Below are 115,343 nucleotides of genomic sequence, written 5' to 3'. Positions count from 1 at the left end.
TGCTAAATTAGGATCTCCAGCATTTCCAAAAATAGATTCAACAAAATCTAAATTACTCACTAAACTTCCAGGAGCAAAAAAACGTACTTCTAAACTCTTTTTTGAAATTACACCTTTAACTTCAGGACAAACCATTGGTCTCATTAACATTGAAACCATCACTTTTGCTGGTTCAGTTTGATTTGAAGTAAAAGGCAAGACATTTAATTCCTCTGGTGGTAAAAATGCCGCATTTAAAAAATGAGCAAACGCTACTTTTGGAACTTCTTTTTTATCTAAAGGTACAGGCAAATTACTTTCAACAATGTGAAAAGTACCTTTTGTTGTTCTTTTATCGTGAATAGGGTTATTTAAAACACCTTGTTTTATTCGGTTTGAGGTAATTATCTCATTCTGAAACGTATTACCATTTGGTGGTAAACTAGCCTCACGTGCATGACCTGGCTGATTTAGAATTAACGTGTCATTTGGAATTAAAATTGGTTTATCAATTTTAACATCCTTTAAATAATCACTTATAAAATTTTGAATTCTTAAATCTACTGGTGATAAATGTTGTGAGAGTAGTCTTGATTTTTCTTTAAAACTTTTAATTAAGCCTTGAGTTAATTCCATAAACTTTGGATTACAAAGTTTTAACTTGTCATCCTCATTATCATTAAAAATAGGTTGTCCTAAAGATTCTAATTGTAAGTTTATATACCTAACTGTATCCTTCCTTAATCTAACATTAGGGTCTTCAATTTTAGTACTCTTGTTCATCTGCTGTAATATTAATTCATAATAAAAAATAGTCCAAAATCAATCTGATTTTTTCGTTACGAATTTACGAAATTTAGAACTCTTTTTTTAAGGTTTTAACAGAAATGAACGAAATCGTATTAGTTACATAAACAGCTAACAGAGAGTTGTTTACATTATTTTGATTGTGAAATTTAAACTTGTTTAAAAAACATCATTGAACTTATAAAATAGACGGTTTTTAATGAAATGAGGCACAAAAAAAATCTCACCTTGGTGAGATTTTTCTATTCTATTTAGCAATAAATTATTTTGCAATATTTACAGCTCTAGTTTCTCTTATTACAGTAACTCTAACCTGACCTGGGTAAGTCATATCATTTTGAATTTTTTGTGAAATTGTAAAAGATAATTCTGCTGCTTTCGCATCATTTACTTTTTCACTTTCAACAATAACTCTCAATTCTCTACCAGCTTGAATAGCATACGCTTTTTGAACTCCAGTAAAACCGAAGGCAATATCTTCTAAATCTTTTAAACGTTGAATATATGAATCTAAAACTTGACGGCGAGCTCCTGGTCTTGCTCCAGAAATTGCATCACAAACTTGCACAATTGGTGCTATTAAGGTTTTCATTTCAATTTCATCGTGATGTGCACCAATAGCATTACAAATCTCTGGGTTTTCATTATATTTTTCAGCCCATTCCATTCCTAACAACGCATGTGGTAATTCACTTTCTGTTTCTGGAACTTTTCCAATATCATGCAATAAACCAGCTCTTTTGGCTAATTTGGCATTTAATCCAAGTTCAGCAGCCATTAAACCACAAAGGTTTGCTACTTCACGTGAATGTTGCAATAAATTTTGACCATAAGAAGAACGGTATTTCATTCTACCAATAGTTTTAATTAATTCTGGATGTAAGCCGTGAATTCCTAAGTCTATTACAGTACGTTTACCAACTTCAATTATTTCTTGTTGCAATTGTTTTTCAGTTTTCTTTACAACTTCTTCAATACGAGCTGGATGAATTCTACCATCTGTAACTAATTTATGCAAAGATAAACGTGCAATCTCTCTACGCACGGGATCAAAACACGATAAAATAATTGCTTCTGGGGTATCATCAACAATTATTTCAACTCCTGTTGCAGCTTCAATAGCTCTAATGTTTCTTCCTTCTCTACCAATTATTCTACCTTTAACATCATCTGATTCAATATTGAATACAGATACGCAATTTTCAACAGTTTGTTCTACACCAACACGTTGAATTGTATTTAATATTACTTTACGAGCTTCTTGTTGAGCGGTTAATTTGGACTCTTCAATAGTATCTTGAATATGTGCCATTGCATCTGATTTTGCTTGATCTTTTAAAGATGTAACCAATTCTTTTTTAGCATCTTCTGCCGATAAACCAGATATTACTTCTAAATTTTCAACTTGTTTACGATGTAGTTTTTCAACTTCTTCTGTTCTTCGTTCTAAAAAATCAAGTTTTTTAGTATAGTCGTTTATTTTAATTGTGATTTCTTGATTTAATTTTTTATTTTTATCAAGCTCTTGTGAAACTTGAGATTCCTTATCTCTTACTCGTTTTTCTGTCTCTGAAATCTTTTTATCACGACCAATAATTACTTTTTCGTGTTCAGATTTTAATTCAATAAACTTTTCTTTTGCTTGAAGTATTTTATCTTTTTTTATAGCATCTGCTTCAATTTGTGCTTCTCTAATTAAAGATGTCGCTTCTTTTTTTGTATTTCTTAAAATCTTAGTTGCTTTCTTTTTTTCAAGCGATTTTGCAATTACGTAACCAATTGCTAGACCTATTACTATACCAATAATAATTGGCATTATATATTCTATCATATTTCAAATTTGGATATAAAAAAACCTACAATAGTTTGGTTTTATGTAAACTCCTAAAAAACAAGTTTAGAGCTAACTAACTGGTCGAGGATCCGTTCTAGACGGCTTGCTCTAATAGTATAGACTCACTCTTCATAAAAATGTGACGTTGAGTTTAACAAACAATAACTAATGTAGGCAGTATTATTAATTAATATTATTTTAAAGAACTTATTTGTTTAAATGTTTATCAATTAAAACATTTAATTTATTCATTTTTTCTAGTGCTTCAGATAAATCTTCTTTTTTATTAATGGAATTCACTTCAATAAGCGAAGCAAATTGTAAAGCACACATAGCCAAAACATCCTGTTTGTCACTAACAGCATAATTTTGTTCATAATTACTTACCAAATCATTAATCTTAGTAGCTGCTTTGCGCATTCCCTCTTCTTCATTTGCATTTTTTACTTTAAGTGGATACACTCTTCCTGCAACTGTAACTTTTATTTTTAACGATTCTCCCATTTATTTAAAAGATCTTATTCGCTTAATTGAGTGATACATGTATCAATTTCACGAATTAAAGCATTTATTTTGAGTTTTGTTTCTCTTCTATCTTCTTTACTGCCTTCTATAGTTTTTGCAATTTTTAATGTTTGATATTTTTTTTCAATTTCATTATTAAATTGCTTTTCTTTTGTAATTTGATGTTCTAAAACTGCTATTTTATCATATAAAATTTCGTTCTCTTCTTTTAAAAAACTATAATTTTCTAAAAGTGTTTTGAGCTTATTTTCAAATAAATCAACAACTTCAATTATATTACTCATATATACCTAAAGAATATAAACTATAAATACAAAGTTAGTGTTAGTATGTCAATATTACAACTGTTTTTTTTGCATTCTAGAAAAAACTTACTTTATTTAATAATAATTCATTGAAATTTTAGACTTTACAAAAAATAATATTTAGTATTTTAGCATAAAATAATGAATTTGAAAAAAGCTTTTTTAATACTATTTATATGCACTTATGCTGCTGGTTTTAGCCAAGGTAATGCTACTACAGGTAAAGTATATCCTGAAAATTATTTTACAACACCTCTTAAAATTCCATTAATATTGTCTGGAACATTTGGAGAACTTAGGAGTAATCATTTTCATGCTGGTTTAGATATAAAAACCTTAGGAAAAGAAGGTTTAGATGTTTTAGCATCTGCGCAAGGTTATGTTTCTAGAATTAAAGTTTCCCATTGGGGCTATGGAAAAGCGCTCTATATTACACATCCAAACGGTTATACTTCTGTATATGCACATCTTCAAAAATTTAGTGATAAAATAGAAGATTATGTAAAGAAACAACAATATAAAAAAGAAAGTTTTGAAATACATTTATTTCCATCTGCCATAACTTTGCCAATATCTAAGAATGAAATTATAGGACTTTCTGGTAATTCTGGAGGTTCTGGTGGTCCACATTTACATTTTGAAATACGCAATACAAAAACCGAAAAACCAATTAACCCAATGTTATTTGGTATTAAAGTAGATGATTCTAAAAAGCCAAGAATTAGTACGTTAATAGGTTATTCTTTAAACAATAATTCTCATATAAATGCCATTTCAAAACCAACTCAAATTTCTTTAATTAAACTTGAAAACGGTGATTTGCTTGCTAAAAAAATAAAAGCACACGGTACAATTGGTTTTGGTATTAATGCCTATGATCAATTAGATGGTGCTTATAATAAAAATGGTTTGTATAGTTTAACGCTCATGGTTAATGGCAATAAAGCACACGAGTTTAACGCTGAATCTTTTTCTTTTTCAGAAAGTAAATACATTAACCTGTTAATTGATTATGAACGTTTTAAAACTATAAAACAACGTGTCCAAAAATGTTTTATTGAACCTGCAAATAAATTAAGTGTGTATCAAAAAACCAATAATAATGGTTATTTAACTATCGAAGATGGTATGGATTATACAGTGGAAATTATTGCCAAAGATTTTAAAGGGAACGGTCAAAAAATTACAATTCCAATTATTGGAAGTAACGACAGTATTTTAGTAAAAGAAACTATTAAAAAAACGCCTTATAAAATTAAACGAGATATTTTTAATGTATTTAAAAAGGAGGGGGTTACTGTTGCTTTTCCAAAATTCACATTTTATAACGACTTTTATTTAGATTTTGAGGTACAAGATTCTATAGTAAAAGTGCACTCACCAATAATCCCTTTAGATAGAAAATACACCTTAACTTTTGATGTTTCTAAATATACCCTAAGTGAAAAAAAACAGCTTTACATAGCTTCAATAGATGATAAAGGCAGGACAGATTATGAAACTACTGTTAAAAAAGAGGCTACTTTTTACACTACGACTAAAAGTTTAGGAGACTTTACTCTAGTTTCGGACACAAAAGAACCAATAATTCAACTGGTAAATTTTAAAGATGCACAATGGCTAACAAATTTTAATGAATTAAAAATAAAAATTACAGATGATGAATCTGGTATAAAATCATATAAAGGTGAAATTGATGGTGAGTGGATTTTATTAGAATATGATCCAAAAAAAGATTTGCTGGTTTATAATTTAAACGATAAAATTTTTACAACCGCTAAACACAATCTAAAAATAACCGTAACAGATAATGTTGGAAATTTAACTACATTAAATACTACTTTTTTTAGAAAAAAATAAGCGCCACAATTTGAGAACTTGTAAACTACTATTCTTTTTTATATTTATTACAGCTACTTTAAGTGCTCAAAAGGCAACTATTAAAGGAACCATAAAAAATACTGATAAAAAACCTATTGAAGGCGTTTCAATTAGTTATTCTAATTACGGAACTACCTCAAATAAAAAAGGTGAGTATGTATTACAAGTGCCTGCCGAAAAAGAAATTTCAATTATTTTTAGTCATATTTCGTATTCAACATTTCAAAAAAACATTTCAATTCCTACAAACAAAACATTACGCTACTCTCCTACTTTAAATTTTAAAGTTGAAGAAATTAACGAAGTAATTATTGAAGATCGTAAAAAAGACGCACAAGGAACTTTAAAAATAACAACAGAAAATATTTCGAAAATACCAGGAGCCAATCAAGGTGTAGAAAATATTTTAATGACTTTACCCGGCGTAAATAACAACAACGAATTAAGTACACAATACAATGTTAGAGGTGGAAATTTTGATGAAAACTTAATATATGTAAACGGAATTGAAGTTTACAGACCTTTTTTAGTAAGATCTGGTCAACAAGAAGGTTTGAGTTTTGTAAATAGTGCTATGGTTCAAAATGTTAACTTTTCTGCTGGTGGTTTTCAAGCAAAATATGGCGATAAACTAGCATCTGTTTTAGATATTACATATAGAACTCCAAAAGATTTTAGTGCGCTTATAAATGCAAGTTTATTAGGTGGAAGTATAACCGCTGAAGGAGTTTCATCTAACAAAAAATTAAGTGGGTTGGTTGGTGTTCGATACAGAAATAACAGTCTTTTTATTAATAGTAAAGATATTGAAACCAACACGAATCCTAATTTTACAGATGTTCAAGCATTTTTATCATATTTGGTAAACCCTAAATTAAAAATCGACTTTTTAGGAAATTATGCACTTAACAATTATAACTACATTCCTAAAACGAGAAGAACAAAATTCGGAACAATTGCTGAACCGCAAGAACTAATTGTTTATTATAACGGACAAGAAAAAGACAAGTTTAAAACTGTTTTTGGTGCTTTAAAAGGAAGTTATAATGTTAATAAAAACTTAGATTTATCGTTAACAACGTCTGCATATCATACAATTGAAGAGGAATATTACGATATTTTAGCAAGTTATAATATTGGTGAAGTAAACAACGATTTTGGTTCTGATGATTTTGGTGAAGTTGAATTTTCTGAAGGAATTGGCTCTCAGTTAAATCACGCTAGAAATGCTATTGATGCCTTAATAAGCAATACCGAATTTAAAGCAACGTATAAAAAAAATAACTATGAATTTAATATTGGGTTAAAATATCAAAATGAAGATATAAAAGATCGCATAAAAGAATGGGAAGTTATTGATTCTTTGGGTTTTAGTGTTAGACCTCGAAATTTCACAACAAATAATCAACCTTACGAGCCCTTTACTGAAGAGTTAACACCTTACCAAAGTATTGATGCTCAAAATCATGTAAAAATTAACAGATTTGTTTGGTTTGCGCAATACAGTAAAAATAGCGAGTGGAACAATCATAAAATATGGTATAATTTAGGTTTGCGTTCTCATAATTGGAATGTAAATGGCGAAAACATTGAAACTTCAAATCAAACAATTTATAGTGTTAGAGGTCAGTTTGCAATAAAACCAGATTGGGAAAAAGATATGCTTTTTAGAATAGCTGGTGGAACGTACAACCAACCTCCTTTTTATAAAGAATTAAGAGATTTCGATGGAGCAATTAATGCACATGTAAAAACTCAAAAATCAATACAGGTAGTATTAGGAAACGACTATAGCTTTTCTATTTGGAACAGACCTTTTAAATTAATTTCAGAAATATATTATAAAAATCTAACCAACGTTAATACATATACTATTGATAATGTTAAAATTAGATACAAGGCAGATAATAATGCAACGGCTTATGCTACTGGCATAGATTTAAGGTTAAACGGTGAATTTGTTCCAGGAACTGAAAGCTGGATGAGTATTGGGTTTTTAAAAACTGAAGAAAATTACAACAACCAAGGTTCTATTTCTCGACCAACGGATCAGCGATTTAAATTTGGAATTTTATTTCAAGATTATGTTCCAAATATTCCAAATATTAAAATGTATTTAAATTTAGTTTTTAATACTGGCTTGCCCGGTGGAGCTCCTTCTTATTCTAATTCTTATGAATATCAAAATAGATTAAACGCATATAAAAGGGCTGATATTGGTATTTCTTATGTTTTTGCAGATGCCAACAATAAACACAATATAGGTTGGTTAAAAAACGTAAAAGAATTTGCTCTCGGATTTGAAATATTTAATATGTTCGATGTTCAAAACTCTATAACAAACACTTGGGTGCGAGATGTTTATTCTAAACGTTTTTATGGCATTCCAAATTATATGACTCCTAGAGTTTTAAACATTAAAATGGATATAAAGTTTTAGTTAATTTTAGATTTAGATCACAATACAATTACATAAAATTATATGTGTTATTGAAAAAAGAACTGTTGAAACAACTATTTATTCTGTTTCGTAGCGTTTCATTTCTCTATCGTAAAATTCACTAGCTTGATCTATAAGTGTGGCAACTTCTAATTCTAATTCCTCACGATCCGCACCTTCAAAATCCTCAAGCCATTCAATTTCATCATCGATTAAATTAATTATGAATCTTGGAAATTCTGTATGAATTACAAAAATATCATTTAAACAATCTGTATTATCTCCCATTAAAAACTTAGGTAATTCCATTTTTTTCTTGAATTAATTTATTCGTTAAATAATTAAACCTTATAAACAACAATAATGCGGATGACGTTAACGCTACTAAAAGTCCAATCCAAATTCCAAATGTACCAAAACCTGCTTTAGTTCCCAAATAATAACTTATTGGAAAACCTATAATCCAATATGCAATAAATGTAAGGCCAGATGGTACATTTACATCTTGTAAGCCTCTTAAAGCCCCTAAAATAACTGCCTGTAATCCATCGGATAATTGAAATAGGCCTGCAATTACTAATAAACTCGAGGCAATTTTAATTACTTCTAAATTTTCAGTAAATATTAAAGGTAAAAAATCTTTAAATACTATAAATCCAATTGCAAAAGCAAACATTATAATAAATATCATTAAAAAGTTTGAAAATGCAATACGTCTTAATTCAAAATAATTTTTTAACCCTTTTTGATTTCCAACTCTAATAGTTGCAGCAACACCTACTCCAACCGCTATCATAAAAGTTGTAGATGCTAATTTTAAAGCAATCTGATTTGCTGCCTGTGGAAATGCACCTAAAGTTCCTGCCAACAAAACCGATGCTGTAAATAAACCGACTTCAAAAAGCATTTGTAAAGCCGTCGGAAAACCTAGATTTATAATTTTTAAAAAACGTTCTTTTTTTAACTCTTCAAATTTTAGTCTTTTTAGATAAATGGTGAATTTATCTTTCTTCATTAATACAATGTATATAAAAAACACCATTACAGTTCTAGATATTAATGTACCTAAAGCTGCTCCTACCAATTCTAATCTTGGAAAAATCCAGAATCCATAAATTAAGGTAAAATTTAAAATAACATTTACAATATTTGTTAATATAGTTGCCCACATTGCATACTTTGTTTGAGACAAGCCATCGGCAAACTGCTTAAATCCTTGAAAAATCATTAAAGGAATCATAGAAAAAGCAACTATTTCATAATACGGAATTGCTAAAACCACCACCTCTTCTGGTTGATCTAAATGGTACAAAATTGGTTTCAAAAATAATAATGCAATAAACATTACTAAACCAATTATTGCAGTTAAAATAATACCGTGCTGAAAAATACTTCTACCCTTTTCTTTATCGCCTTCACCATCAGATTCCGCAATCAATGGTGTTATAGCAAAAGAAAAACCTAGACCAACAGAAAGGGTAATAAAAAATATACTATTCCCTAAAGAGGTAGCTGCCAATTCCACTGCCCCTAATCTTCCAACCATTATATCATCAATTAAACCAACCAATAAATGTCCTAAAGAACCCATCATAATTGGCGTTGCTAACCTAATGTTGTTTTTAAATTCTGATGTGTATTTTTTTAAATTCAATTAAAATATTTTAGGTTGCGAATATACAAGATTTTAAACTTTAATACTTTTTAAAGATTAGGAATCTTAAAAATTTAAAATCATTAAAAAATCACAAATAAATTCGTATATTTTAGTTTTTAAACTAACTTTGATTTTTTAACTAAAAAATATAACATATGGCTAAAATAACACTTAAAGGAAATCCTTTTAAAACATCTGGAAAATTACCAAAAATAGGTAAAAAAGCACCTAAATTTTCATTAATAAAAGCTGATTTATCAAAATCAAAATTAAAAGATTTTAAAGGGTCTAAATTAATATTAAATATTTTCCCAAGTTTAGATACTGGCACTTGTGCTGCTTCTGTGAGAAAATTTAATGAAGAAGCTTCAAAATTAGAAAATACTAAAGTACTATGCATTTCTAGAGACCTACCATTTGCTCAAGCACGTTTTTGTGGAGCTGAAGGTTTAGAAAATGTGATTACATTGTCTGATTTTGCAAAAGGAAAATTTGGAAAAGCTTATGGATTAACAATTGAAAACGGTCCGTTAGCAAATTTACATTCTAGAGCAATTGTAGTTGTTAATGAAGAGGGAGTTGTTACCTATACCGAACAAGTTCCAGAAATAGTTGACGAACCAAATTATGAAGCTGCTTTAAAAGCACTTTAATATATGAATGCTGAAAGTAATTTTATTTTAAATAGAATAAAAGCTGTAAAATATGCAGCTAAAGGGTTTTGGATTTTAATTACTTCAGAAAAAAGTATTATTGTACAAGTAATTATTGCTATAATAATGACCATTTTTGGTTTTATTATGCATCTTTCTGCTACCGAATGGATGTTCCAATTTTTTGCAATTGGGCTTATTTTGGTAGCAGAATCTTTAAATACAGCTATAGAAAAAATGGCTGATTTTATACACCCAGAACATCATAAAAAAATTGGAACTATAAAAGATATTTCTGCAGGTGCTGCTTTTTTTGCTGCAATATTTGCCGTTATTATTGGTTTTATAATATATATACCTAAATTATTTTAGTAATATAACTGCAATCGCAATAATTTTATATTTTTGTGACATATAAATATCAATGGCAAAAAAGAAAAAAACAATAACTAAAACGGAACGTAAACCTCGTTTTCAAAAAATAAAATCGTTTTTTGGAAATAGACAAACTCAAACAATACTAGGCTCTTTTGCTGTATTATTTGCCGTTTTTTTAATAATTTCATTTTTTTCGTACTTTTTTAATTGGCAAGAAGACCAAAGTCAGCTCGCTAATTTTTCTGACAAAAATACCTCCGTAAAAAACTTATTAGGAAAAATTGGTGCAACTATCAGCCACTTTTTTATTTATGATGGTTTTGGAATATCTTCAATCTACATTCCTTTTTTATTATTTTTCTCTGGTATTGCCATATTTTTAAAAGGTAGTTTAAAAAGTGTAAGAAAATATTGGGGCTGGGGTATTTTAGCAATGATATGGTTATCAGTTGCAATTGGCTTTGTTAGCTCAAACAATCAATTATTACCCGGAATTATTGGGTACGAATTAAATAGTTATTTACAACAGTTCTTAGGAAAAACTGGTTTATTATTGGTGTTATTATTTTTATTAATTTCATATTTAGTAATTCGATTTAAACTAACACCAGAAAAAATAAAAAGTATTTTCCCTGTAAAAAAAGCAGTAAAAACTTCAAATGAAACAACTACTTCTGAAGAAGTTAAAAAATCAATAGAACCAATAAAATCAACTGAAACTAAGGAAATTTTTACAGCCGATTTTGATATTCCAATTGAAAATAAAAAACCTTCATCTAAAAATTTAGAGTCTACTGAAAGAGGGGAAATAGTTAAAATTGATGTTGAAAAAATTGTTGAAGAATCACATGTTGAAGAAAACATGTCTAGTAAATTAGTGAAAGATTTTGGAGAATTTGATCCAACTTTAGAATTAGGTAATTACACTTTTCCTACCTTAAATCTTTTAAAAGATTATGACGAAAGCATTTCTATTGATCAAGAAGAATTAGAAAGTCATAAAAATAGAATTGTAGAAACACTAAACAATTATAATATTGGTATTGCCAGAATAAAAGCTACTGTAGGACCAACAGTTACATTATATGAAATAGTTCCAGATGCTGGTATTCGTATTTCTAAAATAAAAAATTTAGAAGACGATATTGCACTATCACTTTCGGCAATGGGAATTAGAATTATTGCACCAATTCCAGGAAAAGGAACTATTGGAATTGAAGTACCTAATAAAAAAGCCACTATGGTTTCTATGAAATCTGTTATTTCTTCGGCAAAATTTCAAAATTCTGAGATGGAACTTCCTGTTGCTATGGGAAAAACAATTTCTAACGAAACATTTGTTTTTGATTTGGCAAAAATGCCACATTTATTAATGGCTGGTGCAACAGGGCAAGGAAAATCTGTTGGATTAAATGCTGTTCTAACTTCACTTTTATACAAAAAGCATCCAGCTGAAGTTAAATTTGTTTTGGTTGATCCTAAAAAAGTAGAACTTACGTTATTCAATCATATTGAGCGTCACTATCTTGCGAAATTACCAGATACTGAGGATGCAATAATAACAGATACCACTAAAGTAATAAATACATTAAACTCTTTATGTATTGAAATGGATGCCCGTTACGATTTGCTTAAAACAGCTATGGTTCGTAATATTAAAGAGTACAATACTAAATTTAAAGCTCGTAAATTAAATCCAGAAAATGGTCATAAATTTTTGCCATACATTGTGTTGGTAATTGATGAATTTGCCGATTTAATTATGACGGCTGGTAAAGAAGTTGAAACCCCAATAGCACGTTTAGCGCAATTAGCACGTGCCATTGGAATTCATTTAATTGTAGCAACCCAGCGTCCTTCTGTGAACGTAATTACAGGTATTATTAAAGCAAATTTCCCGGCCAGAGCTGCTTTTAGAGTAACATCAAAAATAGATTCCAGAACAATTTTAGATGGTGCTGGAGCAGATCAATTAATTGGAAAAGGAGATATGCTATTTACAAATGGTAACGATGTTATTCGTTTACAATGTGCGTTTGTGGATACACCAGAAGTTGAAAAAATTACAGATTATATTGGCTCACAAAGAGCGTACCCAAGTGCATACCTTTTACCTGAATATACTGGTGAAGAAGTTGGCACAAGTCTTGATATAGATATCAGCGAACGAGACGTTTTATTTAGAGACGCAGCACTTGTAATAGTTCATGCACAACAAGGTTCTGCATCGCTATTGCAGCGTAAGTTAAAATTGGGATACAATAGAGCGGGTAGATTAATAGATCAATTAGAAGCTGCGGGAATTGTAGGTCAGTTTGAAGGGAGCAAAGCTAGACAAGTTTTAGTTCCAGATGAATTAGCTCTCAATCAATTATTAGACGGAGAAAAAGAATAAAAGTTAATGTTTACATGTGAATTATGAAAAAATTAATAATAGTACTAAGTGTTTTTTTATTTACTATAAATTCCTTTAGTCAAGAATCAGCAAAAGCAAAAGCTTTGTTAGATGAAGTTGCTAAAAAAGTAGAAAGCTATAAAAATATCTATCTCGAATTTAACCATAGATTAGATAATAATGACGCCGATGTACATCAAGAAACGATAGGAAGTGTTACTCTTAAAGGAGAAAATTACCATTTAAATTATATGGGTACCGAACAAATTTTTGATGGTAAAAAAACATATCTTATTATCCACGAAGACGAAGAAGTAATTATTCAAAATACTTCAGAAAATAATAATACTACGTTAACACCTTCAAAAATGTTTTCATTTTATAAAAATGGATTTACCTATAAAATGGATGCTCTAAAAACTATAAAAGGTATTAAAATACAATATGTAAAACTAATTCCAATTGATAGCAATTCTGAAATTAAAGAGGTAATGGTAGGAATTGATATAAAAACAAAACATATTTATAATATTATTGAAATTGGAGATAATAACACAATTACAACACTTGAAGTAAGAACTTTTAAAACAAATCAACCTATTTCAGAAAAGCTTTTTATCTTTGACAAGGCAACCTACAGAGATCAAAAAAAATATACAATCTCTGAACCAAATTAAATAGTGTTGAAAATATTTGATAAATACATTTTAAAAAGCTTTTTACAGCCTTTATTAGCCACTTTTTTTGTGGTTCTATTTGTGTTGGTAATGCAAGCACTTTGGTTGGCCTTTGACGAAATAGCTGGTAAAGGAATCGACATCTTTTTTATTTTAAAATTTCTCGGTTATTTATCACTTATTTTAACACCTACTGCCCTTCCAATTGGTATTTTGTTATCATCTATTATGGCATTGGGTAATTTATCTGAAAATTATGAATTTGCAGCAATAAAATCTGCCGGAATTTCTTTAAAAAGAGTAATTAAACCATTAATTATTTTAACAATCCTATTAAGTGGTTTAAATTTTGTGTTTTTAAATAATGTATATCCTTGGGCAACATTAAAACAAAAGAATCTTTATTTAAATATGAAAAAGAAAAAACCAGCATTAGCACTGGTTCCAGGAGCTTTTAATACAGAAATACCTGGCTTTAACATAAAATTTGATGAAAAATATGGAGAAGAAGAAAATTTGCTTAAAAAAGTTCAAATTGCAGATTTAACACTTAGCCAAGGAAAAGTAAAAATAATTACTGCCGAAAAAGGTGAGATTTCTACAGAAGAAGGTAGTAAATATATGACCTTAACATTGCAAAATGGTAATTATTACGAAGAACATAGCAAACGGTCAATGTCTCAAAATGAACGGAAAAAAATGCCCGCTTCGGCAGCTACGTTTGACACATACACAATTAATATTGATATATCTTCATTTAATAATGATAAAGATTTAGATAATGAAGATATAACCCAACATCATGGTATGTTAAGTATTAATCAATTAGATTCTATTTCAAAAGTAGAAAAATCTAATTATGACAAATATTTAGAAGAACGTTCTACTAATTTTTATAATATTGTTAAAGCAAATAGATTATATAAATATCCCGACTCTATTAGAGATACTATTTTAAAACCCGAAATATTAGATAATTTTTCCATAGGAAATAAAACAATTATTCTGGGAGAAGCCCTTCAAATATTAAAACGTGCTACTGACAGAATTAATAACCAACAAGAAAAAATAAAAAGAGACCGAAAACGTCTAAATTTATATGATTACGAGTATAACTATCGTTTTTCTTTTTCTTTAGCTTGTCTTGTTCTATTTTTTATTGGGGCTCCTTTGGGCTCGATTATACGAAAAGGAGGCTTTGGATTACCGATGATTATGGCTATTACAATTTTTGTAATTTACTTTTTCATATCACAATTCGGTAAAAATTTATCAGAAGAAAGTGCTATTACCACCTTATTGGGCGGTTGGATTTCAACACTAATATTACTTCCTTTTGGTATTTTATTAACGCGAAGAGCTACACAAGGAATGGGTATATTTAATATAGATTCTGTATTGGATTCTATAAAAAAGTTTTTCAATAGATTTACTAAAAAAATCAATTAATCAATTATGAAAATGTCAACAAAAGAAATAAAATTAAATACTATTGAAGAAGCTATTTCTGATATAAAAAATGGAAAAGTAGTAATAGTAGTTGATGATGAAAACAGAGAAAATGAAGGCGATTTTGTTGCTGCTGCTGATAAAGTAACTCCAGAAATGATTAACTTCATGGCTACTAACGGTAGAGGACTTATTTGTACTCCAATTACAGAAAAAAGGTGTCAAGAATTAAATTTAGACTTAATGGTTGGTCTTAATACCGATCCTCTTGGAACTGCATTTACTGTTTCTGTTGATTATCATGGAAAAGGTGTTACAACTGGAATTTCAGCACATGACAGAGCAATTACTGTAAAATCGTTAACAGATAGCGCTACTAGACCGCACGATTTAAGCAGACCAGGACATATATTTCCATTAAAAGCACGTGAAGGTGGTGTCTTGAGAAGAACTGGACATACGGAGGCTATTATAGATTTAGCGCGTTTAGCTGGGTTAAAACCGGCAGGGGTTATTGTTGAAATTATGAATGAGGACGGTACAATGGCAAGACTTCCTCAGTTAGCAAAAATTGCACAACAATTCGATTTAAAAATTATTTCGATTGAAAAATTGGTTGAATATCGAATGCAACACGATTCTTTAATTGAACTTACCGAAGAATTTACAATTAATACTCGTTTTGGCGATTATAGATTAAGAGCATACAAGCAAACTACCAACAAACAGGTACATTTATCTTTAACTAAAGGTACTTGGAATGAAGATGAAGAAGTTCTTGTTAAAGTTAACTCTACCCTTGTAAATAATGATATTTTAGGAACGCTTACTAAAAACCCAGATGACAAATTAAAAGGTGTATTTGACGCAATTAATAAAGCTGGTAAAGGTGCAATTGTATTTATTAATCAAGAAAATCAATCTTTTAATTTACTTGCGAGATTAGCAATCTTAAAAGAAAGTCAAGCTAAAAACCAAACCTACATTCCAAATTTAAAAATGGATGAAAAAGATTTTGGTATTGGCGCTCAAATATTACACGATCTTGGAATTACAAAATTAAAAGTACTTTCTAATGCTTCAACTTTTAGAAAAAGAGTTGGTATGACAGGTTATGGTATTGAAATTATTGAATATGTAAATTACTAAAACTATTACTTTATTTCATATTCAATAAGTTTCTTGTGTAATATTCTTTAAAAAAGTTACAGCAATTCTTATATAGAAGCTAGTGTTATTAAAATAATTTTTTTTAACAATTAACAATGAATATAAATTTCACAACTACACTAAAAAAGTTATTTTTTATTTGTAGTTGTGCTCTTATTTTAATGGCTTGTAAAAATGAAACTCTTCCAAAAAATAAAATAGTTTCTTTTAAAAAAAACACCTTTAAAATTAATGGAACATTAAAAAATTTTTATCCTCAAAAAGTATATCTCAATAAAATTTTCGAAAATTCTTTAATCATTATAGATTCGTCAAATGTAACTAACAATAACTTTTTATTTAATGGTTTTGTTGAATATCCAGAACGTTTTGCTCTAAGCTTTAAACATTACTCCAACACCGTAATATTAATAGTAGAAAATGCAGAAATAGCAATACAAATTGACGCTAATGATTTGGAAAACAACCTTATAAAAGGATCGAATTTAAATACAGAATTTAATAATTATCAATCAAATTCAAAAAAAATATTTAAAAAAATTAGTTATCTATTTCCTCAATTTCAAAAATATAGATTAGAGAATAATGTTGAAAAATTAGCAGAAATTAATAATCAAATGAAAACTATTGAACAAGAACATATTGAGTATAGCTATAATTATATTTCACAAAACAGTAATTCTTATATTGCTGCAATGCTTTTGAGAGATCAATTACAAAACACAACTATTGATACTTTAAGAGTTATTAATTCCTATAAAAATTTAACTGAAAAAGTTAAAAAATCTCCCGATGCTCAAATAATTGCACTTACTTTAAATTTACATTAAAAAGTTCAAATCTGTATCTGGCGGTAACTCAACAGGTTGTTTTCCTTTTTGAAATAGCCTTGCAAATAAAGACCCTTTTAAAACAATTTTAGTTCCTTTTACGTGTATCCAACTTCCTTCTCTTAGACCTAAAACTGGAGTACTATTTAGCGTATGAAACTCATTTATTCGAGTTTCTCTAGTTTCTCCCATATGTGTTGAATTTGGATCAGGATCCAAATAATGCGGATTAATATTAAAATTTATAAACCCAAAAGAAGTAAAACTAGGTGGGTAAATTATTGGCATATCATTGGTATTTTGGATTGTTAAGCCTGTAATATTACTACCTGCACTTGTTCCAAAATAAGGTGTACCGTTTTCAACCACATTTTTTAAACTTGAAATCACTTTAGTATCATACAATTGTTTTAGTAACAAAAAAGTATTTCCTCCACCTGTAAAAATTCCTTTAGCACTATTAATAGCTCCAAACGGATTTGTAAATTCATGAATCCCCCTAACTCTTATATTAATTTTTTCAAAAGCAGCACTGGCTTTTTCCGTATAAGCATCGTGTGAAATACCTCCAGGTCTTGCATACGGAATAAATAAAATTTCATTTACACCTTTAAAAAACTCAGATAGCTCAGGTAAAATATATTCTAAATAACTTTTACCATGAACTGTAGAAGTACTTGCAATTAGTAATTTCTTCATAAAAATAATATTTTATCAAATATACTGATTTTATAGCTTTTAACATAAGTTTACAATAGCCTTAATAATATTTTAAGATATCATTAGCGTTCTTTGTTTTAATGAAATTATCTTTAACCAACTTTACTTTTTTTATTTTTATTGCTACAAAGGTCTTTTCGCAAGAAGAGTCAGTTTCTATATCTGGATCCATTTATAGCTCAAACAAAACCGTTAAAGATATACATGTGGTTAATTTAAATAATAGACTTGGTACCATTAGTAACACACAAGGTTCATTCGAAATTTTAGCAAAAGAAGGTGATGTAATACTATTTTCTTCAATTCAGTATCAGAATAAAAAAATAACTGTTTCAAAATATAATATCGAATCAACTTCAATAATAACAACTTTAGTTCCTATTATTAATATTTTAGATGAAGTTTTTTTACACGGTTTAACAGGGAGTTTAGATGTAGATTTTAAGAAAACTCCTAAGGATACCACTCCAAAAGCTAATTTTACCTATAAATTAAGTGATTTAGATAAAAAATTACCTGGCGATGAGTTTGGCTATCAAAAAGATGTTAATGCTGAATCTTTTACAAATCCTGTTTATTTAGCTGGAGGTGCACAAGGTAGTAAATACAATAAACAACTAGAAAATGAAAGGGCATTAAAACGAAAACTAGAAAAAATGAAAGAATTCCCCTATCAACTTAGAAAACGATTGGGTGATGATTTTTTTATAAAAAGTTTAAAAATTTCTAAAGAAAAAATTTATTTGTTTATTGATTATTGCGAATTTAAAGATATTTCTACTAAATATTACAACAATAGATTATTAGAAATTATTGAGATTTTAAAAGAAGAAAGTAGCAATTACAACAAAATTAAAGATTAAAAATATTAGAAACAGTTTTTTTGTGATTATTTTAAAGATTTCTGAAGATAAAATTTATAACTTTAATAAATATTGTGGGACATAAAATATGGTAATTATAAAGCATATTATATAATGAAATTAACTAAAAAACTAAAAACCGCTTCACTCCTATTTTTATTTATAAGTGTGCATTTATTTGCGCAAAAATCACTTGTAAAAATAGAAGGTGTTGTAAAATATGATTCCATTTTTTTAGAAAATATTAATATTCTTAACCTCACCCAAAACTTTGGAGCCTCAAGTAACAGCAAAGGTGAATTTACATTATTTGCTAAACTCGGAGATTCTATTATGTTTTCTTCAATAAGTTATACCAACAGAGTTATAAAAATTTCAGAAATACACATTAACGAAAAAAAGTTACTTATTTTTTTAGAACAAGATTTAAATGAGCTCGATGAAGTTTTATTGTCACCAAAAATACGATTGGATTTTGGCAACTTAGATGTACAAAAAGGAATAATTTTAAACAAAACAGAAAATAACCAAAAGAAAGGACCGGATTCACGCAAATTAACCGACCCAACTTATGGAAATACAGGTGTTGATTTTGTTTCTATTTTTAAATTAATAACTAAAAATTTAAGAGCAAAAAATAAAGAAAGAAAGGCAGCACAAAAAGAAAATGAAAGACTTATAGAAGATTTTCCTGATAAATTATTCACACTCTATAAAGCCAATTTTTTTACCGATGTATTAAATATTCCCGATGATAAAATTTATTTATTTTTAGAATATTGTCAAGAAAATGGCTTAAATAATCATTTAAATAGCAACGAGTTTCAAATTAAAAACTTTTTAATAGTTCAAAGTAGAAAGTTTAATCAAATTAAAGAATAGTTTTTTTCTCAATATTAAATTATAGTATTTTAAAATGCTTTTTGTTTATTAGCAAAACGGTTTCAAAAACTTATAAGTTCTAACGTTTACAATTGAAATATTAACCAATGAAATTAAAAAATTATTTATTTTTTTTCCTTTTAGTACCTCTTTTTGCTTTTTCTATCCACAAATACTATTTAAGTTTATGCGAAATTGAATATGTTAAAGAAAAAAAATCCATTCAAATTATCATAGGCTTTTTTATTGATGATATAGAATTTACCCTAAATAGAGATTATAACACAATCCTTAAAATAGCCACAAAAGAAGAATGTGAATCTATTGATGAATCTTTTGAAACTTATTTAAATGAACACCTAGAATTTACTATAAATAATAAACTGGTACCTTATCAATACATTGGCAAAGAATACGACGATGATATTGTGCGCTTTTATTTAGAAATTACAGATGTACAAACGTTAAAAACGCTGGAAATAACTAATACTTGTTTAATAAGAGATTTTGAAGATCAACAAAATATTATAAAAATAAGTGCAAACAAAAAACACAAAACTTTTTATTTAAATAAAAAAACACATAAAGGTTTGTTAAAATTTTAATAACATTCTAAATTTATTGTTAAAATTATTAAATTTCAAGTCTTAACTAAATCCTATTTAAGATGAAACAACTATTTGTTTTATTACTTTCCTCAGTAATAATTTCAACTTCGGTTTTTGCCCAAGAAGATCAACAAAAAAATGGGGAACGAGCACACTACAATATTAGTAAATTTAAACAATTACACGAAGAGTTGCCAACTCCAAATAAACAACATACAGCTTCTGGAGCGCCTGGATATGAATATACTCAACAACAAGTTGATTATAAAATGGATATTGCTTTAGATACTGAAAATCATAAAATTAGTGGTAAACAAACAATAACCTATCATAATAATTCGAAAGATAATTTAGAATATTTGTGGGTTCAGCTTGATCAAAACGTTCGTGCTGCCGATGCTAAAGGAAATGATATAAATGGTGGTGGACCAAGAGTTTCTTATTCCCCTAAAAATTTTATAAAAAACTTTATGGGAAAACCTTTTGATGGAGGTTTTAAAATTGCAACATTAACAGATGTAAATGGAAAAGATTTAAACCACACAATAAACAATACTATGATGCGAATTGATTTACCAAATTCGTTAGCATCTGGTAAAACGTTTGTTTTTAATATAACATGGTGGTACAACATAAATAATTATAGGGAAGATAGAGGAAGATCTGGTTTTGAAATTTTTGAAGACGGAACAGCAGCTTATGCAATTGCACAGTTTTATCCTCGTTTAGCAGTTTATAACAATGTAGAAGGTTGGCAAAATATGCAATTTTGGGGATCGAGTGAATTTGCTTTAGAATTTGGGAATTTTGATGTATCAATTACAACTCCAAAAAATTATATTTTAAATGGAACCGGTGTGTTAACAAACCCTAAAGATGTTTTGTCAAAAGTTCAATACAATAAATATCAACAAGCGCAAACTAATTACAACAATCCAATGTTTATTGTAACACCTGAAGAAGCAATGGCAGCTTCAAAAGAAAAAAGCAATAAAACTAAAACATGGAAATTATATGCAGAGAATGTCCGTGATTTTGCATTTGCTACTTCTTCCAAATATATGTGGGATGCAATGGCTGTTAAATTAAATAACAAAACAGTTATGGCGTATTCTCTTTACCCTGAAGAAGGCAAAACCTTATGGCAAGAACATTCTACAAAAGTAGTTGCCAATACTTTAGAAGTCTATTCTAAACATACATTTGACTATCCATACCCACAAGCTACATCGGTAAATGTACAAATGGGAATGGAGTATCCTATGATTTCTTTTAACTATGGAAGAACCGATAAAAATGGTAATTATACTGAAAGAGCAAAAAAAGGTTTAATTGGTGTTGTTACGCATGAAGTAGGACATAGTTTTTTCCCAATGATTGTTAATTCCGATGAACGTCAATGGACTTGGATGGATGAAGGCATCAACTCATTTGTTGAAATTTTAGCAGAATATAAATACGACTCTATCCTTTTTCCAATGACCAAATATCCAAAAAATATAGTTCGTTATATGAAAGGAGATCAAAGTAGGTTAGCTCCAATTATGACTCAAGGAGACAATGTTTTCAACTTTGGATCTAACGCTTATGCAAAACCTGCTGCGGGACTTTTTATACTCCGTCAAACCATAATGGGACCAGAATTATTTGACCACGCTTTTAAAACCTACGCAACACGTTGGAAGTTTAAACACCCTACTCCTGCCGACTTTTTTAGAACCATGGAAGATGCTTCGGCAATGGATTTAGATTGGTTTTGGAGAGGTTGGTTTTATACAACAGGAAACAATGATATTGGTATTAAAGAAGTAAAAAAATATCATATTACCAACAAACCAACAAAGGATGCTATAAAAATTTATGAGCGTTATAACATTAATAAAGATGCTATTCCACCTTCATTATTTTTAATTTCAGAAAATAGCGAAGAATTTACAGATGATTTAAAAAATAATAAAGCAGAAGATTATAGTATATTAACCAATTATATAAATCAAAATTTTTCTTCTGAAGAAAATACTACAATGAAAGCTCCAAAATATTTGTATGAATTAAAATTCGAAAAACCTGGAGATTTAGTAATGCCAATTATTGTAGAATTTGAATATGAAGATGGCTCCAAAGAACGCAAACAATATCCCGCTCAAATTTGGAGAAAAAATGACACCGAAGTAACTAAAGTTTTTCCAGTAAGCAAAGCCATTAAAAAAATTACAATTGATCCAGACCAACAAACCGCTGATGTTGATTTAAGTAATAACAGTTGGCCGAAAACCACTGAAAATAAATTTGAACAGTTTAAAAAAGAGCAAATTAAAAGTTAATAACTAACCTAAAATCTTTTAGTTACTTTTTTTAAGGAGTTTATATATAAAATTATTTGTGTTTTAATTAAGATTACCAATAAAAATTACGACATCAATAAAATTGCAAATTTTATCTTTCTGAAATGAAAAAATATTTTTTACTAGTACTATCATTTTCTATAATTTCAACTTCGCTTTTTGCTCAAGAAACTGAGCGTCAAAAAGGACATTACAATATAAGCAAGTTTAAACAACTTCATGAAGAATTGCCTACACCAAACGACCAACATACGGCTTCTGGAGCACCTGGCTATAAGTACACCCAACAAAAAGTAGACTACAAAATAGCTATTATATTAGATGATGATAACCAACGTATTTATGGTGAAGAAATAATAACATATCACAATAATTCACAAGATGCCTTAGAATATCTATGGCTTCAATTAGATCAAAATAAAAGAGCCTCAGATTCTAAATCTCCTGACATTCAATCAAGTGTATTAAATACACTATATACTCCTTCACAATTTTCAAAAACATTTATTGAAGTAAAATTTGATGGAGGATTTAAAATAGAGTACGTAAAAAATATGGACAATAGTGATGCGTCATACCTTATCAACCAAACAATGATGCGTTTAAATCTAGAAACCCCATTAGCTTCTGGAAATTCACACTCTTTTAAAATAAAATGGTGGTACAATATAAACAATCACGTTACACAAGGTGGAAGATCTGGATTTGAATATTTTCCCGAAGACAATAATAACAGTTATGTAATTGCACAATTCTTTCCAAGATTATGTGTTTATAATAATGTTGAAGGTTGGCAAAACGACCAATTTTGGGGTCGTAGCGAATTCGCTTTGGAATTTGGAGATTATGAAGTTTCAATTACAACACCTGCAGACCATATTCTTGGAGCAACTGGTGTTTTAATGAATGAGCAAGAAGTACTTACTAAAATACAACAAAAAAGGCTTGCAAAAGCTAGGAAAACATATGACAATCCTGTATTAATTGTTTCTCAAGATGAAGCTGTAAAAACAGAGCAAAACAAATCTAAAAACACGAAAACATGGAAATTTTTTGCAGAAAATGTAAGAGATTATGCTTTTGCATCATCTAGAAAATTTATTTGGGATGCTATGGCTGTTGATATTAATGGGAAAAATGTAATGGCATATTCTTATTATACAAAAGAAGCAAATCCTTTATATGGAGATCATTCTACAAGAGCGGTTGCGCAAACTTTAATAACGTATTCCAAACATACTTTTGACTATCCTTATCATAAAGCAATATCGGTAGATGGACAAATGGGAATGGAATATCCTCAAATTTGTTTTAACCCTGGAAGACCAAATCCAGATGGAACTTATTCCGACAGAACTAAATATAGAATGCTCGGAACAACAATTCATGAAGTTGGTCATAACTTTTTCCCAATGATTGTAAATTCAGACGAGCGTCAATGGACATGGATGGATGAAGGTTTAAATTCATTTGTTCAGTTATTAGCGAATCGTGATTATGACAAAAATTTTCCTTTACGCCGTGGAATTCCAAAAAACATTGTTCCATATATGAAAGGAGATCAATCAAAATTAGCACCAATTATGTCAAAAGGAGATGATTTGTATGAATTTGGAAATAATGCCTATGCAAAACCTGCAACAGCTCTCTGGATTTTACGACATACCATAATGGGACCAGAATTATTTGACCACGCTTTTAAAACCTACGCAACACGCTGGAAGTTTAAACACCCTACTCCTGCCGACTTTTTTAGAACTATGGAAGATGCTTCGGCAATGGATTTAGATTGGTTTTGGAGAGGTTGGTTTTATACAACAGGAAACAATGATATTGGTATTAAAGAAGTAAAAAAATATCATATTACCAACAAACCAACAAAGGATGCTATAAAAATTTATCAGCGTTATAATATTAATAAAGATGCTATTCCACCTTCATTATTTTTAATTTCAGAAGATAGCGAAGAATTTACAGAAGATTTAAAAAACAATAAAGCTAAAGATTATAGTCTGTTGACCGATTATATCAATCAAAATTTTTCTTCTGAAGAAAAAGCTACTATGAAAGTTCCAAAATATTTTTATGAATTAAAATTTGAACAACTTGGAGATTTAGTAATGCCAATTATTGTAGAATTAGAATATGAAGATGGCACCAAAGATCGCAAACAATATCCTGCTCAAATTTGGAGAAAAAATGACGCCGAAGTAATTAAGGTTTTTCCCGCAAGTAAAACCATTAAAAAAATTACAATTGATCCAGATCAAGAAACAGCTGATGTTGATTTAAACAATAATAGCTGGCCTAAAACAACTGAAAATAAATTTGAACAGTTTAAAAAAGAGCAAGTAAAAACTTAATTCTTTAATCTTTTTTTTCAAAGTTTATTCAATATTAATATAAAGTGTTAACAGGTTACGTAACTATTTGAATAATAAATCTTTCTTTTTTAGGTTATTTCAATAGTTGGCATTATCTTTGCCTCATATAATTAATATAAAATATTTTAACATGAGTAAAGGAACAGTAAAATTCTTCAATGAAACTAAAGGTTTCGGATTTATTACAGAAGAAGGTTCAAACAAAGAACATTTTGTTCACATTTCTGGATTAATTGACGAAGTACGCGAAGGCGACGAAGTTGAATTTGATTTACAGGAAGGTAAAAAAGGATTAAACGCAGTAAATGTAAAAGTAATTTAATATATACTTCTTAATTTTTTACAAAGCTCATCTTAACAGATGGGCTTTTTTTGTGCTTTTTTTTTATAATATGTAGAAACCTCTAAAAGTATTCAAAGAAATACTTATATCATATGTAAAATACAAAAAGAAACCATTTCAAACACAATTTATTTATTTTATAATGCAATAATTGAGATTTTACTCTAAATTTAATGCTGAAATAATAATCCAATCTGGTATAAAAAAATGAATGATAACTTTATAGAAAATAACGTTTTTAAAGGAAAAGATTATACTGTAAATGGCTTTCCAAAAGGTGAATACGACAATTGTACTTTTATTAACTGTAATTTTTCAAACCTCCATCTTTCAAATAATGAATTTGTAGAATGTAATTTTGAAGATTGTAATTTCAGTAATTCAGACATAAAAAACACATCTTTTAAAGAGATCATATTTAGTACTTGCAAATTGGTAGGTTTAAATTTTAGTGAATGCAATCCTTTTTTACTAGCTTTTTCTTTTAACAATTGTCAATTAAACCTAGCTTCTTTTTATCAGTTAAAACTTAAAAATACCAAATTTACTAACTGTAATTTACAAGAAACCGATTTTACTGAAGCCGATATAACAAATTCATTATTCGAAAATTGTGATTTAAAAAAAGCTATTTTTGAAAACACAAATTTAGAAAAAGTAGATTTCAGAACTTCAAATAACTACTCTATCAATCTAGAAACAAACAACATTAAAAATGCCAAATTCTCTTTAAATGGAATAGCTGGTTTATTAGAAAAATACAATATTTTAATAGAATAATATGAAACATATTTCAATTATACTTGTTATTACAATTATAGTAAACTCTTGCGTTAACAAAACTGAAAAAAGTGTGGAAACTAAAAATACCTCTAAAACAGAAAACTTAATTCAGTATGTAAATCCCTTTATTGGCACAAAAAATATGGGACACACATTTCCTGGAGCTACAAGCCCGTTTGGAATGGTTCAGTTAAGCCCAGAAACAAACCAGCAACCAATGTTTAAGAACGGTAAATACAACCCTGAGACTTATAAATATTGTGCAGGTTACCAATATGATGATACTACAATATTTGGGTTTAGCCATACTCATTTTAGCGGAACAGGTCATTCGGACTTAGGCGATTTTTTAGTAATGCCAACAACTGGAAAACTAACATTAGAACCTGGTGATGCTTCAATTCCTCATAGTGGATTTCATTCTCAATTTTCACATAAAAATGAAGATGCAGAACCTGGCTTTTACAAAGTTAAATTAGATGATTACAATATTTTAGCTGAATAAACAGCATCAGATCGTGTTGGATTTCATAAATATACGTTCCCAAAATCTAAAGATTCACATATAATTTTAGATTTAATTTCAAACATTTATAATTACGAAGATAAAAATGTATGGACTTTTATACGTGTTGAAAATGACTCATTAGTAACGGGTTATCGCCAAACAAACGGTTGGGCACGCACTAAAAAAGTGTTTTTTGCAATGCAGTTTTCAAAACCTTTTAAAAGTTACGGTCATAAAAAATATGATGCTGTTCAGTACAACGGATTTTACAGACGTTTTAACGAAGAAGAAAACTTCCCAGAAATGGCTGGAAAAAATCTTCGAGCCTATTTTAATTTTAATACCGAAGACAGTGAAGAAATAAAAATAAAGTTTGCGCTCTCAAATACAAGCACTGCTGGCGCTTTAAAAAATTTAGAAGCTGAAATTCCACATTGGAATTTTGAAAAAACAAAACAAGAAACGCAACAAAAATGGAATAATGAATTGAATAAAATAATTGTAGAAACTGAAACTAAAGCACAAAAAGAAACTTTTTATACCGCATTGTATCATACAATGTTAGGTCCAATTATTTATGAAGATGTTGATGGTTCTTATAGAGGTTTAGATCAAAATATCCATCAATCTGAAGGTTTTACCAATTATACAGTATTTTCACTTTGGGACACTTATAGAGCGTTGCACCCACTTTTTAACATTATCCAGCCTACAAGAAATAATGATATGGTGAAATCTATGTTGGCACATCATAACCAGAGTGTTCATAATATGCTGCCAGTTTGGAGTCATTATGCAAATGAAAATTGGTGTATGGTGGGCTACCATTCTGTAACTGTAATTGCAGATGCTATTGTAAAAGGAACTACTGATGTTGATATAAATGCAGCACTTGTAGCTTCGAAAAACACTTCAACACTAACCTATTTTGATGGTATTGGAGATTATATAAAACTCGGTTACGTTCCAGAAGATAAAAGTTCATCGTCGGTTTCAAAAACGTTGGAATATACTTTTGATGATTGGTGTATAGCTCAAATTGCTAAAAAAGCTGGAAACAAAGAAGTTTATAATACGTATATAAATCGTTCTAAAAATTATAAAAATGTTTATGATTCGAAAATTGGGTATATGCGTCCAAAACTAAGCAACGGAATTTGGCGTAAAGAATTTGATCCAATTGATACACACGGTCAAGGTTTTATTGAAGGAAATGCGTTAAACTATGGTTTATATGTTCCACATGAAATAGACAACATGATTGAATTAATGGGTGGAAAAGATAAATTCTCAGCACATCTAGATTATATTTTTACTACAGAAATTGATGATAAATACATCGAAAAGAATGAAGATATTACACGCGATGGAATTATAGGAAATTATGTACACGGAAACGAACCTGGACATCATATACCCTATTTATACAATTGGACCAACCATCCGTTTAAAACACAAGAACGAGTTAGAATGATTTTAGATACCATGTACAGCAACGGAGAAGATGGTTTATGTGGTAATGATGATGCGGGACAAATGAGTGCTTGGTATGTATTTAGTGCTTTGGGGTTTTACCCGGTTACCCCAGCCTCAAATGAGTATGCTATAGGAAGTCCAATGGTAAATAAAGCACAAATTAATTTAGAAAACGGAAAAACAATTACGATAAATACTGTAAACCAAAATAAAGAAAATGTGTATGTTGAAAAGGTTACTATAAATGATAAAATAATTTCAAATTTTCAGTTAAATTATAACGACCTAAAAAATGGAGGAAACATTACTTTTTATATGCAGAACACTCCAAAAGGGAACTAAAATTAAAACTTGAAATGAGTACAGAACACTTTAATAAAAAAGCTAAAAAATGGGATAACAATCCTGAAAAAATAGAAAGAGCTAAAATTGTTGCTAAAAAAATAGTTGATTTTATTCAACCTTCAAAAAAAATGAAAGCTTTGGAATTTGGTTAAGGAAGATGGATCATTTCATCCAACATCACAAAATTTTACTGGGCACAATGGTTTTAATAAAATAGAATTAACCAAAATACTTAAAAATAATGGATTTAAAACCATCCACTACACTATTTGCTATGAAATTGAAAAAAACGATAAAAAATATCCTCTTTTTCTGTTAATTGCTAAAAAAGTATAACTATTAATTTACTTCAATAACAAGTTCATCATAAGCTAAAAATACATTTTCTGGTAAAGTCCTCTCTACTTCTGAGTGAAAACCGAGATGGTGGCTAATATGTGTTAAATAAGTTTTTTTAGGTTTTAGTTCATCTATTAATGTCAAAGCTTCCTCTAAATTCAAATGAGAATCATGTGGTTTATAGCGAATTGCATTTATAATTAACACATTTAAATTTTTTAGTTTTTCCTTTTCAACAGCATCAATAGATTTTACATCAGTTAAATAAGCCATATCCTTAAATCGATATCCAAATATTTTTAATTTTCCGTGATTTACTTCAACAGGAGTAACCTTTATATTACCAAGTAAAAAAGGATTGTTTTCAAGTACATTTTGTTGCACACTTGGAGCGCCTGGATATTTATTTTCATCAATAAAAATATAATCAAATCGCTTTGATAAATTTACTAAAACTCGTTGTTGTGCATAAATAGGAACACCACCCATTTGAAAACTATACGGACGTAAATCATCTAATCCAGCTGTATGATCTGAGTGTTCATGAGTAAACAAAACACCGTTAATTGCACAAACATTTGCCCGCAACATTTGGTATCTAAAATCTGGGCCACAATCAACCACATACGTATAGTTATCCCATTCAACCAAGATTGAAACACGCAACCGTTTGTCTCTTTTATCATTTGACAAACAAACAGGATGCTTTGAATTAATTACAGGAATTCCTTGTGATGTGCCAGTACCTAAAAAAGTAATTTTCAAATTAGAGATTTTTGTAAAAATACAAGTATTCCTTCAAAATTTATAATTTTAAAAATAAATTAAATTATAATCTTTATTAATAGAAATATTTTTCACATTATCCTTTTGTAATAATTATTACACAATCAACAATATATCAATCGTTTAATATAAATTAGCTAATAAATGTGATTTTTATCAACCTTTAAAAGCTTTAAATTATTTACCTTTACACATTACTATCGAAACAAGATATAGTTATAATGAAAACTAAAAAATCAACCCCTTCCTTATATCGAATATTTCGTATTTATTTCGGTTTAATTAAGTTTAATTTTTTTAAATATAAGTTCCTTTTTAAAACTGGCTTTTTTGCTGGTTTTCTTTTTTTAAAATTTATTCAATATAGAATCCAACTTAACAATAGTAATAATAAAAACATTTTTAATTCATCTTATAATACATAAATAAATGAAAATAGGCATATTAAAAGAAACTCAAAAAGGCGAAAGACGTGTCTGTATTTCTCCAACTATTGCAAAACAGCTTATAGAAAAAGGCTTTGAAATATTGGTAGAAGAAGATGCAGGAGTTAATTCTTCTTTTAAAAATTCTGATTATGAAAAAATTGGAGCTAGCGTAGAAATTCGAGGAGTGGTTTTTAAAGAAGCTAAAGTGCTTGTAAAAATCAATCCTTTTGATGAGGAAGACTTAAAACTTATAGATAATTCTCATATTCTAATGAGTCAATTATTCCATAAATCGCACCCAGATTTAATTAAGGCAATTGCTGAAAAAGGAGCTACTGCTTTTTCTATGGATGCAATGCCTCGTATTTCAAGAGCACAAGATATGGATGTTTTAAGTTCTCAAAGTAATTTAGCGGGTTATAAAGCTGTTATTTTAGGAGCCTATGAAATGACTAAAATATTTCCTTTAATGATGACTGCTGCCGGAACAATTACACCATCAAGAGTATTAGTTTATGGTGTAGGTGTTGCTGGCTTGCAAGCAATTGCAACTGCAAAAAGATTAGGAGCTGTTGTAGAAGCAACTGATATTAGAATGGAAACAAAAGAGCAGACAGAATCTCTTGGAGCTAAATTTATTTCAGTAGACAACTCTGGTGAAGAAAAAGCAGAAGGAGGATATGCAAAAGCTGCATCTGAAGATTATGCTCGTAGACAAAAAGAGGCCGTTAATAAATCGTTATTTCAAGCAGATTTAGTAATTACAACCGCAATGGTTCCAGGAAGAAAATCTCCTATTTTAATTACAGAAGAGCAAATAAAACAAATGAAAAATGGTGCTGTAATTATTGATTTAGCAGCTGCGCAAGGCGGAAATGTTGAATTAAGTAAATTAAACAAAACTGTTATAAAAGATGGAGTAAAAATAATTGGAACTACAATTTCTCCTGAAAGTGTTTCTACAAATGCGAGTGATTTGTACGGAAAAAACATGTTTAACTTCCTAAAGCATCTTATAAAAGACAACGAGTTTGTTTGGGATTTAGAAGAAGAAATTACAGATGAAACATTAATAGTGCATAACGGTAAAATAAGAAAAAACGGAAAAACTGAATAACTATGACTGAATTTATAGATTTTATTAGCAATAATCTCCAAATGATATATATCGTAATTCTTATGATATTTGTTGGAGTTGAAATAATAGGCCATGTTCCTGCTGTATTGCATACACCCTTAATGTCTGGTGCAAATGCCATTCACGGTGTTGTAATTATTGGTGCAATATTGGTAATGTTAGGTGCAGAACCAGATAATATTTTAGCATTATCACTAGGATTTGTAGCTGTATTACTTGGAACTTTAAACGTAGTTGGTGGATTTGTAGTTACCGACCGCATGTTAGAAATGTTTAAAAAGAAAAAATAATGGAATATATATTTAGTCTAGAGTTTATTTATTTAATAGCATCCGTAACTTATATTTTAGGTTTAAAAATGCTAGGACATCCAGAAACGGCAAGAAAAGGTAATTTAATTGCTGCAGCTGGTATGACATTGGCAATTATTGGTACAATCTTTTTATACCAAGGAGAGGTAGCTTCTATTATTTATATTTTAATTGGAATAGCAATTTTAATTGGTACCGTAATTGGTTGGATGGTTGCTAAAAAAGTTGGAATGACCAAAATGCCAGAATTAGTTTCTATATTTAATGGTATGGGTGGTGCAAGTGCTGCATTAATCGGATTGATTGAATTTCATCATTATATTGGAGATCAATTATCAATTTTAACCATTATTGCTGGAATGATTATCGGAAGTGTTTCATTCTCCGGAAGTATGATTGCTTGGGCAAAATTAAATGGAACCTTGAATAAGCCAATAAGATTGCCAAAATACAACATATTAAACAATGTGTTTTTAATTGGAATTTTAGGTTTTGGAGCATTTATGGTATTTAGTGGTTCAGATAGTTCTTTATTTTTATACTTACTTTTCTTTGCTGCCCTAGCCTATGGAATATTATTTGTTTTGCCAATTGGTGGTGCAGATATGCCTGTTGTTATTTCATTATTAAATTCATTTACAGGTTTAGCAGCTGCATTTGGTGGTTTCTTATACGGAAATATGGTAATGCTAACAGGAGGAATTTTGGTTGGTTCTGCAGGTACAATTTTAACACTTGCAATGTGTAAAGCAATGAACAGGCCACTTTCTAATGTAATATTTGGAGCATTTGGTGAAGGAAGTTCTGCTGCAGCTAGTACAGGAGGAAAAATTGGAGGAAGTGTAAAAGAAGCTTCTGCAAGTGATGTTGCTATTTTAATGAACTATTCTAACAAAGTTATTATTGTTCCTGGGTATGGCTTGGCAGTTGCACAAGCACAACATATTATTCACGAATTAGAACAATTATTAGAAAGCAAAGGAATAGATGTAAAATATGCAATTCATCCAGTTGCTGGTCGAATGCCAGGTCATATGAATGTTCTATTAGCAGAAACAAATGTAGATTACGACAAATTAGTAGAAATGGAAGATGTAAATCCAGAATTTAAAAGTACTGATGTAGTTTTTGTTGTTGGAGCGAATGATGTTGTAAATCCAGCTGCACATAACGATCCATCTAGTCCAATTTACGGAATGCCAATTTTAGATGTAGAAAATGCGAAAAATATTATTATCAACAAACGTAGTATGAAACCTGGTTATGCAGGTATCGAAAACGAATTATTTTACAATCAAAAAACATCAATGCTTTTTGGTGATGCTAAAGTAGCATTAACTAAACTGGTTGCTGAACTTAAAAATATGTAACATTAATTTCAATATATTTAGAATAGGGTAACAATTAAACCGTTACCCTATTTTTTTTGGGCCAATTTTATTTCATACTTTTGCAAAAAAGAAAAAAGATAATGGCTTTAATTTTAAAAGGTGATATAGAAATTAACGAGGTGAAATCCAGTAAAGTAAAAGCTTTAAAAGTTAATTTAAATAAACGTACCTACGGAACCTTTGCAGAAATTGGAGCTGGACAAGAAACTGTACGTCATTTTTTTAGAGCCGGCGGTGCTTCAGGAACAATAGCAAAAGCTATGAGCGCTTATGACAAAGATTTTTCTGATGCCATTTATGGGGTCGAAGAAGATGGACGCTATGTTACAGAAAATCGTCTAAAAAAAATGCTAGCTTATGAAATTGAAGTTATTGAAGAACGGTTAAACAGAAAAACGCATCCAGATAATATTTTTTTTACCTATGCTAATACTGTAACAACTATAGATTTTGTTAAAAAATTTAAAGGTCATGGTTGGGTCGGAATTAAGTTCCAATTAGATCCATTAGAAGATTATAGCGAAATTATATTACATGTTAGATTTAAAGAAACTGATGCTAAATTACAACAAGAAACTCTTGGTATTTTAGGTGTTAATTTAATTTATGGTGCTTTCTATTTAAATGATAAACCTAAAGAATTATTAAAATCTCTCTACGATAATTTACATAAAGTGCAGTTAGAAATTGATATGATCAATTTCTCTGGCCCTCGCTTTTCTTATGTAGATAATAGATTAATGAGCTTGCTTTTAGTGAGAAATGGTATGACTAATGCCGTAATGTTTGGTCCTGATGGTAACAACTTATTACCTGCACAACAATTATACAGAGCAAACATTTTAGCGTTAAGAGGTAGTTTTAGACCTGTTACTAAAGTAAATATGAACATGTATAAGTTGGCGCAACAAATGTTTATAAATGAAAGTAAAGTAAAAGAAGAAAATGCTAAAATTATTTTTGAAATTACCCTCACAAACTTAAGTTCCGAAGGTGAAATTGATGAAAGAGATTTCTTAGACAGAGCTGAATTACTTTGTTCATTAGGGCAAAATGTAATGATTACAGATTTTCAGGAATATTATAAATTAGTTGAATATTTTTCTGAATTCACAAAAGAAAGAATTGCTTTAGCAATGGGTGTATACAGTTTTGTACAAATATTTAATGAAAAATATTACCGTAATTTAAGTGGTGGTATTTTAGAAGCATTCGGAAAACTTTTCTTTAAAGACTTAAAAGTATACTTGTATCCACTTAAAGATCAGCGTACCGGAGAAATTAAAACTAGCGAAAATCTCAAAGTGCACCCACGTATGAAAGAATTATACAAATTCTTTAAATACAACGGGAAAGTTGTTGATATTAAAGATTTTGATCCTGAAATATTAGAAGTTTTCTCTAAAAAAGTATTGGATATGATTTCCAATGGCGTTCATGGTTGGGAAGAAATGCTTCCAAAAGGAATTGCTGAAACAATTAAAAGCGAACGTTTATTTGGTTATTCAAGAAGAAGATTTTTAAAAAAGTAATTTATTTTGGTCATCAATTAAACCTTTCTTAATTTTATGTGTCAAATAAGAAAATTCATACGTGAATAACGATGCATTATTAGTTGCACAACTAAAAGATAAAAAAACTCAAGAACAAGCTTTTCGAAAATTAATGTCTTTATATAAAGAACGTTTATATTGGCATATTCGTAAAATTGTTTTTATACACGATGATGCTGATGATGTGCTACAAAATACCTTTATTAAAGTTTTTAAAAACATTCATTCTTTTAAAGAAGAAAGTAAATTATTTTCTTGGATGTATCGTATTGCAACCAATGAAGCCATTACATTTATAAATAAAAAAGCTGCAAAAAAACAAGTAGATTTAAGTGAATTACAATTAAACATTGTCCAAAAATTAAATAATGATATTCATTTTTCAGGTGATGAAATTCAACTTCTACTTCAAAAGGCAATAATTACACTGCCACACAAACAGCAATTAGTATTTAATATGAAATACTTTGATGAAATGAAGTACAAAGATATGTCCGAAATTCTAGACACATCAGTAGGAGCGTTAAAAGCGTCCTATTTTCACGCTGTAAAAAAAATTGAGGAATTTTTAAAAAACCATTAAACCTTAAATAATTAAGAAAGTCTAATTAATAGTAATGAAAAAAGAAGAAGTACATAAAATGGCACCAACCCTAAGTAAAATTGGACATAAAGACCGCGGTTTTAATGTGCCTAGTACATATTTTAATACTGTTGAAAATCGTGTGTTTGCCGAAATTAATACTTCAAAATTAAACACGGATAAACCAATTTATAAAACACCCGATACTTATTTTGAGACTGTTAAAAACTCTGTAGTTACAAAACTTAAAGCGCAAACTTTTTACAATGAAATTACACATTCAATTCCAGAAGGTTATTTCGAAACCTTGGAAGATCAAGTTTTCAATAAAATTGAAAAGACTTCAAAAGTAAGAACGCTTACAAAGCTTTCTAAATATGTTGCACCAATTGCAATTGCTGCATCTTTATTAATTATTTTTATTTTAAACAGTACTTCAAACAATATTACCTTTGAAACTTTAGCAACTTCAGAAATTGAAGAATTTATTGAAAATGGAAATATTTACTATGATGCTGAAAGTTTAGCGAGTATTTTTCCAGAAGTAACTATAGAAGACACTAATTATATTTCTACATTATCAGATAGTGCTGTTTTAAATTATTTAAATGAAAAAGATTTAGAAACATTGATTATAGAAAATTAAACATTTTTAGAATGAAAAAACTACTATTTATAGCATTTCTATTATTTCTAACTTCAAGCTCTGTAGTTAGTCAGAAAATGAATCGACAAAAAATTACGATGTTAAAAACTGCATTTATTACTGATGCCATTGCATTAAAACCAAAAGAAGCTGAAAAATTTTGGCCTGTTTATAATCAATATTCTAAACAACTGCAACAGTTAAAATTCAAAATTGAAGGTGGAAAAATGCGTGAAATAAAAGCGGCTGGAGGTACAGAAAACCTTTCAGAGGCCAACGCACAAGAAATTATTAACCAGTCTTTAATTTTTGAAAAAGAAATTTATGAAACCAAAATTAAAATGGTGAAAGAACTTTCTAAAATAATTTCTGCACAACAAATTGTTAAACTACAAAAAGCTGAGCGCGATTTTAATAAACGAATTTTACAAGAATACGGTAAAAGAAAAAGAATGGGACAATAACTATATACTATTACCTATTTTCTATAAAAGAATATGCCTACTATATATTTTAAAACTAGACATTGTTCTTTTCTATTTGGGCAATTTAATTTTAAGTGCTTCAACTATATTATATGCAGCCGGACAAATTTCAGTATTTTTTAATGTAAGGTCTGTAATTTGAATAAATTTTCGTCTATCGGTATGTGGATATTCGCCACAAGCTTTCGGACGCACATCATAAATCATACACATATTATCATTCAAATCTAAAAAAGAGCAGGGAGCCGTTTTCAACACATAAAAATCATCGCTATCACTCTCTAAATATTGGTTTGTAAAATCTAACACTTTCATTCTAAAATGTTTTGAGATACGCTCAATATCTTTATTTGTAAATATAGGACTTGTAGTTTTACAACAATTTCCACACGTTAAACAGTCTGTTTTTTCAAACTCTTTTTCGTGTAAATCTTGCATTACCACATCTAAATTTTTAGGAGTACGTTTCTTTAACTTTTGAAAATACTTTTTGTTTTCAATAAGTTTTTCTTGAGCCAATTTTGGTAATTCTTTTAAAAATTCTTCCATTTGACAAATATATAAATGTTATTTCTGTAAGTAGCTATTAAACTTTTTAATTATAAAAATGAAAAAGTATTAAATCTAATAACTAGCTTAAAAAAATCCTTATTTTGAACCTGAATTGGCACAGCCACTTTTTTTCAGCATCTCAACATACTATTATTCAATTACTAATTGAAACTGAAATAAAGAATACGTTAAAGAAAGTATTGTTAAATAATTTACTTTATAATTGAATTTTCACATAATTTGATTTTATAAAATCGTAAAAATAATTTGAAATTTAGTACTTTTGCACCTCAAAATAATTTAGCAAAAAATATGCGCAATAGTTTAGAAATAGCTGTTAAAAAAGCTTTTAAAGAAATTTACGATACAGACATTCAATCTGTTGAATTTCAGGCTACTAAAAAAGATTTTAAAGGTGACATCACCATAGTTGTTTTTGCTTTTTTACGCTTTGTTAAAGGAAACCCTGTTGAAATTGGTACTAAAATTGGAACCTATTTGTTAGAAAATGTTTCAGAAGTTGCAGATTTTAACGTAGTAAAAGGTTTTTTAAACATAGAAATTGCAGATTCTTACTTTATTAATAATTTTAATTCAATATATAAGACTCATAATTTTGGTATAGTTTCTCCAAATAAAAATGAAAAAGCTGTGATGGTTGAATATTCTTCACCAAACACAAACAAACCACTTCATTTAGGTCATATTAGAAATAATTTATTGGGATATTCTGTTGCTGAAATTATAAAAGCTTCCGGTAAACAAGTTTATAAAACTCAAATTATTAATGATCGTGGTATTCATATTTGCAAAAGTATGTTGGCCTGGAAACGTTTTGGTAAAGGGGAAACACCTGAAAGTTCAGGTTTAAAAGGCGACAAACTAGTTGGTAATTATTATGTTGCATTTGATAAAGCATATAAAGAAGAAATTTCGCAGTTAATTTCTGAAGGAAAAACAGAAGAAGATGCAAAAAAAGGAGCACCTATTTTATTAGAAGCACAACAAATGTTATTAAAATGGGAGGCTGGAGATAAAGAAGTAGTGGATTTATGGAAAACTATGAACCAGTGGGTTTATGATGGTTTTGATATTACTTATAAGGAATTAGGCGTTGATTTTGATAAAAATTATTACGAAAGTAACACCTATTTACTAGGAAAAGATATTGTAGCAGATGGATTAGAAAAAGAAATCTTTTACAAAAAAGAAGATGGCTCTGTATGGATAGATTTGACTGATGAAGGTTTAGATGAAAAAATTGTATTACGTGCAGATGGAACTGCTGTTTATATGACGCAAGATATAGGAACGGCAATTGAACGTTTTAAAGATTTCGACCTGCAAGAGTTGGTTTACACAGTTGGAAACGAGCAAGATTACCATTTTAAAGTTTTATTTCTTATTTTAGACAAATTAGGATTTGAATGGGCTAAAAACTTATATCATTTATCTTACGGAATGGTAGATTTACCAAGTGGAAAGATGAAATCTAGAGAAGGAACTGTTGTTGATGCAGATGATTTAATGATAGAAATGACGGATACTGCAAGAACAATATCTCAAGAACTAGGAAAACTTGAAGGATATTCTGAAGATGAAAAAGAACACCTTTACAAAACTATAGGTTTGGGAGCTCTTAAATATTATATTTTAAAAGTAGATCCTAAAAAACGTATTTTATTTGATCCTGAAGAATCTGTTGATTTTGCTGGTAATACAGGTCCTTTTATTCAGTATACGTATGCTAGAATACAATCTATTTTAAGAAAAGCTACTTTTGATTATTCAAAAGAAATAACGGCTATTAATTTAGATGCAAAAGAGCGGGAATTAATTAAACAAATACAACTGTTTCCTGAAACTATTCAGAATGCAGCTCAAAATCACAGTCCTGCAATAATTGCAAATTACACATACGATTTGGTTAAAATATACAACTCATTTTACCAAACAGTGCCAATTTTAGGATGTGAAAACCAAGATGAAAAGATTATTAGAATACAACTTTCAAATAAAGTTGCAGAAATTATAAAAGCAGCCTTTAAGTTATTAGGAATTAATGTTCCAGAAAGAATGTAAAAGCAACATATTAGGTTATAAAGCTAAAGTCAATAAAACAAGTAAGAATATAAAAAATATTCAATCTGTTAAACGATTAAAAAATAAATAAACGATTAAAAAAATAAAAACACATGAAATACGACGTACTTATTATAGGAAGTGGCCCAGGAGGATATGTTACAGCCATTAGAGCTTCACAACTTGGATTTAAAGTTGGTGTTGTTGAAAAAGAAAACTTAGGTGGAATCTGCTTAAATTGGGGATGTATCCCAACAAAAGCTCTGTTGAAAAGTGCGCAAGTTTATGATTATTTAAAGCACGTAGATCAATATGGTTTAAAAGCTGAAGCTATTGATAAAGATTTTGAAGCGGTAGTTAAACGTAGTAGAAATGTAGCTGATGGAATGAGCAAAGGTGTTCAATTCTTAATGAAAAAAAATAAAATTGACGTTATTGATGGTTTTGGAAAAATTAAAACTGGAAAAAAAGTTGATGTAACAGATGCCGATGGTAAAGTAACTGAATACAGTGCAGATCATATAATTATTGCTACAGGTGCTCGTTCTAGAGAATTGCCAAACTTGCCTCAAGATGGTAAAAAAGTTATAGGATATCGCCAAGCAATGACACTTCCAACACAACCTAAAAAAATGATTGTTGTTGGTTCTGGAGCAATTGGAGTTGAGTTTGCTCATTTTTATAATGCTATGGGAACCGAAGTAACAATTGTAGAGTTTTTACCAAATTTAGTGCCTGTTGAAGATATTGATGTATCAAAACAATTTGAACGTTCTTTTAAAAAATCTGGAATTAAAGTAATGACAAACTCTTCTGTAGAATCTGTTGATACTTCTGGTAAAGGTGTAAAAGCAATTGTTAAAACTAAAAAAGGAGAAGAAATTTTAGAAGCAGATGTATTACTTTCTGCTGTTGGAATTAAATCTAATATAGAAAACATTGGTTTAGAAGATGTTGGTATTGTAGTAGATCGTGATAAAATTTTGGTAAACGATTTCTATCAAACAAATATCCCTGGTTATTATGCAATTGGAGATGTAGTTCCTGGTCAAGCTCTTGCTCACGTTGCTTCTGCTGAAGGAATAACTTGTGTTGAAAAAATAGCTGGTTTACATACTGAAAAAATCGACTATGGAAATGTTCCTGGATGTACATATGCGTCTCCAGAAATTGCTAGTGTAGGTTTAACCGAAGAACAAGCAAAAGAGCAGGGTTACGAACTAAAAGTTGGTAAATTTCCATTCTCTGCTTCTGGGAAAGCAAAAGCCGCTGGTACACCTGATGGTTTTGTAAAAGTTATTTTTGATGCTAAATATGGTGAATGGTTAGGTTGTCATATGATTGGTGCTGGGGTAACTGATATGATTGCGGAAGCTGTTTTAGGTAGAAAACTAGAAACTACAGGACACGAAGTTTTAAAAACAATTCATCCACACCCTACTATGAGTGAGGCGGTTATGGAAGCTGTAGCAGATGCTTATGATGAAGTAATACACTTATAAAAGAATTGTCATTCCTACGTTGGCAGGAATCCATTTCAAACTGTTTGGATTCCAATTTTCATAGGAATGACAAGATTCTAATAAGGCTGTTAAAAAAGTAATTTTTTATGACAGCCTTTTTTAAATTTAATCAAAGAAATACTAAACATTCAAGAAATTTAATTTTTAGTATATTTGATTTTTTACATTTAAAAAAATAAAATTAACTTATGAAAACTTTTAAATTTCTTTTACTTCTTATTTTTGTTACATCAATTTCTTGTAAAGAAGAAAAGCCAAAACAAAAAACTAACATTAATAGTAAAGTAGCGGTTAAGCATTATATTTGCTTAAATAAATGTGAGAATAGTGGGTCAGATGCACAAGGCGTTTGTCCAACTTGTAATACTCCGTACACTCATAATGTTGCTTTTCATAATGATGATTTATTGAAAAATGGACCTTTAAAAGTTCCCATTAATACACCAACTTCTAATCAAAATAATGCAATCACGCCGCCTGCGCCAGCTGCTGCACAAAATGCTGCTGGTGTGTATCATTATACTTGCACCAACGGATGTGTTGGGGGCGCTGGATCAATGGTAGATTGTAAATCTTGTGGAACTCCACTCGAACATAATCAAGCATATCATAATAATTAATAATTTCTCAAATATAACATATGGCATTTTCATTTTCTAAACTATTTAATAAGCCAAAAGAGGTTCCTTCAAATTCGGAAATCATAGAAAAAATTGATTTTAAAGGGGGTACAAAATATGCTAAAAATGAAACCAATATTGTGTATGCAGATATTGAGGAATTAGGAGGATTCCCTTATCTTAAAACTGTTATTATTGGTGATACTTCTGTGAATATTAAAAGAACAGGTTGTACAGTTTCATTTAATTTTAACAATGAATCTATTAAATTAAATTCCGATAACACGACTATAGAATCTAACAAAATTAAAAATACAAATGTTTATTTTACTGAAATAGATTTTGAATTAAATGAACAAGAAGCTGCTAAAATTAAAGGGAGCAAAGTAACAACTATGGAATACGGTTTTAAAAATAAAATTATCCCTTTTAAACCTCTTTAATATTCTACTACTGTAAATTCCAATTTTAGTGGTTGCAGTGCATCTAGCAACATGGGAATTAAATCAATACCTAATTCTAAATAAATTTCTGAAAAATTGCGTGTCCGCTCCTCTAAACTTTGATTTGGGAATAACTGGTTTTGTATAAATTCAATTCTAGTAACTATATCTGCTAGTTTTCTTTTTTGAGCTTTTAACAATCTTTTTTCTAAATTATCAAGTCCATTTAATTGCTTTTGCTCTTGTGCATTTACAGCTCCAATAAACGATTTATCCGTTCGCTTTGCCAATTCTTTTAAATCTAAAAACTGTTCTTGCAAAAACAACCTCTGCTCTGAAAAATCAATTTTTATATCTGAAACTTCTTTTACTTTTTTATTAATTAACATTTCTTGCTTATAAAAAAGCTCTTGCAATGTCACTTTTAACTTATTTAACTTAACTAATTGTTTTTCAGAAATTAACAATACAGAATTTCGTAATAATAAAATTGGAAATGGCGTATTCAGTTTTGAAAAGTAATCTTTTAACTGAAACCAATATGCCAGTTCTCCTCCTCCACCAATATAACATAAATTAGGTAAAATTATTTCTTGATACAACGGACGCATAATCACATTTGGACTGAAACGCTCTGGAAAATTAGTAACTTCATTCAATATCTCTTCTTTAGAAAAAATAATTGATGTGTTGTTTATTTTATATTCATTATTTTCATAAATAATACGTTCTCTTAAATTACCTTTTAAATAAAAAAGATTAATTTCTCTTGGATTTACCTGAATACTATAATTCTCGGCTAACTTTTTACTGGTTTTAGATACCTCACTATAAGAAGTGTTATTTAGTAATTCATCTTTAACAATTGGACCAAACTCTTTTTTTAATGCAGCATCATCACCATCAATAATTACCAAGCCATATTCACCAAAAAGAACGTTCACTAAATATCGGGTTGCGTCTGTTAAATTAGTGTGTTTCAAGTACGCACTCTCAAATATTTTTTTTATTGAATTTGCATTATTTGAGTTTCCTAATTCTTCTGAAAAAGCTTTAAAGATCGTATCAAAGCCATCGGTTTTTAACCTTCCAACTGCTCCACTACTCTCTCTATCCCAAACGACCTTCTTTCCTTTAAAATTAAAATAATTAATTTCATCAAAATCGTGATCCTCAGTGGCCATCCAATATACTGGCACAAAATTATACTGTGGAAATTGAATTGCTAATTGTTTTGTTAGATTTATGGTAGAAACTATTTTATACAAAAAATACAAAGGACCTGTAAAGATATTTAATTGATGTCCTGTTGTTATTGTAAAGGTACTCTCCTCTGTTAAAGAACTTATATTTTTCTCGGTTAAACCACTTTTATTTAGACTATTATACTGTCTTATAAGTGACTTAACTAAAATTTCTCTGGATGATTCCCCAAATGAAGACCGCTTTAATTCTAGTTGTTTTTTAAAACCTTCCATATTAGGAAAATTCCCATAAAATTGACCTAAATTGGAACTTTCATCTAAATAATCACCTATTAAATTTGAAAAATATCTTGTTTCTTGAAAAGGTATATGGTGTACTTTCATTAAATTTTAGTGTATTCTTTTAAATAAGGTATATACATATTCTCTGGTATTTCCAGATGGCTGTGTATATGTGTAATCAAACGATTTTAGTAATTCAAAATTTACTCCTAAACCTTCTTGCAACATTTCTTCATTATAATTAAAAATATCTAATCCACAGCATTTTTTGGCACCTTCTAAATTAAACTGGGCCAAAATTACGTAACCATTTAATTTAATTAATTTTCTTAGTAACTGAAAATAATTTTCTTGTTGGTGTTTTTCAGTAAAAAAGTGTAATACCGCTCTGTCGTGCCATACATCAATATTTTTTAATTTTAATAATGCTGTTGGGTTTGTTAAATCATCAACTATAAATTCAACATTGGAATTTGTTTCAATTGTTAAATTAGATTTTAATGCTGTTAAGGCAGATGCTGCAATATCATTTACAATAATATTTTTATAACCTAATGCTAACAATTTACTTATTAAAGTAGTAGCCCCTGCTCCTGCATTAAAAATAAGGGCATCTTTTGGTAAATTGCATTCCTCAATTAATTTTAATGATGGCGTAGGATTTTCTTCATACCAACCTAAATTATCTATTGAAGATTTTTGGTATGCATTGTTCCAATGTTTTTTAAAATTATAATCTGAATTTAAGTCATCATTATTCATAAAACACGTTACTTGATACGAATATATTTTTCAATAATATACCTTTTCATATTTAACTCTTTAACTTCTTCTGTTCCAGATTGAATAAGAGAATCTCCTTTAATCTCTACTTTAAATGGAAAAGTATGGTTTCTAAATTGTAAATTATCAATATAACTAAGTTTTTCAACATAGTCATTTCCATTTAAGGAATAAGTTCCAGCTCCACCATAAAAACCTTCTGAAGATTCTTTTTGTTGGTTGAAAAATGCGAAATGAGTTTTATTAATTATTTTTATAAATTCTGACTTTGAAATATCCCTAATTTGAATAGAGTCATTTTCACGAATTTCACCGTAAACAAGTTTCCAGGTACCTTCAATTTTACTTAAATCTTCTTTACTAGAATCTTTCAAATTATTAACATTGCTATTACACGCAGTTAAAAATGTAACAACAAACACTATAACAATAATATTTTTCATTGTAACTTAGTTAATTTTAATTAAAATATAAAAGTAAACAATTTATGTAGTATGTCGAAACCAAATTAAACATCTAACAAATTTTTAACTTATTTTAAAAAATACACTAAAAAAAAGCTGTTTAAAAATTATTGCGTACTTTAAAACAGCTTATTTATTTGTTTTAATAACTATTAAATTACTCGGTTTTTTTCACTCTCTTTACTGTTTTTAATAATTCAATTGAGATAGGGTCGTATTTTTCAATACTATACACAATGGTATCTTTATTTTTTGGATTAATGGAATTTTTATTAACAATGTTACCATTAGTATCACGCGCCAAAACAATTAAATATCCAAATCTTATTTGCGTATCCATAGCTAATTGTAAATCTTCTAAATCAGCAGCATTTTGCATTTCTTTTTTAAACACTTCTTTTTCAGCATCATAAAACTGTTTCTGATATTCTATATTTTCCATTGCAAGTAATCTTTTGTAAAAATCTTCTTTATGCTCTAAATTATTCTTTTTAATTGTAGTAATTAATAAGTTAATTTCTGCATAATCATCTGGAATATTAAACTTATACTTAGGCTCACAAGATGTAAACTGCATACAAATAAATAGCAATAATCCTTTTTAAAATAATATTTCTCATAACTTAGTTATTGTTTAATTACTCAACTTTAATATCATTAATATATAGTGCTGAGGTACTGCCGTGCAATTTTTTATTTTGAAGTTCCATAGCTTTTTTATATAATACATCATATTTTTCAATACTATACGTTAATACAGTTCTTTGTTCTAATGGAACAGCATCAAAATTAACAATGTTATTATTAGTATCACGTGCTAATAAATTTAAATAAGAATATTTAGTATGCACCTGATTAGAAAGTTCAACGTCTCCTAATTCTTTTGATTTACCTAATGCATCGAAAAAATTGCGTTCTTCTTTATAATAAAAATCGAGCTTTTCATCATCAGAAATATCTGATACTAAAATTTTATAAAAAGGCTCTTTTTCATCTAAATTATGTTTTTTAATAGTGGCTATAAATACATTTAACTTTGTTAATCGTTGTTGTTTATCCATTTCATAATTCTGTTTAATAAGTGGAATGGCCTTTTCAATATTAGACATAATTTCAGAATGGTTTAAACCTTCATAATCTGCTTCTTCTAAAACAACTTTAAAATATGCTGTATTTTTAACACCCTTTTTTAAGAGTTCACTTTTAAAATAATCAACATAAAATTGATCAGATTTTTTTAACATTAAGTTTTCTTCCCTTTTTGTATCACAGGACATTAATATCATAAATATCCCAAAAAATAATAGTGTGAAATTTTTCATAATTATATTTTTTAATTTAATTCACTACCTTTATAATAATATCTTGTTGCAGATCCGATACCTACACCATCCGCAAAATGATATGAATATTGTGGAACTCCCATTATTACTAATTTTCTTTGAATCTCTAGCCAATACATTGCACTATAAGTTACCCTACTAGCCCAGTCTGGAGTTTTTACGTGTGCAGGATTATCGCATGAATTATAATAGTTTGGATAAGTTCTAACTAAACAATAATATATTACATAAGAACTATCATTTATTGATAATCTCTTATATTTTTCTGTATATGTATAAGTAGTACTTGGAGGTGGCATACCATCTTGGTATACATATTCATAAATACTTACATTAGGCCCTGAATACATAATATTTGAATTTATACTGTAATTATCAGTAAATGGATATAAATTTGAAGCTGAATATAATTCTGCATTATCAGTCCCCCAATAGGGTTGAGGATAATAGCTTTGAGAAAAAATAGAACTAGTAAAAAACAGCATTAATAAAATTAAGATAAAATTATTACAAACTGATTTTTTATGTTACACTCCCTAAGCTTTGTGTGTGTGTGTGTGTCTTTCATAGTAAATATTTTATAAATTTATAAACTAAAATTATTAAATATAAAACTGAAATTACATGATAAATATCATACTTTAATAAATTTCACAATACCAAAACTTGAATCCCACATATCTTCTTTTTCTGAAGGATATGTTTTTAACTCTTTTTTTCCAATTTGAAAAGCTATTAGATTTTTAAAAATTGGTCCATCGAAAACAAAGGTATGAAATTCACCGTTTTCACCACAAACATCTGCATTTTTAGGTAAATCACTTATAAATTGTTGATTAAGAATTCTTCCAACAAAACTTATGTCCGACAAATTAGTATTTGCAGAAACCGTTATTATCTTAAAAACCAGATCAATAAATTATTTTCTGTAAAATTTTCTGAAATGCTAAGGCTAAACCCTTTCCTATATTTCTATTAATATATATATTTTATATGATATCAATTTATAGGTAAAAATAAAACATTCTTCAGTATTTAATCAACAAATTAATTAAGTTTATTTAAGTACATTTGGAACTTTAATTTTTATAATTTATGAAGAAATTACGACTTTTACTTATTTTTAGCTTATTTATTACAATAGTTAGTTTTGCGCAAACAATACAATCTCCTTCTGAATTTTTAGGATATGAATTAGGTTCCAGATTTTCAAACGATCATAAAGTGGTTGACTATTTTTTGTATGTTAGTGAAACTTCAAAAAGTGTACAGCTTCAAAAATATGGCGAAACAAACGAACATAGACCGTTATATGTATCATATATTTCTTCTGAAGAAAATATTGCAAATTTAGAAAAAATTAGAGACGCTAATTTAAAAAGAACAGGGATCTTGCAGGGCCAACATGATTCTGAAATTGGTATTGTTTGGCTAAGTTATAACGTACACGGAAATGAAGCTTCAAGTTCTGAAGCTGCTATGTTAACACTATATAAATTAATTACCGAAAAGCAAGATTGGCTTAAAAATACAGTTGTAATTATAGATCCGTGCGCAAATCCTGATGGACGCGATAGGTATGTTAATTGGTATAACCAAACAAAAAGTACTCCCTATAATACAAATCCAGATGTTACAGAACATAACGAACCTTGGCCTAGCGGTAGACCAAACCATTATTTATTCGATTTAAACAGAGATTGGGCTTGGGCAACACAAATTGAAACACAACAGCGCTTACACGTTTATAACAAATGGATGCCACATATTCACGTAGATTTTCACGAACAAGGATATAACAGTCCTTATTATTTTGCTCCTGCAGCAGAACCTTTTCACGAAATTATTACAGACTGGCAACGAGAATTTCAAATTCAAATTGGAAAAAATCACGCAAGTTATTTTGATAAAGAAGGTTGGCGGTATTTTACAAAAGAATCTTTTGATTTATTATACCCAAGTTATGGCGATACCTATCCAACTTATATGGGAGCAATTGGTATGACCTACGAACAAGCAGGGCACGGAAGAGCGGGCTTAGGAATTATTACTGAAAACACAACCGTTTTAACCTTAAAAGATAGAATTGCACACCACACAACCACAGGACTTTCAACAGTTGAAGTTGCAGCTAAAAATACATCAAAAATGCTTGATGAATTTTCAAAATTTTTCGATAACTCTAACTTAAAACACAAAAATTACATTCTAAGAGGTGCTCCTGAAAAAATTAAAAGTGTAATGAAGCTTTTGGAAAAACACGAACTAAAGTTTTATTTTTCTGAAGGGAAAAGCGTAAAAGCATATAGTTACAACACTAAATCAACTGAAAATTTTAAAACGAACAAAAACGATTTAATAATACCTACAAACCAACCAAAAGGAAAAATGGTAAAAGTTTTGTTTGAGCAACAAACTAAACTTTCTACTCCAATAACATACGACATCACAGCTTGGAGTTTAATATACGCATACGGTTTACAAGGTTTTGCTACGAAAAACACTATAAATATTGAATCTAATTTAGCACAAATTGATAAAAAATTTATTACAAATAATAGTGCAAAAAACGCATATGCGTACCTGCATAAATGGAATGAAATTTCTGATGCAGAATTGTTAGGAGATTTCTTAGAAGAAGGGTTTAATGTGCGATTTAGTGAAAAAGATTTTAAGGTTGAAGGAAATCAATTTAAAAAAGGTTCATTAATTGTAATGCGAGGTGAAAACGAACACATTTCTAATTTTGATGAAATTATTGTTGAAATAGCAAACCGTTTACAAAAAAAACTCACTACAACAAACACTGGTTTTGTTAGTAGTGGGGCCGATTTTGGTTCTTCACACGTAAAACTTATAAAATCCAAAAACATTGCAGTTTTAGCCGGTGAAGGGACTTCCTCTTTAAGTTTTGGTGAAATTTGGCACTTTTTTGAAACACAATTAAACTATCCATTAAATGTTATTAATACTGAGGATATTAACCGAATTGATGCGTCTAAATATCATGTTTTAATTTTGCCAAATGGATATAAAACCAATGAACAAGCATTAAAAAAGTTAAGTACTTTTGCCACTGAAGGTGGAAATATTGTTGCAATCGGAAACGCCGTTAGTAATTTTGCAGACACAAAATCATTTGGTTTAAAAACAAAAAATGCTAGCGAAAAAGATACTACCAATTCCAAACCAAATTTAATCCCTTACGATCAACAAGAAAACGAATATATTAAAAAAGCAATTACTGGAAGTATCTTTAAAAGTACTGTTGATGATTCGCACCCATTAGGGTTTGGTTACAGCAATAACTATTATAGTTTAAAACAAAGTTCAGCTGCTTATCAATTGTTAGAAAAAGGTTACAATGTTGCTTATTTCCCTGAAGATTTTAAACATATTTCTGGTTATGCGGGTTCAACTGCTTTAAAAGAAATTCCAAATTCACTGTTATTTGGTATTGAAAGAAAAGGTCGTGGAAATATTATTTATATGATCGACAATCCTCTATTTAGATCATTTTGGGAAAACGGAAAACTGTTTTTTGTAAATGCAATATTTTTGAACTAACAAAAAAAGCGAGCTAATGCTCGCTTTTTTTATTGTTATTTTAAAATTAACTTACTGGCTCTCCGTACAAATCAAATTCAGTAGCCGAAGTAATTTTTATTTGAGCAAATTTACCAACTTGAACATAATGCTTAGTTGCATCAATAAGCACCTCATTATCAACATCTGGAGAATCAAATTCAGTTCTTCCAACAAATTCGTTTCCATCTTTTCTATCAATAATTACTTTAAAAGTTTTTCCAACCTTTTCTTGATTTAAATCCCAAGAGATTTGACTCTGAAGTTCCATTATATCGTTAACACGTTGTTGTTTCACTTCTTCTGGAACATTATCTTCTAAATTTGCAGCGTGTGTGTTTTCTTCGTGAGAATATGCAAAAGCCCCTAAACGCTCAAAACGCATTTCTTGTACCCAATCTTTTAATTCTTGAAAAGCTGCTTCAGTTTCACCTGGATAGCCTACAATTAAAGTTGTTCTAATTGCCATATTCGGAACCGATTTTCTGAATTCTGCAATTAAATTCGTTGTTTTTTCATGTGAAGTTCCTCTTCGCATAGACTTTAAAATTGCATCATTTATATGCTGCAACGGAATGTCTAAATAATTACACACTTTTGGTTCGTTATGAATCACTTCCAGCACATCTAAAGGAAAACCTGTTGGGAATGCATAATGTAGGCGAATCCACTCAATTCCTTCAACTTTAGCCAATTCTTTTAATAAATCTGCTAAGGCTCTTTTTTTGTAGATATCTAATCCGTAGTAAGTTAAATCTTGTGCAATTAAAATAAGTTCTTTAATTCCTTTTTTAGCTAGTTTTGAAGCTTCAATAACTAGGTCTTCAATTGGAGTTGAAACATGTTTTCCACGCATTAACGGAATGGCGCAAAACGAACAAGGTCTATCGCAACCTTCAGCAATTTTTAAATAGGCATAATGCGTAGGAGTTGTTGTTAAACGCTCACCCACTAATTCATGTTTATAGTCTGCTTCTAATACTTTTAATAAATTAGGTAAATCATGTGTTCCAAAATACTCATCAACATTAGGAATTTCCTTTTGTAAGTCTGGTTTATAACGTTCACTTAAACAGCCCGAAACATATACTCGATCAACTTCACCTAACTCCTTTTTATTTACGTAATGTAAAATTGTATTTACCGATTCTTCCTTTGCATCACCAATAAAACCACAAGTGTTTATAACTACAATATTGCCATCATCATTTACATCTTCGTGTACAACATTTTTGTTATTTGCTTTTAATTGCCCCATTAAAACTTCACTATCGTAAACGTTTTTTGAGCAACCCAAAGTTACTACGTTAATTTTATTTTCTTTTTTTGACTTAGTTCTCATCTTTGTTATTTAAGGTTTGCAAAAGTACTACTTTTCAACTTTATACCATAAAATAAGCTAAACTCTTTATTTATAACCTTTTGGAAGCTTTCTTACCTTAGTTAGTTTTTCAAAAGCATATCCTAATTGTAGCAATTTTTGTTCTTGATAAGGTTTTGCAATAAATGTTAAACTAATAGGTTCTCCTGATTTCTTATAACCCATTGGTACGGTTAAACAAGGGTATTTGGCAACTGCGGCAAAACCTGCATGGTAATTATTTATAGATAAAATAGCATCTAAATTATAAGCTTCCATCGGAGTACTTAAATATTCAATGCCATTTTTATTTAAATTTTGTTTTACCAATTCAAATGCTTCAGTTGAGGTAGTATCATTTATAATCCCTTCAAATAATTGCTGTCCATAAGGTGCACGTGATATTGAATCGAGTAAGTTTAAATTAACAACATCTTCAACAGAGGAAATTTCAACAGTTGAGTCCGCATAATTTTTTAAATAAATAGGTAAATCATGTTTCATATCAATATTTAGTAGCGTTAAGAAACCATTTAACCTAACTTGAGGTTGTTCAAATTCAATAACCTCTGCTCCTGCTCTTTTTATAATTTGAACAGTTCTTTTATAAATTGAATCTGTTAATAATTCTTTAATTACACCCAATCTTTTTCCCTTTAAAGTTGAAGCTTTTAAAGAATCTACATAATTTAGTTGCATATTATTTCCTTCTGTTGCCATATCTTCGGAATCCTCTCCTAACATAGCTGAAAGAAAAATTGCATTATCTACAACACTTTTAGTCATTGGACCTGGTGTGTCTAAAGTGCTTGAAATTGGTACAATTCCAGTTCTACTTAACAAGCCAATGGTTGGTTTTAGTCCTACCACAGAGTTTTGACTAGATGGTGATAAAATTGAACCAGAAGTTTCAGTACCAACCGCTGCAACTGCAAAATTGGCTGCTACAGTTACACCACTTCCAGAACTTGAACCTCCAGTTTCAAAAATTTTTCTTCCGTAAGGATTAAGCGTTTGACCACCAATGGCACTATAACCAACTGGGCAACCGCTGCAAAAATAATATGCCCACTCACTTAAATTGGCTTTTCCTAAAATTAATGCACCATTTTCCTTTAATTTTTTTACTATAAATGCATCATCTGTAGTGGTATTATTTTGTAGAGCGAATGCTCCAGCAGTTGTTGCCATTCCAATAGTATTAATATTATCTTTTAAAAGTATTGGCAAGCCGAAAACTGTGTTTCTCAAATTTGAAGGTCGTTTTCTATCTTTTTCACGTGCTTCTTTAACAATATTTGAATTTAAAGCAATAATACTATGCAATGCTAAATCATTATTACTTTCAAATTTTCTAATTCTATATAAATAAAATAATACAATTCTTTCATAGGATAAGATGCTATTATTCACATATTCTTGTATAGTTGGAATATCTTTTTCTAAAATAAAAGGAACTAAATTTTGATAATCTTCTTCAGAAAAGTAAGCCAAATCTTCCTCAAATGGTTTAAATACTTCATTCATATCTAAATACTTAGATTGAATTAGTTTAAATTTCATTCTATTAATTTCGTGATTTTGTAGTGCTGCTATTTCAGAGGTTTCATCATATTTTATAAACGTAACAGAACTTTCTTTTTGCTTGCAGGATGTAACTAAAAGAACTAATAATACAACTAAGGAAAAAAGGTTTTTCATGTGATTAGTTTTTATGGAAAGTATAAAAATAAAAAAACCTCTTTAGAAAAAGAGGTTTAAAATATTTTATTTATACTATTTTATTTGAAAAAAGAATCTACAAATTCAATTTTATTAAAAACTTGTAAATCGTTTACCCCTTCGCCAACTCCAATATATTTAACAGGAATTTTAAATTGATCTGATATTCCAATTACAACACCTCCTTTTGCGGTTCCATCTAATTTAGTTACTGCTAAAGAGGTTACTTCGGTTGCTAGTGTAAATTGTTTTGCTTGTTCAAAGGCATTTTGACCAGTTGAACCATCTAAAACTAATAATACATCGTGCGGTGCATCTTCTACAACTTTTTGCATTACACGCTTTATTTTAGTTAATTCGTTCATTAAATTTACTTTATTGTGCAATCTTCCGGCTGTATCAATAATAACTACATCTGCATTTTGAGCTACGGCAGATTTTAAAGTATCAAACGCAACAGAAGCAGGATCACTTCCCATTTCCTGACGTACAATTGGAACATCTACTCTATCTGCCCATACTTGCAATTGATCTATTGCAGCTGCTCTAAAAGTATCTGCAGCACCTAGCACAACGCTTTTTCCGGCCTTTTTAAATTGTGAAGCCAATTTACCTATTGTTGTAGTTTTTCCAACACCATTTACCCCAACAACCATTATTACATAAGGTTTTTTTTCTATTGGAATTGTAAAATCTGTTTCATTACCTACATTTGTTTCCGATAGTAAACCTGCAATTTCTTCTCGAAGAATTTGGTTCAATTCATCTGTTCCCAAATATTTATCTTTGGCAACTCTAGCTTCAATTCTATTAATTATTTTAAGCGTTGTTTCAACACCAACATCTGAAGATACTAGTACTTCTTCTAAATTATCAAGAACATCATCATCAACTTTGGTTTTACCCGCAACTGCCTTTGATAATTTAGAGAAAAAAGAAGTTTTTGTTTTTTCTAAACCTTTATCTAAGGTTTCTTTTTTCTCTTTTGAAAATATTTTTTTAAATAAACTCATTTTCTACAATTTTACACTATAAATATAAAAACAGAAAAGCTACCTTCAAAAGTTTGAAAGTAGCTTTAAAATATTTTAAAAACAAAAATTTATTTTTTGTTCAAAAAGTCTTTTACGTTTGCTGGATCTACAATAGCTTCTACAAAAGTATAAGCACCTGATTTAGGTGATTTTACCATTCTAATAGCTTTGGTTAATCTTTTTGATCCTGTTTGTAACGATGCTACTGATTTCTTTGCCATGGTCTTTGTTATTTGATGTTTTCTAAATGAAAACCTCTAATTATTTAATTTCTTTATGAACAGTCATTTTCTTCAAGATAGGATTGAATTTTTTAATTTCCATTCTATCAGGAGTATTCTTTTTATTCTTAGTAGTAATATATCTAGAAGTACCAGCTTGCCCTGAAGCTTTGTGCTCAGTACATTCTAAAATTACCTGAATTCTGTTTCCTTTAGTCTTTGCCATTACTTATTATTTTTTTAAAAAACCTTTTTCTCTTGCGTCTTTAATAACAGCAGAGATTCCTAATTTATTAATATTCTTTAAAGCAGAAGTAGATACCTTTAAAGTAACCCACTTATCCTCTTCAGGAATATAAAAACGCTTTTTAATTAAATTAGCGTCAAATTTTCTTTTTGTTCTATTCAATGCGTGAGAAACATTGTTTCCAACCATTGCTTTTTTTCCAGTAAGTTCACAAACTCTTGACATATTTCTGTACCTTTTTTATGTATTCTCAAAACGAGATGCAAAATTAATTTTTTAAATCTAAATACACAAACTTATTTGACTAGTTTTTTAAAATTTCTTTTCTAAGCAATTCTAATGCTTTGGTTGAGGCTCTGTTTATTACCTTTTCTCTTGGTTTTCCAAAAAAGTATTCTTTAGAAAAAACCATAGTTGGAGTAGCAATTGCAATAAAAACTGTTCCAACTGTTTTATCTGTTAAATCAGTTGTAGGACCAGCGTTTCCGGTGGTTGCAATTGCGTAATCCGATTTATATTTTTGCTGAATTCCAATAGCCATTGCTTCTGCAACTTCTGCACTTACCACAGAAAAACGCTCAATTAATTCTTTGGCTACATTTAATTCTGAAATTTTTATTGATGCCTGATATGCTACAATTCCTCCCAAAAAATAACCTGATGCACCAGGAATAGCCGTTAACATTTTAGAAATTGCTCCTCCAGTACAACTTTCTGCCACTGCTAAAGTTTGTTTTTTTTCTTTTAACAACTTACTAATGGCAACCTCAATTGTTTCAGTATCATCAAATCCTATAATTATTTCCGGAATTATTTTAAAGAGTTTTTCTACCTCCAAACGTATGCTAGTTTCCAATAACTCTTTTTCAATTCCTTTGGCTGTTAACCTTAGTCGCAACTTTCCGTACGCTGGCAAATACGCTAATTTTATAAAATCAGGCAAATTATCCTCCCAAGTTTCTATGCGCTCGGCAACCATACTTTCTCCCATTCCATAAGTAATTATGGTTTTATGAATAATAAAAGGCAACTTAAAAGTTTTAATCAATTTTGGCAACACACTATCACCCATTAATCCCTTCATTTCATTTGGAACGCCAGGTAAAGAAATTATAACTTTATTATTAACACAAAACCACATTCCTGGAGCTGTTCCCCAATTATTTTTTAAAGGAATACAAGTTGAAGGCACCAACGCTTGGTCTCTATTTATAGCAGAAAAAGGATAATTTAGTTTTGCAAACATTTCTTTAATGTTTGTAACAATTTCTTCATTCAAAACTAATTCATCATTGAAATATTCAGCTAAAGTCAATTTTGTAATATCATCTTTTGTAGGACCTAAACCACCAGTTAAGATAACAATATCCGAATTTAGTTGTGCTTCATTTAAAACTTTTAAAATATGTGCTTTTGAATCTTGAATGGAAGTTATCTGATACACTGAAACTCCAATTTTGTTTAATTCTTCTGCAATCCACTTCGAATTTGAATCTAAAATTTGTCCAATTAAAATTTCATCTCCAATGGTAATTATTTCTGCTTGCATTTTTTTATAAAAATATTTTGATAAAAGTACTAATTCTAACGCAACCTTTTATAAAAATATACATCTAACATAATAAAGAGAAAGTATTAATTAACAACTATTTAGAACGCTATGATTGCACCTGATGAATTAAATGACAACGAACTTATTGAACAAATTGAAAACTGCACCCTAAGCCCTTCTTTTTTTACTCACGAAGTTTTGCTGAGAATGGCATATATTTTAATAGAAAAATATGGACTTGAAACAGCAATTGTTAAAAACTGTGAATTAAAAGAAAATTATTACAAAACAGCTTTAAATAGCAATAAATTTAATTATACGTTAACAAGAGCTTACACCGAAATTTTATATTACTTTATGAATAATTCTAAAAACGGCAGTTTTAATAAATTATTAAGGAATTTTCCAAGGTTACAATATAATTTTAAAGACTTAGTTAAAACGCATTATGGCTACGATATTATGAAAAATCATAGAAAGGAAGCGGAGTATAAAGGACCTATTTTGTTTACTTTTTAATATATTTTAATTTAAACCTCAATATTATCTAAATTTACATTGTAATAAATTTATGCCGTAAAAAAACACTGCGAGCTATTATTTTATTTTTATTGAAAACGCTTCATTTGTAGCTATTGTTCCGTTTAAAACATCATTTTCAATAACTTTTCCAACACCTACTGGAGTCCCTGTAAAAATAATATCACCTTTTTTTAAAGTAAAAAATTGTGAAACATACGCAATAAGCTCGTCTATTTTCCAAAGCATTGCACTGGTGTTTCCATCTTGAACTAGTTCATTATTTTTAGACAAGGTAAATTTTAAATTAGTTAAATCTCCCAAGCTTTCTTTTGGAAAAAATTCTCCAATCACCGCGCTTCCGTCAAAACCTTTGGCTTTTTCCCAAGGCAATCCTTTTTCTTTTAATTTACTTTGTAAATCTCTTGCAGTAAAATCGATTCCTAACCCAATTTCATCGTAATATTTATGTGCAAATTTTTCTTCAATATATTTACCAACCTTATTAATTCTTACTAAAACCTCTACTTCATAATGAATGTCATTAGAAAATGGTGGTATAAAAAAAGGTTGATTTTTAGCTAAAATTGCAGAATCTGGTTTTAAAAATATTACCGGGTTTTCTGGTTTTTCGTTTTGTAATTCTTCTATATGTTTGGCGTAGTTACGCCCTATGCAAATTATTTTCATATTTAATAAGTTTTTATCTTATCCACTTTTTCATTTTCGGAAATTCTTCTTTATTACATAGAGACATCCATTCCAATAACGGTAATCCTAAGTAGTTTTTGTTGTTAAATTGTTCAATTATCCATTTAGAGTCATTTTTATATCCATTCGGGTGAAAAACAATTTCCAAATCAAGATTTAGAAAACAGGAAGCAGCATAAGACCAAAGAATTGCAGCAATTTCTTCGCCATCAGTTGGCCATTTATCTCCAATTTCAGGAGTGCCAATAAGTGGTCTCATTTTCTCTTCTGTTATTGCTATATGGCCAGCCTCATGCAACAGGTCTCCTGGGTATTTTAATTTATCTAAGTCCATTAATATTAAATTCCCTAAAACACTCAGTCCTGGTAGAAATGTGTCATTTGGTAATTTCTGTTCAACTACTATAATGTTTATTGAATGAAGAAAATTAACTATGGTCTCTATAATATTTTGATTATTATTCAATTTTATAAATCTATAGATACATTTTTTAATGAAAATAATTCATTATATAACAATAAAATCTCTTATTTACCATCTAAATTTACAGTATAAGAAAAATAATATTACGGCAAATATTTCTTATCAAAGTTTGGTTTTCTTTTTTCTAAAAAGGCATTTCTTCCTTCTGTTGCTTCTTCTGTCATATACGCTAAACGTGTTGCTTCACCAGCAAAAACTTGTTGCCCAACCATTCCGTCATCGGTTAAATTCATGGCGAATTTTAACATTTTAATAGATGTTGGAGATTTTTCTAAAATTTCTTGTGCCCATTCATAAGCAGTATTTTCTAAATCGTCGTGTGGAATTACGGCATTTACCATTCCCATTTCAAAAGCCTCTTGTGCAGAATAATTTCTTCCCAAGAAAAATATTTCACGTGCTTTTTTTTGTCCTACCATTTTAGCTAAATATGCAGAACCGTAACCACCATCAAAACTGGTAACATCGGCATCGGTTTGTTTAAAAATTGCGTGTTCTTTACTTGCTAAGGTTAAATCGCACACTACGTGCAAACTATGTCCGCCACCAACAGCCCAACCAGGAACCAAAGCAATTACAACTTTTGGCATAAAACGAATTAAACGTTGTACATCTAATATATTTAACCTATGATAATTATCTTCACCTACATAACCTTGATGTCCACGTGCTCGTTGATCACCTCCACTACAAAAACTATACACACCATCTTTAGTACTTGGTCCTTCGGCACTTAATAAAACCACGCCAATATTTAAATCTTCTTGTGCGTCGTGAAATGCTTCTAACAATTCGCTAGTTGTTTTTGGTCTAAAGGCATTTCTAACATTTGGTCGGTTAAATGCAATACGAGCAACTCCCCCACTTTTTTTATAGGTTATATCTTCAAATTTCTTTACTGTCTTCCAATTTATAGTACTCATGTTATAAGTTTTGAAAGGTAAAAATAATTCATTTTAATGTTTATTTACAAGCTATATTAAAAAATATTAAACACAATGTAACATAGGAAACTGGAATTCGTCATATTTACTGTAATTTTGAATGCTTTTGAGCGACAAAATTTGCGCTTGGATGCTAATAAATATAGAAGAAATGAAAATTATACCGTCAAACAATACAACTAAATCTGAATTACCTTTAAAACATAAAATTAGTTTTGAGGCCATTTTTATATATTTAGAGACTATTGCTAAAGATAAAAATCATTTATTATATAGTTTTGCAGTGCAGCTTTTAGAGGAATATAAAAACTACCCAGAACTTAGAGATGGTTTTGAAGATTCTTGCTATTTAGAAAAATACAATGTTCAAATAGATCGTTTATTAGATATTCTTTTTCCAGAATTGTTGCAAACAAACGAAATAAAGGCAGCAAGTATTCCTTTTGAATTTACAACCTTTAAATTATCGAAACGTTTTGAGCAGATTCTTAATGATGCAGGCGAAGATTATACATTTGAATTACGAAATTATGCAAATGAGAACATTTACATAATGGCATGTACATTTATTTTAGCCTATTGTTATGATACTGTTGTAGATTTTAAAAGACCTTTTTATTATGATATTCCAAACAAGAAAACAGGAATTATAAAACACTACAGAACCTTGTATAATGGTGATTTCTTTAAAGTTTCACCCTCTGAAAATGCTCCTAAAATTACAGAAGATGATATTAAAGTATTGTTAGATAATTTTAATAATATTGACCTTTGGAAAGAAAAATTCCCGCCAAATAGCTATAATTTTAGTGGTTTTGGAATTGTAAATTTATTTGATGTTACACAAGATGAATCCTTGTCTAAAATAAAACAAGATTTACTTAGAAAAGATAATAATACGTCTAATGAGCTTGAAAAAAGCATTGGTAGCTTATACAATTCTAAAAATATAAAAATAGGTTTTTCTACTTATAATTCGAAAGAGAGAGATATTCTATTTAAAAATTACAATAACCAAAATAGTTTTATCCAATCTGTAAATTGTAACGAAAAGTGTAGCGATTTCTTTTGTTCAAAAGTCTTCGAAAACCTATTTGAAAAAAGCGAATTAGTTTCAATTTCTGATATTGAAAGATATGGGGAAGCAAGCAATTATAATAAGTTTTACAAAGCCTTAAAAAAACATCAAATAGAAAGCATAATTTTAATTCCGCTCCAGATAAAAGAAGGATTGTTGAACGTTCTAGAAATTGTTTCTACTAAAAAATTTGAACTTAACTCTATAAATGCTAATAAACTAAGAGATATTATCCCTGTTTTTAAAATTGCTATCCATAGATTTATGGATGAATACGAAACTAAGTTAGAATCTATTATTCAAGAAAATTATACATCGCTACATCCTTCTGTAAAATGGAAATTTTATGAAGCTGTAGAAGATATTTTGTTTGAATCTGAAATAAATAACACAAAAGTTAATAATTTAAAAGATATTGTTTTTGAGGATGTAATTCCGCTATACGGCCAAAGTGATATTAAAGGTTCTTCAACCGCACGAAATAATGCCATAAAAGAAGATTTAATTAAACAATTAAATTTAGCTCAAACAATTATTAAAAAAGCGTTTGAAAAATTCAAATTACCTATTTACAACGATTTGTTATTTAGAATTAAAGAATGTCAAAAAAACATTAAAAAAGGATTAAGCTCTGGAGACGAAAATATGTTAACCGATTTTCTTCAAAAAGATATTTACCCTGTTTTTAATCATTTAAAAACAATTGATTCCGATTTAAATGCAGCTATTTCTGATTATATGAATGCCATTGATGATAAGCTTCATGTAATTTATAATGAAAGAAAAAAATACGATGAAAGTGTAAATAAACTTAATGAAACTTTGGCTAGTTTTATTGATGCAAAGCAAGAAGAAGCTCAGGCAATGTTTCCTCATTATTTTGAACGTTACAAAACTGATGGAATTGACCATAATATGTACATTGGACAATCATTGGTTAAAAAACACAAATACAACACTTTATACTTAGAGAACTTGCGCCTTTGGCAATTGCAAATGACATGCGAGTTAGAACGCAAAGCACATGAGTTAAAGAATGTGCTAGAATATCCTTTAGAAATTGCCTCATTAATTTTAGTGCATAGCAATCCGTTAGCAATTAAATTTAGAATGGATGAAAAAAAATTTGATGTAGATGGCGCATACAATATTCGTTACGAGATTATTAAAAAACGTATTGATAAAGTAAATATTAAAAACACGAACGAGAGATTAACCCAGCCAGGAAAAATTGCTATTGTTTATAGTCAGCAAAAAGATATGAATGGGTATATGAAACATATTAAATATTTACAATCTAATAATCTTTTATTGAATGAAGTTGAAAATTTAGAACTGGAAAACCTGCAAGGAATTTCTGGTTTAAAAGCACTTAGAGTTGCTATAAATTACAAAACTAATAATGAAGATGGTATTTCTTTAAAAAAAATAATGGATGTTATTAATAACAAAAATTAACCATTTTTCATATATTCAAAAGCTATTACAAAAGCTACTACAGAAATAATAATTCCTACCATAAAAATGGTATAGGCAATCCTTAAAAGTTTGTATTTCTTTTCTAAAACCAATCCTAAAAAATATAAGTCTTTCATTAATGATTTATATAAATAATCACGATCTTTCATTATTTCTTGCATTCCATCTTGAAAATCTTCTAAAGTCATTTTATGAAAATTTCCAAAAAACAATAAATTCACCTTTTTCTGAGCCACATCTTCCTTCGTAAACTTTCCTGAAGTTACTTTTGGTCTGGTAGATAAAATACTGAATACCATAGTAACAACAGTAATAAAAAGAAAGATTAGTGTTGGATAAATTAAATAATAATTACTGGGTTTGTCTAATTTTGGAAATAATGTTGAAAGTGCTATTGACAAAATAATTGCACTAACAGATAATAAAATATTTGCTTTTGTATCTGCAATGTCACTTAATTTTATATGATTTTTAAGCGTAACTCTAAACATTGTTTCAATACCTCTCTCGGGTCTATCGGCTTTTTCTTGTTTTCTTTCTAAATCCGCTTTTTTTAAGCGCTGTTTTTCTTCAAGCTCTGCTTTCTTTGCAATCGCTTTTTTTACATCCTTTTTAACTCTTAACCAATTTTGTGTTTTCTGGTTATTTAGTTTTTTAAAAGCATAATCCGTAAAATAAGTATGATTACGAATAAAAATTTCATTCTGTTCAATCCATTCAATATCTGTAAAAGTTTTATTATTACAACCTTCCCATTCGCTTCGTAATAAATTAGATTTCTCTTTAAAGTTCTCAGTGCCTAAATGATATAAATCGGCATCGCAAATTATTTTTTCTAACAGATTTGTTGGTTTCTGTGGTATTTTGGTTGCATCTATAATTTTACAAATTTTAACTATTAACTCCTCCGGATAGTTAATCTCTTTTAAATATTTTGCAGCAATTTCTTTACTACTTTCTTCGTGGTTTTCTATATTTTTTATAAAGCCAATATCATGTAACCAAGCCGCTAGTAATAAGACTTCTAAATCTTTTTCAGAAATATTTTCTGCTTGTCCAATTTCTAAAGCAGCATTCACCACTTCTTCGGTGTGCGTAAAATTATGATATACTATTTGCAAAGGAAGTTTCTTTTTTAAACTTTCAAAAACAAATTTTCTTACCTCAATAAATAATTTGCTGTCTAACATCTGTAAAACTATTTTATTCAAAAATACATGTTTTTTTGTACTTTTAGAGCATATTGACAATACTTGTATGAAAGCCGTTTTTTTAAAATTTATCACATTAGTTTTTTTTCTATTTACTTTCTCTAATTGTGCTACTTATGATATCAATTATAAAGAAAGTGAGGTAAACTGGAAAACAGCTATTAAAAAATATGATTCTGAAATTGAGCATACATTTTATTTAATTGGAGATGCTGGAAACGCCAACTTAAACGAATCATTAACTCATTTAGAAGTTTTAAAAAATGAATTAAAGAAGGCTTCAAAAAAGTCAACTGTGTTGTTTTTAGGTGATAATATTTATGAAAAAGGAATGCCCAAAAAAGAGCATCCTAATAGAAAATTATCTGAACATAAATTAGATGCACAATTAGCTATTGTTGAAGATTTTAAAGGAACTACTATTTTTATTCCAGGAAACCACGATTACTATTCAGCTGGTGTAAAAGGTTTAAAACGTCAACAAGATTATATAACTAAAGAATTGGGAAAAGATTCATTTCTTCCTGAAAATGGCTGTCCGCTCGAAAAAGTTAATATTTCAGAAGATATTGTTTTGTTGATTGTTGATACCCAATGGTATTTAGAAGATTGGAATAAGAACCCAACAATGAATGATGATTGTGAAATAAAAACCAGAGAAAAATTCTTTGAGGAATTTGAAGGTTTAATTAAAAAAAATGCAGCTAAAACTGTGTTTATAGCATTGCATCATCCAATGTTTACAAATGGAAACCATGGTGGACAATCTTCATTAAAACAGCAACTTTATCCTGTTCATAATAAATTTCCGTTACCTATTTTTGGAACAATTGTAAATGTTTTGAGAAAAACAAGTGGAATTTCACCTCAAGACATGAACAATCCTTTGTATTTAGAACTTAAAAAAAGAATTGTTACCATTTCACAGAAAGCACCAAAAGCTATATTTGTTTCAGGACATGAGCATAATTTACAGTACATAGTGCAGGATAATAAACCTCAAATTGTTAGTGGAGCTGGTTCAAAAACAAATCCGGTAAGAACAATTAATGGTAGCAAGTTTTCTTATGGCGGTTTGGGATATGCAAAAGTTGAAGTTTATAAAAATGGAGCTTCTCAGGTTTTTTTCTATTCAGAAGCATTAAATAAACAAGATTTAATTTACAGTACTGAAATTTTTGAATCTGATGTAAAAAATCAAATTGCAACATATCCTGAAAGTTTTCCCGCGTATAAAAAAGCCTCTATTTACAGTGAAAAAGAAGTTGCCAAAAATGGAGTTTTTAAACTATTTTGGGGCAATCATTACAGAAAATATTACGGTACAAAAATAAATGCAAAAACAGTATTATTAGATACTTTAATGGGTGGCTTAACTCCAATTAGAAAAGGTGGAGGAAACCAATCCAAATCACTACGTTTAGAAGATAAAAACGGTGGTGAATTTGTAATGAGAGCCTTACGAAAAAGTGCCACACAATATTTACAGGCTGTTGCTTTTAAAGATCAATATGTTGAAGGCCAATTTAACAATACATACACAGAAAGTCTGTTACTTGATATTTACACAACTGCACACCCATATACACCATTTGTAATTGGTGATTTATCTAGTGCGGTTGGTATTCTTCATGCAAATCCAACGTTGTATTATATACCAAAACAAAAAGCGCTAAAACATTTTAATAATGATTTTGGTGATGAACTTTATATGATTGAAGAAAGAGCAACTTCTGGTCATGGTAAAGTTGCTAGTTTTGGATATTCAAACGAACTAATTAGCACCGATGATTTACTAAAAAAATTAAGAAAAACTGACAACAACGTATTAGATGAAGATGCTTATATAAGAGCCCGATTATTTGATATGTTAATTGGAGATTGGGACAGACACGAAGATCAATGGCGCTGGGCTGAATTTGAAGATGGAAATAAGAATATTTACAAACCAGTTCCAAGAGATAGAGATCAAGCATTTTCTAAAAACGATGGATTTATACTTGGCTTTCTTACACGTGCTATTCCAGCTTTAAAATTAATGCAAGTTTATGATGAAGATATGAGAAACGTAAAGTGGTTTAATTTAGAACCATATCCGTTAGATATGGCATTGCTTAAGGCTTCAACTTATGAAAATTGGGAAACGCAAATTAAATTTATTCAAAAAAATCTTACTTCCGAAGTCATAGAAAAAGCATTTAATAATGTCCCTGATGAGATTAATGATGAAACTATAACAGAGATAAAAACCAAGTTAAAAGGAAGACTTAAACAACTTGAAAAAATTGGGAAAACATATTACAAACATTTAGCCAAATTTGCGGTTATTACCGGAACAGATAAAGATAATTGGTTTGATATTGAACGCTTGAAAAATGGAGTCACTTCTGTAAAAATTTACAATATAAAAAACAATAAAAAGGGTAGTAAAATTTCTGAAAAACAGTATTATAAAAAAGAAACTAAAGAAATTTGGGTATATGGTTTAGATGATACAGATGTATTTAATGTAACTGGTTCTAAAAAAGATATAATTCCTTTAAGAATTATTGGCGGTCAAAATAATGACGAATACAATATTAAAAACGGTAAAAAAGTTACAGTTTATGATTACAAAACAAAGAAAAATACCTTTACTAATAATAACGGAAAAGCGAAACTTACAAACAACTACAAAACAAACACTTACAATTATAAAAAAATAAAATATAGTCAAAATCAACTCATTCCTTCAATTGGTTCTAACCCAGACGATGGCATTAAACTAGGAGTTAAAAATATTTTTACAGTGAATGGTTTTGAAAGAAATCCTTTTACCCAATTACACACGCTAAATGCTGGTTATTATTTTGCCAATAAAGGATTTGATATTGAATACAGTGCAGAGTTTGCAAATTTATTTACCAATTGGCATTTTTTAGTTGAATCTAAATTCACAAGTTCTAACTTCAGTATAAACCACTTTGGGTTTGGTAATGAAACTATAAATTTTGAAGATGATTTTGGAGAAGATTACCACAGAGTTCGCTTTAGCACCTACGCAATTGCCCCAACTTTAAAATGGAAAGGTCGTTTTGGTGCAACTCTAAAAATGGGAGCTACATTTGAAAGTAATGAAATTGAAGGCACGACCAACAGATTTATAAATACACTTGATTATACATTAGATAATAGAAAAAACTTTGCTGGTTTAAGAGTATCCTACAATTTCGAAAACTACGATAATAGGGTATTTCCTACTCTTGGAATGCATTTTTCTTTAGCATCTGGTTGGAAAACAAATATAAAAAACACTGAAGAAAATCATGCTTTTATAACACCTTCTTTTGGTATGAATTATAAATTAAACTCAAAAGGTTCTATCGTTTTGGCATCAAAATTAAAAAGTAACATAATAATTGGTACTAATTTTGAGTTTTATGATGCAGCAAGCATTGGAGGACTAGACGGTTTACGTGGCTATAGAAATCAACGTTTTACTGGAAACAGCTCTTTTTATCAGAATAGTGATCTGAGATTTACCTTACGAAACGTTAAAACAGAATTAGTACCTTTACAACTAGGTATTTTTACTGGGTTTGATTATGGTAGAGTTTGGTTTAAAGATGAAAAATCTAAAGATTGGAAAACATCTTACGGAGGTGGGTTCTGGCTTGTTGCCGCAGATTTAATTAATTTAAATGTTACTATTTTTAATTCTAAAGATGGTGCTTATTTTAATTTAGGACTTGGTTTCGGTTTTTAAAAAAATATTATAAACATATGAAAAAAATTCTTTTATCAATTTTAATAATTTTCAATAGTACAATTCTTTTTTCTCAAAATATTGAAACTAAAAAATTTAATTCAGAAATACTACAAAACGATCGGTATTTAAAAATATACGTTCCTCCTAGTTATACTTTTGAGACTTCTAAACAGTATCCTTTAACAATTGTTCTGGATGCAGAATATTTGTTTGATATGTATGTTGGAAATTCCATTTTATTTGCTTCTAAAGATAAAGCACCAGAGCAAATTATTGTGGGGATTGACCAGAACTACAAAGGAGAAAGATATGAAGATTGTGGCTATCAAAAAGGAAATAGCTTACCAACCCAAGAAGCTGAGGTTTTTTATCAGTTTATTAAAATTGAATTAATAGAGTACCTCGAAGAAAATTATCGAATTTCACCATTTAAAACAATTGTAGGCAACACTTTAACAGCAAATTTTACCAATTATTTTTTAATTGAGCAATATCCAACTTTTAATGCATTTATAAATATAAGTCCGTATTATGCATTAGATATTCCTGTTTTATTACACCAAAAATCTACAAATATAAAGGACGAAAATATTTATTATTATTTATCTAATAATAAAGATAATACCGAAGAAAAAGAACAAATTATAAAAGACACAGACACTATTTTAAAAAGTGTAAACAATATTAGGTTTAAATATAAATATGATGCTTTTGAAAACAGCTCAAAAGTTGCTGCAATAGGGCAATCTGTTCCAAGTGCGCTCGCTTTTATTTTTGAAATGTATTCCTCTATTTCTAAAGACGAATTTGAAAACAACATTAAAAATTTATCTCCAGCGGATGCCATTGCATATTTAGAAAATAAATATGTAGAAATAGAATACCTGTTTGGAAGTAATCTAAAAATTAGAGAAAAGGATATCTTTGCAGTTGAAGCCATTATTTTAGATAAAGAAAATGGAGATTATTTAAAAAACTTTGGTGAAATGATTAATAAATTATACGAAGAATCACCCATTGGAGATTATTATATTGGACGCTATTACGAAACTGGTAAAAAATATAAAATGGCCTTAAGGTATTACAAAAGTGGCTATATGAAATTGCCTGAAGGAGATCCAAATTCTGATGGATATTATGAAAATATTGAACGCGTACTTCAAAAAAGAGATGGTATGTATATTGAACAAAACCCAAATAATTAACTTATGAGAAACATTTATTTAACCCTAATTCTTTTTATTTCAACTACATGTTTTTATGCACAAGAAGACACTGTAGTAAATGTAAAATTGCCAACTGAACAAAAATATGAATTTACTCCAATTATAGATATTGAAGCTTCTGCGGTTAAAAGTCAAGGAAATACAGGAACTTGCTGGAGCTATGCAACTTCTTCTTTTTTAGAATCTGAAATCTACAGAACCTCTGGCGAAATGATCGATATTTCTGAAATGTATAACGTAAGACACACTTATTTAAATAAAGCTTGGAATTATGTTATGCGACAAGGTAAAATTCAGTTTAGCGAAGGCGGTTTAGCCCACGATGTTTTTAACTCAATTGCAGTAAATGGTTTGGTTCCTGAAGGTGCCTATTCTGGACTACACAACGATGCGATAAAACACGATCATTCTAAAATAGTTCCTGAATTAAAGGTTGTTTTAGATGCTTATATTAAAGATGACAAAGATTCTCGGTATCCAAATTGGAGAACTTCTGTAGATTCTATTTTAGATATTCATTTAGGTAAAATACCTGACGATTTTTATTTTGAAGGAATGACCTATGACCCGCAAACTTTTTTAAAAAAAACCAACATACAAGCATCAGATTATGTTACTTTAACTTCATTCAAACACCAACCTTACAATTCAAGTTTTGTATTAAATATTCCTGATAATTTTTCTAACGGTCTTTTTTATAATATTACTTTAGATGAGCTAGTTTTAGAAACAGACAATGCCCTACAACAAGGTTATACCGTTGCATTAGATTGTGATGTTTCCGAAAAAACTTTTTCTTCAAAATTTGGTGTTGCTGTAATTCCAAAAAAATTAGGTGAACACGAAAAATGCTTAACATATATTGTTGAAGAAAACACAATTACTCCAGGATTTAGACAACAAGAATTTGAAAATTACAATACCACAGACGATCATTTAATGCATATTGTAGGAATGGTAAAAGACCAAAATGGAACTGAATATTACAAAGTAAAAAACTCTTGGGGTAGTATTGGTGAGAAAATTGGAAACAATGGCTATATTTATATGAGTAAAGCTTTTTTTAGACTTAAAACCATCTCGGTTTTAGTACATAAAAGTGCATTGAGTAACGATTTAAAAAGTGACCTAAAGATTTAATATTCTTATAAATACAAAAAAAGCTACCTTAAAGTATCTAAACCCTTCATTTTGAATTTATTTCAGAATCTCATCATATTACTATTCAATTAGTTTGAGAACCTGAATCAAGTTCAGTTTGACGTAAATTTTACTTTTAAGACAGCTTTTTTTTATTAAATATTTATTATCTAAACAAACTTTATTCCTTCCTCTGAAATAATAATTAATTTTTGACGGAACAACCCTCCAATAGCACTTTTAAAAGCCTTCTTACTCATTCCTAATTGGTATTTTATTTCATCTGGACTACTTTTGTCGTGCAACGCTAAAAATCCATCATTTTTTCTTAAAGCATTTAAAATTGCAATTTCATTTTTAACAATCGTATGCTTAAAACCAACAGCTTGTAAACTTACATCTAGCTTTTCATCATCTCGTATTTTCTTTATAAATCCTACCAACTTTTGACCTTCTTCAATTTTTTGGTATAATTCATTTTTATAAAGCATTCCTTCAAATTCTTCATTTACTAAAACTGTAAATCCTATTGCCGTATTTCTAACAACAATTAAATCTACTTTATCTCCCACTTTTAAATCCATAATTATTTTATTTTAAATTGTTGAAATATGCTTTTAATATTAAATCGTTTTCTTCTCTTGGTGTAAAAATCTCTAATAATTTAGGAGTTTCACTTGCATTATAAAAACTGTTAAGTTCTTTTTCTAATTTATCTTTATTCGTAGCAGCCGTATAATCAAAATTATACATTTTACATAAATGTTCAGCTGTTAAATTGTGCGGTGCTTCAAAATAATCCAAGGCACTAGATTCTTTTGGCCCAGGAATAAACCTAAAAATTCCTCCTCCATTATTATTAATTAAAATAATTCTAAAATTTTTCGGAATATAGCCATTCCAGAGTGCATTGCTATCGTAAAAAAAACTAATATCTCCTGTTATAAAAATCGTATTTTCTTTTACAGCAGTTGCAGCCCCAATAGCAGTACTTGTACTCCCATCAATTCCACTAGTTCCTCTATTACAAAATACAGGTAGCGTTTTATTTATTTCAAATAATTGTGTGTAACGAATTATAGAACTATTACCAATTTGCAATTGTGAATTTACTGGAATAGATTTTAATACGCTATCAATTACTTTTAAATCTGAAAACTTACAATCATCTAAAAATTTATGATGTTTTTTTAAACGTTTTGCCTTTTTTTGAAGCCAAAATTCTTGATAATCACTCTCTAATGGTTTGGTTAAAAAGAAAAACTGGCTAAAAAATAGTTCTGGTGAAATTTTAAAATGGTGATTTAAACTAAAAAAGGTGTCATATGCTTTTATAGCATCTATATGCCAATGATGTTTTGGCTTTAATTTTCTTAGATGCTGTTTAATTTTTTTTGAAACGATTAAACCTCCTAAACTCAATAAAATATCTGGTTGAAAATGTGATAATTCGTCATCTTCCAAAGGAAAGATTAATTTATCTATACTATTAATAAATTTTGAATTTGAAACATTTGCTGTATTTTCTATCAATACCAACACCGATGGATCTTTAGTTAAATGTTCTAGCTGAATTTGTAACAATTCACTAGGGTAATTAGCACCTACTAATACCATTTTTCTTTTTGAAGTATTCCAAATTGCTGCAAATTTTTCTAAATAATCTACATCTAAAGGAGCTTCTTCAAAATTATTTAAAATTGGTTCAAAATATATTAATTTATTTGTTGTTTCATACAAAGGCTCATTAAAAGGCACATTTATATGCACAGGCCCATTTTGCTGAAATGAAATTTTTAAAGTTTCATCTATCATTTCTTTAATAGAACCATCAATATTAAGGTTCTCATTTAAACTAATAGATGCTAAAATATGATTTTCAAATACGTGCTCTTGGCGTATTGTTTGTCCATCACCAATATCAATTAAATGCGCAGGTCTGTCGGCTGAAATAACCACTAAAGGAATATTACTATAAAAAGCTTCTGCAATTGCTGGATAATAATTTAAAAGTGCCGAGCCCGAAGTACAAACAATTGCAACTGGCTTTTGTAATTGTTGTGCAATTCCCATGGCAAAAAATGCAGCACAGCGCTCATCAACAATACTATAAGTTTTTATAGCAGAAGAATTGGTAAAACCTATAGTTAATGGGGCGTTTCTAGAACCTGGAGAAATTACAACATGCGATATTCCATTAGCAATACAAGATGCTATAACAATTTGAGCCAATTCGTTTTTAGGAAATTGTGGCATTTAATTTTAAGTTTTTTAAAAATGCAAAGGTACATAAAGTTATTGTGATTTTTTATGAAATAAAACAAGATACGTTCTTGATTATTATCATTAAAAATTGAACTCGTTCATTGTAACTTTAAATAATAAAAACATGAAATGCTAAGTTTTTAGTTGAATTATTTGAAATTAATTAATGAAAGTTATTCTAATATGTTACCCCACAACACATCTAGAATTTAAATGCTGTAATAAATACTTTAAATTTAGTGTTTCATCTTTTACAACACTTGCTTCATTATTTCAGCCTTAGCAACAGTTTCATCCCATTCATTTTCTGCAATACTTTTATTTGTAATACCGCCTCCAATATAGAGATTTGCTTTGTTTTCCTTAATTTGCATACACCTTAAGTTTACAAATAAATTGGTAGCATCATTTATGTTTAATTCTCCTAAATATCCCGAATAAAATGCTCTATTATAGTTTTCATTTTTCAAAATAAATTCTGTAGCTATATTTTGAGGAATTCCGCAAATTGCAGGTGTTGGATGCAAAGCATTAATTAAATTACCCAATAAATTTGGTGCTTTTAAAGTTGCGGAAATATCTGTGAGTAAATGCAATAAACTTCCTGCTTTTGTTGTATAAGGACCTTTAGTTTCTATTTTGTAAGTATTATCTTTTATATTCTCTAAAATATAATCTGTTACATACTGTTGTTCTAATAATTCTTTTTCTTCCCATTTTACTTCCAGGGTTCCATTGAATTTTTGTGTTCCTGCCAGTGCCATTGTTTTTAAATTAAGTTGTTTATCAATGCTTATTAAACGCTCTGGTGTTGCTCCCATCCACAAACCAACCTTCGGATGAAACCATAAATAAACAAAAGCATTTTTATAACTATTTAGCATTTTTTTTAACACATTAAAAACTTCAATCTCATTACAAGAAACTTTCTCTCCTCTTGATAAAACTATTTTTTTTGCTTGATTAGTATGTATAAAGTCTATAGCATCTTGTACTATTGACATGTGCTGATTCTTAGCTTCTAAGTTTTCATCAAATTTAAATTCTGATACGATTTTAGAAACGTTGAAATCCTTTTCTATCACAGCAGAAAATTTATTACAGTTATTAGACGGTAATAATATTTTAGATTCGTTTTTATTAAATGGTGAAAAAATAAAACCTGACTCTTCAAATGATTTTAATAAATAAAGAGCTGATGAATTTTGATACAATGCAGTAATTTTTGTGTCGTTTGGTTTTCTAAAAACAACAAACGGTACACTCGTGTTGTAAACATCATTAATTTTTTCAAAAAAAGTATCAATATTACTGCTTAAACTCATTAATTTGAAGGGTGTAGTAAATGTTCTTAATTTTTTTATCTTTTTGCTAAAATATAGTTGGTTATTTTACAAATAGAAATCAATCTACCTCTATCATCTTCAATCTTAATTTCAACCAAATGTAGTGTTTTTCCTTTATGAATAATTTTTGCCGTAGCGGTAACAAATCCTTTTTTAACACTTCGTAAATGATTTGCAGAAAATTCAATACCGCGCACACTATATTTATCCATATCTATTGCTAACATTGAGGTTGGACTTCCAACACTTTCTGCCAAAGCCATAGTTGCACCACCATTTAAAATTCCATCTGGTTGGTGTACTCTAGAATCTACAGGCATTCTGGCAACTAAAAAATCTTCACCTAAATCAATATATTTTATATTTAGAGTTTCGTTTAAGGTGTTTTCACACATCTTATTTAAAACCTTTAGCTTATTTAAAGCTTCTTCTTTAGTATTCATATTTATAAAAATTAGATTGGTAAAAATAAGAATTAAAACTTTAAATACTACCTTTGCAAATAAATTGTACCGTATAAAATGGCATATAAAATTAGAGTAATATTAGATGTTGAGCAAGATGTTTTTAGAGACATTATTGTAAATGAAGCTATTAATTTAGAAGAATTGCACTTTACAATAGCAAAATCGTTTGGATTTAAAGGGCAAGAAATGGCTTCTTTTTATTTGACCGATGCTACTTGGGAACAAGGTGAAGAAATTCCTTTATTTGATATGTCTGAAAATGAAAACTCTTTTTCTATGTCAAATTGTATCACTTCAATGGTTTTAAAAAAGGAAGGAGATAAACTTATTTATATTTATGATTTCTTCTCTATGTGGACTTTCTTTTTGGAATTAACTGAGATTATAGACGATATTAATGAAAACTTGCCACTAATTGCCCTTTCCTTTGGAAATACACCAGACGAAGCACCAGAAAAACAATTTATAGGTGAAGATTCTGAAAAAGATGATTATGACGCTTTTGATGATAAAAATAATTTTGAAGACATAGATAATATTGATTTTGACAATTATTAACAAAAAGCAACTGTAAACATTTGGCTTTAACCCTTCAATACTTTTACCTAATAATATACGTATTTACATTTTCGTAATTTCTAGTAACAAAATCAAAAGCAACTTTTAAAATCTCACCCATAGTATTGCATTTTTTAAAATCCATATCTAAGGTATAATTATACAAGTCCATTTTTAGTTCATCCGTTTTTTCTTGTGTAGAAATTCTATCATTTTTCATACACGCTAATAAATCATTAATACGTTCTTGAGAACCTCTAAGTCTTCTTGCAATTGCAGAACGTTCTTCTTTCTTGTATTGTTCAACTGATTCATTTTGTAAGTTGTCTGAAACCATTTTAACAAACGGATAATTTTCTTTAAAATATTGAGGAAAATAAACTTTTAAATTACCTTCAAAACTTTGTTGGTCAAAATCCATTGCCCTAATTCTATATTCTACTTGGTCAAAATCGTACGAAGCAACAATTACATAATTATAACTACGCATATCACCCAACAAACGAATCATACAACGTTCGTTAAACTTTACAAACTCTTTAGAAAGCCTTTTTTTACCACTTTCAGAAACTGTATTTAAGTTTTCAACCAAAAATTGATCGCCTGGAATTCCCAAAACATGTTCTTCAATCAGTGTATCTTTATACACTAAAAAATTGATATTATTTGGTGATAATATATGTTCTAACTCCAAACCATAAACCCTCGATGCATCTGCTTTCTTAATATATAAGTACGTATGGTTATCATTTAAAATATTTCTAATTTTAATTCTAAAAGGTTTCGAGTTTCCAAATGTGCAATAATCTATGGCATCTACAGTTAAAAACGGTAAGGAATCTTCACTTCCATCACCATGCAGTATTAAATACATGCGTTTTAAACTTAAATCAATTTCATCACGTTCATATTCTGCGTAATACACCCGCACCCACAAAGTATCTTCTCCATTTTTATCATACACAACAATAGCGCCTGCAAAACGTAATAAGTCATCATAAAAAACAGGAATTTTAATACTTCTATTGTATTCTGTTAAATAATCATACAGTTGCTCGTTAATTGGATATGCTGGTTTTTTTTGTGAAATTAATTTTTGTTCTTCCATTCTAAATTGCTTCTAAAATTCAAATTTACTATATTGCTGTAACAAATTTAAATAATCGTCGTCTTAATTTTATAAAAACTATTTTATATTGGAAACTATTCTCTCTCTAAAAAATCTAAATAAAAAATTCGGAAAAATACATGCTGTAAATAATTTATCTTTTGATATTAAGAAAGGTGCAATTTATGGTATTCTAGGTCCAAACGGAAGTGGAAAATCAACAACCTTAGGAATTATTTTAAATGTTGTAAATAAAACTTCTGGCGAATTTAGCTGGTTTGATGGTAAAATATCAACGCACCAAGCCTTAAAAAAAGTAGGAGCTATAATTGAGCGACCTAATTTTTATCCTTATATGACGGCTATTCAAAATTTGCAATTGGTCTGTAAAATTAAAGAAATTCCAACTACTAAGATTGAAGAAAAACTAAAAACTGTCAATTTATTTGAACGTAGAAATAGCAAGTTTAGAACCTTTTCTTTAGGAATGAAGCAGCGTTTAGCAATTGCTTCTGCCCTACTAAACGATCCAGAAATTTTGATTTTGGATGAACCTACAAATGGTTTAGATCCGCAAGGGATTCACGAAATTCGTGAGATTATTAAAAATATTGCTGCTAATGGAACTACTATTTTATTAGCTTCTCATTTATTAGATGAAGTTGAAAAAGTATGCACCCACGTTGTTGTAATTCGAGAAGGACTTAAGTTATATTCTGGTAGTGTTGATGAAATGACTGCTTCTCATGGCTTATTCGAATTAAAAGTTGAATCCGACTCATCCAAACTACTCGAAGTTTTAAGTCAATTTGAAGGGATTTCTGCTATAAAAGAAGAAGAAAACACCATTATAGCTACACTAAGCAAACCTATTTCTGCTTCAGAAATTAATAATTATTTGTTTAAAAACAATGTTGTTTTATCTCATTTAGTAAAACGCAAGCCTAGTTTAGAACAACAATTTTTAACACTAACCAACAACAAATCATAATGTTACGATTATTAAACATAGAACTTCATAAACTAAAATACAATAGTGCAAGTAGAATATTAATTCTAATTTATTTTATTTTGCTAACTTCAATTGCCCTTATTGCAGCAATAAAATTTGATATTGGTCCCATTCAATTTCATTTAGCAGAACAAGGCATTTTTAATTTTCCATATATCTGGCATTTTAATACGTTTATGGCCTCCATTTTTAAATTCTTTTTGCTATTAGTAATTGTATCTATGATGGCTAATGAGTACAGTAATAAAACATTAAAACAAAATTTAATAGATGGTTTAAGTAAAAAGGAGTTTGTGCTTTCAAAGTTTTACACTGTAATAGCACTTGCTTTTGTATCTACATTATTTGTATTTCTAGTGTCTATTATTTTAGGATATAGTTATTCCGATTTTAACGAATTTTCTATTGTAACAACCGATTTAGAATACTTATTTGCATTTTTTATAAAATTAGTTGCATTCTTCTCTTTTGGTCTTTTTATGGGTATTTTAGTAAAAAGATCTGCTTTTGCAGTTGGAGGAATTTTAATATGGTTTTTTGGAGAAAGTATTTTAAAAGGTTATTTATTTTGGCAATTTAAAGACCTTGATGAAACCAGCGAACGGGTAAATAGCATTATGCAATTTTTACCTTTAGAATCCATTTCTAACTTAATAAAAGAACCTTTTACCCGCTTAAGCGCAGTAAAAACAGTTGCACAACAAGTCGGAGAAAACTTATCTAAAGATTTTTCTGTTCAACCTACAGATTTATTAATTGTAAGTGTGTGGACAGGCTTATTTATTTACTTTTCCTATGCGTTATTAAAAAAGAGAGATTTATAAGATAATAAATAACTATGGTCTTAAACCTTAATAATTCGAATAGTTATTGAGGTTTCCTAAGTTATTAATATATTTGAAAATTATCTTTAATCTTAGTATGAAAAAATTAATAGTTCTAATTTTCTTATGTTCGTTTTCATTAATATATGCCCAAGGAGAAGCTAATATTTGGTATTTTGGGGAAAATGCAGGAATTGATTTTAACGTTGGGACGCCAGTTGCAATTTCTGATGGTAAAATAGATACTCGTGAAGGTTGCTCTTCTTTTTCTGATGCAAATGGGAATCTGTTATTTTATTCTGATGGTACAATTGTTTGGAATAAAAATCATATCCCTATGCCAAATGGAATTGGTTTAAAAGGGAATGCTTCAAGCACACAATCTGCCATGATAATTCCAAAACCCAAAAGTAGTACCGAATATTATTTATTTACCGTTGGTGCAAGAGTTAATGGTGGTGAATATGGTTTTTATTATTACACAATAGATATGAGCCGAAATCATGGTTTAGGAGATGTTGTTGCTGGACCTATTGATTTAAATGAAGGGAAATCAGAAGATTGGTCTGAAAAAGTTGCTGCTATTAACGGTAAAGAATGTGAAACTTTCTGGGTGTTATCCTATGTTCAAAATCAATTTAAAGCTTACAAGGTAACTAATAATGGCGTTGCCAAAGATCCTGTTACATCAACTGTAGATTACTTTGCAAATGACAAGAGAGGTTATTTAAAAATTTCTCCTGACGGCAAAAAAATAGCCATTGCTCATATGGGCGATGAACGATTTATTTTATACGATTTTGATAATGAAACAGGCTTAGTCGCTAACCAACAAATTTTAAATTTAACAGCTCCAAATAACGCACCTTATGGTGCAGAATTTTCTGGTAATGGAGAAAAACTATATGTTACTGGTTCTAACGACTTTTACAGTGAAAATGATTCAGAATATAACAATCCAGAAAACCACACCTCCACATTATACCAGTTTGATATTTCAAAAAATACAACTGCTCAAATAAATAACTCAAGGGTTGTCTTAGATTCCAGAAATTTATTTAGAAGTGCATTACAGCTGGGTCCTGATCAAAAAATTTACAGGTCTATGTCTGCAACTTATAATGCAGGAATACCTTTTTTAAGCGTAATAGAAGATCCTGAAAATGATGGAACTGATAGCAATTATAAACATAATGCGATAAACTTAGGATCCAAAAGATCAACTCAAGGGTTACCTCCTTTTATCGCTTCAATTTTTTATTTAATTGAAATTAAAAATCAAGAAAATGATGAAATAATTACCAATCAAAATATTAATTTATGTTTAGGTAACAATTATACTTTTAATACTGAAAACTTACCTGGAAACCCTATATTTAACTGGGAGTTTAATGGTTCAACTATAGCAACTACAAAGAGCCTAACCATTTCAAACATACAAAAATCAGATGCAGGTTTGTACAATCTTGAAGTAGATTTGGTTGATGATTGTGGCAAATCGATACTTTATAAAGGTAAATTTGAAATTGAAGTATATGATCCACCAACTGCACCTCCAACAATTATTTACGATCAATGTGATGTGGACGAAAATAGTTTAGATGGTATTACACTATTCAATCTAAATTCTAAATTATCTGAAATTACAAATAATAATACAGATTTAGAAGTACTATTTTTTGCTTCGGAAAACGACTTTGAAAATGACAAGCCAATTACAAACCCTTCTGAATATATTTCCGCTTCTAACTCAAATATTGTTTTAAAAATTACAGATAAAATATCCAACTGTTTTTCAATTGGTACCATGGAAATAAATGCCTATCCAACCAGTTTAGATGTTTATGAATCACATTATCTTTGTGAAAATGATTTGGGAATTGGAACAAACTCAAGTATAGAAAGTGATGTAGCTCAATTTGATTTTGAAGCAAAAAGAGCCGCTATTAAAACTATTTTTTCCAATTATGATATTGTAGTGGAATTGTACCACAACATAAATAATCTCCAACTTCAAACCAATCCAATATTAGGAACTCAAACATTTCCTAATAGCGAAATTTTTGTAAGAATCTCTAATAAAGATAATAATAACTGTATTTCTGTAGGAAAATTTAATTTAGTCATAAATAAAATTCCTTTACCAAATTATATGAACGAAGAAGTTATTTTATGTATTGGTAATATAGAAGATACTCCACAAATTTATACTGTAGAACTCGATGGCAACACTAATATAAACGGTGATGAATACCAATGGTATTTTAACAATATGCCAATTATTAATGCTACAAATCCCGTTCATTTTGCTGAAAAAGAAGGGGTGTACGAGGTTAAAGTATTAAGGAATTATGAAAATAATACAAGTACAACGAGTGACAATAGTACTTGTGAAGGTTTTAGTGTTTTCAATGTAAAGGAATCAAACATACCAGTTTTGTATTCAGAAGATATAACTATTCAAGATGATTCTTCTAACAATACAATTACAATAAATACCGATAATTTAGGACTTGGATCTTATGAATTTGCTTTAAACAATTTTAATGGAAATTACCAAGACGAACCATTTTTTGAAAATATTCCTGCTGGTTTTCACAAAATATATGTAAAAGATAAAAATGGGTGTGGGTTTACCGTGCTAGAAGTTTCGGTAATTGGTTTTCCAAAATTCTTTACTCCAAATAATGATGGAATAAATGATACTTGGCGGATTCCCGGTGCAAATAACCATTTTTATCCAACTTCAAATATCTATATTTTTGATAGATTTGGTAAAATAATTACATCCTTAAATCCAAATGAGAAAGGTTGGGATGGAACTTTAAATGGTAAATTATTACCTTCTACAGATTACTGGTACTCAGTAGAACTTATTGATAAACAAGGCAATACTAGAGTTAAAAAAGGACATTTTAGTTTAATTAGAAGGTAATTATTGTTTTATTAAAACAGCCTTTTGCCTTCCGTTTACTAAATAAGAATTTACTTTTGGAATAGTTTCTCCTTCAAATAATTTATTACCTGAAGAAGTTCTTTTCTTTCCATTGGCTGAAATAATCTCAAAAATAATTGAATTTCCTTTTCTAGAATATGTTGAAACAATAAAAGAATCTTGTACCTCAAAAAAACTGGTTAAAATGTTAGCTCTAAAATATGAATCTATTACAATTGTATTTTTCTCATCAATAGTATAATGCCCATTTTTTGCATCTATCAACTTTAAAATATAATCTCGCACGTCTACTTTTCCTTTAAAATTATATGTTATTTTCCATTTAAAAATGGAATCAGACTTTTTCTTAATATTAAGTATCATAGTCACTCGCATTGCAATAGAATCTACTCCATATATTTCAAGATCTCCTTTATAATTTCCTTCCCAAGAAGCTGGAAACGATTCTTGAGACCAACTCTTAAAACTTAGAAATACTAATACCAAACAAGAAAAGAATACTTTTAATTTCATACTATATTTTTAGAAAAATTAAAATTACACATTATTACCAAATTTTATATAAAACCTTTAATAATAAATATTTGTTAAATAAGTATCCCATTTAAATATGTATATAAATTAGCTTATTTTTGCACTATGCTACTAAAGTTAGAATCTAAATTTAAACCTACTGGAGATCAACCTGAAGCTATAAAACAGCTTGTATCTGGAATTGAATCTAACGAAAAATTCCAAACACTGTTAGGTGTTACCGGCTCCGGAAAAACATTTACAGTTGCTAATTTAATTGAAAAAGTACAGAAACCAACATTGGTTTTAGCTCATAATAAAACCTTAGCCGCTCAATTATATTCAGAGTTTAAACAATTCTTCCCAAATAATTCGGTGGAATATTTTGTTTCATATTACGATTATTACCAACCAGAAGCATTTTTACCAACAACTGGAACGTATATAGAGAAAGATTTATCTATAAATGAAGATATTGAAAAGCTAAGAATTAGTGCATCTTCTGCCCTTCTTTCTGGTAGACGGGATGTAATTATTGTGGCATCTGTTTCTTGTATTTATGGAATTGGTAATCCGGTTGAGTTCAAAAAAAATATTATTACAATTGAAGTTGACCAGGAAATACCACGCACTAAATTTTTACAATTATTGGTTACAAGTTTATATTCTAGAACAGAAACTGAAATTAGTAGTGGAACTTTCAAAGTAAAAGGTGATACTATAACTGTATATCCTTCGTATGGCGAACATGCATATCGCATTCACTTTTTTGGAGATGAAATTGAAGAAATTGAAAGTTTTGATGTTACTAATAATCAGGTTGTTGAAAAATTTGAACAGCTTACCATTTATCCAGCAAACTTGTTTGTTACCTCGCCAGATGTTTTACAAAACGCAATCCACGCCATACAAGAAGATTTGATGAAACAATACGAATACTTCAAAGAAATTGGCAAACATTTAGAGGCAAAACGTTTAAAAGAGCGAACAGAATTTGATTTGGAAATGATTCGTGAATTGGGTTATTGTAGTGGAATAGAAAATTACTCGCGTTATTTAGATGGAAGAAATCCCGGTTCAAGACCTTTCTGCTTGCTAGATTATTTTCCTGACGATTATTTAATGATTATTGATGAAAGCCATGTAACTGTGCCGCAAGTACACGCAATGTATGGTGGTGATAGATCTAGAAAAGTAAACTTAGTAGATTATGGTTTTCGATTGCCAGCAGCAATGGATAATAGACCTTTAAAATTTGAAGAGTTTGAAGCCATTCAGAATCAAGTTATTTTTGTGAGTGCAACACCTGCAGATTACGAATTACAAAAAACTGAGGGAATATTTGTAGAACAAATTATTAGACCTACTGGTTTATTGGATCCCGAAATTGAAGTTCGCCCGAGTATCAATCAAATAGATGATTTATTAGAAGAAATACAAATTCGAGTTGAAAAAGACGAACGTACTTTAGTTACTACTTTAACCAAACGTATGGCCGAAGAATTGTCTAAATACTTAACTAGAATTCAAGTTCGTTGTAGATATATTCATTCTGATGTTGACACTTTAGAACGTGTAGAAATTATGCAAGATCTACGAAAAGGATTGTTTGATGTTTTAATCGGAGTAAACCTATTGCGTGAAGGGTTGGATTTACCAGAAGTTTCTCTAGTTGCTATTTTAGATGCTGATAAAGAAGGTTTTTTACGTTCTCACCGTTCTTTAACACAAACCATTGGTAGAGCTGCACGTAATGTTGAAGGAAAAGCAATTATGTATGCAGATAAAATTACAAAAAGTATGCAATTGACAATAGATGAAACTACTAGACGACGTGAAAAACAAATTACTTTTAACACTGAACATAATATTACACCTACTCAAATTAAAAAAAGTATAGAAAACACCTTAGCAAAAAATACGGTTTCATCGTATCATTATGACAATGCTACCAATTTAGCTGCTGAGAAAGAATTAGATTATTTATCTAAAACTGAAATTGAAAAACACATTCGAGCAAAAAGAAAACAAATGGAGACAGCTGCAAAAGCCTTAGATTTTATTGCGGCTGCTCAATTACGTGATGAAATAAAGCTACTTAAAGAGAAGATTTGAGAAGCTTAATTAAAAACAGCGCCTAACTAAACATCTATTAAATTTTAAAAAAGATTGTAATCATTACACTTGTTAACAAGTGTAATGATTACAATCTTATATTTTGTTAATTGATTAATTCAAAAGATTGTTTGGCAATTTCCAACTCTTCATTTGTTGGAATAACTAATAATTTAACTTTAGAGTTGTCTGAATGAATTTCTGTTAATTTTCTAGCCTTAATATCATTCTTTTGTTCATCTATATCAATTCCAAAGAAATCCATATTTTCACACACCATTTTTCTAAGAACTATAGAATTTTCACCAACACCTGCAGTAAACACAATGGCATCTACACCATTTAAATTAGCAATATAACCACCTAAATAATGTCTAATTCTGTAAGCGCTCATTTCTAAAGCAAGTTGACACTTTTTATCTCCCTTTAATGCTTCAGCTTCTATATCTCTATAATCTGATAGACAGCCCGTTAAACCAATCATACCACTTTCTTTTTGAAGCATATTATTAACGTCGTTTAGCTCATAGCCCAGATTGTTAACTAAGTAAAAAATGATTGAATTATCTATTGAACCACTTCTACTTCCCATAATTAAACCTTCATTTGGACCAAAGCCTAAAGAAGTATCAACACTTTTTCCATCTTTTACAGCAGTTATACTGCACCCACCACCTAAGTGAATGGTAATTATTTTTTCACTTTGTGCTTCGCCTAAATAAGTACGTGCTAATTTTGCTACATATTTATGGCTGGTACCATGAAAACCAAACTTACGAATTTTGTGTTCTTCTAAAAATTTATTTGGAATGGCATACTTGTACGCTTCAATAGGCATTGATTGATGAAATGCTGTATCAAATACTGCAATTTGTTTTGCATCTGGAAAAATATTTTCTGCAACAACAATACCTTCATAATTAGCAGGGTTATGTTGTGGAGCCAAAGAAAATAGCTCCTTAATTTTAGCTTTTACCTTTTCATCAACAAAAGCGGTATCTGAAAAAGCATCTCCACCATGTACAACCCTATGTCCTACCGCTGCAATTTCAGAAGTAGTTTTAATAACTCCTGTCTCATCATCTAGTAATAATTTTACAACTTTTTCTAACCCTTCTGCATGATTAGTTATCATACAAACTCTATCAATTGCATGATTTTTTGATTTGTAATGTATTTCTGGATTGGCTAAACCAATTCTTTCAACTAAACCTGAACAAATAACCTCTTCTTCTGGCATCTTAAATAGTTGATATTTTATAGAAGAACTACCTGAATTTATAATTAAAATTTTCATTTCTTATTTAATATTTTTTTAGCAATTACAATTACTAATGGTACATTTTTTTAATTTTAAATATGCAAAATGCAATTTATTCTATGTCTTGGGCTTGAATTGCAGTTAATATTACTGTGTTAAAAATATCATCAATAGTACAGCCTCTGCTTAAATCGTTTACAGGTTTATTTAAACCTTGTAACATTGGTCCAATTGCCAATGCTCCAGTTTCTCTCTGTACAGCCTTATACGTATTATTACCTGTATTTAAATCAGGAAAAATTAATACGTTTGCCTGTCCTGCAACTTCAGAATCTGGTAATTTACTTTTACCAATAGTAATATCTACTGCAGCATCGTATTGTATAGGACCTTCAACTTTTAAATCTGGTCTTTTTTCTTTAACAATTTCTGTAGCTCTTCTAACAATATCAACGTCAGCACCTTTTCCAGAAGCTCCTGAAGAATAAGAAAGCATTGCTATTTTAGGCTCCATACCAAAGTTTATACTAGAATCTGCTGATGAAATAGCAATCTCTGCCAATTGTTCTGAATTTGGATTTGGATTAATTGCACAATCACCAAAAACAGAAACTCGATCTTCTAAACACATAAAGAAAATTGAAGAAACTACTGAAACACCTGGTTTTGTTTTTATAAACTGTAATGCTGGTAAAATAGTATGTTGTGTTGTGTGCGCTGCTCCAGAGACCATTCCGTCTGCTAAACCTTTATAAACCATCATGGTTCCAAAATAAGAAACATCGCCAATTAAATCTTCTGCCATATCTATTGTTAAACCTTTATTTTTTCTTAATTCAAACAAAGTATTGGCAAAATCTTTAAAATAGTCAGAACTTACTGGGTCAATAATATTAAATTTATTGATATCAACTGTTAAACCTAGACGATTGATTGAATCAACAATTTTATCGTAATCACCTAATAAAGTTATATTAACAATATCCATTTGAACTAACCTTGCAACAGCAGTAATAATTCTATCATCATTCCCTTCTGGCAAAACAATATGTTTACGTTGTTGTCTAGCTCTTTTCAATAAATTATATTGAAACATTCTAGGCGTAATACTATCGTTTTTAAAGGTTATTAATTTTTCATTAAGTTTATCTACATCAACATATTTATCAAAAATATTTAATGAAGTTGTAATCTTTTCTTTATTTTCTGCATACATATGAGAACGTACAGCTCCAATTTTATTTGCAACAGCAAATGTACCTTCATTAACTGTTAGTATTGGCACTACTTGAGCCAAACCATCTATTAGTTTAATAATTGGTTTTTCTGGAGTGATTCCTCCTGTAAGTACAATTCCAGCAATTTTAGGGTAGTTTGAAGAAATATTTGCTTGTAGTGCTCCTAAAATTATATCGGCTCTATCACCTGGAGTTATAATTAAACAGTTTTCACATAAATGTCCTAAATAATTTCGAAGCTGCATTGCTCCAACTATAAATTTAGAGGACTGGTTGTTTATATGCTCTTTTCCAAATAATATTTTTGCATCTATTGCTTTCGCAACCTCTTTTATCGTAGGGTTATTTAGAGATGTTATTAAGGGAATAACACTTACAAAAATATCTTTCGGTAAATTTTTCTGAATACCCTCTTTCGCAATTTTAATATTTTTTTCTTGAACTTTATTTGCAATAACAGCTAAAACTTCAACTTCCTTTTCTTTAAAAGAATCGTATGTTATATGCACTCCATTTACAAATTCTTCTAAAGTTTTATCTACACCACTTGAAACAATTACTGCTGGTATCCCTAGGTTTTTAGCAATTAATATATTAGCATCTAATTCAATGGCTGCACCTTCTCCAGAGAAGTCGGTACCTTCTACCAACATAAAATCATTAATTTCTTCTAAGGCTTTGTATTTTTCTATAATCTTATCAAATACTTCTCCTTCTTTACCTTCATTTCTCTTTTTTATGTATTCTGTTCGCGTATAAGCAAAAGCATCATTTGGATTTATATCTAAATTAAAATGAGATATAATTGTACTTATATGATTGTCTTTTTTTCCCTTATTAACACCATCAATAATAGGTCTGAAATAACCCACTTTAGCAGTCTTACCTAATAGCATTCTCATTAAACCTAAAGCTACAATAGATTTTCCACTATTTGCTTCGCTGGTTGCTATATATATAGCTTTATTCATTATTTTATTTTTTTGCAAAGATAATCGAATCTATCTTTTAAGCCTTAGATATATAGGGGAATTTTAGTGACTTTTGTCACCTTTTTTAAAAAAATAAGTACTCTAATTTTAATATTCTTTAGAAGAAAAATTTATAAATCAAAAATATTAACATTAACCGTTACCTGTTAAACAGTTTTTTAAAAAATGATTTTTTTTCTACGATTGTATACCCTTCTGAATACTTTCCAGAACCATAGCCGTAGCCATAACCATAGCCATAGCCGTACTTAGATTTTATCTTAAAATCATTTAAAACAATACTAACTTTAGAAACTGAATCTTTTTTATATTTATCATTTATAATTTTAAGCATTCCTTTTTGAGAATAATCTTGCCTTAATACAAATATTGTAGCATCTGTAAATTTTAAAAGTTCTAGTGCATCACTAACCAAACCAATTGGCGGTGTGTCTAAAATTATATAATCGTAATCTTCCTTTAATTTGGCAATAAGCTCATCCGTAGCAGTGTTAATTAATAATTCCGAAGGGTTTGGAGGTACTGGTCCTGATGTTATAATATCTAAATTCGGAATTTTAGATTTTTGAATAACCTCTGAAATATTCTTTTCACCAATTAAATAATTTACAACACCTGTTTTGTTTGTTAAATCAAAATCACCAAATATTTTGGGTTTTCTTAAATCCAATCCAACTAAAATAGTTTTTTTACCACCTAATGCAAAAACAGTTGCCATATTTATAGAAATAAATGTTTTTCCTTCTCCTCCAACTGAGGAAGTTACCAAAATTGTTTTGGAACGATCTTTTAATTTTCTATCAAATAAAAACTGAATATTAGAGCGCAAGGCTCTAAAAGACTCAGCCACCATAGATTTTGGTTTTAGAAATACTGCCAAATTGTTACTTGCCATATTTTCCCCAACAACACCTAAAACTGGTATTGGGGTCAATCTTTCTATATCTTCTGCTGTATGAATTTTATTATCCAAAATTTCTTTAGCAATCACCACAAAAAGTGGCAAAATTACACCCAGCAATAAGGCTATCATGTAATTAAAAGAAACTCTAGGCAAAATAGCTCCTTGTCCAGTATCTTTTGCAGAATCTAACACCGAAATATCTGAAACGCTCGCTGCAATTGCAATGTCAGCTTCGTATCGCTTTTGCATTAAAAACACGTAATTAGATTCTGTTAAACTATATTTTCTTTGGTAATTTAATAATTTCTGTTCTTTATTTGGAAGCTTATTCAACTGATAGTTGTAAGAATTTAAACGTTCTCTACTATTTTTTAAACTTACTAAAGTAGCTTTTTTTAAGGATGACAAGTTTTCAAGCAATACATTTCTTGTTGTTTCAATCTCATCATTATTTAATTTTAAAGAAGGATGATTTGGCGTTACTTCTTTTGAAAGTTTTTCATTTTCTATAGATAATTTTGTTAACTCGCCTACCATTGCAGAAATTGAAGCATCTTCTATATTAATTATTGCTGGAGCTGGTATTTTTGAAAAATTGGTGTTATTTTTTATATACGATTCTAAATTATCAAAATACTCTATTCTGTCTGTAAACTGTTTTTGTAATTTATCTAAACCTGTAGTTTGAGAAAAAATTTCTCCTCCTTGTGCCGATAAATTATAAATAGAGTTTTGCTGTTTAAATTTCTCAATATTAGTTTCAATTAGCTTTAAGGTATCTGAAGTATTTTTAAACTGTGCATCAATAAAATCTTTAGTACTTCGTGCATAGTTTGTTTTTTGTTCTAATTCTACTTCTGCTAAAACTTCTACTGTTTTATTTAAAAAATCAACAATTCTATTTTTGTTTGAACCCGTTAAAGAAAGTTCAATTAAAGAAGTACCAGACAACCCTTTTGCTCTAACATTCTTATACTTGCTGGTTACACTATTTAATGAATTTATTTTTATATAAAATATATTGGCTTTACCTATTTTAACTACTTCGGATTTTAATACCTGAGCTTTTAGAAATGGTAAATTTATATATTCATCAAATGAATAGGATTTTGAAAAACTAGCATTTTCAGGAATAAATCTTTGAGTAGTTTCACTTTTATAATTTATTAAATTATAATCTTCTTCAGTATCAAAATCAACCGATAATTTAAAATTACCTTCATCAATAATTTCAATTTTAATAAGTGTATTTAATAATTGATATTGGTTGGGTTGTAACTTTATTTCGAATGGCGTTTCTTTATAAACATCTTCCAATCTAAACCTGCCTTCTTTTAAATAATCTATATAAAAACCAAGCTCTTTAATTACATTTTCATTATGAGATCTAGATGTTAATGCTTTTCTAATAGATTCTACTTTATCACTTACACCTCCCCAATTAAAAGCAATATTGGTTCCAGTAGAAAACAGCGGATTTTGTTTCTCTTTAACGGCAATTGTTGTTGATAAACCATAAATTTTTTCAGAAGAAATATTAAAATAGTATGCAATAGCAAATGCCACTAATATTGCAAAAACAAACCATTTCCAATTAGCAATTATTCTAAATAGATAATCTTTAATATCAGAAATATGTTCGTTGGTCTGCTCACTAAAACTAAACTTACTATCCATATTATTACAAATTTTTAACTAATAACACAGAACTTACCAAAAAAGATAAAATTGTAACCACTGTTGTAAAAGATTGAAACCCCGTTGTACCTGTTCCCCACGACTTTTGTTTTAAAGGTGCTACGTAAACAATATCATTAGGTTGTAAATAAAAATTTTCTGAATCAAACAGTTCAATTTTTGTATAGTCTAGTCTGTACTTTTTAACACCGTCAATTGTTTTTCTTATAATTGTAACATTTTCTCTATTACCAAAAGGTGTAATTTCACCAGCATTAGAAATAGCATCAATAATAGAAACTTGATTTTGCATCAAATTTATTGAACCTGGTGAACCTACTTCTCCGGTAACAACAATATTTATACCTGCTAGCTTAACATTAACAAATAGTTGTTCTGGGTTTTTAAAAAAAGTTTCTAGATTTTGTTCTATTTTTATACGGACTTCTTTTTCTGTATAACCTAAAACATTTACATCTCCCAAATACGGAATTCTAATATTTCCGTGTCTATCAACTGAATATCCTGTAAAATATAAATTTTGAGTGTTACTTGCAGTACCGCTTGTATTTTCTCCACTACTTGTAAACATTGCCACAATTTCTGGATTGCTACCTTTAATATCTATATATAAGATATCATTAATTTGAAGTCGATAAGGCTCATTATTTAATTTATAAAGTTCTGATTTACTAATAGGTTCACCTTGAAAATACGTCATTTGCTTTGTAGAAATACAAGATGTAAAAAAAGTTAAAAATAGTATAATCAAAAAAAGATGCTTCATATAAAAATTGTATAGGGCTATCACAAATATAATTTTTAATAGCAGATTAAAATAATTTTTCAGCTATTTTCGCAATATATTATAATAAGTATGTGGTTCAAATTAAAGTCGTATTTTTTATTTTTTAAAAAGTCAACTAATAAACACGGTGTTCATTCTCCTTTTGTTTACAATTTAGTTACTACATGTTTTAATAAAAAAACTGCATCAGACAGTCTAAAATTAATGAATTCTATTCTAAATTATTCTTACAATAATAACACTCATATAGTTGTAAATGATTTTGGAAAAGGATCTAAAATTTTTAAAGACTCGAATAGGGAGGTCGCTAAAATTGCAAAAGTTGCTGGGATTTCAAAAAAACGTGCTGTTCTATTAATTAGACTTATTACTTATTTTAAACCTAAAACCATACTCGAATTAGGAACTTCTGTTGGGCTAAGTACTGCTGCATTAAGCATTGGAAATCCAAAGGCTTCAATTATAACTATTGAAGGTTGTAAAAATACCGCTAAAAAAGCTGAAGAATTGTTTTCTAAATTTAAACTCTCAAACATTAAGCTAATTAATAGAGAGTTTAAAGATGCATTACCAAAATTGGTAACCAATACCACTTTTGATTTTATATATTTTGATGGAAATCACCAAAAAGAAGCAACATTAAACTATTTTAAACAATGTTTGGTTGCTGCAACTAACAATTCAGTCTTTATTTTTGATGATATAAACTGGTCCAAAGAAATGCAAGAAGCCTGGGAAGAAATTAAAAAAAATCCAAAAGTTACTATTACAGTTGATACTTATTTTTGGGGAATTGTCTTTTTTAGAACCCAACAAGCCAAACAACATTTTACAATACGTGTTTGAGTTTATTAAAAAAGTGAGAAATTAAAAGTTGAAAGTTCGAAAACTTCATATCCTTTTAGCTCCTCACTCCTCATATCCAATAACGAATTATGTGATACTAAAGATAATTACATTTTAGAATCAATATACTCCATTACTTCATTTTCAATTTGTATTGTTTTATTAAAAACAGTCTTCGCTTTATTCAATATGTCTTCAGCATAAACTCTATCTTTTATGTCTTTTGCATTTATTCTAACATTAAAATAAGCGCCAATTACAGCTGTTCTAGCACATAAAATCCCCACTCCAGCATCAGAAAGTGAAGTTTGCATTCCTTCAGCAATCATTGCTTGCATAACTTCCATAGAATTAAAAGCAGTTTCCATTACTTGAAATGGAATTTCAGTAGCATATTTAGTTGCATTTTCTATGGCTTCTTTACGAGCTTTAATTTCTTCGTTATTAGATTTTGGCATTCTAAAACCATCTATAATTTTATTGAAAGCATTGGTATCTTCATCTACTAAAAACAATAATTTATTTTTATAAGCTTGCCCTTTTTCAGCCCAATCTGAATAAAATTCCCATTTTGCATCCCAACCCGCTTTGTGTGCAGAAAGATTTGCAACCATAGTTCCTAAAGAAACCCCTAAAGTACCAACATACGCTGAAATAGAACCTCCTCCTGGCGCCATAGATTCTCCTGCAGTTTCTTCTGCAAAACCTTTTACAGTAAAATCTATTAATTTTTTTGAGCCAGTATCTTCTAACAAGTATTCAATAATTTTCTCTTTTGGGTTAAAAGGTTTCAAATCGTCCAATCCTAAGGATTTTACAGCAATTTTTATTTTTTCTTCTTCTGAAATTCCTAAAGAACGTTCTTGCTTTCTTAGAAAATAATCTCCAGCATCTAACATTGCTTTTAATGGAATTAATCCAATTAATTCCGAGCCTGTTACTCTTAAACCTCTTTTGGTTGCGGACTTTACAGTTTCATCAAAAGCTACGTGCATAGATGTAATGCTTATATTTGTTAAGTTATACGAAATTTGTGCAATTCCGTATTCTTCAATATACCAACCCATTCCTTTTACAGCTTTTAATTTTCCAGGAATACGAACGGGCTCTCCATTTTTGTCTAATACTTTTTTTCCAGTAATTCCATTTTCATATTTTACACGTCCAGCTTCACGAATATCAAAAGCAACCGCATTTGCTCTTCTTGTTGAAGTTGTATTTAAATTTACGTTATAGGCGATTAAAAAATCACGTGCAGAAATTGCGGTAGCACCACTTTTTGCAACAGCAGCATTAAACTCAGCTGGTCCAAAATCTGGTTTCCATTCAGGATTTCCTAATTTTTCTTTTAAGCCTTCATACTCACCAGAACGACAACTTGCTAAATTTTTTCTTTTATCTTGTTTTGCCGCATTTTCATAAAAATAACCAGGAATACCAAGTTCTTTTCCAACTCTTTCGCCTAATTTATGAGCAAAAACAGCAGTTTCTTCTAGTGTTATTCCTGAAATTGGAACTAACGGACAAACATCTGTAGCTCCAAAACGTGGATGTTCACCAGAATGCTTGCTCATATCTATTAATTCCGCAGCTTTTTTAATCAATAAAAATGCAGCTTCAATCACATTTTCTGGTTCACCAACAAAGGTAATCACCGTTCTGTTTGTAGCCTTTCCAGGATCTATATCTAATAATTTAACACCTTCAACAGTTTCAACTACAGAAGCGATTGTTTTTATTTTAATAGCATCTCTTCCTTCGCTAATATTTGGTACACATTCTATTAATTTTTTATTCATTTTTTACATTTTTTAGTACTTCAAATTTAAGCAGTTATTTTGATAAAATTTAGTATTATATCAAAATAAATACTGCATATATGAACCGTTTATTGTAAATAATTCTATTTTTGTTTTATTAATTTTGTTTTATCCTTAGTTGGACATAACTGACCTAAAAAACAACAAATGAATTCCTTTTTTAAATTTTCTTTGCTTTCATTTTTTATGCTATCGTTTTTAGGTTGTAAAGAGCAAGAAAAACCATTAAACCCTCAAAAAGAAAATCGTAAAAAAATTGAAATGGTAACCAATTACGGTACTATGGTTATAGAATTATACAACGAAACCCCTTTACATAGAGATAATTTTATAAATCTTGCTAATAATAAAGCTTATGATAGTCTCTTATTTCATAGGGTTATACATAATTTTATGATTCAGGGAGGCGACCCAGATAGCCGAAATGCAAAGAGAAACGATACACTTGGAAATGGCGATGCGCCTTATATGGTAAAAGCTGAATTTAACAATGCGCTGTTTCATAAAAAAGGAGCATTGGCTGCTGCCCGAGACAACAACCCTGAAAAGGCTTCAAGTGCGATGCAATTTTACATAGTACAGGGAATAATTTGTAATGATAGTATATTAGATGTTGCAGAAAAATATACAAATAGAAATAAAGCTCGAGATTATTTTAAAAATGTTATTGAAAAAAAATTGCTATTAGATTCAATTCAATTTGCCATGGATAATAGAAATTTGGAACATTATAATATTCTAATGGATAGTATTTTAAGTTTAGCATTATCTGAAGAAAACTATAAACCTTATGCTATGCCTAAAGAGCACCGCACGGTTTATAAATCTATTGGAGGTTACCCAAAATTAGATCAAAACTATACCGTTTTTGGTGAAGTTATAAAAGGTATTACAGTATTAGATTCTATAGCAAAGGTTAAAACGGATGATTTTGACAGACCTATAAATAATGTAAGAATACACTCAATTAAATTATTGAAATAGCAATTCATTAAAAAAAGAAAAATAACAAGCTGTAAAAAACCAACAAAACAAATGAATATAAAAAACAAAAAAAAAGTTCTAATTACTGGAATGGCTGGCTTTATTGGTCATCATTTGGCAAAATTATTACTTAAAAACAACTATACAGTTGTTGGTTTAGATAATATTAATGATTATTACGATGTAAATTTAAAGTTCGCACGTTTAACAAATTTAGGTTTTAATATTTCTGAGATTTCATATAATAAACTGTTAAAAAAAGATGCTATTGCATTTATTAAATTAGACTTAACAGATTTAGATAATTTAAAACAATTATTTAAAGAGCAACAATTTGACTATGTTGTTAATTTAGCGGCACAAGCTGGTGTAAGGTATTCTTTAGAAAATCCACACTCTTATGTAGATAGCAATATAACTGGGTTTTTAAATATTTTAGAAAGTTGTAGAGCGTATCCAGTTGAACATTTAGTTTTTGCTTCTTCAAGTTCTGTTTATGGTTTAAGTGAGGATATTCCATTTCAAGAAGATAATTGTACAGATCATCCATTAGCAATGTATGCTGCAAGTAAAAAAGCAAATGAAATGATGGCACATTCGTATGCGAATTTATTCAATATTCCTGCTACTGGATTGCGCTTTTTTACAGTATATGGCCCGTGGGGAAGACCAGATATGGCATTGCATATTTTCACCAAAGCTATGGTTGAAGATAAAGAGTTTGAAGTTTTTAACAATGGCGATATGAGTAGAGATTTTACCTATGTTGGTGATATTGTTGAAAGTATAAAACGTCTGTTACCATTAGCTCCAAAAGAAAATAATCCTGCTTTTAACCCTAAAAAACCTACCTCTTCAAAAAGTACAAAAGCCTATCAAATTTTTAATATTGGAAATAATAGTCCTATTGCTTTAATGGATTATATAAAAGCACTTGAAAAGGTTTTGGGTAAAAAAGGAAAAATCATTTTTAAACCAATGCAACCTGGCGATGTAAAATCTACCTATGCAAATGTTGAAAGCTTATTTAATTATATAAATTTCAAACCTGAAACTAACCTAGAAGATGGTGTTAGAGCATTCGTTAATAAATATTTAGAATTGGAGAGACTTAAAAATAGTTAAAAGCTGAAAACATATTCTTTAATTTATTAAAGATCCTAAACTTTAATTACAACTAATTCAATAACAACTTATGAAAAAAACATTTTTAGCTACAACAACCTTATTGCTTCTTTTTTTAGCTACTGTTCAACTTAAGGCTCAAGAAAAAGACGAAGAAAAAGACAAAACTCGTTGGACACCAGAAGATATTGTAAATACCGAATCTATGCGCTCTGTATCTATTTCTCCTGATGAAACTATGGTGGTTTGGACTAAAAATAAGGCTGTAAAAAAGAAAGACAAATTTGTTTCAGATATTTATTTAACACGCTTAGATATTCCTGAAAAGAATACTTTTAAAACCATTCAACTTACAAATGCAGATGAAAATGATTATAGTCCTATGTTTTCCAAAGATGGTGAATATATTTACTTTTTATCAACACGCGATAAAGGAAAAAAATTATGGAAATTAAGCATTTATGGTGGAGAACCTAAAGAAGTTAAAGAGTTTAAAAATGGCATCTCTAGTTTAGCTTGGCAAAATAAAAACACCTTACTTTTTAAATCTAATGAAGGAGAAACTTTGCATGAAAGTAAGTTAAAAGAAAAAAAAGATGATGTAATTGTGGTTGAAGACTCACTACATTGGAAACCCTCTAGAGTGTATGCTTACGATATTAAAGAAAAATCAATAAAAAGAATTACAAATAACAAAAAACCATTAGAAAGTTATACTGTTTCTCCTGATGGAAAATGGTTAATTTACAGCACTAGTAGAAGTAGAAGTTATGCTTCTGATGCCCAAAAAGATCCTTTTTATTTTCTTCAAAATTTAGAAACAAAGCAAGTAACACAAATTATAAAAGAATTAGATTTTCCATCAAATGGATTTGAGTTTAGTAAAGACAATAAAGGTTTTTATTTTACATCATCTCACTCTTCAGATCCAAAATGGAATGGTGCAGGTATTTCAGAATTATACTATTTTACCTTAGAAACCAATGCGTATAAAAAAGTAGATTTAGAATGGGATTTAGGTATTGGTCGCGGTTATAATGTTGTTGGAAATGATGTAATTGTGACCCTTGCAAATAAGGCATATTACAAATTAGCATATTATAAAAAGAGTGGAAATTCTTGGTCAAAAAAATCTATTGATTTAGATGAAAAAGACAATCACACTACTTTATTAAGTGTTTCTGAAAACGGTTCTAAAGTAATTTACCAATATTCTACAGCTTCAAAATTACCGAAATTTTATGTCGCAGATATTTCAAAAAATAAATTTATTAATGAAAAGGAAGTTATTGAGTTAAATAAAAATTTAGCTAAAAAACATATTACAAAAAGTGAAGTATTGGTCTGGAAAGGTTATAATAATGAAGAAGTTACAGGTATTTTATACTATCCGGAAAACTATAAAGCCGGAAAACGTTATCCTCTAATTTTATCTATTCACGGAGGTCCTTCTGGCGTAGATACCGATACTTGGAGCGAACGCTGGAGTACCTATCCAAATATTTTAGCACAACGAGGTTCTTTTGTTTTAAAGCCAAATTACCATGGTTCTTCTAACCACGGGCTTTCATTTGTTGAAAGTATTAAAGGAAATTATTACGAACCAGAATTAGAAGACATTACCAAAGCAATACATCTTTTAGATAAAAAAGGAATGATTGATAAGGATCAATTAGGAACAATGGGTTGGTCTAACGGCGCAATTTTAACCACAATGTTAACAGTTCGCTATCCCAATATGTTCAAATTTGCTGCACCAGGTGCCGGTGATGTTAACTGGACATCGGATTATGGAACGTGCAGATTTGGAGTGAGCTTTGACCAATCTTATTTTGGTGGCGCTCCTTGGGATGATTTAAATGGGAAGTTTTACAATGAAAATTACATTATTAAATCACCTTTATTTGAAATTGAAAAAATAAAAACACCAACAATTATTTTTCACGGAAGTGAAGACAGAGCAGTTCCTAGAGATCAAGGTTGGGAATATTATAGAGGTTTACAGCAAGTAAATAAAGCTCCTGTGCGCTTTTTATGGTTTCCAGGGCAACCTCACGGTTTAGGAAAAATAACACATCAATTACGTAAAATGAATGAAGAATTGGCTTGGATAGACACCTATTTATTTAACAAACCTTCAACTAAAAATGAAGCCTTTAAAAAGGAAAGTCCATTAGCTAATTTATTAAAAATTGATAATGTAAAAGTAACTGAAAATGGTAATTTTGGAATTGAACTAAATAATGTATTAATCCCTGAAACTGTATCAGTTAAAAAGGATTCAATTTCAATTGGAAGGTTTGAGGTAACCAACGCTCAATTTAAAGCCTACAATCCAGAATTTAATTTTGATGCTGGGTTAGACAATTATCCTGTTGTTACTTCTAAAGAAGAAGCTTTAAAATATGTACAATGGTTAAGTAGGCTAACTGGAGATAGTTATAGGTTACCTTCAGAAAAAGAAGCTCAAAAACTTCAAAAATCAGCGCATAAAGCTGCAGCAAAAGAAAACACACTAAACTATTGGGCTGGTTATGAAATTACTATTGATGAAGTTGAAAAACTAAATAAAAAAATAACAGAATTAAAATCGCACTTATTTAAAAAAGTTGGTAAAAATAAGACCACTAAAGTTGGAGAAGCCGAAGTTTATGACTTGGGAGGAAATGTTGCAGAATATTTCGAAAATGGAATTTACGGTTACAGCGCCTACGATTTTTATGATACTAACAATACTGAAATGATTAAAAGTAAGTATGTTGGGATAAGAGTTATAAAAGAGTAATATTAAAAATTATATAGAATAACAAAAAAGATTCCTCAAATTGAGGAATCTTTTTTTATAAATAACTGTATTTTAAATAAACTATCTTGAATAATTTGGAGATTCTTTTGTTATAGTAACATTATGCGGATGACTTTCTCGCATACCTGCAGCAGTAATTTTCACAAACTGTGCTCTTTTTTGAGTATTGATATCTTTTGCTCCACAATATCCCATTCCTGCTCTTAAACCACCAATAAATTGATGCATTGTTTCTTGTAACTCACCTTTATAAGGAACTCTACCAACAATTCCTTCAGGAACTAATTTTTTAATATCGTCTTCAATATCTTGGAAATAACGATCTTTAGAGCCTTGTTTCATAGCTTCCACAGACCCCATTCCTCGGTAAGATTTAAACTTTCTTCCTTCAAAAATAATTGTTTCCCCAGGAGATTCTTTTGTTCCAGCTAACAAAGAACCTAACATTACACAATCTGCACCAGCAGCAATTGCTTTTGGAATATCACCAGTATAACGAATACCGCCATCAGCAATTACAGGAACACCAGTTCCTTTAATCGCTTCAGAAACCTCTAAAATTGCAGAAAGTTGAGGAAAACCAACACCTGCAACTACACGTGTTGTACAAATTGAACCCGGTCCAATACCAACCTTTACCGCATCAGCTCCAGCTTCTACCAAGTATTTAGCGGCTGCACCTGTAGCTATATTTCCAACAATTACTTCTATAGTTGGAAACTTGCTTTTAATTTCTTTTAAAACAGTAACTACTCCTTTTGTATGTCCGTGAGCTGTATCAATAATTAAGGCATCAACACCTGCGGTAATTAAGGCATCTGCTCTTTCAACAGCATCTCCAGTTACTCCAATGGCCGCAGCAACTCTTAAACGTCCGTATGTGTCTTTATTTGCATTTGGGTTTTCACTTACTTTAATAATATCTCTAAAAGTAATTAACCCAACTAATTTATAATCATCATCAACGACAGGTAATTTTTCAATTTTGTTGTCTTGCAAAATTACTTCAGCTTGTTTTAATGAGGTACCAACAGCAACTGTAACTAAATTTTTAGAAGTCATAATTTCTTCTATTTTACGAGTGTTATCACCTTCAAAGCGTAAATCTCTATTTGTTACAATACCAATAAGTATACTTTGACTGTTAATCACAGGAATACCTCCAATACCATATTCGCGCATTAAACTTTTGGCATCAAAAACAGTTTTATCTTTAGTAATTGTAATAGGGTCTATAATCATACCTGATTCAGATCGTTTTACTTTTTTTACCTCGGCTGCTTGTTTTTCTATAGTCATATTTTTATGCAGAACACCAATTCCGCCTTCACGAGCCATAGCAATAGCCATATCTGATTCTGTAACAGTATCCATTGCAGCAGATACAATTGGAACGTTTAAAGTTATATTTTTTGAAAATTTTGCTTGAATATTTACCTCTCTTGGAAGTATTTCTGAAAAAGCAGGAATAAGTAATACGTCGTCGTAGGTTAAACCTTCTCCTACAAATTTATTTGGATGTGAAATCATAATGCAATCAACTTAGAAATTAATTGCGAGCAAATTTACACTTTTTAATTGAAATATATGAATATATTATTTTTTTGAAACTAATAATTGATAAAGTACTGATAGTGTTGACACTAAAAAGGTCGCTGTCATTAAAGATCCTGAAAATATAACAACATATTTAAACCAAACAACTCCTCTCCAAAGCAAATAAATACCTCCAAAGGTTAAAAGTATTGACAAAAAAGGCTCAAACATTAAAAAATATTTCAACTTTTTGTTAATTGAAGTTGTTGCTAAAATTAATGAAAGTAAAAAGAAAATTACGGATAACGAGAGTATATGATTATGAACTACTGTAAGAATTTCACGTTCACTCTTTTTGAATTTCATAACTTCAGCATCCTCATCTGCTTCATTTCCTAAATAATGTGTTTCAACACCAGTTGAGCTCATTGAAGTTGTATTATTTACAAAGCTTAAACCACCATAAAAACCAATACTTAAAACTACAATAAAAACAACTATTAGTAATTTTATCTCTTTTGGAAACTGATGAATTAAACCGTGAACCTGCATTATAAAAGTTGTTTTGTATTTAAAATATATATTGTTTCCAGTAATTTATTTACTTCATTTGTCATTGACTTCGCAGAAATTGTTGCTCCAGAAATAGCTGCAATATCTTGTTGGTATTTTAATTGTGTTGTTGTTTTTGTTCCAATAAACTGTTTTAACCAACGTTTGCTGCCTACTTCTCCACCGTGATTTTCTCTATAAACTAAAACTTTTATTTTTGAAACTATTAAATTTGCATCAAAAATAACAATAAAATCGAAATAATCTGCTTTACCATACGCTTGTCCCAAATAATAATATCCTATTTTTTTGTTATTAGAGTTAATTTTAAAAAAATTTGTATCTGTAATTTGTATTGGTAAGGTCGTATTTATTTCAGACGAAATCTTAATTAATTCCTTCGTAAAAGTTTCAATTTCAAAAACGGATTTAATTTCTTTAGTTATCATTGCATCAACACGTTTAGAAACGGTAAAACTTGATATAAAAAAGACTAAAAATGTTATAAATATTGTTTGCTTCATATTTTTAAATTTTGAAACTACTATTTTTTTGATAAAAACTCAAATATCAAACTGAGCTAATTTACTAACTAAAAAAGCTCAATTTGACATATTATTATGTTACTATTTTAATAATTTAAAACCAGATAGCAACACCTGCATTAAATTGTTTTGCAGCATCACTTCCATAAACCGCATTATTCATCAATTGATAATCAACCTTAAAGGCTGCTCCTTCAGCTACTTTATAATTTAATCCGAAAATTAATTCATCTCTATCATATGCCTTATTGGCTATTAAACTTCCTGCTGTATCGGCATGCGTATTGTGCTTTTCGTATCTTAAAAATGGTGTTAATTTTTCAACTCCTTTTAAATCAAAGTTATAAGCTACTTCTGCATATAAACCAGTCAATTTAGAACCTAAATCTTTACCTGTTAAAGTATTATATTCATCTGTATCAGATAAATTAGTCGTTATATATTGGCCCCTTAGTTCTAAATTATTGTATTTGTAACGTGCATCTAAACCTAGCATAGAAACTCCAACAGTTGAAGCTTCAATACCACTGTCATCGGTTTGAGTTTTCCCAAAATAACCAGACAATCCTACTCTAAGACCCATAATTCCATAATAATCTAATTTTGCAGAAAAATTAGGTGAATTTATAACAGATTCTGCACCCTTCTGACGTCCTTTTCTTAAACCATCTGAGCCACGTAAAATTCCAGCTCCATCTGCATAAGATTTAAATCCGTTAAATAAATACGCTTGATATTTTAATGAAGCATTGTTAATATTCCCTGAAATACCAACACCAAGTTCTCTCCAAGTTGTTGGAACAATGTATTTATCAACATTTGGGCGCTCTACTCCGTAATATGTTGTTGGTTCGTGAAACTCATTAATAATTCCCATTGGAACTAACATTAAACCAGCTAATACGTTTACATTTTCATTGGCTTTATATTTTATATAGGCTTGCTCAACGTACACTTCCTTAACATGCTCATACTCTACTTCTGTTAAAAAACTTACTTTATCGTTAAACTTATAACCGAATAATAAAACCAATCTGTGTATATCTAGATTTCCTGGTAATGCCCCATCTGGTTCATTATAATCTATCTGTCCATATCCACCAATTGTTACTCCTTTTGGTAAATTTTCACCTAATAATTTAGTGCCCGCATTTTCGTAATTATTTTGTATTTCGTCTTGTGAATACCCCATTATACTAACTAAAAATGCTACTACAAATAATTTTAAATTTTTCATTTTTGTTTCTTATGTTTATTTAGACTTGTTTCAAATAACAGTGCAAATGTATGTAACGAAAGTAACATACCAAAGTCTTATTTAGAATAATTATAAATAGTATGATATATATCATACTCTATAAAAGAAGAAAAAATTAATTATTTGAAAACGAATAAATTATGAAGATGAAAATATTTTTAAAGCTTCATTATAAGCACTTTCGAAGCTCATTGCTTTAATATTTGTAAAAGCTTTTTGTTGATTAAAGTATGAAATAAGTTTCTCGGTTGGCATATTTCCAATAAGTTCATCTTTTGCCATTGGACAACCTCCGTATCCTTTTATAGCACCATCAAAACGATTACAACCTGTTTTATAAGCTGCATCAACTTTTTCAAACCAAGTTGCAGGGGTAGTATGCAAATGTGCACCAAACTCAATTGATGGATATAGCGGTATTAAATTTGAAAACAAATACGCTATAATATCAGGAGTTGAACTTCCAATGGTATCTGACATCGAAATTATTTTAACACCCATTTGTGCTAACTTTTCAGTCCATTCCGCAACAATATCAACGTCCCATGGATCTCCATAAGGGTTTCCAAAACCCATTGATAAATAGGCTACAACTTCTTTATTAGTTTTTGAAGCAATGTTTAAAATTTCATTTAAAATTACAATAGATTCTGAAATAGTTTTTCCAGTATTACGCATTTGAAAGTTTTCTGAAATAGAAAAAGGATATCCTAAATAATTAATTTCTTCAAATTGTGAAGCATCTGCTGCCCCACGTACATTTGCAACAATTGCCAATAATTTACTTTCGGTTTTACTTAAGTCTAATTTAGAAAGTACTTGCGCAGAATCTCGCATTTGAGGAATTGCTTTTGGGGATACAAAACTTCCAAAATCTATGGTATCAAAACCTACACGTAACAATGCATTTATATATTGTGCCTTTGCTTCAGTAGCAATAAAATGAGATTTTATTCCTTGCATTGCATCACGCGGACATTCTATAAGTTTTACGGTTTTCATACAAATTCAAATATACAATATCTTCTCAGTGTCTAATTAGAAAAAAGTATAAAAATAGCAATCCCAATAAAAACAATAATTTTAAACCATTTAATGTTTGAATTAAATGTTGGATGCTTCTTCAAATAGGAAGCAAAACTACCTGAAAGCATAGCAACTAACGAAAAAATCAACAACGCTTGGAACATAAAAAGCAGTCCTAATACATAAAATTGAACTACAGTACTTTGCGTGTTAGAATATAAAAATCCAGGAAAAAATGCTAAAAAGAAAATAGAAACCTTCGGATTTAAAACATTCATAACAAAGCCTTGTTTAAACAATTGTAACAATCCTTTTTTGTCAGCTCTATTTTGTAACAAAACCTCTTCATTCGACTTATAAGTTACATACGCCAAATACAATAAGTACAACGCTCCAAACAATTTTATACCAAAAAATATAGTTTCCGATTGTTTAATTATTGCTGAAACCCCAAAAGCAACCAAGGTAGTATGAATAATAATTCCAGAAACCAAACCGAATGCAGTTGCAATTCCGTGTTTTTTGCTATTGGTAATACTTTGCACCAATACATAAATAATATCTGGGCCTGGTGTTATGGTTAACAACATTGAAGCTGCAATAAATGAAATAAGAGTTTCCAATATTTAGTTGCTTGTTGATATGTTGATCATTCAGAGTAAATAACCACTTAATTAATTCAATTTTCCTGTTTTGAAGATTTATATCTATAAAATCAAATTTACAAATTTCATTTAATATTTACATAAATTTATAATATTATATTCTTAGCTTATTTTTCAAGTTGTTCCAACCTCTGATATCAATTTGAATTTGTAAATTTGCTTTTAACTAATTTCTTTTTGATGAAATTTGTCTATTTCCAAACAAACAAAAACAGGAACAAACAAAATAATTTCTTATTTAATTCATTCCTGTTTTTTGAAGTCTAATTTACTTAATATTTACATTTAGCCCATAGTACAGAAGCTAAAAAGCGACTTTATTTTTAAAAAATTAAGTCCTTATATGGCCATCACCAAAAACATAGTATTTATTCGTAACTAGTTGTTTTAATCCTAAAGGACCTCTATGATGCAGTTTGTCTGTACTAATTGCCAATTCTGCACCAACTCCCATTTGACCACCATCTGTAAACCTTGTAGATGCGTTGTGATATACTGCTGCACTATCTACTTGTTCCATAAACTTTTTTGCTAATACTTTGTCTTCAGTTAATATTGCTGCTGAGTGTCCACCAGAATATTTATTAATAATATCAATAGCGGTGTCGGTATTGTCTACCTCAGCAATTAATAATTTCATTGCTAAAAACTCTTCGTACCAAATATCTTGATTGGAAATTATATTTTCATCTGGAAGAATTTCTCCTACATTTTTATCTACAACCAATGCTACTTTTAACTTCGTCAATACCGTTTGAAGTTCTTGAAGCTTTTGTTCATAATTTGGAATATTCTTATCTATTAAAACCTTATCCAATGCATTACAACCAGATATTTTATCGGTTTTTGCATTGATAATAACTTTAACTGTTTTTATCCAATCTGCATCTTCTGCAACATATAAAAAGTTATTACCACGACCACTAATTAAAACAGCACAGGTTGCATTCGCTTTTACAAAATTAATTAAGCGCTCACCACCTCTTGGCACAATAAGATCTAATTTTTCTGTTGGATTTTTAAGAAATTCCTGAGTTTCTTCACGTTTTAAATGGAGTAATTTAATCCAATCTTTTGAAAGACCATTTTCCTCTAACGCCTCGTGCCAACATTTTTCAAGAATAAGATTACTATTTAAAGCTTCTTTACCTCCTTTTAATAAAATTTTATTATTTGCTTTAAAAGCTAAAACAGCAGCTTCTATTGTAACATCTGGTCGAGATTCATAAATAATTAAAATAGTTCCAAAAGGAGCGGTCTTGTTTGTGATTTTTAAACCGCTATCTAAGGTTAAATCAGATATTTCTTGCCCTACTGGATCTTTTTGGGCTTTTACTTCATCAATTGCCTTAATCATTCCATTAATTTTAGCATCATCTACAACAAGTCTGTCATAAAGTGCTTGATCATCTTTGTTAAAAGCATCTAGATCCTTTTTATTGGCTTCTAGAATACTAATACGCTCTCTATCAATAATTTTAATCATTGAATTGAGTACTTTATTTTTTATTTCTGAACTTAATAATTTCATATTTTTTTAGAATATTTTTAAAGAATAAATTTTGTTCCAACTTCTTTATTGTCAATAATATCAACAATTACATTATCACGTTTTCCATTAGCTATATATGTTGGAATATTTTTTTTAGCTGTATGCTTTGCAATTTTTAATTTGGATTTCATTCCACCCCGTCCTTCTCCTTCTTTTTTATTAGAAGCCTTAACGTAATGTTCTACATTTTGTTCAACTGTTACCTCGTTTAACTTTCTAGAGTTTTCATCATCTGGATGTCCAGTGTACAAACCATCGGTGTCAGATAATATAATTAAACGGTCTGCATCTAATAATTCTGCTACTAAACTCGCTAGCTCATCATTGTCTGAAAACATAGACATTGTTAAAGAAACTGCATCATCTTCATTGGCAATTGGAACAACACCTTCCGATAATAAACCTTCATAACAATTAATCATATTTTCTCTATGTTTTCCTATATCAAAATCACGTTTCGTGGCTAAAACTTGTCCACATCGCATTCCATAGTCACGGAAAATATCATAATAATTTCTCATCATTCTTGGTTGACCAACTGAAGAATACAATTGTCTTCTAATGGATGGATCTTTTATTTTTGTATCTCCAAGCACTTCCTTCCCTGCAATGGTAGATCCTGAGGATACTAATATTACCTGAATATCTCGTTCATATAATACTGCAATTTGCCGTACTAATTCTTTTAGCACAGGTCCTAAAATTCTACTGTCTTTATTAGTTAATACATTGGTACCAACTTTTACTACTATTCGTTTTGTTTCCATGTTATTTTTTTCCTAGTTCTACAGCTCGATCAAAGGCAGCATAAGCCGCATCTTTAATAAGCTCTTTTATATTATTGTCTTCCATAGAATCTATAGCTGCTTGTGTTGTTCCACCTTTTGATGCTACTTTATCAATCCAAGATTTTGGAGAAAAACTGTTTTGCTTAAATAACTCAATAGCACCTTCAAATGTATTGCTCACCAAAATTTTGGAGTCGTAATCTGAAAACCCCATTTTAAGAGCAGCTTCTAACATTGATTGCATAAAGTAAAATACATAAGCGGGGCCACTACCAGAAATTCCTGTTGAAGCATCAATAAACTTTTCAGTTGCAACGTGTATAGAGGCTCCAGTAGTGTCTAATAAATTTCTTACCATAAGTAGTTCTACTCTAGAAACTTCCTTAGACTCTGTATATGATGTTACACCTTTACCAACTTGCGCTGGAAGATTTGGCATAGTTCTAATAACTTTTTTTGTTTCAAGTTTTTCTTGAATACTTTCTATTGTTACTCCAGCCATAAGCGACACAAAAAGTTGTTGATTGTGAATTTTAGACTTCATTTTCTCAAAAAGAGCATCGCTGTGGTAAGGCTTAACTGCTATAAAAACAATATCCGCTTTTGGTAAGCAATCTTCTAAATCATTATAAACATAGAATCTTTCGTCTTTGCCTAAAGTTTCCATTATTTTTGGATCGATATCAAAAATCCTGAGTTTATGTTTTGAGAGCATTGGTGAAGTTGCCATCCCTTCAGCATAGGTCAAACCCATATTTCCTGCTCCAATTACTAATACTTTCATATTTTAAATGTTGATTATTAAGATTAATGTAATTATGCGCAAGGACCGTACAAAGCCACCTGAAAAAAAATTTAATTTAAAAAATTAGATAATCTTAAATTATATAAGTTAATTATTATGATATTATAAAAATAGCCCTCTGTAAATTGTAAAAATAGAAATTACCAATTTCTTAAAAATTTAATAACCGACAAATTGTCGGTGACAAATTGTTAGTTTTTAATATTATTAGTGAGTAAAAAGCTAAAATAAACTAAAAAGTAAAAATCTGATATTTGATAAACGGATATATTTTAACTAACAATCCTACTATTTATGAAAGAATTCAAAAAGAAATTACAGCTTTTTTTAGTAAATTATAATTAGCAATTATTTATAACGTTCAGGCGCTTTTAATACATTTCCGCTTTTTAATCATCAATTCCTTAACTGTCTTCCAAAACAGCCTTATTAATCCTTTTAACCAAGGCAGGTCCTTCATAAATAAAGCCTGTATAAATCTGAATTAAATCTGCACCAGCATTTATCTTTTCAAGTGCATCTTGGGCTGAATGAATTCCACCAACTCCAATAATTGGAAAAGCCTTGTTAGATGTTTCAGCTAAATATTTAATTACTTTTGTACTATTATCTTTAATTGGTTTTCCACTTAATCCTCCATTTCCAATTGCGTCTAATTGTTCTTTTGAAGCTAACAATCCATCTCTGTTTGTTGAAGTATTTGTTGCAATTACTCCGTCTATTTTAGTTTCTGAAACTATTTCAATTACTTCATCTAACTGAATTTTATTTAAATCTGGTCCAATTTTTAGCAATATTGGCTTTTGCTTGCTAAATGTTTTGTTTAATTTTTGAACAGTTGTAATCAATTCAATTAAATAATCTTTATCGGTTAATTTTGCATGGCTTCCAACATTAGGGCAACTAACATTCAATACAAAATAATCTACAAAGGGATGTAATTCCGAAAAACATTTTAAATAATCTGCAGTATAGCCATCTGGCATTGTGTCGGTATTTTTGCCTATATTACCACCAATTACAAGTTTTCCTTTGTTCTTTTTTAATTGTTTAATTGCAGCTTTTAAACCTTTATTATTAAATCCCATTCGGTTAATAATGGCTTTGTCTGCCTTTAACCTAAAAACTCTCTTTTTAGGATTTCCCGCTTGTGCTTTTGGAGTTACTGTACCAATTTCAATAAAACCGAAACCAAAATTTGCTAATTCATTATATAAAACAGCATTTTTATCGAACCCTGCTGCCAAACCAACTGGATTTTTAAATGTTAATCCAAATAATTTCCGTTCTAATTTTTTATTGTTAATTTGATACAAACTTCTAAAAATTGCTGGAATTCCAGGTATTTTAGACAAGATTCTAATTAACGAAAAAGTAAAATGATGAATTTTTTCTGGATCGAAAAGAAAAAATAAAGGGCGAATAATAATTTTATACATAGAATTATGTTTGTGCAAAATTAATAAAAGCTATTTAATTGAAACGAATTAATTATGAAGAAATAAAAAATTTGTATTTCCTTAAAAAGCAGTAATCAATTTTTACAGTATATGGATCGCTGCCTATTAAGGAATGATAAAGCTAAAACAACTTGGTTTAACTAATTGGCTACAACCTTGCTTCAATTCCATTTCGACTCCAATCAATAACTAAACCCAGCAGCCAATAATTTTATTCTTCTTCTAAATTATCAGCATCAGTTTCATTATTCTTTTTTAGTTTTTTTGCTTTTCTACTTCCTTCATAAATATCATATCGCACATAAACACAATCTAAATCTCCATTTTTTAACGGAATTCTTTTTGAAGTTCTTAAACCAACGTGTTTTATAGCTTCTTTGTTTGAAGTTATAAACCAAACTGTAGAATCTGGATATCCACCTTTTAAAGTATCTCCAATATTTTTATAAAACTGATTGATATCAATATCTAACCGTTCACCATAAGGTGGATTGAACAAAATGGTTGTTTTACCAAAAACTTCTTTGGCTGAATTGAAAAAATTTATATGATGTACACCAATAAACTCGGATAAATTAGCATTCTCAATATTTTCTTTTGCTTTTCTAACAGCAGAAGGAGCTTTATCAAATCCCATAATTTTAAAATGAGAATTGGTAATTTTCTTTAAAAGCACATCTTGAATTTTAAAAAACAAATCTTCGTCATAATCTTCCCAGTTTTCAAAACCAAATTCTTTTCGGTTAATATTTGCCGGAATATTATTAGCAATCATTGCAGCTTCAATTAAAATGGTTCCAGAGCCACACATTGGGTCAATAAAATTACAATCGCCTCTATATCCAGAAAGCAACACCAAACCAGCAGCCAACACTTCGTTAATTGGAGCAATATTGGTTAAATTTCTATATCCACGTTTGTGCAAAGAATCTCCCGAACTGTCTAAAGAAATGGAACATAAATCTTTGTGAATGTGTACATGTATCTTTAAATCTGGATGTTTTACATCTACATTTGGTCTTTTATGGTATTTATGTCTAAAATAATCTGCAATGGCATCTTTAGATTTTAATGATATATAATGTGAGTTTGTAGTAAAATTCTTTGAATTTACAACTGCACCAATAGCAAAAGTACTATCCACATTCATAAAACGTTCCCACTCTATTTGCTGAATCTTTTTGTACAAATCATCTTCATCAAAAACTTTAAAACGTTTAATTGGTTTTAAAATTCTAATGGCAGTACGCAACGCAATATTGGCTTTGTACATAAAACCTTTATCTCCAACAAATGAAACGTTTCTTACACCTATCTCAACATCTTGAGCTCCTAAATTAGTAAGTTCGGTTGCTAAAACTTCTTCCAAACCAAACATGGTGGTAGCAACCATTTTAAAATTATGATACATATCTTTTAATTTTTGCAAAAGTACTTAAATAATAGGTAAATTGTTCAATGTTTTTAATCATACCCTAAAAGTTCCTTTTTTGTAAATTATAAATAAAAGATTAAAATTTAAGCACTACTATTCATAAAAACAATTTCAATTCATTATTTTTGCTCGCATTAAACAATTATGAATAAAAAAACAGCGTGGTTTGCTTCTTGGTTCGACACCAGTTATTATCACATTTTATACAAACACAGAGACGACACAGAAGCACAAGAATTTATAAAAAACATAGTTTCTTTTTTAACTATTAAAAAAGAAGCAAAACTGTTGGATTTAGCTTGCGGAAAAGGAAGACATTCTATCTTTCTAAACCAATTAGGATATAATGTAGTTGGAGCAGATTTATCTAAAAACAGCATCTCCATTGCAAAAAAATTTGAAAATGAAAGTTTACATTTTGTTGAACACGATATGCGTAATTCATTTACATCTAAGTTTGATGTAGTTTTAAATTTGTTTACCAGTTTTGGTTTTTTTGAAGATGATAATGAGGATATTAAGGTTTTACAAAATATAAAAAATAGATTAAACCCGAATGGAATTGCCATTATAGATTTTATGAATGCCAAAAAAGTAATTCAAAATTTAGTACCTGATGAAATTCAGATAATTGATGGCATTACATTTAACATAAAACGCTATGTAAAAAACGGATTTATTGTAAAAGAAATTAATTTTGATTCCGATGGTGAACATCACACCTATTTTGAAAAAGTAAAATGCTTAGATTTAACAAAAATAAATTTATATTTAGATTCTGTTGGCTTTAAAATAAAACATACTTTTGGAAATTATCAATTAGATACATTTAATGAGAATAATTCAGATCGTTTAATTTTAGTTTTAGAATGACATACATTGCCCTTATTTTATCGGTTTTAATTGGAATAGTAATTGTTTTTGGGTTAAAACCCAGCGCAAAAACGATACAATTATTATTAGCTTTTAGTGGTGCATATTTACTATCTATTACAATACTTCATTTATTTCCAGAAGTTTACGATTCAAAAAATACAAATATTGGGTTATATATACTTTCTGGACTTTTATTGCAACTAATTTTAGATTTTTTCTCAAAAGGAGCCGAACACGGACACATTCATATTCAAGAAAATATTGATTTCCCTTGGGGATTATTTGTCAGTTTAGGAATTCACGCATTTATGGAAGGTATTCCTCTAGGGCACAATCACCATCATCATGAACATTTATTATGGGCAATAGTAATTCATAAAGTTCCAATTGCAATTATTTTAGGAACATTTTTTGTAAAATCGAACATTCCAAAAATAAATGCTGTACTATTTTTATTAGTATTTTCCTGTATGTCTCCTTTAGGAAGTTTAGCTGGAGGAAACATACCTTTCTTATTGACTTATAGAACAGAAATTACTGCAGTAGTAATTGGAGTATTATTGCATATTTCAACCATTATTTTATTTGAAACCTCTAAAGATCATAAATTTAATCTTTATAAATTTATTGCAATACTAATAGGAATGGTTGTAGCTTATTTGGCTTAAAAACACCATTTATCACTATAAAAAATATTGTATTAAAAGGTAACAATAATGGGCAACTACACCTGCAAAAATACCACCAATAGTATGAGAAATTAAAGCTTTAGATGTTAATTCTCTAAATTTTAAAGTATCTAACATTGCTGTATGAGTACTTAAATAACCACTCCAACACATTCCCATTGCTGTGAAAACTGCGATGGTATCTCCCGTTACAATACCATCTGCAATAAATGCCTTAACTAATGAAAGTGACGCTCCAACTGCACCTAGTGAGGTTATTGGAAACGCAATTAGTTCTGGGTTTTCAAAACCAAATAAACCTTCAAAAAGCCACCATATTTTTCCTGCTAATTCTGGTAGTAACGGAACTCCTTCATACGCTAAACCTTGATAACCAATAGCAGCATCTTTTACACCAAAAGTTAACATCATAACCATTGTAGAAATAATTAAAACCCCTGGTATAATTGCCAAACCTAAACTTACCCCAGATTTTCCTCCGTCTAAAATCGAATTTAAAAATCTAATAAATACACTTCCTTCACTCTTAAAACTTATGTTTTCTTCAATTTTATGAACTGAATTAGTATCTGTTTCTTTAATTTTACCTTTAATAAAATATTGCATTAGCCTTGTTGAAATTACTGCTCCCATTAATGCTCCAAAAAGACCTATCATTGCTGCAATCAATAAATTATCGGTATTCCCTGGTATTTTTAATGTGGACATAAAAGTTATTACAATTAATCCCATTCCAAAAGCAGTTCCAAAATTTGTTAATGAAATAAGTTCAAATTTTTTGAAATATTTATTGAAGTTTTTATCATTTGATAAACTTATAATTGCTGGATTGTCTGATAAAAAAGTTAAAACACCCGCTAAAGATGCAACTCCTGGTAAATTGAATAAGGGACGCATTAAAGGAGCTAAAATTATTTCTAATAAACGTACTACTCCAAATTCTATTAATAATTTACCCAAAGCACCCGATAATACAGTAATACCCATTATATAAAATACGGTATTCATTAGTAAATCCCATGCAGTATTCATAATGGTATTTAACATATTTGAAACTCCCATAGTTGATCCCATGTATCCAAATATTCCAAAAAACACAAGCAAAAACAAAACGGCTTCATACATTCTTTGCTGTAAAAAGTTAGATTTTTTTATTGATTTTAAAGCACTCATTCAAAAAAGTTTATGACTATAATTATTAATATTTACCGTGTTATTTATAAACAACAATTTGTTTTAAACGACAGGTAAATTTAAAAATATTAAGAAAATTCAATATAAAAAAAACCCTTAAAAATAAGGGTTTGAATGTTTTATGAAATTCTAATTTAACTTTAAAATTATGTGAAAATATGTAAGCTTTTTTGTTTTAAACCTAGATATAATTAGGTAGAATTAATAATTAATTATCAATTAATTAACAATACTTTAGTTCGCAACCTGACTTATAAACTTAATTCTCATTAATCTTAATTCTTCTTCGTCGTAATCTCCATCAAATTCATCTAAAGCATTTTGAATACTGTCGTTTTCAGCTTCCATAAAATATTCAAAAATTTCTTCTTGTTGATCTTCGTCTAACAACTCATCAATACTATAATCTATGTTAATTTTTGTACCGCTATATACAATACGTTGCATTTCTTCAATAAGCTCGTTAAACTCTAAACCTTTAGATTTTGCAATATCTTCAAGAGGTAATTTTCTGTCTGTATTTTGAATAATATATAATTTTAAACCAGAGTTAACACCTGTACTCTTTACTATAAAATCATCTGGTCTTATAATATCATTTTCTTCTACATACTTTGAAATTAAGTCTATAAATGGTTTTCCAAATTTTCGAGCCTTGCCCTCTCCAACTCCATAAATATTTTTTAATTCATCTATAGTAATTGGATATTTTAAAGCCATATCATCTAAAGAAAGTTCCTGAAAAACAGCATAAGGTGGAACACCATTCTTTTTTGCAACAGATTTTTGTAAATCTTTTAACAATTTAACTAATGTTTCATCGGCAGCCGCACCACTACTTTTTGTATTGGTAATAATAGCCGCTTCATCGTTTTCATCATATTTATGGTCTTCAGTCATTAAAAAAGTTGTAGGATTTTTAATATAATTCTTACCCGCTTCAGTAATTTTAACAACTCCATACTGCTCAATTTCTTTTCTTATAAATCCAGCAACTAGTGCCTGTCTAATAAGGGCCATCCAATACTTTCCATCACGTTTCGCACCAGATCCAAAAAATGGTCGTTCATCTGTTTTATGAGATTTTAATAATGCATTAACTTTACCAGTAAGTGTATTTACAACTTCTTTAGATTTATATTTTTCATTGGATTTTGTTACAACTTCCAATAATAGTTTTAAATCGTCTTTCGCTTCATGCTTTTTCTTTGGGTTTACAACATTGTCGTCCATATTTGCACCCAAGCCATTAACTTCGTCAAAATCTTCACCAAAATAATGCAATAAATACTTTCTTCTAGACATGGAAGTTTCAGCGTACCCAACAACTTCTTGTAATAAGGCATTTCCAATTTCTTGTTCCGCAATTGGTTTACCCGACAAGAATTTTTCTAATTTCTCAATATCTTTATAAGAATAATATGCCAAGCAATACCCTTCTCCTCCATCACGTCCAGCACGTCCTGTTTCTTGGTAATAACTTTCTAAACTTTTTGGGATATCGTGGTGAATTACAAAACGCACATCTGGCTTGTCTATTCCCATTCCAAAAGCAATAGTTGCTACAACAACATCTACTTCTTCCATTAAAAACATGTCTTGATGTCTTGATCTTGTTTTTGCATCTAAACCTGCGTGATATGGCACTGCTTTTATTCCGTTAACTTGTAAAACCTGTGCAACTTCTTCAACTTTTTTTCTACTTAAACAGTAAATAATACCCGATTTATTCATATGTAAACGAATAAATCTAATAATATCTGAATTTACGTTTGCTGTTTTTGGACGCACATCATAAAATAAATTAGGTCTGTTAAACGATGCTTTAAATGTTTTTGCATCAGACATTCCTAAGGTTTTTAAAATATCTTCTTGAACTTTTTCTGTTGCCGTGGCAGTTAAACCTATTATAGGAACTTTATCTATTTTTTCTATAATGGTTCTTAAGTTTCTATATTCTGGTCTAAAATCGTGACCCCATTCAGAAATACAATGTGCTTCATCTATAGCTACAAAAGAAATTTCTTGATTTTTTAAAAAATCTATATACTCTTCTTTGATTAAAGATTCCGGAGCTACATACAATAATTTAGTAATTCCGTTTTCAATGTCACTTTTAACTTGAGCAACTTCAGTTTTATTTAATGAAGAATTCAATACATGTGCAATTCCTCTATTGGCAGAAATACCTCTAATTGCATCAACCTGGTTTTTCATTAAAGCAATTAATGGAGAAACCACAATTGCAGTACCCTCTTTTATTAAAGCTGGTAATTGGTAACAAAGGGATTTTCCACCACCTGTTGGCATTATTACAAAAGTATCATTTCCGTCAATTAAACTTTTTATAACTTGCTCTTGTAAACCTTTAAACTTATTAAAACCAAAATAGTTCTTTAATTCTTTGTGTAAATCAACACTTTTCTCACTCATTATTTATATTTGATTATCATTTAAAAAATAAGATTGCATTTTAAATGTTAAAAATACAACTCAAATTTTTATTTTTTTAATAGTTTATTCAATTTCTAATTAAATAAATATATTTTTGTTTGAAACTAAAGATAAAACTTTTTTTAATAGTAAAACTTAATCTTTTGAAAAATAAAAATACAATTATTGATATTGCAAAGCAAACAATTATTGAAGAAAGCAAAGCAATTGCGAATTTAATAAATTTTGTTGATGATAATTTCACAAAAACTGTTAATTATATATTAGCCTCTAAAGGAAGAGTTATTGTTACTGGTATTGGCAAAAGTGCCAATATTGCAACAAAAATTGTTGCTACTCTAAATTCTACTGGGACGCCTGCCATTTTTATGCATGCCGCAGATGCAATTCATGGAGATTTAGGAAATATTCAAAAAAACGATACCGTTATATGTATTTCTAAAAGTGGAAACACTCCAGAAATTAAAGTTTTAGTGCCTTTAATAAAAAATTATGGCAATAAAATAGTAGCAATTACAGGAAACATTCAATCTTATTTAGGAACAAATGCTGATTTTGCTCTAAACTCTTATGTTGAAAAAGAAGCATGTCCTAATAATTTAGCACCAACATCTAGCACAACCGCACAATTAGTTATTGGAGATGCTATTGCAGTTTGCCTGTTAGAAAAAAACAATTTTTCTAGTAAAGATTTTGCAAAATACCATCCAGGAGGTGCACTTGGCAAAAAATTATATTTAAGAGTACGAGATTTAATTTCTAATAATGAACTCCCAATGGTAACACCAACAACACCTATTAAAGATGTTATTATAGAAATTTCTAAAAAAAGATTGGGAACTACTGCTGTAGTTGAAAACAATAAAATTGTTGGTATTATTACAGATGGAGATTTAAGACGTATGTTAAAAGACAATACCGATATTAGTGTACTTTTAGCAAAAAATATTATGGGTAAAAATCCTAAAACTATTTCTGTTGATGCCATGGCAATTCAAGCTTTAGAAACTATGGAAAATAATAATATCACTCAAATTTTAGTAGAAGATGGCACAAAATACGTAGGAGTTGTACATTTGCATGATTTATTAAAAGAAGGAATTTTTTAAAATGGCGAAAGTAGAAAAAGAAATGTCGTTTTTAGACCACGTTGAAGAACTAAGATGGCATCTTGTAAGATCTAGTATGGCAATATTTTTCTTTGGAATTATTGCTTTTGTAATGAAAGGTTTTATTTTCAATACAATTTTATTTGCTCCTAAAGATGCAAATTTTTTAACATATCGGGTATTTTGTCAAGTTTCACAATTTTTTGGTACAGAAGGACTTTGTATTGAAGATATTCCATTTACATTTCAAAGTTTAGCAATGGCAGAACAATTTAGCGTTCATATTTGGACCTCTATTACTGTTGGTTTTATTCTTGCCTTTCCTTTTATTCTTTGGGAAGTTTGGAAATTTATAAGTCCTGGATTGTATGAAAAAGAAAGAAAAAGTGCTAAAAGCTTTATATTTATTTCATCATTTTTATTTTTTATTGGAGTATTATTTGGTTACTATGTTGTAACACCACTTTCTGTAAACTTTTTAGGAAATTATTCTGTAAGTGATGCTGTTGAAAGAAATATTAAAATTGGCTCTTATATATCTTTAGTGCGATCTTCATTACTCGCTTCTGGATTTATTTTTGAATTGCCAATAATTATGTATTTCCTAACTAAAATGGGTTTAATTACTCCCGATTTTTTAAGAAAATACAGAAAACATGCATTGGTGTTAGTATTAGTTTTAGCAGCCGTAATAACTCCGCCAGATATTATTAGCCAAATAATAGTAGCAATTCCTATTCTTATGTTATATGAATTAAGTATTTATATATCAAAAATTGTAATAAAACGAGAACTTAAAAGAAGTAAACAGAATGCCTAATCAAGTTGAAGAGTTTAATGCGTATCGTTTAAAAATGAACGATAAAATTTTAGCTGATGACAATAAAGTTATAAAGCGTATTTTTAATTTAGATACAAATGCTTTTAAAGAAGGTCATTTAGATGTTAAAACAAAAGAATTATTAGGTTTAGTGGCATCTGCTGTTTTAAGATGCGACGATTGCGTAAAGTACCATTTAGAAACCTGTTTTAAAGAAGGTATTACCAAAGAGGAAGTTATGGAAACTTTATCCATAGCAACTTTAATTGGCGGTACAATTGTAATTCCACATTTAAGACGTGCTTATGAGTTTTGGGAAGAACTGGAAGCTGGTGAGAAGTAAAAAGTGAACAGTGAGATGTGAGAACTTTTTAAAAATTAAACAACAATTAAAAATGAAACTAAGAGCAGAAAATATTAAGAAAAAATACGGTAGCAGATATGTGGTAAATGGAATTTCTCTTGAAGTTGAACAAGGAGAAATTGTGGGTTTATTGGGCCCAAATGGAGCTGGAAAAACAACTTCTTTTTACATGATTGTTGGAATGATAAAACCAAATGAAGGCGATATTTACTTAGACGATGAAAAGATTACTGATTTCCCAATGTATAAAAGAGCACAAAAAGGTGTTGGTTATTTAGCTCAGGAAGCTTCTGTTTTTAGAAAATTATCTGTTGAAGATAATATTATGTCGGTATTACAATTTACAGACCTCTCTAAAAAAGAACAAAAAGAAAAATTAGAATCACTTATAGAAGAATTTAGCTTAGGCCATGTGCGTAAAAACCGCGGAGATTTGCTTTCTGGTGGCGAACGTAGAAGAACTGAAATTGCGCGTGCATTAGCATCTGATCCTAAATTTATTTTATTAGATGAACCTTTTGCAGGTGTAGATCCAATTGCGGTTGAAGACATACAAAGTATTGTTGCTCACCTTAAAGATAGAAATATTGGTATTTTAATTACCGACCACAATGTACAAGAAACCTTAGCTATTACAGATAAAACATATTTAATGTTTGAGGGTGGTATTTTAAAAGAAGGAACTCCAGAAGAACTAGCAGCAGATGAAACCGTTAGACGTGTATATTTGGGTAAAGACTTTGAATTAAAGAAAAAGAAATTTTAAACTCAATCTTTTTCTTTTTTTAATTCTTCCATTAAAAACCCATATATGAATGCATTTTCTTTAATAATCGAATTTGCTTCATTTGCTCCAAAATGCCCCGTATTATCTTGTGTCCATAAGAGAATAGGATTTTTCTGCTCTAAATTGCTTTGTAACTTTGCAACAAACTTAAAAGAGTGATATGGAGGAACTCTCGTATCATCACTCCCAGTAACAATTAACATTGAGGGATAATTTACTTTTGAATTTATATTGTGATATGGAGAATAAGACAATAAGTTTTTAAATTCTAACTCTTTACTCACTGAGCCAAATTCATTTATATTGGTAAAAGTTGAACCTACTGCGGAGTTTTCAAACCTTAACATG

General features: G+C 29.3%; 102 protein-coding genes, 1 other RNA gene and 1 pseudogene (2 of these 104 only partly in view). 51 read left to right on the top strand and 53 right to left on the bottom strand.

Translation table 11 applies throughout. From position 1 onward, the window contains the following. From IEW75_RS10980 to IEW75_RS10960, 5 genes are all read right to left on the bottom strand, one after another. On the bottom strand, positions 1 to 762 hold the 5' end (the start) of the coding sequence (locus tag IEW75_RS10980; protein ID WP_134246477.1) for a PPi-type phosphoenolpyruvate carboxykinase family protein. Its footprint begins 2,715 nt before the window's first position; 762 of the gene's 3,477 nt are visible here — the first part of the coding sequence; its start codon is at positions 760 to 762; its stop codon lies beyond the left edge, outside the window. Between the two features lie 286 nt (positions 763 to 1,048). Next, positions 1,049 to 2,617, bottom strand: coding sequence for a ribonuclease Y (rny, locus tag IEW75_RS10975; RefSeq protein WP_134246476.1), 1,569 nt, complete (start codon positions 2,615 to 2,617; stop codon positions 1,049 to 1,051). 47 nt (positions 2,618 to 2,664) lie between these two features. Then, a non-coding RNA gene (gene ssrS / locus IEW75_RS10970) (6S RNA) lies at positions 2,665 to 2,771 on the bottom strand. A 56-nt stretch (positions 2,772 to 2,827) separates the two neighbouring features. Continuing rightward, the gene (locus IEW75_RS10965; protein ID WP_134246475.1) at positions 2,828 to 3,124 is read right to left on the bottom strand and encodes a cell division protein ZapA; all 297 of its coding nucleotides are present in this window, start codon (positions 3,122 to 3,124) and stop codon (positions 2,828 to 2,830) included. A 14-nt stretch (positions 3,125 to 3,138) separates the two neighbouring features. Continuing rightward, a complete protein-coding gene (locus IEW75_RS10960; protein ID WP_134246474.1) occupies positions 3,139 to 3,429 on the bottom strand; it encodes a coiled-coil domain-containing protein in 291 nt (96 codons plus the stop codon). Positions 3,430 to 3,591: 162 nt separating this feature from the next. On the opposite strand from IEW75_RS10960, the gene IEW75_RS10955 reads away from it, so the two are divergent. Both IEW75_RS10955 and IEW75_RS10950 read left to right on the top strand, forming a co-directional pair. Next, complete coding sequence (locus tag IEW75_RS10955; protein ID WP_134246473.1) at positions 3,592 to 5,310, top strand: M23 family metallopeptidase; 1,719 nt, start codon at positions 3,592 to 3,594, stop codon at positions 5,308 to 5,310. A 10-nt stretch (positions 5,311 to 5,320) separates the two neighbouring features. Then, positions 5,321 to 7,771 (top strand): TonB-dependent receptor, encoded by a 2,451-nt coding sequence (locus IEW75_RS10950; RefSeq protein WP_188704045.1) that lies wholly within the window; start codon positions 5,321 to 5,323, stop codon positions 7,769 to 7,771. Between the two features lie 78 nt (positions 7,772 to 7,849). Here the strand turns inward: IEW75_RS10950 and IEW75_RS10945 are convergent, their stop codons facing one another. Further along, entirely contained in the window at positions 7,850 to 8,080 is a 231-nt protein-coding gene (locus IEW75_RS10945; protein ID WP_134246472.1) for a DUF8828 family protein, read from the bottom strand. Next, entirely contained in the window at positions 8,067 to 9,425 is a 1,359-nt protein-coding gene (locus tag IEW75_RS10940) for an MATE family efflux transporter (protein WP_134246471.1), read from the bottom strand. The genes IEW75_RS10945 and IEW75_RS10940 overlap by 14 nt, the downstream gene beginning before the upstream one ends. Positions 9,426 to 9,583: 158 nt before the next feature. On the opposite strand from IEW75_RS10940, the gene tpx reads away from it, so the two are divergent. The 7 genes from tpx to IEW75_RS10905 all read left to right on the top strand — a co-directional run bounded on the left by tpx (position 9,584) and on the right by IEW75_RS10905 (position 16,980). Then, on the top strand, positions 9,584 to 10,081 hold the full coding sequence (gene tpx, locus IEW75_RS10935) for a thiol peroxidase (protein WP_134246470.1): 498 nt from the start codon (positions 9,584 to 9,586) through the stop codon (positions 10,079 to 10,081). 3 nt (positions 10,082 to 10,084) lie between these two features. After that, positions 10,085 to 10,453: a diacylglycerol kinase gene (locus IEW75_RS10930; RefSeq protein ID WP_134246469.1), complete on the top strand. Its 369-nt coding sequence runs from the start codon at positions 10,085 to 10,087 to the stop codon at positions 10,451 to 10,453. Between the two features lie 52 nt (positions 10,454 to 10,505). Then, a complete protein-coding gene (locus IEW75_RS10925) occupies positions 10,506 to 12,854 on the top strand; it encodes an FtsK/SpoIIIE family DNA translocase (protein WP_134246468.1) in 2,349 nt (782 codons plus the stop codon). 23 nt (positions 12,855 to 12,877) lie between these two features. Then, positions 12,878 to 13,531, top strand: a complete 654-nt coding sequence (lolA1, locus tag IEW75_RS10920) for an outer membrane lipoprotein periplasmic chaperone LolA1 (protein ID WP_134246467.1) — start codon at positions 12,878 to 12,880, stop codon at positions 13,529 to 13,531. Between the two features lie 6 nt (positions 13,532 to 13,537). Next, positions 13,538 to 14,980 carry an LptF/LptG family permease gene (locus tag IEW75_RS10915; protein WP_134246466.1) on the top strand — a complete coding sequence of 481 codons (1,443 nt, stop codon included), beginning with the start codon at positions 13,538 to 13,540 and terminating at the stop codon, positions 14,978 to 14,980. Positions 14,981 to 14,992: 12 nt separating this feature from the next. Then, entirely contained in the window at positions 14,993 to 16,129 is a 1,137-nt protein-coding gene (ribB, locus tag IEW75_RS10910) for a 3,4-dihydroxy-2-butanone-4-phosphate synthase (protein WP_229714441.1), read from the top strand. A gap of 116 nt (positions 16,130 to 16,245) precedes the next feature. Next, positions 16,246 to 16,980, top strand: a complete 735-nt coding sequence (locus tag IEW75_RS10905; protein WP_134246464.1) for a DUF4369 domain-containing protein — start codon at positions 16,246 to 16,248, stop codon at positions 16,978 to 16,980. Here IEW75_RS10905 and pepE read toward each other — a convergent pair. Beyond that, entirely contained in the window at positions 16,972 to 17,679 is a 708-nt protein-coding gene (pepE, locus tag IEW75_RS10900) for a dipeptidase PepE (protein ID WP_134246463.1), read from the bottom strand. The genes IEW75_RS10905 and pepE overlap by 9 nt on opposite strands. A 101-nt stretch (positions 17,680 to 17,780) precedes the next feature. On the opposite strand from pepE, the gene IEW75_RS10895 reads away from it, so the two are divergent. The 10 genes and pseudogenes from IEW75_RS10895 (at position 17,781) to IEW75_RS10850 (ending at position 28,573) form a co-directional block, all read left to right on the top strand. After that, complete coding sequence (locus IEW75_RS10895; protein WP_134246462.1) at positions 17,781 to 18,563, top strand: BamP family beta-assembly machinery protein; 783 nt, start codon at positions 17,781 to 17,783, stop codon at positions 18,561 to 18,563. 114 nt (positions 18,564 to 18,677) lie between these two features. Beyond that, on the top strand, positions 18,678 to 19,445 hold the full coding sequence (locus tag IEW75_RS10890; RefSeq protein ID WP_134246461.1) for a BamP family beta-assembly machinery protein: 768 nt from the start codon (positions 18,678 to 18,680) through the stop codon (positions 19,443 to 19,445). Between the two features lie 107 nt (positions 19,446 to 19,552). Then, positions 19,553 to 20,050 carry a DUF6702 family protein gene (locus IEW75_RS10885; RefSeq protein WP_134246460.1) on the top strand — a complete coding sequence of 166 codons (498 nt, stop codon included), beginning with the start codon at positions 19,553 to 19,555 and terminating at the stop codon, positions 20,048 to 20,050. A gap of 62 nt (positions 20,051 to 20,112) precedes the next feature. Next, a complete protein-coding gene (locus IEW75_RS10880) occupies positions 20,113 to 22,377 on the top strand; it encodes a M1 family metallopeptidase (RefSeq protein WP_134246459.1) in 2,265 nt (754 codons plus the stop codon). Between the two features lie 125 nt (positions 22,378 to 22,502). Then, positions 22,503 to 24,761, top strand: coding sequence for a M1 family metallopeptidase (locus IEW75_RS10875; RefSeq protein WP_134246458.1), 2,259 nt, complete (start codon positions 22,503 to 22,505; stop codon positions 24,759 to 24,761). A gap of 151 nt (positions 24,762 to 24,912) precedes the next feature. After that, positions 24,913 to 25,104 (top strand): cold-shock protein, encoded by a 192-nt coding sequence (locus IEW75_RS10870; RefSeq protein ID WP_134246457.1) that lies wholly within the window; start codon positions 24,913 to 24,915, stop codon positions 25,102 to 25,104. 228 nt (positions 25,105 to 25,332) lie between these two features. Further along, the gene (locus IEW75_RS10865) at positions 25,333 to 25,905 is read left to right on the top strand and encodes a pentapeptide repeat-containing protein (RefSeq protein ID WP_134246456.1); all 573 of its coding nucleotides are present in this window, start codon (positions 25,333 to 25,335) and stop codon (positions 25,903 to 25,905) included. 1 nt (position 25,906) lies between these two features. Continuing rightward, a pseudogene (locus IEW75_RS10860) lies at positions 25,907 to 28,234 on the top strand (GH92 family glycosyl hydrolase). Positions 28,235 to 28,248: 14 nt separating this feature from the next. Beyond that, on the top strand, positions 28,249 to 28,389 hold the full coding sequence (locus IEW75_RS10855) for a hypothetical protein (protein ID WP_158283745.1): 141 nt from the start codon (positions 28,249 to 28,251) through the stop codon (positions 28,387 to 28,389). After that, the gene (locus tag IEW75_RS10850) at positions 28,382 to 28,573 is read left to right on the top strand and encodes a hypothetical protein (RefSeq protein WP_188704043.1); all 192 of its coding nucleotides are present in this window, start codon (positions 28,382 to 28,384) and stop codon (positions 28,571 to 28,573) included. The genes IEW75_RS10855 and IEW75_RS10850 overlap by 8 nt, the downstream gene beginning before the upstream one ends. Positions 28,574 to 28,576: 3 nt before the next feature. Here IEW75_RS10850 and IEW75_RS10845 read toward each other — a convergent pair whose 3' ends face one another. Next, a complete protein-coding gene (locus tag IEW75_RS10845) occupies positions 28,577 to 29,341 on the bottom strand; it encodes an MBL fold metallo-hydrolase (RefSeq protein ID WP_134246455.1) in 765 nt (254 codons plus the stop codon). 450 nt (positions 29,342 to 29,791) lie between these two features. Here IEW75_RS10845 and IEW75_RS10840 point away from each other — a divergent pair, with 450 nt between their 5' ends. The 7 genes from IEW75_RS10840 to IEW75_RS10810 all read left to right on the top strand — a co-directional run bounded on the left by IEW75_RS10840 (position 29,792) and on the right by IEW75_RS10810 (position 35,876). Further along, complete coding sequence (locus IEW75_RS10840; RefSeq protein ID WP_134246454.1) at positions 29,792 to 30,907, top strand: Re/Si-specific NAD(P)(+) transhydrogenase subunit alpha; 1,116 nt, start codon at positions 29,792 to 29,794, stop codon at positions 30,905 to 30,907. 2 nt (positions 30,908 to 30,909) lie between these two features. Then, on the top strand, positions 30,910 to 31,218 hold the full coding sequence (locus tag IEW75_RS10835) for an NAD(P) transhydrogenase subunit alpha part 2 (protein ID WP_089376657.1): 309 nt from the start codon (positions 30,910 to 30,912) through the stop codon (positions 31,216 to 31,218). Beyond that, positions 31,218 to 32,609 (top strand): NAD(P)(+) transhydrogenase (Re/Si-specific) subunit beta, encoded by a 1,392-nt coding sequence (locus IEW75_RS10830; protein ID WP_134246453.1) that lies wholly within the window; start codon positions 31,218 to 31,220, stop codon positions 32,607 to 32,609. Before IEW75_RS10835 ends, IEW75_RS10830 begins: the two co-directional genes overlap by 1 nt. A 101-nt stretch (positions 32,610 to 32,710) precedes the next feature. Next, positions 32,711 to 34,162: a TonB-dependent receptor gene (locus IEW75_RS10825; RefSeq protein WP_134246452.1), complete on the top strand. Its 1,452-nt coding sequence runs from the start codon at positions 32,711 to 32,713 to the stop codon at positions 34,160 to 34,162. A gap of 61 nt (positions 34,163 to 34,223) precedes the next feature. Next, the gene (locus tag IEW75_RS10820) at positions 34,224 to 34,766 is read left to right on the top strand and encodes an RNA polymerase sigma factor (protein WP_229714440.1); all 543 of its coding nucleotides are present in this window, start codon (positions 34,224 to 34,226) and stop codon (positions 34,764 to 34,766) included. Between the two features lie 34 nt (positions 34,767 to 34,800). Next, entirely contained in the window at positions 34,801 to 35,412 is a 612-nt protein-coding gene (locus tag IEW75_RS10815; protein WP_134246451.1) for a hypothetical protein, read from the top strand. An 11-nt stretch (positions 35,413 to 35,423) separates the two neighbouring features. Beyond that, entirely contained in the window at positions 35,424 to 35,876 is a 453-nt protein-coding gene (locus IEW75_RS10810; RefSeq protein ID WP_134246450.1) for a hypothetical protein, read from the top strand. A 72-nt stretch (positions 35,877 to 35,948) separates the two neighbouring features. Here IEW75_RS10810 and IEW75_RS10805 read toward each other — a convergent pair whose 3' ends face one another. After that, a complete protein-coding gene (locus IEW75_RS10805) occupies positions 35,949 to 36,446 on the bottom strand; it encodes a YkgJ family cysteine cluster protein (protein ID WP_134246449.1) in 498 nt (165 codons plus the stop codon). Between the two features lie 315 nt (positions 36,447 to 36,761). Between IEW75_RS10805 and argS the strand changes: the two genes are divergently transcribed. The 4 genes from argS (at position 36,762) to IEW75_RS10785 (ending at position 41,117) form a co-directional block, all read left to right on the top strand. Further along, entirely contained in the window at positions 36,762 to 38,531 is a 1,770-nt protein-coding gene (gene argS / locus IEW75_RS10800) for an arginine--tRNA ligase (protein ID WP_134247177.1), read from the top strand. 113 nt (positions 38,532 to 38,644) lie between these two features. Next, positions 38,645 to 40,033 (top strand): dihydrolipoyl dehydrogenase, encoded by a 1,389-nt coding sequence (lpdA, locus tag IEW75_RS10795; protein WP_134246448.1) that lies wholly within the window; start codon positions 38,645 to 38,647, stop codon positions 40,031 to 40,033. A gap of 209 nt (positions 40,034 to 40,242) precedes the next feature. Beyond that, a complete protein-coding gene (locus tag IEW75_RS10790) occupies positions 40,243 to 40,674 on the top strand; it encodes a hypothetical protein (RefSeq protein WP_134246447.1) in 432 nt (143 codons plus the stop codon). Between the two features lie 20 nt (positions 40,675 to 40,694). Then, positions 40,695 to 41,117 carry a hypothetical protein gene (locus IEW75_RS10785; RefSeq protein ID WP_134246446.1) on the top strand — a complete coding sequence of 141 codons (423 nt, stop codon included), beginning with the start codon at positions 40,695 to 40,697 and terminating at the stop codon, positions 41,115 to 41,117. Here IEW75_RS10785 and bshC read toward each other — a convergent pair. From bshC to IEW75_RS10750, 7 genes are all read right to left on the bottom strand, one after another. Then, positions 41,114 to 42,706 (bottom strand): bacillithiol biosynthesis cysteine-adding enzyme BshC, encoded by a 1,593-nt coding sequence (bshC, locus tag IEW75_RS10780; protein WP_134246445.1) that lies wholly within the window; start codon positions 42,704 to 42,706, stop codon positions 41,114 to 41,116. The genes IEW75_RS10785 and bshC overlap by 4 nt on opposite strands. Positions 42,707 to 42,712: 6 nt before the next feature. Beyond that, positions 42,713 to 43,366, bottom strand: a complete 654-nt coding sequence (locus tag IEW75_RS10775) for a methyltransferase domain-containing protein (protein WP_134246444.1) — start codon at positions 43,364 to 43,366, stop codon at positions 42,713 to 42,715. Between the two features lie 8 nt (positions 43,367 to 43,374). Next, complete coding sequence (locus IEW75_RS10770) at positions 43,375 to 43,830, bottom strand: hypothetical protein (protein WP_134246443.1); 456 nt, start codon at positions 43,828 to 43,830, stop codon at positions 43,375 to 43,377. A 178-nt stretch (positions 43,831 to 44,008) separates the two neighbouring features. After that, positions 44,009 to 44,428, bottom strand: a complete 420-nt coding sequence (locus IEW75_RS10765) for a hypothetical protein (protein ID WP_134246442.1) — start codon at positions 44,426 to 44,428, stop codon at positions 44,009 to 44,011. 61 nt (positions 44,429 to 44,489) lie between these two features. Next, the gene (locus IEW75_RS10760; RefSeq protein WP_134246441.1) at positions 44,490 to 45,173 is read right to left on the bottom strand and encodes a hypothetical protein; all 684 of its coding nucleotides are present in this window, start codon (positions 45,171 to 45,173) and stop codon (positions 44,490 to 44,492) included. Positions 45,174 to 45,184: 11 nt separating this feature from the next. After that, the gene (locus IEW75_RS10755; protein WP_134246440.1) at positions 45,185 to 45,679 is read right to left on the bottom strand and encodes a hypothetical protein; all 495 of its coding nucleotides are present in this window, start codon (positions 45,677 to 45,679) and stop codon (positions 45,185 to 45,187) included. 149 nt (positions 45,680 to 45,828) lie between these two features. Further along, positions 45,829 to 46,065 (bottom strand): adenine nucleotide alpha hydrolase family protein, encoded by a 237-nt coding sequence (locus tag IEW75_RS10750; protein WP_373286320.1) that lies wholly within the window; start codon positions 46,063 to 46,065, stop codon positions 45,829 to 45,831. 224 nt (positions 46,066 to 46,289) lie between these two features. Between IEW75_RS10750 and IEW75_RS10745 the strand changes: the two genes are divergently transcribed. Continuing rightward, the gene (locus IEW75_RS10745) at positions 46,290 to 48,761 is read left to right on the top strand and encodes a M14 family metallopeptidase (protein ID WP_134246438.1); all 2,472 of its coding nucleotides are present in this window, start codon (positions 46,290 to 46,292) and stop codon (positions 48,759 to 48,761) included. A gap of 46 nt (positions 48,762 to 48,807) precedes the next feature. On the opposite strand, the gene rimO is transcribed toward IEW75_RS10745, so the two are convergent. The 7 genes from rimO to IEW75_RS10710 all read right to left on the bottom strand — a co-directional run bounded on the left by rimO (position 48,808) and on the right by IEW75_RS10710 (position 54,912). Beyond that, positions 48,808 to 50,121, bottom strand: a complete 1,314-nt coding sequence (gene rimO / locus IEW75_RS10740; protein ID WP_134246437.1) for a 30S ribosomal protein S12 methylthiotransferase RimO — start codon at positions 50,119 to 50,121, stop codon at positions 48,808 to 48,810. Between the two features lie 66 nt (positions 50,122 to 50,187). Further along, on the bottom strand, positions 50,188 to 51,840 hold the full coding sequence (locus tag IEW75_RS10735; RefSeq protein ID WP_134246436.1) for an amidase family protein: 1,653 nt from the start codon (positions 51,838 to 51,840) through the stop codon (positions 50,188 to 50,190). Positions 51,841 to 51,920: 80 nt separating this feature from the next. Next, a complete protein-coding gene (gene ftsY, locus IEW75_RS10730) occupies positions 51,921 to 52,874 on the bottom strand; it encodes a signal recognition particle-docking protein FtsY (protein WP_134246435.1) in 954 nt (317 codons plus the stop codon). A gap of 89 nt (positions 52,875 to 52,963) precedes the next feature. Continuing rightward, positions 52,964 to 53,116, bottom strand: coding sequence for a DUF4295 domain-containing protein (locus IEW75_RS10725; RefSeq protein ID WP_134246434.1), 153 nt, complete (start codon positions 53,114 to 53,116; stop codon positions 52,964 to 52,966). Positions 53,117 to 53,156: 40 nt separating this feature from the next. After that, positions 53,157 to 53,342 carry a 50S ribosomal protein L33 gene (gene rpmG, locus IEW75_RS10720; protein ID WP_089377388.1) on the bottom strand — a complete coding sequence of 62 codons (186 nt, stop codon included), beginning with the start codon at positions 53,340 to 53,342 and terminating at the stop codon, positions 53,157 to 53,159. Between the two features lie 6 nt (positions 53,343 to 53,348). After that, positions 53,349 to 53,588: a 50S ribosomal protein L28 gene (gene rpmB / locus IEW75_RS10715; RefSeq protein WP_134246433.1), complete on the bottom strand. Its 240-nt coding sequence runs from the start codon at positions 53,586 to 53,588 to the stop codon at positions 53,349 to 53,351. A 79-nt stretch (positions 53,589 to 53,667) separates the two neighbouring features. Next, positions 53,668 to 54,912 carry a competence/damage-inducible protein A gene (locus IEW75_RS10710; RefSeq protein WP_134246432.1) on the bottom strand — a complete coding sequence of 415 codons (1,245 nt, stop codon included), beginning with the start codon at positions 54,910 to 54,912 and terminating at the stop codon, positions 53,668 to 53,670. Positions 54,913 to 55,023: 111 nt separating this feature from the next. Here IEW75_RS10710 and IEW75_RS10705 point away from each other — a divergent pair, with 111 nt between their 5' ends. Next, entirely contained in the window at positions 55,024 to 55,434 is a 411-nt protein-coding gene (locus IEW75_RS10705) for a hypothetical protein (RefSeq protein ID WP_134246431.1), read from the top strand. A 78-nt stretch (positions 55,435 to 55,512) separates the two neighbouring features. On the opposite strand, the gene IEW75_RS10700 is transcribed toward IEW75_RS10705, so the two are convergent. The 3 genes from IEW75_RS10700 to IEW75_RS10690 form a co-directional block, all read right to left on the bottom strand. Next, entirely contained in the window at positions 55,513 to 56,124 is a 612-nt protein-coding gene (locus IEW75_RS10700) for a fumarylacetoacetate hydrolase family protein (RefSeq protein WP_134246430.1), read from the bottom strand. A 13-nt stretch (positions 56,125 to 56,137) separates the two neighbouring features. Next, complete coding sequence (locus IEW75_RS10695) at positions 56,138 to 56,611, bottom strand: hypothetical protein (protein ID WP_134246429.1); 474 nt, start codon at positions 56,609 to 56,611, stop codon at positions 56,138 to 56,140. Positions 56,612 to 56,712: 101 nt separating this feature from the next. After that, complete coding sequence (locus tag IEW75_RS10690) at positions 56,713 to 57,552, bottom strand: 1,4-dihydroxy-2-naphthoyl-CoA synthase (RefSeq protein WP_134246428.1); 840 nt, start codon at positions 57,550 to 57,552, stop codon at positions 56,713 to 56,715. A 172-nt stretch (positions 57,553 to 57,724) separates the two neighbouring features. Between IEW75_RS10690 and IEW75_RS10685 the strand changes: the two genes are divergently transcribed. Further along, entirely contained in the window at positions 57,725 to 60,109 is a 2,385-nt protein-coding gene (locus IEW75_RS10685; protein WP_134246427.1) for a GAF domain-containing protein, read from the top strand. On the opposite strand, the gene IEW75_RS10680 is transcribed toward IEW75_RS10685, so the two are convergent. After that, the gene (locus IEW75_RS10680) at positions 60,106 to 61,320 is read right to left on the bottom strand and encodes a Pycsar system effector family protein (protein ID WP_134247176.1); all 1,215 of its coding nucleotides are present in this window, start codon (positions 61,318 to 61,320) and stop codon (positions 60,106 to 60,108) included. The two genes, IEW75_RS10685 and IEW75_RS10680, sit on opposite strands and share 4 nt — an antisense overlap. A gap of 67 nt (positions 61,321 to 61,387) precedes the next feature. On the opposite strand from IEW75_RS10680, the gene IEW75_RS10675 reads away from it, so the two are divergent. From IEW75_RS10675 to IEW75_RS10665, 3 genes are read left to right on the top strand one after another with little or no spacing between them, the layout of a single operon-like run. Continuing rightward, entirely contained in the window at positions 61,388 to 65,086 is a 3,699-nt protein-coding gene (locus tag IEW75_RS10675) for a metallophosphoesterase (protein WP_134246426.1), read from the top strand. Positions 65,087 to 65,103: 17 nt separating this feature from the next. Then, positions 65,104 to 66,294 (top strand): alpha/beta hydrolase, encoded by a 1,191-nt coding sequence (locus IEW75_RS10670; protein ID WP_134246425.1) that lies wholly within the window; start codon positions 65,104 to 65,106, stop codon positions 66,292 to 66,294. Between the two features lie 3 nt (positions 66,295 to 66,297). Further along, the gene (locus tag IEW75_RS10665; RefSeq protein ID WP_134246424.1) at positions 66,298 to 67,455 is read left to right on the top strand and encodes a C1 family peptidase; all 1,158 of its coding nucleotides are present in this window, start codon (positions 66,298 to 66,300) and stop codon (positions 67,453 to 67,455) included. Positions 67,456 to 67,625: 170 nt separating this feature from the next. On the opposite strand, the gene IEW75_RS10660 is transcribed toward IEW75_RS10665, so the two are convergent. From IEW75_RS10660 to IEW75_RS10645, 4 genes are all read right to left on the bottom strand, one after another. After that, positions 67,626 to 68,039 (bottom strand): S1 RNA-binding domain-containing protein, encoded by a 414-nt coding sequence (locus tag IEW75_RS10660; protein WP_229714439.1) that lies wholly within the window; start codon positions 68,037 to 68,039, stop codon positions 67,626 to 67,628. 7 nt (positions 68,040 to 68,046) lie between these two features. Continuing rightward, a complete protein-coding gene (gene menD / locus IEW75_RS10655) occupies positions 68,047 to 69,711 on the bottom strand; it encodes a 2-succinyl-5-enolpyruvyl-6-hydroxy-3-cyclohexene-1-carboxylic-acid synthase (protein ID WP_134246422.1) in 1,665 nt (554 codons plus the stop codon). A gap of 260 nt (positions 69,712 to 69,971) precedes the next feature. Continuing rightward, on the bottom strand, positions 69,972 to 71,045 hold the full coding sequence (locus IEW75_RS10650) for an isochorismate synthase (protein ID WP_134246421.1): 1,074 nt from the start codon (positions 71,043 to 71,045) through the stop codon (positions 69,972 to 69,974). Between the two features lie 35 nt (positions 71,046 to 71,080). Then, positions 71,081 to 71,509 (bottom strand): PaaI family thioesterase, encoded by a 429-nt coding sequence (locus IEW75_RS10645; RefSeq protein ID WP_134246420.1) that lies wholly within the window; start codon positions 71,507 to 71,509, stop codon positions 71,081 to 71,083. 78 nt (positions 71,510 to 71,587) lie between these two features. Here IEW75_RS10645 and IEW75_RS10640 point away from each other — a divergent pair, with 78 nt between their 5' ends. Beyond that, complete coding sequence (locus tag IEW75_RS10640; RefSeq protein ID WP_134246419.1) at positions 71,588 to 72,091, top strand: IS1096 element passenger TnpR family protein; 504 nt, start codon at positions 71,588 to 71,590, stop codon at positions 72,089 to 72,091. A 43-nt stretch (positions 72,092 to 72,134) separates the two neighbouring features. On the opposite strand, the gene IEW75_RS10635 is transcribed toward IEW75_RS10640, so the two are convergent. After that, entirely contained in the window at positions 72,135 to 73,199 is a 1,065-nt protein-coding gene (locus IEW75_RS10635) for a hypothetical protein (protein WP_134246418.1), read from the bottom strand. Between the two features lie 88 nt (positions 73,200 to 73,287). Here IEW75_RS10635 and IEW75_RS10630 point away from each other — a divergent pair, with 88 nt between their 5' ends. The 3 genes from IEW75_RS10630 (at position 73,288) to IEW75_RS10620 (ending at position 77,970) form a co-directional block, all read left to right on the top strand. Next, entirely contained in the window at positions 73,288 to 74,190 is a 903-nt protein-coding gene (locus IEW75_RS10630; protein ID WP_134246417.1) for an ABC transporter ATP-binding protein, read from the top strand. After that, positions 74,190 to 75,035, top strand: coding sequence for an ABC transporter permease (locus IEW75_RS10625; RefSeq protein ID WP_134246416.1), 846 nt, complete (start codon positions 74,190 to 74,192; stop codon positions 75,033 to 75,035). The genes IEW75_RS10630 and IEW75_RS10625 overlap by 1 nt, the downstream gene beginning before the upstream one ends. A 97-nt stretch (positions 75,036 to 75,132) precedes the next feature. Then, complete coding sequence (locus IEW75_RS10620; RefSeq protein ID WP_134246415.1) at positions 75,133 to 77,970, top strand: T9SS type B sorting domain-containing protein; 2,838 nt, start codon at positions 75,133 to 75,135, stop codon at positions 77,968 to 77,970. Here IEW75_RS10620 and IEW75_RS10615 read toward each other — a convergent pair whose 3' ends face one another. Further along, a complete protein-coding gene (locus tag IEW75_RS10615) occupies positions 77,971 to 78,504 on the bottom strand; it encodes a hypothetical protein (RefSeq protein WP_134246414.1) in 534 nt (177 codons plus the stop codon). It abuts the gene before it with no gap. 126 nt (positions 78,505 to 78,630) lie between these two features. Here IEW75_RS10615 and uvrB point away from each other — a divergent pair, with 126 nt between their 5' ends. Then, the gene (gene uvrB / locus IEW75_RS10610) at positions 78,631 to 80,619 is read left to right on the top strand and encodes an excinuclease ABC subunit UvrB (RefSeq protein ID WP_134246413.1); all 1,989 of its coding nucleotides are present in this window, start codon (positions 78,631 to 78,633) and stop codon (positions 80,617 to 80,619) included. 106 nt (positions 80,620 to 80,725) lie between these two features. Here the strand turns inward: uvrB and IEW75_RS10605 are convergent, their stop codons facing one another. From IEW75_RS10605 to IEW75_RS10590, 4 genes are all read right to left on the bottom strand, one after another. Next, on the bottom strand, positions 80,726 to 81,916 hold the full coding sequence (locus IEW75_RS10605) for an acetate/propionate family kinase (protein WP_134246412.1): 1,191 nt from the start codon (positions 81,914 to 81,916) through the stop codon (positions 80,726 to 80,728). A gap of 76 nt (positions 81,917 to 81,992) precedes the next feature. Continuing rightward, positions 81,993 to 84,089: a phosphate acetyltransferase gene (gene pta, locus IEW75_RS10600; protein ID WP_134246411.1), complete on the bottom strand. Its 2,097-nt coding sequence runs from the start codon at positions 84,087 to 84,089 to the stop codon at positions 81,993 to 81,995. A gap of 160 nt (positions 84,090 to 84,249) precedes the next feature. Further along, positions 84,250 to 86,691 carry a GumC family protein gene (locus IEW75_RS10595; RefSeq protein WP_134246410.1) on the bottom strand — a complete coding sequence of 814 codons (2,442 nt, stop codon included), beginning with the start codon at positions 86,689 to 86,691 and terminating at the stop codon, positions 84,250 to 84,252. 4 nt (positions 86,692 to 86,695) lie between these two features. Then, the gene (locus IEW75_RS10590; protein ID WP_134246409.1) at positions 86,696 to 87,478 is read right to left on the bottom strand and encodes a polysaccharide biosynthesis/export family protein; all 783 of its coding nucleotides are present in this window, start codon (positions 87,476 to 87,478) and stop codon (positions 86,696 to 86,698) included. 225 nt (positions 87,479 to 87,703) lie between these two features. Between IEW75_RS10590 and IEW75_RS10585 the strand changes: the two genes are divergently transcribed. After that, complete coding sequence (locus IEW75_RS10585; protein ID WP_308423329.1) at positions 87,704 to 88,345, top strand: O-methyltransferase; 642 nt, start codon at positions 87,704 to 87,706, stop codon at positions 88,343 to 88,345. A gap of 107 nt (positions 88,346 to 88,452) precedes the next feature. On the opposite strand, the gene ftcD is transcribed toward IEW75_RS10585, so the two are convergent. Beyond that, a complete protein-coding gene (gene ftcD / locus IEW75_RS10580) occupies positions 88,453 to 90,144 on the bottom strand; it encodes a glutamate formimidoyltransferase (RefSeq protein ID WP_134246407.1) in 1,692 nt (563 codons plus the stop codon). Positions 90,145 to 90,312: 168 nt separating this feature from the next. Here ftcD and IEW75_RS10575 point away from each other — a divergent pair, with 168 nt between their 5' ends. From IEW75_RS10575 to IEW75_RS10565, 3 genes are all read left to right on the top strand, one after another. After that, positions 90,313 to 91,149, top strand: coding sequence for a peptidylprolyl isomerase (locus IEW75_RS10575; protein WP_134246406.1), 837 nt, complete (start codon positions 90,313 to 90,315; stop codon positions 91,147 to 91,149). A gap of 51 nt (positions 91,150 to 91,200) precedes the next feature. Then, positions 91,201 to 92,274: an NAD-dependent epimerase/dehydratase family protein gene (locus tag IEW75_RS10570; RefSeq protein WP_134246405.1), complete on the top strand. Its 1,074-nt coding sequence runs from the start codon at positions 91,201 to 91,203 to the stop codon at positions 92,272 to 92,274. 70 nt (positions 92,275 to 92,344) lie between these two features. Continuing rightward, on the top strand, positions 92,345 to 95,059 hold the full coding sequence (locus IEW75_RS10565) for a S9 family peptidase (RefSeq protein WP_134246404.1): 2,715 nt from the start codon (positions 92,345 to 92,347) through the stop codon (positions 95,057 to 95,059). 81 nt (positions 95,060 to 95,140) lie between these two features. On the opposite strand, the gene guaB is transcribed toward IEW75_RS10565, so the two are convergent. From guaB to IEW75_RS10510, 11 genes are all read right to left on the bottom strand, one after another. Further along, complete coding sequence (guaB, locus tag IEW75_RS10560; RefSeq protein WP_134246403.1) at positions 95,141 to 96,610, bottom strand: IMP dehydrogenase; 1,470 nt, start codon at positions 96,608 to 96,610, stop codon at positions 95,141 to 95,143. Positions 96,611 to 96,676: 66 nt separating this feature from the next. Then, positions 96,677 to 97,168, bottom strand: a complete 492-nt coding sequence (locus IEW75_RS10555; protein ID WP_134246402.1) for an Aq_1264-related membrane protein — start codon at positions 97,166 to 97,168, stop codon at positions 96,677 to 96,679. Beyond that, the gene (locus IEW75_RS10550) at positions 97,168 to 97,692 is read right to left on the bottom strand and encodes an FMN-binding protein (protein ID WP_134246401.1); all 525 of its coding nucleotides are present in this window, start codon (positions 97,690 to 97,692) and stop codon (positions 97,168 to 97,170) included. Before IEW75_RS10550 ends, IEW75_RS10555 begins: the two co-directional genes overlap by 1 nt. A gap of 115 nt (positions 97,693 to 97,807) precedes the next feature. Beyond that, on the bottom strand, positions 97,808 to 98,950 hold the full coding sequence (locus IEW75_RS10545) for a porin (RefSeq protein WP_134246400.1): 1,143 nt from the start codon (positions 98,948 to 98,950) through the stop codon (positions 97,808 to 97,810). 159 nt (positions 98,951 to 99,109) lie between these two features. After that, positions 99,110 to 99,973, bottom strand: coding sequence for a hydroxymethylglutaryl-CoA lyase (locus IEW75_RS10540; protein WP_134246399.1), 864 nt, complete (start codon positions 99,971 to 99,973; stop codon positions 99,110 to 99,112). Between the two features lie 32 nt (positions 99,974 to 100,005). After that, entirely contained in the window at positions 100,006 to 100,620 is a 615-nt protein-coding gene (locus IEW75_RS10535; RefSeq protein ID WP_308423328.1) for a LysE family translocator, read from the bottom strand. 373 nt (positions 100,621 to 100,993) lie between these two features. After that, complete coding sequence (locus tag IEW75_RS10530) at positions 100,994 to 102,193, bottom strand: glutamate-5-semialdehyde dehydrogenase (protein WP_134246397.1); 1,200 nt, start codon at positions 102,191 to 102,193, stop codon at positions 100,994 to 100,996. A 17-nt stretch (positions 102,194 to 102,210) separates the two neighbouring features. After that, positions 102,211 to 102,981, bottom strand: coding sequence for a glutamate 5-kinase (gene proB / locus IEW75_RS10525; protein ID WP_134246396.1), 771 nt, complete (start codon positions 102,979 to 102,981; stop codon positions 102,211 to 102,213). 1 nt (position 102,982) lies between these two features. Then, positions 102,983 to 103,786, bottom strand: a complete 804-nt coding sequence (gene proC / locus IEW75_RS10520) for a pyrroline-5-carboxylate reductase (RefSeq protein WP_134246395.1) — start codon at positions 103,784 to 103,786, stop codon at positions 102,983 to 102,985. Positions 103,787 to 104,211: 425 nt separating this feature from the next. Further along, the gene (locus IEW75_RS10515) at positions 104,212 to 105,246 is read right to left on the bottom strand and encodes a quinone-dependent dihydroorotate dehydrogenase (RefSeq protein WP_134246394.1); all 1,035 of its coding nucleotides are present in this window, start codon (positions 105,244 to 105,246) and stop codon (positions 104,212 to 104,214) included. 232 nt (positions 105,247 to 105,478) lie between these two features. Continuing rightward, the gene (locus IEW75_RS10510; protein ID WP_134246393.1) at positions 105,479 to 106,678 is read right to left on the bottom strand and encodes a THUMP domain-containing class I SAM-dependent RNA methyltransferase; all 1,200 of its coding nucleotides are present in this window, start codon (positions 106,676 to 106,678) and stop codon (positions 105,479 to 105,481) included. A gap of 168 nt (positions 106,679 to 106,846) precedes the next feature. On the opposite strand from IEW75_RS10510, the gene IEW75_RS10505 reads away from it, so the two are divergent. Continuing rightward, complete coding sequence (locus tag IEW75_RS10505; RefSeq protein ID WP_134246392.1) at positions 106,847 to 107,575, top strand: class I SAM-dependent methyltransferase; 729 nt, start codon at positions 106,847 to 106,849, stop codon at positions 107,573 to 107,575. Next, positions 107,572 to 108,246 (top strand): ZIP family metal transporter, encoded by a 675-nt coding sequence (locus IEW75_RS10500; RefSeq protein ID WP_134246391.1) that lies wholly within the window; start codon positions 107,572 to 107,574, stop codon positions 108,244 to 108,246. The genes IEW75_RS10505 and IEW75_RS10500 overlap by 4 nt, the downstream gene beginning before the upstream one ends. A 15-nt stretch (positions 108,247 to 108,261) precedes the next feature. Here IEW75_RS10500 and IEW75_RS10495 read toward each other — a convergent pair whose 3' ends face one another. Together IEW75_RS10495 and IEW75_RS10490 are read right to left on the bottom strand one after the other, a co-directional pair. Continuing rightward, positions 108,262 to 109,440 (bottom strand): CD0519/CD1768 family membrane protein, encoded by a 1,179-nt coding sequence (locus IEW75_RS10495; protein ID WP_134246390.1) that lies wholly within the window; start codon positions 109,438 to 109,440, stop codon positions 108,262 to 108,264. A gap of 255 nt (positions 109,441 to 109,695) precedes the next feature. After that, positions 109,696 to 111,894, bottom strand: coding sequence for a RecQ family ATP-dependent DNA helicase (locus IEW75_RS10490; RefSeq protein WP_134246389.1), 2,199 nt, complete (start codon positions 111,892 to 111,894; stop codon positions 109,696 to 109,698). 164 nt (positions 111,895 to 112,058) lie between these two features. Here IEW75_RS10490 and IEW75_RS10485 point away from each other — a divergent pair, with 164 nt between their 5' ends. The 4 genes from IEW75_RS10485 to lptB are packed head-to-tail and all read left to right on the top strand — an operon-like array spanning position 112,059 to position 114,974. Further along, positions 112,059 to 113,024 (top strand): KpsF/GutQ family sugar-phosphate isomerase, encoded by a 966-nt coding sequence (locus tag IEW75_RS10485; protein ID WP_134246388.1) that lies wholly within the window; start codon positions 112,059 to 112,061, stop codon positions 113,022 to 113,024. A gap of 1 nt (position 113,025) precedes the next feature. Then, positions 113,026 to 113,844, top strand: coding sequence for a twin-arginine translocase subunit TatC (gene tatC, locus IEW75_RS10480; protein WP_134246387.1), 819 nt, complete (start codon positions 113,026 to 113,028; stop codon positions 113,842 to 113,844). Then, entirely contained in the window at positions 113,837 to 114,187 is a 351-nt protein-coding gene (locus IEW75_RS10475) for a carboxymuconolactone decarboxylase family protein (RefSeq protein WP_134246386.1), read from the top strand. The genes tatC and IEW75_RS10475 overlap by 8 nt, the downstream gene beginning before the upstream one ends. Positions 114,188 to 114,239: 52 nt before the next feature. After that, entirely contained in the window at positions 114,240 to 114,974 is a 735-nt protein-coding gene (lptB, locus tag IEW75_RS10470) for an LPS export ABC transporter ATP-binding protein (RefSeq protein ID WP_134246385.1), read from the top strand. A gap of 2 nt (positions 114,975 to 114,976) precedes the next feature. Here the strand turns inward: lptB and IEW75_RS10465 are convergent, their stop codons facing one another. Continuing rightward, positions 114,977 to 115,343, bottom strand: partial view of a prolyl oligopeptidase family serine peptidase gene (locus IEW75_RS10465; protein ID WP_134246384.1) — the 3' portion only. 1,742 nt of this gene lie beyond the right edge of the window; only the last 367 of its 2,109 coding nucleotides appear in the window; the start codon falls outside the window, past its right edge; the stop codon is at positions 114,977 to 114,979.

The sequence above is a fragment of the Lutibacter litoralis genome (assembly GCF_014646675.1).
Classification (GTDB): domain Bacteria; phylum Bacteroidota; class Bacteroidia; order Flavobacteriales; family Flavobacteriaceae; genus Lutibacter; species Lutibacter litoralis.
The sequence above is the reverse complement of the archived record's forward strand: the minus strand, read 5'-3'. Positions and strand labels throughout refer to the sequence as shown.

Coding starts and splice junctions, on each gene's coding strand:
- IEW75_RS10815 (WP_134246451.1), top strand. CDS start 34,801: ATGAAAAAAGAAGAAGTACATAAAATGGCACCAACCCTAAGTAAAATT.
- IEW75_RS10775 (WP_134246444.1), bottom strand. CDS start 43,366: ATGAATAATGATGACTTAAATTCAGATTATAATTTTAAAAAACATTGG.
- IEW75_RS10770 (WP_134246443.1), bottom strand. CDS start 43,830: ATGAAAAATATTATTGTTATAGTGTTTGTTGTTACATTTTTAACTGCG.
- IEW75_RS10855 (WP_158283745.1), top strand. CDS start 28,249: ATGAGTACAGAACACTTTAATAAAAAAGCTAAAAAATGGGATAACAAT.
- IEW75_RS10960 (WP_134246474.1), bottom strand. CDS start 3,429: ATGAGTAATATAATTGAAGTTGTTGATTTATTTGAAAATAAGCTCAAA.
- IEW75_RS10905 (WP_134246464.1), top strand. CDS start 16,246: ATGAATATAAATTTCACAACTACACTAAAAAAGTTATTTTTTATTTGT.
- proB (WP_134246396.1), bottom strand. CDS start 102,981: ATGGAAACAAAACGAATAGTAGTAAAAGTTGGTACCAATGTATTAACT.
- IEW75_RS10880 (WP_134246459.1), top strand. CDS start 20,113: ATGAAACAACTATTTGTTTTATTACTTTCCTCAGTAATAATTTCAACT.
- IEW75_RS10640 (WP_134246419.1), top strand. CDS start 71,588: ATGGCATATAAAATTAGAGTAATATTAGATGTTGAGCAAGATGTTTTT.
- guaB (WP_134246403.1), bottom strand. CDS start 96,610: ATGATTTCACATCCAAATAAATTTGTAGGAGAAGGTTTAACCTACGAC.
- IEW75_RS10530 (WP_134246397.1), bottom strand. CDS start 102,193: ATGAAATTATTAAGTTCAGAAATAAAAAATAAAGTACTCAATTCAATG.
- IEW75_RS10510 (WP_134246393.1), bottom strand. CDS start 106,678: ATGTATCATAATTTTAAAATGGTTGCTACCACCATGTTTGGTTTGGAA.
- IEW75_RS10735 (WP_134246436.1), bottom strand. CDS start 51,840: ATGAAAAACCTTTTTTCCTTAGTTGTATTATTAGTTCTTTTAGTTACA.
- IEW75_RS10620 (WP_134246415.1), top strand. CDS start 75,133: ATGAAAAAATTAATAGTTCTAATTTTCTTATGTTCGTTTTCATTAATA.
- lptB (WP_134246385.1), top strand. CDS start 114,240: ATGAAACTAAGAGCAGAAAATATTAAGAAAAAATACGGTAGCAGATAT.
- ribB (WP_229714441.1), top strand. CDS start 14,993: ATGTCAACAAAAGAAATAAAATTAAATACTATTGAAGAAGCTATTTCT.
- pta (WP_134246411.1), bottom strand. CDS start 84,089: ATGAATAAAGCTATATATATAGCAACCAGCGAAGCAAATAGTGGAAAA.
- IEW75_RS10805 (WP_134246449.1), bottom strand. CDS start 36,446: ATGGAAGAATTTTTAAAAGAATTACCAAAATTGGCTCAAGAAAAACTT.
- IEW75_RS10965 (WP_134246475.1), bottom strand. CDS start 3,124: ATGGGAGAATCGTTAAAAATAAAAGTTACAGTTGCAGGAAGAGTGTAT.
- IEW75_RS10570 (WP_134246405.1), top strand. CDS start 91,201: ATGAATATAAAAAACAAAAAAAAAGTTCTAATTACTGGAATGGCTGGC.
- IEW75_RS10890 (WP_134246461.1), top strand. CDS start 18,678: ATGAAATTAACTAAAAAACTAAAAACCGCTTCACTCCTATTTTTATTT.
- IEW75_RS10955 (WP_134246473.1), top strand. CDS start 3,592: ATGAATTTGAAAAAAGCTTTTTTAATACTATTTATATGCACTTATGCT.
- IEW75_RS10700 (WP_134246430.1), bottom strand. CDS start 56,124: ATGAAAATAATTTGCATAGGGCGTAACTACGCCAAACATATAGAAGAA.
- IEW75_RS10685 (WP_134246427.1), top strand. CDS start 57,725: ATGAAAATTATACCGTCAAACAATACAACTAAATCTGAATTACCTTTA.
- pepE (WP_134246463.1), bottom strand. CDS start 17,679: ATGAAGAAATTACTAATTGCAAGTACTTCTACAGTTCATGGTAAAAGT.
- IEW75_RS10690 (WP_134246428.1), bottom strand. CDS start 57,552: ATGAGTACTATAAATTGGAAGACAGTAAAGAAATTTGAAGATATAACC.
- ftcD (WP_134246407.1), bottom strand. CDS start 90,144: ATGAATAAAAAATTAATAGAATGTGTACCAAATATTAGCGAAGGAAGA.
- IEW75_RS10765 (WP_134246442.1), bottom strand. CDS start 44,428: ATGCAGTTTACATCTTGTGAGCCTAAGTATAAGTTTAATATTCCAGAT.
- bshC (WP_134246445.1), bottom strand. CDS start 42,706: ATGAAAGTACACCATATACCTTTTCAAGAAACAAGATATTTTTCAAAT.
- IEW75_RS10565 (WP_134246404.1), top strand. CDS start 92,345: ATGAAAAAAACATTTTTAGCTACAACAACCTTATTGCTTCTTTTTTTA.
- IEW75_RS10875 (WP_134246458.1), top strand. CDS start 22,503: ATGAAAAAATATTTTTTACTAGTACTATCATTTTCTATAATTTCAACT.
- IEW75_RS10835 (WP_089376657.1), top strand. CDS start 30,910: ATGACTGAATTTATAGATTTTATTAGCAATAATCTCCAAATGATATAT.
- IEW75_RS10505 (WP_134246392.1), top strand. CDS start 106,847: ATGAATAAAAAAACAGCGTGGTTTGCTTCTTGGTTCGACACCAGTTAT.
- IEW75_RS10760 (WP_134246441.1), bottom strand. CDS start 45,173: ATGAAAAATTTCACACTATTATTTTTTGGGATATTTATGATATTAATG.
- IEW75_RS10925 (WP_134246468.1), top strand. CDS start 10,506: ATGGCAAAAAAGAAAAAAACAATAACTAAAACGGAACGTAAACCTCGT.
- IEW75_RS10870 (WP_134246457.1), top strand. CDS start 24,913: ATGAGTAAAGGAACAGTAAAATTCTTCAATGAAACTAAAGGTTTCGGA.
- IEW75_RS10585 (WP_308423329.1), top strand. CDS start 87,704: ATGAATTCTATTCTAAATTATTCTTACAATAATAACACTCATATAGTT.
- argS (WP_134247177.1), top strand. CDS start 36,762: ATGCGCAATAGTTTAGAAATAGCTGTTAAAAAAGCTTTTAAAGAAATT.
- proC (WP_134246395.1), bottom strand. CDS start 103,786: ATGAAAGTATTAGTAATTGGAGCAGGAAATATGGGTTTGACCTATGCT.
- IEW75_RS10475 (WP_134246386.1), top strand. CDS start 113,837: ATGCCTAATCAAGTTGAAGAGTTTAATGCGTATCGTTTAAAAATGAAC.
- IEW75_RS10545 (WP_134246400.1), bottom strand. CDS start 98,950: ATGAAAAATTTAAAATTATTTGTAGTAGCATTTTTAGTTAGTATAATG.
- IEW75_RS10590 (WP_134246409.1), bottom strand. CDS start 87,478: ATGAAGCATCTTTTTTTGATTATACTATTTTTAACTTTTTTTACATCT.
- IEW75_RS10500 (WP_134246391.1), top strand. CDS start 107,572: ATGACATACATTGCCCTTATTTTATCGGTTTTAATTGGAATAGTAATT.
- IEW75_RS10670 (WP_134246425.1), top strand. CDS start 65,104: ATGAAAAAAATTCTTTTATCAATTTTAATAATTTTCAATAGTACAATT.
- rny (WP_134246476.1), bottom strand. CDS start 2,617: ATGATAGAATATATAATGCCAATTATTATTGGTATAGTAATAGGTCTA.
- IEW75_RS10550 (WP_134246401.1), bottom strand. CDS start 97,692: ATGAAGCAAACAATATTTATAACATTTTTAGTCTTTTTTATATCAAGT.
- IEW75_RS10725 (WP_134246434.1), bottom strand. CDS start 53,116: ATGGCAAAGAAATCAGTAGCATCGTTACAAACAGGATCAAAAAGATTA.
- IEW75_RS10745 (WP_134246438.1), top strand. CDS start 46,290: ATGAAGAAATTACGACTTTTACTTATTTTTAGCTTATTTATTACAATA.
- lpdA (WP_134246448.1), top strand. CDS start 38,645: ATGAAATACGACGTACTTATTATAGGAAGTGGCCCAGGAGGATATGTT.
- ftsY (WP_134246435.1), bottom strand. CDS start 52,874: ATGAGTTTATTTAAAAAAATATTTTCAAAAGAGAAAAAAGAAACCTTA.
- IEW75_RS10945 (WP_134246472.1), bottom strand. CDS start 8,080: ATGGAATTACCTAAGTTTTTAATGGGAGATAATACAGATTGTTTAAAT.
- tpx (WP_134246470.1), top strand. CDS start 9,584: ATGGCTAAAATAACACTTAAAGGAAATCCTTTTAAAACATCTGGAAAA.
- IEW75_RS10675 (WP_134246426.1), top strand. CDS start 61,388: ATGAAAGCCGTTTTTTTAAAATTTATCACATTAGTTTTTTTTCTATTT.
- IEW75_RS10865 (WP_134246456.1), top strand. CDS start 25,333: ATGAATGATAACTTTATAGAAAATAACGTTTTTAAAGGAAAAGATTAT.
- IEW75_RS10885 (WP_134246460.1), top strand. CDS start 19,553: ATGAAATTAAAAAATTATTTATTTTTTTTCCTTTTAGTACCTCTTTTT.
- IEW75_RS10650 (WP_134246421.1), bottom strand. CDS start 71,045: ATGAGTTTAAGCAGTAATATTGATACTTTTTTTGAAAAAATTAATGAT.
- IEW75_RS10665 (WP_134246424.1), top strand. CDS start 66,298: ATGAGAAACATTTATTTAACCCTAATTCTTTTTATTTCAACTACATGT.
- IEW75_RS10605 (WP_134246412.1), bottom strand. CDS start 81,916: ATGAAAATTTTAATTATAAATTCAGGTAGTTCTTCTATAAAATATCAA.
- rpmG (WP_089377388.1), bottom strand. CDS start 53,342: ATGGCAAAGACTAAAGGAAACAGAATTCAGGTAATTTTAGAATGTACT.
- IEW75_RS10555 (WP_134246402.1), bottom strand. CDS start 97,168: ATGCAGGTTCACGGTTTAATTCATCAGTTTCCAAAAGAGATAAAATTA.
- IEW75_RS10645 (WP_134246420.1), bottom strand. CDS start 71,509: ATGAATACTAAAGAAGAAGCTTTAAATAAGCTAAAGGTTTTAAATAAG.
- IEW75_RS10895 (WP_134246462.1), top strand. CDS start 17,781: ATGAAATTATCTTTAACCAACTTTACTTTTTTTATTTTTATTGCTACA.
- IEW75_RS10810 (WP_134246450.1), top strand. CDS start 35,424: ATGAAAAAACTACTATTTATAGCATTTCTATTATTTCTAACTTCAAGC.
- uvrB (WP_134246413.1), top strand. CDS start 78,631: ATGCTACTAAAGTTAGAATCTAAATTTAAACCTACTGGAGATCAACCT.
- IEW75_RS10515 (WP_134246394.1), bottom strand. CDS start 105,246: ATGTATAAAATTATTATTCGCCCTTTATTTTTTCTTTTCGATCCAGAA.
- IEW75_RS10615 (WP_134246414.1), bottom strand. CDS start 78,504: ATGAAATTAAAAGTATTCTTTTCTTGTTTGGTATTAGTATTTCTAAGT.
- IEW75_RS10635 (WP_134246418.1), bottom strand. CDS start 73,199: ATGGAAGAACAAAAATTAATTTCACAAAAAAAACCAGCATATCCAATT.
- IEW75_RS10755 (WP_134246440.1), bottom strand. CDS start 45,679: ATGCTGTTTTTTACTAGTTCTATTTTTTCTCAAAGCTATTATCCTCAA.
- lolA1 (WP_134246467.1), top strand. CDS start 12,878: ATGAAAAAATTAATAATAGTACTAAGTGTTTTTTTATTTACTATAAAT.
- IEW75_RS10490 (WP_134246389.1), bottom strand. CDS start 111,894: ATGAGTGAGAAAAGTGTTGATTTACACAAAGAATTAAAGAACTATTTT.
- IEW75_RS10575 (WP_134246406.1), top strand. CDS start 90,313: ATGAATTCCTTTTTTAAATTTTCTTTGCTTTCATTTTTTATGCTATCG.
- IEW75_RS10680 (WP_134247176.1), bottom strand. CDS start 61,320: ATGTTAGACAGCAAATTATTTATTGAGGTAAGAAAATTTGTTTTTGAA.
- IEW75_RS10825 (WP_134246452.1), top strand. CDS start 32,711: ATGGCTTTAATTTTAAAAGGTGATATAGAAATTAACGAGGTGAAATCC.
- IEW75_RS10710 (WP_134246432.1), bottom strand. CDS start 54,912: ATGCAAGCAGAAATAATTACCATTGGAGATGAAATTTTAATTGGACAA.
- IEW75_RS10595 (WP_134246410.1), bottom strand. CDS start 86,691: ATGGATAGTAAGTTTAGTTTTAGTGAGCAGACCAACGAACATATTTCT.
- IEW75_RS10495 (WP_134246390.1), bottom strand. CDS start 109,440: ATGAGTGCTTTAAAATCAATAAAAAAATCTAACTTTTTACAGCAAAGA.
- IEW75_RS10625 (WP_134246416.1), top strand. CDS start 74,190: ATGTTACGATTATTAAACATAGAACTTCATAAACTAAAATACAATAGT.
- IEW75_RS10540 (WP_134246399.1), bottom strand. CDS start 99,973: ATGAAAACCGTAAAACTTATAGAATGTCCGCGTGATGCAATGCAAGGA.
- rimO (WP_134246437.1), bottom strand. CDS start 50,121: ATGAGAACTAAGTCAAAAAAAGAAAATAAAATTAACGTAGTAACTTTG.
- rpmB (WP_134246433.1), bottom strand. CDS start 53,588: ATGTCAAGAGTTTGTGAACTTACTGGAAAAAAAGCAATGGTTGGAAAC.
- IEW75_RS10830 (WP_134246453.1), top strand. CDS start 31,218: ATGGAATATATATTTAGTCTAGAGTTTATTTATTTAATAGCATCCGTA.
- IEW75_RS10705 (WP_134246431.1), top strand. CDS start 55,024: ATGATTGCACCTGATGAATTAAATGACAACGAACTTATTGAACAAATT.
- IEW75_RS10840 (WP_134246454.1), top strand. CDS start 29,792: ATGAAAATAGGCATATTAAAAGAAACTCAAAAAGGCGAAAGACGTGTC.
- IEW75_RS10660 (WP_229714439.1), bottom strand. CDS start 68,039: ATGGATTTAAAAGTGGGAGATAAAGTAGATTTAATTGTTGTTAGAAAT.
- IEW75_RS10785 (WP_134246446.1), top strand. CDS start 40,695: ATGGCATTTTCATTTTCTAAACTATTTAATAAGCCAAAAGAGGTTCCT.
- IEW75_RS10930 (WP_134246469.1), top strand. CDS start 10,085: ATGAATGCTGAAAGTAATTTTATTTTAAATAGAATAAAAGCTGTAAAA.
- IEW75_RS10790 (WP_134246447.1), top strand. CDS start 40,243: ATGAAAACTTTTAAATTTCTTTTACTTCTTATTTTTGTTACATCAATT.
- menD (WP_134246422.1), bottom strand. CDS start 69,711: ATGCCACAATTTCCTAAAAACGAATTGGCTCAAATTGTTATAGCATCT.
- tatC (WP_134246387.1), top strand. CDS start 113,026: ATGGCGAAAGTAGAAAAAGAAATGTCGTTTTTAGACCACGTTGAAGAA.